Source organism: Pseudomonadota bacterium (assembly GCA_038533575.1).
Lineage (GTDB): Bacteria > Pseudomonadota > Alphaproteobacteria > Rhodobacterales > Rhodobacteraceae > Shimia_B.
In genome coordinates this window covers 1,721,310-1,828,727 of record JBCAYL010000001.1, presented here as the reverse complement: position 1 = coordinate 1,828,727, position 107,418 = coordinate 1,721,310, and the positions used below count along the sequence as shown (strand labels likewise).

General features: G+C 66.1%; 119 protein-coding genes and 1 tRNA gene (1 of these 120 cut by a window edge). 65 read left to right on the top strand and 55 right to left on the bottom strand.

The window, feature by feature from the left end; translation table 11 throughout:
* A protein-coding gene (locus AAFM92_09320; protein MEL7300568.1) for a fatty acid desaturase crosses the window boundary here: on the top strand, nt 1–471 show its end. The gene continues 600 nt to the left of window position 1, outside the view; the window shows 471 of its 1,071 coding nt (coding positions 601–1,071); its start codon lies off the left edge, out of view; the stop codon is at nt 469–471.
* Nucleotides 472–513: 42 nt separating this feature from the next.
* On the opposite strand, the gene AAFM92_09315 is transcribed toward AAFM92_09320, so the two are convergent.
* The 3 genes from AAFM92_09315 to AAFM92_09305 all read right to left on the bottom strand — a co-directional run bounded on the left by AAFM92_09315 (nt 514) and on the right by AAFM92_09305 (nt 3,372).
* Entirely contained in the window at nt 514–2,073 is a 1,560-nt protein-coding gene (locus AAFM92_09315) for a 2-isopropylmalate synthase (protein MEL7300567.1), read from the bottom strand.
* Between the two features lie 10 nt (nt 2,074–2,083).
* A complete protein-coding gene (locus AAFM92_09310; GenBank protein ID MEL7300566.1) occupies nt 2,084–2,440 on the bottom strand; it encodes a cupin domain-containing protein in 357 nt (118 codons plus the stop codon).
* Between the two features lie 173 nt (nt 2,441–2,613).
* Entirely contained in the window at nt 2,614–3,372 is a 759-nt protein-coding gene (locus AAFM92_09305) for a hypothetical protein (GenBank protein MEL7300565.1), read from the bottom strand.
* Between the two features lie 129 nt (nt 3,373–3,501).
* On the opposite strand from AAFM92_09305, the gene AAFM92_09300 reads away from it, so the two are divergent.
* Entirely contained in the window at nt 3,502–4,161 is a 660-nt protein-coding gene (locus tag AAFM92_09300) for an SDR family NAD(P)-dependent oxidoreductase (protein MEL7300564.1), read from the top strand.
* Nucleotides 4,162–4,193: 32 nt separating this feature from the next.
* Here the strand turns inward: AAFM92_09300 and AAFM92_09295 are convergent, their stop codons facing one another.
* On the bottom strand, nt 4,194–5,609 hold the full coding sequence (locus AAFM92_09295; GenBank protein MEL7300563.1) for a 2-isopropylmalate synthase: 1,416 nt from the start codon (nt 5,607–5,609) through the stop codon (nt 4,194–4,196).
* Between the two features lie 244 nt (nt 5,610–5,853).
* Between AAFM92_09295 and AAFM92_09290 the strand changes: the two genes are divergently transcribed.
* Nucleotides 5,854–7,512: an NAD+ synthase gene (locus AAFM92_09290; GenBank protein MEL7300562.1), complete on the top strand. Its 1,659-nt coding sequence runs from the start codon at nt 5,854–5,856 to the stop codon at nt 7,510–7,512.
* Between the two features lie 17 nt (nt 7,513–7,529).
* Nucleotides 7,530–8,036, top strand: a complete 507-nt coding sequence (locus tag AAFM92_09285) for a GNAT family N-acetyltransferase (GenBank protein MEL7300561.1) — start codon at nt 7,530–7,532, stop codon at nt 8,034–8,036.
* Here AAFM92_09285 and AAFM92_09280 read toward each other — a convergent pair.
* The 6 genes from AAFM92_09280 to AAFM92_09255 form a co-directional block, all read right to left on the bottom strand.
* Nucleotides 8,033–8,890, bottom strand: coding sequence for a fumarylacetoacetate hydrolase family protein (locus AAFM92_09280; protein MEL7300560.1), 858 nt, complete (start codon nt 8,888–8,890; stop codon nt 8,033–8,035). The two genes, AAFM92_09285 and AAFM92_09280, sit on opposite strands and share 4 nt — an antisense overlap.
* A gap of 31 nt (nt 8,891–8,921) precedes the next feature.
* On the bottom strand, nt 8,922–10,427 hold the full coding sequence (locus tag AAFM92_09275; GenBank protein MEL7300559.1) for a sugar ABC transporter ATP-binding protein: 1,506 nt from the start codon (nt 10,425–10,427) through the stop codon (nt 8,922–8,924).
* Nucleotides 10,424–11,440 (bottom strand): ABC transporter permease, encoded by a 1,017-nt coding sequence (locus AAFM92_09270; GenBank protein MEL7300558.1) that lies wholly within the window; start codon nt 11,438–11,440, stop codon nt 10,424–10,426. The genes AAFM92_09275 and AAFM92_09270 overlap by 4 nt, the downstream gene beginning before the upstream one ends.
* Nucleotides 11,441–11,453: 13 nt before the next feature.
* A complete protein-coding gene (locus AAFM92_09265; protein ID MEL7300557.1) occupies nt 11,454–12,437 on the bottom strand; it encodes an ABC transporter permease in 984 nt (327 codons plus the stop codon).
* A 95-nt stretch (nt 12,438–12,532) separates the two neighbouring features.
* Nucleotides 12,533–13,330, bottom strand: a complete 798-nt coding sequence (locus AAFM92_09260) for an SDR family oxidoreductase (GenBank protein MEL7300556.1) — start codon at nt 13,328–13,330, stop codon at nt 12,533–12,535.
* A 76-nt stretch (nt 13,331–13,406) separates the two neighbouring features.
* Complete coding sequence (locus AAFM92_09255) at nt 13,407–14,360, bottom strand: sugar ABC transporter substrate-binding protein (protein MEL7300555.1); 954 nt, start codon at nt 14,358–14,360, stop codon at nt 13,407–13,409.
* A 302-nt stretch (nt 14,361–14,662) separates the two neighbouring features.
* Here AAFM92_09255 and AAFM92_09250 point away from each other — a divergent pair, with 302 nt between their 5' ends.
* From AAFM92_09250 to AAFM92_09225, 6 genes are all read left to right on the top strand, one after another.
* Nucleotides 14,663–16,420 (top strand): extracellular solute-binding protein, encoded by a 1,758-nt coding sequence (locus AAFM92_09250; GenBank protein ID MEL7300554.1) that lies wholly within the window; start codon nt 14,663–14,665, stop codon nt 16,418–16,420.
* 21 nt (nt 16,421–16,441) lie between these two features.
* Nucleotides 16,442–17,248, top strand: a complete 807-nt coding sequence (locus tag AAFM92_09245; protein ID MEL7300553.1) for an SDR family oxidoreductase — start codon at nt 16,442–16,444, stop codon at nt 17,246–17,248.
* Nucleotides 17,249–17,311: 63 nt separating this feature from the next.
* On the top strand, nt 17,312–18,610 hold the full coding sequence (locus AAFM92_09240) for a Xaa-Pro peptidase family protein (protein ID MEL7300552.1): 1,299 nt from the start codon (nt 17,312–17,314) through the stop codon (nt 18,608–18,610).
* Between the two features lies 1 nt (nt 18,611).
* Complete coding sequence (locus tag AAFM92_09235) at nt 18,612–19,376, top strand: SDR family oxidoreductase (protein MEL7300551.1); 765 nt, start codon at nt 18,612–18,614, stop codon at nt 19,374–19,376.
* Between the two features lie 10 nt (nt 19,377–19,386).
* Nucleotides 19,387–20,130: an SDR family oxidoreductase gene (locus tag AAFM92_09230; protein MEL7300550.1), complete on the top strand. Its 744-nt coding sequence runs from the start codon at nt 19,387–19,389 to the stop codon at nt 20,128–20,130.
* On the top strand, nt 20,130–21,314 hold the full coding sequence (locus AAFM92_09225) for an alpha-hydroxy acid oxidase (protein MEL7300549.1): 1,185 nt from the start codon (nt 20,130–20,132) through the stop codon (nt 21,312–21,314). The genes AAFM92_09230 and AAFM92_09225 overlap by 1 nt, the downstream gene beginning before the upstream one ends.
* On the opposite strand, the gene AAFM92_09220 is transcribed toward AAFM92_09225, so the two are convergent.
* On the bottom strand, nt 21,311–22,234 hold the full coding sequence (locus tag AAFM92_09220) for an MBL fold metallo-hydrolase (GenBank protein MEL7300548.1): 924 nt from the start codon (nt 22,232–22,234) through the stop codon (nt 21,311–21,313). The two genes, AAFM92_09225 and AAFM92_09220, sit on opposite strands and share 4 nt — an antisense overlap.
* Nucleotides 22,235–22,319: 85 nt before the next feature.
* Between AAFM92_09220 and AAFM92_09215 the strand changes: the two genes are divergently transcribed.
* The 3 genes from AAFM92_09215 to AAFM92_09205 are packed head-to-tail and all read left to right on the top strand — an operon-like array spanning nt 22,320 to nt 25,525.
* A complete protein-coding gene (locus AAFM92_09215; GenBank protein MEL7300547.1) occupies nt 22,320–22,748 on the top strand; it encodes a DUF1801 domain-containing protein in 429 nt (142 codons plus the stop codon).
* Between the two features lie 55 nt (nt 22,749–22,803).
* Nucleotides 22,804–24,123, top strand: coding sequence for a glutamate--tRNA ligase (gene gltX, locus AAFM92_09210; protein ID MEL7300546.1), 1,320 nt, complete (start codon nt 22,804–22,806; stop codon nt 24,121–24,123).
* A 4-nt stretch (nt 24,124–24,127) separates the two neighbouring features.
* Nucleotides 24,128–25,525, top strand: coding sequence for an MATE family efflux transporter (locus tag AAFM92_09205; protein MEL7300545.1), 1,398 nt, complete (start codon nt 24,128–24,130; stop codon nt 25,523–25,525).
* Here AAFM92_09205 and AAFM92_09200 read toward each other — a convergent pair.
* The 3 genes from AAFM92_09200 to AAFM92_09190 are packed head-to-tail and all read right to left on the bottom strand — an operon-like array spanning nt 25,499 to nt 29,230.
* The gene (locus AAFM92_09200) at nt 25,499–26,008 is read right to left on the bottom strand and encodes a gamma-glutamylcyclotransferase family protein (protein ID MEL7300544.1); all 510 of its coding nucleotides are present in this window, start codon (nt 26,006–26,008) and stop codon (nt 25,499–25,501) included. The two genes, AAFM92_09205 and AAFM92_09200, sit on opposite strands and share 27 nt — an antisense overlap.
* Before the next feature lie 10 nt (nt 26,009–26,018).
* Nucleotides 26,019–28,535 carry an FtsX-like permease family protein gene (locus AAFM92_09195; protein MEL7300543.1) on the bottom strand — a complete coding sequence of 839 codons (2,517 nt, stop codon included), beginning with the start codon at nt 28,533–28,535 and terminating at the stop codon, nt 26,019–26,021.
* Nucleotides 28,532–29,230 (bottom strand): ATP-binding cassette domain-containing protein, encoded by a 699-nt coding sequence (locus AAFM92_09190; protein ID MEL7300542.1) that lies wholly within the window; start codon nt 29,228–29,230, stop codon nt 28,532–28,534. Before AAFM92_09190 ends, AAFM92_09195 begins: the two co-directional genes overlap by 4 nt.
* A 43-nt stretch (nt 29,231–29,273) precedes the next feature.
* Here AAFM92_09190 and AAFM92_09185 point away from each other — a divergent pair, with 43 nt between their 5' ends.
* Both AAFM92_09185 and AAFM92_09180 read left to right on the top strand, forming a co-directional pair.
* On the top strand, nt 29,274–29,906 hold the full coding sequence (locus AAFM92_09185; protein ID MEL7300541.1) for an arylesterase: 633 nt from the start codon (nt 29,274–29,276) through the stop codon (nt 29,904–29,906).
* Between the two features lie 4 nt (nt 29,907–29,910).
* Entirely contained in the window at nt 29,911–30,522 is a 612-nt protein-coding gene (locus AAFM92_09180) for an SOS response-associated peptidase (protein MEL7300540.1), read from the top strand.
* 266 nt (nt 30,523–30,788) lie between these two features.
* On the opposite strand, the gene AAFM92_09175 is transcribed toward AAFM92_09180, so the two are convergent.
* Nucleotides 30,789–31,313 carry a DUF4329 domain-containing protein gene (locus tag AAFM92_09175; protein MEL7300539.1) on the bottom strand — a complete coding sequence of 175 codons (525 nt, stop codon included), beginning with the start codon at nt 31,311–31,313 and terminating at the stop codon, nt 30,789–30,791.
* Nucleotides 31,314–31,493: 180 nt separating this feature from the next.
* Between AAFM92_09175 and AAFM92_09170 the strand changes: the two genes are divergently transcribed.
* The 3 genes from AAFM92_09170 (at nt 31,494) to AAFM92_09160 (ending at nt 33,164) form a co-directional block, all read left to right on the top strand.
* Nucleotides 31,494–32,153, top strand: a complete 660-nt coding sequence (locus AAFM92_09170) for a transposase (GenBank protein ID MEL7300538.1) — start codon at nt 31,494–31,496, stop codon at nt 32,151–32,153.
* 188 nt (nt 32,154–32,341) lie between these two features.
* A complete protein-coding gene (locus AAFM92_09165; GenBank protein MEL7300537.1) occupies nt 32,342–32,779 on the top strand; it encodes an ImmA/IrrE family metallo-endopeptidase in 438 nt (145 codons plus the stop codon).
* The gene (locus tag AAFM92_09160) at nt 32,769–33,164 is read left to right on the top strand and encodes a hypothetical protein (GenBank protein MEL7300536.1); all 396 of its coding nucleotides are present in this window, start codon (nt 32,769–32,771) and stop codon (nt 33,162–33,164) included. The genes AAFM92_09165 and AAFM92_09160 overlap by 11 nt, the downstream gene beginning before the upstream one ends.
* 1 nt (nt 33,165) lies before the next feature.
* Here the strand turns inward: AAFM92_09160 and ettA are convergent, their stop codons facing one another.
* Nucleotides 33,166–34,821, bottom strand: a complete 1,656-nt coding sequence (gene ettA / locus AAFM92_09155) for an energy-dependent translational throttle protein EttA (GenBank protein ID MEL7300535.1) — start codon at nt 34,819–34,821, stop codon at nt 33,166–33,168.
* A gap of 135 nt (nt 34,822–34,956) precedes the next feature.
* On the opposite strand from ettA, the gene AAFM92_09150 reads away from it, so the two are divergent.
* Nucleotides 34,957–35,499 (top strand): hypothetical protein, encoded by a 543-nt coding sequence (locus AAFM92_09150; protein ID MEL7300534.1) that lies wholly within the window; start codon nt 34,957–34,959, stop codon nt 35,497–35,499.
* A 34-nt stretch (nt 35,500–35,533) separates the two neighbouring features.
* Here the strand turns inward: AAFM92_09150 and AAFM92_09145 are convergent, their stop codons facing one another.
* Nucleotides 35,534–36,505: a hypothetical protein gene (locus tag AAFM92_09145; GenBank protein ID MEL7300533.1), complete on the bottom strand. Its 972-nt coding sequence runs from the start codon at nt 36,503–36,505 to the stop codon at nt 35,534–35,536.
* A gap of 93 nt (nt 36,506–36,598) precedes the next feature.
* Between AAFM92_09145 and AAFM92_09140 the strand changes: the two genes are divergently transcribed.
* From AAFM92_09140 to AAFM92_09125, 4 genes are all read left to right on the top strand, one after another.
* A complete protein-coding gene (locus tag AAFM92_09140) occupies nt 36,599–37,444 on the top strand; it encodes a formate/nitrite transporter family protein (GenBank protein ID MEL7300532.1) in 846 nt (281 codons plus the stop codon).
* 25 nt (nt 37,445–37,469) lie between these two features.
* The gene (locus AAFM92_09135; protein MEL7300531.1) at nt 37,470–37,934 is read left to right on the top strand and encodes an MOSC domain-containing protein; all 465 of its coding nucleotides are present in this window, start codon (nt 37,470–37,472) and stop codon (nt 37,932–37,934) included.
* Nucleotides 37,935–38,085: 151 nt separating this feature from the next.
* Nucleotides 38,086–38,547 carry a hypothetical protein gene (locus AAFM92_09130; GenBank protein MEL7300530.1) on the top strand — a complete coding sequence of 154 codons (462 nt, stop codon included), beginning with the start codon at nt 38,086–38,088 and terminating at the stop codon, nt 38,545–38,547.
* Nucleotides 38,548–38,622: 75 nt separating this feature from the next.
* Nucleotides 38,623–39,267, top strand: a complete 645-nt coding sequence (locus tag AAFM92_09125; protein MEL7300529.1) for a nicotinate-nucleotide adenylyltransferase — start codon at nt 38,623–38,625, stop codon at nt 39,265–39,267.
* On the opposite strand, the gene AAFM92_09120 is transcribed toward AAFM92_09125, so the two are convergent.
* Nucleotides 39,193–40,059, bottom strand: coding sequence for a DMT family transporter (locus AAFM92_09120; protein ID MEL7300528.1), 867 nt, complete (start codon nt 40,057–40,059; stop codon nt 39,193–39,195). The genes AAFM92_09125 and AAFM92_09120 overlap by 75 nt on opposite strands.
* 88 nt (nt 40,060–40,147) lie before the next feature.
* On the opposite strand from AAFM92_09120, the gene dacB reads away from it, so the two are divergent.
* Nucleotides 40,148–41,617 carry a D-alanyl-D-alanine carboxypeptidase/D-alanyl-D-alanine-endopeptidase gene (gene dacB, locus AAFM92_09115; GenBank protein MEL7300527.1) on the top strand — a complete coding sequence of 490 codons (1,470 nt, stop codon included), beginning with the start codon at nt 40,148–40,150 and terminating at the stop codon, nt 41,615–41,617.
* 4 nt (nt 41,618–41,621) lie between these two features.
* Here dacB and AAFM92_09110 read toward each other — a convergent pair whose 3' ends face one another.
* The gene (locus AAFM92_09110; GenBank protein ID MEL7300526.1) at nt 41,622–42,059 is read right to left on the bottom strand and encodes a tellurite resistance TerB family protein; all 438 of its coding nucleotides are present in this window, start codon (nt 42,057–42,059) and stop codon (nt 41,622–41,624) included.
* A gap of 89 nt (nt 42,060–42,148) precedes the next feature.
* Between AAFM92_09110 and AAFM92_09105 the strand changes: the two genes are divergently transcribed.
* Together AAFM92_09105 and AAFM92_09100 are read left to right on the top strand one after the other, a co-directional pair.
* A complete protein-coding gene (locus AAFM92_09105; GenBank protein MEL7300525.1) occupies nt 42,149–43,801 on the top strand; it encodes a lysine--tRNA ligase in 1,653 nt (550 codons plus the stop codon).
* 57 nt (nt 43,802–43,858) lie between these two features.
* Entirely contained in the window at nt 43,859–44,260 is a 402-nt protein-coding gene (locus tag AAFM92_09100) for a DUF4864 domain-containing protein (protein ID MEL7300524.1), read from the top strand.
* Between the two features lie 20 nt (nt 44,261–44,280).
* On the opposite strand, the gene AAFM92_09095 is transcribed toward AAFM92_09100, so the two are convergent.
* Both AAFM92_09095 and AAFM92_09090 read right to left on the bottom strand, forming a co-directional pair.
* On the bottom strand, nt 44,281–44,955 hold the full coding sequence (locus tag AAFM92_09095) for a DNA alkylation repair protein (GenBank protein MEL7300523.1): 675 nt from the start codon (nt 44,953–44,955) through the stop codon (nt 44,281–44,283).
* Nucleotides 44,952–45,728, bottom strand: coding sequence for an SDR family oxidoreductase (locus tag AAFM92_09090; GenBank protein MEL7300522.1), 777 nt, complete (start codon nt 45,726–45,728; stop codon nt 44,952–44,954). The genes AAFM92_09095 and AAFM92_09090 overlap by 4 nt, the downstream gene beginning before the upstream one ends.
* A 242-nt stretch (nt 45,729–45,970) precedes the next feature.
* Here AAFM92_09090 and AAFM92_09085 point away from each other — a divergent pair, with 242 nt between their 5' ends.
* Entirely contained in the window at nt 45,971–48,262 is a 2,292-nt protein-coding gene (locus AAFM92_09085) for a glycosyl hydrolase family 28-related protein (protein ID MEL7300521.1), read from the top strand.
* A gap of 51 nt (nt 48,263–48,313) precedes the next feature.
* On the opposite strand, the gene AAFM92_09080 is transcribed toward AAFM92_09085, so the two are convergent.
* A complete protein-coding gene (locus AAFM92_09080) occupies nt 48,314–48,787 on the bottom strand; it encodes a pyridoxamine 5'-phosphate oxidase family protein (GenBank protein MEL7300520.1) in 474 nt (157 codons plus the stop codon).
* A gap of 57 nt (nt 48,788–48,844) precedes the next feature.
* Nucleotides 48,845–49,264, bottom strand: a complete 420-nt coding sequence (locus tag AAFM92_09075) for a hypothetical protein (protein MEL7300519.1) — start codon at nt 49,262–49,264, stop codon at nt 48,845–48,847.
* A 37-nt stretch (nt 49,265–49,301) separates the two neighbouring features.
* Between AAFM92_09075 and AAFM92_09070 the strand changes: the two genes are divergently transcribed.
* From AAFM92_09070 to AAFM92_09055, 4 genes are all read left to right on the top strand, one after another.
* Nucleotides 49,302–49,769 carry a DUF427 domain-containing protein gene (locus AAFM92_09070; protein ID MEL7300518.1) on the top strand — a complete coding sequence of 156 codons (468 nt, stop codon included), beginning with the start codon at nt 49,302–49,304 and terminating at the stop codon, nt 49,767–49,769.
* 41 nt (nt 49,770–49,810) lie between these two features.
* On the top strand, nt 49,811–50,122 hold the full coding sequence (locus AAFM92_09065; GenBank protein MEL7300517.1) for a hypothetical protein: 312 nt from the start codon (nt 49,811–49,813) through the stop codon (nt 50,120–50,122).
* Nucleotides 50,123–50,203: 81 nt separating this feature from the next.
* Nucleotides 50,204–50,368 (top strand): hypothetical protein, encoded by a 165-nt coding sequence (locus AAFM92_09060; GenBank protein ID MEL7300516.1) that lies wholly within the window; start codon nt 50,204–50,206, stop codon nt 50,366–50,368.
* Nucleotides 50,369–50,664: 296 nt separating this feature from the next.
* Complete coding sequence (locus tag AAFM92_09055) at nt 50,665–50,946, top strand: zf-TFIIB domain-containing protein (GenBank protein ID MEL7300515.1); 282 nt, start codon at nt 50,665–50,667, stop codon at nt 50,944–50,946.
* A gap of 165 nt (nt 50,947–51,111) precedes the next feature.
* Here AAFM92_09055 and uvrB read toward each other — a convergent pair whose 3' ends face one another.
* Nucleotides 51,112–53,316, bottom strand: coding sequence for an excinuclease ABC subunit UvrB (uvrB, locus tag AAFM92_09050; protein ID MEL7300514.1), 2,205 nt, complete (start codon nt 53,314–53,316; stop codon nt 51,112–51,114).
* A gap of 492 nt (nt 53,317–53,808) precedes the next feature.
* On the opposite strand from uvrB, the gene AAFM92_09045 reads away from it, so the two are divergent.
* The 4 genes from AAFM92_09045 (at nt 53,809) to AAFM92_09030 (ending at nt 56,130) form a co-directional block, all read left to right on the top strand.
* A tRNA-Arg gene (locus AAFM92_09045) sits at nt 53,809–53,885 on the top strand.
* Between the two features lie 120 nt (nt 53,886–54,005).
* A complete protein-coding gene (locus tag AAFM92_09040) occupies nt 54,006–54,671 on the top strand; it encodes an ABC transporter permease (protein MEL7300513.1) in 666 nt (221 codons plus the stop codon).
* Complete coding sequence (locus AAFM92_09035) at nt 54,665–55,348, top strand: ATP-binding cassette domain-containing protein (GenBank protein MEL7300512.1); 684 nt, start codon at nt 54,665–54,667, stop codon at nt 55,346–55,348. Before AAFM92_09040 ends, AAFM92_09035 begins: the two co-directional genes overlap by 7 nt.
* Entirely contained in the window at nt 55,345–56,130 is a 786-nt protein-coding gene (locus AAFM92_09030; protein MEL7300511.1) for a substrate-binding domain-containing protein, read from the top strand. The genes AAFM92_09035 and AAFM92_09030 overlap by 4 nt, the downstream gene beginning before the upstream one ends.
* A gap of 54 nt (nt 56,131–56,184) precedes the next feature.
* On the opposite strand, the gene AAFM92_09025 is transcribed toward AAFM92_09030, so the two are convergent.
* A complete protein-coding gene (locus tag AAFM92_09025) occupies nt 56,185–58,248 on the bottom strand; it encodes a bifunctional sulfate adenylyltransferase/adenylylsulfate kinase (protein MEL7300510.1) in 2,064 nt (687 codons plus the stop codon).
* 90 nt (nt 58,249–58,338) lie between these two features.
* Nucleotides 58,339–59,343, bottom strand: coding sequence for a thioredoxin-disulfide reductase (trxB, locus tag AAFM92_09020; protein MEL7300509.1), 1,005 nt, complete (start codon nt 59,341–59,343; stop codon nt 58,339–58,341).
* Nucleotides 59,344–59,488: 145 nt separating this feature from the next.
* Here trxB and AAFM92_09015 point away from each other — a divergent pair, with 145 nt between their 5' ends.
* Nucleotides 59,489–59,989, top strand: coding sequence for an Lrp/AsnC family transcriptional regulator (locus AAFM92_09015; protein ID MEL7300508.1), 501 nt, complete (start codon nt 59,489–59,491; stop codon nt 59,987–59,989).
* Nucleotide 59,990: 1 nt separating this feature from the next.
* Here the strand turns inward: AAFM92_09015 and AAFM92_09010 are convergent, their stop codons facing one another.
* The 4 genes from AAFM92_09010 to lgt all read right to left on the bottom strand — a co-directional run bounded on the left by AAFM92_09010 (nt 59,991) and on the right by lgt (nt 63,003).
* Nucleotides 59,991–60,653: a Hint domain-containing protein gene (locus AAFM92_09010; protein ID MEL7300507.1), complete on the bottom strand. Its 663-nt coding sequence runs from the start codon at nt 60,651–60,653 to the stop codon at nt 59,991–59,993.
* 356 nt (nt 60,654–61,009) lie between these two features.
* Entirely contained in the window at nt 61,010–61,234 is a 225-nt protein-coding gene (locus AAFM92_09005; GenBank protein ID MEL7300506.1) for a hypothetical protein, read from the bottom strand.
* Between the two features lie 62 nt (nt 61,235–61,296).
* Entirely contained in the window at nt 61,297–62,052 is a 756-nt protein-coding gene (gene pgeF / locus AAFM92_09000; protein ID MEL7300505.1) for a peptidoglycan editing factor PgeF, read from the bottom strand.
* A gap of 36 nt (nt 62,053–62,088) precedes the next feature.
* Complete coding sequence (lgt, locus tag AAFM92_08995) at nt 62,089–63,003, bottom strand: prolipoprotein diacylglyceryl transferase (GenBank protein MEL7300504.1); 915 nt, start codon at nt 63,001–63,003, stop codon at nt 62,089–62,091.
* 90 nt (nt 63,004–63,093) lie between these two features.
* On the opposite strand from lgt, the gene AAFM92_08990 reads away from it, so the two are divergent.
* From AAFM92_08990 to AAFM92_08970, 5 genes are all read left to right on the top strand, one after another.
* Entirely contained in the window at nt 63,094–63,333 is a 240-nt protein-coding gene (locus tag AAFM92_08990) for an accessory factor UbiK family protein (GenBank protein ID MEL7300503.1), read from the top strand.
* A gap of 340 nt (nt 63,334–63,673) precedes the next feature.
* A complete protein-coding gene (locus AAFM92_08985; protein MEL7300502.1) occupies nt 63,674–64,177 on the top strand; it encodes a YbjN domain-containing protein in 504 nt (167 codons plus the stop codon).
* Between the two features lie 25 nt (nt 64,178–64,202).
* Entirely contained in the window at nt 64,203–65,006 is an 804-nt protein-coding gene (gene proC, locus AAFM92_08980; protein MEL7300501.1) for a pyrroline-5-carboxylate reductase, read from the top strand.
* Nucleotides 64,999–65,352: a tRNA-binding protein gene (locus AAFM92_08975; protein MEL7300500.1), complete on the top strand. Its 354-nt coding sequence runs from the start codon at nt 64,999–65,001 to the stop codon at nt 65,350–65,352. The genes proC and AAFM92_08975 overlap by 8 nt, the downstream gene beginning before the upstream one ends.
* Nucleotides 65,352–66,293: a D-glycerate dehydrogenase gene (locus AAFM92_08970; GenBank protein MEL7300499.1), complete on the top strand. Its 942-nt coding sequence runs from the start codon at nt 65,352–65,354 to the stop codon at nt 66,291–66,293. The genes AAFM92_08975 and AAFM92_08970 overlap by 1 nt, the downstream gene beginning before the upstream one ends.
* A 90-nt stretch (nt 66,294–66,383) precedes the next feature.
* Here the strand turns inward: AAFM92_08970 and AAFM92_08965 are convergent, their stop codons facing one another.
* On the bottom strand, nt 66,384–66,962 hold the full coding sequence (locus AAFM92_08965) for a thymidine kinase (GenBank protein MEL7300498.1): 579 nt from the start codon (nt 66,960–66,962) through the stop codon (nt 66,384–66,386).
* A 130-nt stretch (nt 66,963–67,092) separates the two neighbouring features.
* Between AAFM92_08965 and arsH the strand changes: the two genes are divergently transcribed.
* The gene (gene arsH, locus AAFM92_08960; GenBank protein MEL7300497.1) at nt 67,093–67,806 is read left to right on the top strand and encodes an arsenical resistance protein ArsH; all 714 of its coding nucleotides are present in this window, start codon (nt 67,093–67,095) and stop codon (nt 67,804–67,806) included.
* Nucleotides 67,807–67,998: 192 nt separating this feature from the next.
* On the opposite strand, the gene AAFM92_08955 is transcribed toward arsH, so the two are convergent.
* The gene (locus AAFM92_08955) at nt 67,999–69,120 is read right to left on the bottom strand and encodes a beta-ketoacyl-ACP synthase III (GenBank protein ID MEL7300496.1); all 1,122 of its coding nucleotides are present in this window, start codon (nt 69,118–69,120) and stop codon (nt 67,999–68,001) included.
* A gap of 175 nt (nt 69,121–69,295) precedes the next feature.
* On the opposite strand from AAFM92_08955, the gene AAFM92_08950 reads away from it, so the two are divergent.
* The gene (locus AAFM92_08950; GenBank protein MEL7300495.1) at nt 69,296–69,703 is read left to right on the top strand and encodes a BrnA antitoxin family protein; all 408 of its coding nucleotides are present in this window, start codon (nt 69,296–69,298) and stop codon (nt 69,701–69,703) included.
* Between the two features lie 382 nt (nt 69,704–70,085).
* On the opposite strand, the gene AAFM92_08945 is transcribed toward AAFM92_08950, so the two are convergent.
* The 3 genes from AAFM92_08945 to carB form a co-directional block, all read right to left on the bottom strand.
* Entirely contained in the window at nt 70,086–70,850 is a 765-nt protein-coding gene (locus tag AAFM92_08945) for a Fic family protein (protein MEL7300494.1), read from the bottom strand.
* Entirely contained in the window at nt 70,850–71,023 is a 174-nt protein-coding gene (locus AAFM92_08940; protein MEL7300493.1) for a hypothetical protein, read from the bottom strand. Before AAFM92_08940 ends, AAFM92_08945 begins: the two co-directional genes overlap by 1 nt.
* Nucleotides 71,024–71,110: 87 nt before the next feature.
* Nucleotides 71,111–74,401, bottom strand: coding sequence for a carbamoyl-phosphate synthase large subunit (gene carB, locus AAFM92_08935; GenBank protein MEL7300492.1), 3,291 nt, complete (start codon nt 74,399–74,401; stop codon nt 71,111–71,113).
* Between the two features lie 186 nt (nt 74,402–74,587).
* Here carB and AAFM92_08930 point away from each other — a divergent pair, with 186 nt between their 5' ends.
* Entirely contained in the window at nt 74,588–75,277 is a 690-nt protein-coding gene (locus tag AAFM92_08930) for an HAD-IA family hydrolase (GenBank protein ID MEL7300491.1), read from the top strand.
* A gap of 143 nt (nt 75,278–75,420) precedes the next feature.
* The gene (gene aspS, locus AAFM92_08925) at nt 75,421–77,205 is read left to right on the top strand and encodes an aspartate--tRNA ligase (GenBank protein MEL7300490.1); all 1,785 of its coding nucleotides are present in this window, start codon (nt 75,421–75,423) and stop codon (nt 77,203–77,205) included.
* 10 nt (nt 77,206–77,215) lie between these two features.
* Here aspS and AAFM92_08920 read toward each other — a convergent pair whose 3' ends face one another.
* Both AAFM92_08920 and AAFM92_08915 read right to left on the bottom strand, forming a co-directional pair.
* Nucleotides 77,216–77,401, bottom strand: coding sequence for a hypothetical protein (locus AAFM92_08920; GenBank protein ID MEL7300489.1), 186 nt, complete (start codon nt 77,399–77,401; stop codon nt 77,216–77,218).
* Nucleotides 77,402–77,585: 184 nt separating this feature from the next.
* Nucleotides 77,586–78,278 carry a response regulator gene (locus AAFM92_08915; GenBank protein MEL7300488.1) on the bottom strand — a complete coding sequence of 231 codons (693 nt, stop codon included), beginning with the start codon at nt 78,276–78,278 and terminating at the stop codon, nt 77,586–77,588.
* 104 nt (nt 78,279–78,382) lie between these two features.
* Between AAFM92_08915 and mce the strand changes: the two genes are divergently transcribed.
* Entirely contained in the window at nt 78,383–78,787 is a 405-nt protein-coding gene (gene mce / locus AAFM92_08910) for a methylmalonyl-CoA epimerase (GenBank protein MEL7300487.1), read from the top strand.
* A gap of 99 nt (nt 78,788–78,886) precedes the next feature.
* Nucleotides 78,887–79,165: a DUF1467 family protein gene (locus AAFM92_08905; GenBank protein ID MEL7300486.1), complete on the top strand. Its 279-nt coding sequence runs from the start codon at nt 78,887–78,889 to the stop codon at nt 79,163–79,165.
* Between the two features lie 31 nt (nt 79,166–79,196).
* On the opposite strand, the gene AAFM92_08900 is transcribed toward AAFM92_08905, so the two are convergent.
* From AAFM92_08900 to AAFM92_08885, 4 genes are all read right to left on the bottom strand, one after another.
* Entirely contained in the window at nt 79,197–79,883 is a 687-nt protein-coding gene (locus AAFM92_08900) for an EI24 domain-containing protein (GenBank protein MEL7300485.1), read from the bottom strand.
* On the bottom strand, nt 79,880–80,443 hold the full coding sequence (locus tag AAFM92_08895) for a nitroreductase family protein (protein MEL7300484.1): 564 nt from the start codon (nt 80,441–80,443) through the stop codon (nt 79,880–79,882). Before AAFM92_08895 ends, AAFM92_08900 begins: the two co-directional genes overlap by 4 nt.
* Before the next feature lie 109 nt (nt 80,444–80,552).
* Nucleotides 80,553–81,650 (bottom strand): class II histone deacetylase, encoded by a 1,098-nt coding sequence (locus tag AAFM92_08890; GenBank protein MEL7300483.1) that lies wholly within the window; start codon nt 81,648–81,650, stop codon nt 80,553–80,555.
* Nucleotides 81,647–81,877 (bottom strand): hypothetical protein, encoded by a 231-nt coding sequence (locus AAFM92_08885; GenBank protein ID MEL7300482.1) that lies wholly within the window; start codon nt 81,875–81,877, stop codon nt 81,647–81,649. Before AAFM92_08885 ends, AAFM92_08890 begins: the two co-directional genes overlap by 4 nt.
* 113 nt (nt 81,878–81,990) lie before the next feature.
* Here AAFM92_08885 and AAFM92_08880 point away from each other — a divergent pair, with 113 nt between their 5' ends.
* Nucleotides 81,991–82,734 (top strand): M48 family metalloprotease, encoded by a 744-nt coding sequence (locus tag AAFM92_08880; protein ID MEL7300481.1) that lies wholly within the window; start codon nt 81,991–81,993, stop codon nt 82,732–82,734.
* 77 nt (nt 82,735–82,811) lie between these two features.
* Here the strand turns inward: AAFM92_08880 and AAFM92_08875 are convergent, their stop codons facing one another.
* The 4 genes from AAFM92_08875 to AAFM92_08860 all read right to left on the bottom strand — a co-directional run bounded on the left by AAFM92_08875 (nt 82,812) and on the right by AAFM92_08860 (nt 84,433).
* On the bottom strand, nt 82,812–83,444 hold the full coding sequence (locus tag AAFM92_08875; protein ID MEL7300480.1) for a hemolysin III family protein: 633 nt from the start codon (nt 83,442–83,444) through the stop codon (nt 82,812–82,814).
* Nucleotides 83,445–83,539: 95 nt separating this feature from the next.
* The gene (locus tag AAFM92_08870) at nt 83,540–83,902 is read right to left on the bottom strand and encodes a DUF393 domain-containing protein (protein ID MEL7300479.1); all 363 of its coding nucleotides are present in this window, start codon (nt 83,900–83,902) and stop codon (nt 83,540–83,542) included.
* Between the two features lie 60 nt (nt 83,903–83,962).
* A complete protein-coding gene (locus AAFM92_08865) occupies nt 83,963–84,097 on the bottom strand; it encodes a hypothetical protein (protein MEL7300478.1) in 135 nt (44 codons plus the stop codon).
* A gap of 180 nt (nt 84,098–84,277) precedes the next feature.
* Entirely contained in the window at nt 84,278–84,433 is a 156-nt protein-coding gene (locus AAFM92_08860) for a hypothetical protein (GenBank protein ID MEL7300477.1), read from the bottom strand.
* A 245-nt stretch (nt 84,434–84,678) separates the two neighbouring features.
* On the opposite strand from AAFM92_08860, the gene AAFM92_08855 reads away from it, so the two are divergent.
* Together AAFM92_08855 and AAFM92_08850 are read left to right on the top strand one after the other, a co-directional pair.
* On the top strand, nt 84,679–85,227 hold the full coding sequence (locus tag AAFM92_08855; protein MEL7300476.1) for a sigma-70 family RNA polymerase sigma factor: 549 nt from the start codon (nt 84,679–84,681) through the stop codon (nt 85,225–85,227).
* Nucleotides 85,224–86,015: an anti-sigma factor gene (locus tag AAFM92_08850; GenBank protein ID MEL7300475.1), complete on the top strand. Its 792-nt coding sequence runs from the start codon at nt 85,224–85,226 to the stop codon at nt 86,013–86,015. The genes AAFM92_08855 and AAFM92_08850 overlap by 4 nt, the downstream gene beginning before the upstream one ends.
* Nucleotides 86,016–86,146: 131 nt before the next feature.
* Here the strand turns inward: AAFM92_08850 and AAFM92_08845 are convergent, their stop codons facing one another.
* Nucleotides 86,147–86,713, bottom strand: a complete 567-nt coding sequence (locus AAFM92_08845) for a GcrA family cell cycle regulator (protein MEL7300474.1) — start codon at nt 86,711–86,713, stop codon at nt 86,147–86,149.
* A 147-nt stretch (nt 86,714–86,860) separates the two neighbouring features.
* On the opposite strand from AAFM92_08845, the gene AAFM92_08840 reads away from it, so the two are divergent.
* The 5 genes from AAFM92_08840 (at nt 86,861) to gndA (ending at nt 92,553) form a co-directional block, all read left to right on the top strand.
* Nucleotides 86,861–87,694, top strand: coding sequence for an ABC transporter permease (locus tag AAFM92_08840; protein MEL7300473.1), 834 nt, complete (start codon nt 86,861–86,863; stop codon nt 87,692–87,694).
* Between the two features lie 266 nt (nt 87,695–87,960).
* On the top strand, nt 87,961–89,133 hold the full coding sequence (locus AAFM92_08835) for an aspartate aminotransferase family protein (protein ID MEL7300472.1): 1,173 nt from the start codon (nt 87,961–87,963) through the stop codon (nt 89,131–89,133).
* A gap of 114 nt (nt 89,134–89,247) precedes the next feature.
* Nucleotides 89,248–90,174 carry an ornithine carbamoyltransferase gene (argF, locus tag AAFM92_08830; protein MEL7300471.1) on the top strand — a complete coding sequence of 309 codons (927 nt, stop codon included), beginning with the start codon at nt 89,248–89,250 and terminating at the stop codon, nt 90,172–90,174.
* Nucleotides 90,175–90,178: 4 nt separating this feature from the next.
* The gene (locus AAFM92_08825; protein ID MEL7300470.1) at nt 90,179–90,958 is read left to right on the top strand and encodes a metallophosphoesterase; all 780 of its coding nucleotides are present in this window, start codon (nt 90,179–90,181) and stop codon (nt 90,956–90,958) included.
* A gap of 188 nt (nt 90,959–91,146) precedes the next feature.
* The gene (gene gndA, locus AAFM92_08820; protein MEL7300469.1) at nt 91,147–92,553 is read left to right on the top strand and encodes an NADP-dependent phosphogluconate dehydrogenase; all 1,407 of its coding nucleotides are present in this window, start codon (nt 91,147–91,149) and stop codon (nt 92,551–92,553) included.
* A 351-nt stretch (nt 92,554–92,904) separates the two neighbouring features.
* Here the strand turns inward: gndA and hrpB are convergent, their stop codons facing one another.
* Nucleotides 92,905–95,301, bottom strand: a complete 2,397-nt coding sequence (hrpB, locus tag AAFM92_08815; GenBank protein ID MEL7300468.1) for an ATP-dependent helicase HrpB — start codon at nt 95,299–95,301, stop codon at nt 92,905–92,907.
* 179 nt (nt 95,302–95,480) lie between these two features.
* On the opposite strand from hrpB, the gene AAFM92_08810 reads away from it, so the two are divergent.
* The 6 genes from AAFM92_08810 to AAFM92_08785 all read left to right on the top strand — a co-directional run bounded on the left by AAFM92_08810 (nt 95,481) and on the right by AAFM92_08785 (nt 98,693).
* On the top strand, nt 95,481–95,753 hold the full coding sequence (locus tag AAFM92_08810; GenBank protein ID MEL7300467.1) for a hypothetical protein: 273 nt from the start codon (nt 95,481–95,483) through the stop codon (nt 95,751–95,753).
* Between the two features lie 62 nt (nt 95,754–95,815).
* Nucleotides 95,816–96,769, top strand: a complete 954-nt coding sequence (gene meaB / locus AAFM92_08805; protein MEL7300466.1) for a methylmalonyl Co-A mutase-associated GTPase MeaB — start codon at nt 95,816–95,818, stop codon at nt 96,767–96,769.
* 54 nt (nt 96,770–96,823) lie between these two features.
* A complete protein-coding gene (locus AAFM92_08800) occupies nt 96,824–97,192 on the top strand; it encodes a VOC family protein (GenBank protein MEL7300465.1) in 369 nt (122 codons plus the stop codon).
* A 187-nt stretch (nt 97,193–97,379) separates the two neighbouring features.
* Nucleotides 97,380–97,661, top strand: coding sequence for a 50S ribosomal protein L28 (rpmB, locus tag AAFM92_08795; GenBank protein MEL7300464.1), 282 nt, complete (start codon nt 97,380–97,382; stop codon nt 97,659–97,661).
* Nucleotides 97,662–97,768: 107 nt separating this feature from the next.
* Entirely contained in the window at nt 97,769–98,107 is a 339-nt protein-coding gene (locus AAFM92_08790) for a hypothetical protein (GenBank protein ID MEL7300463.1), read from the top strand.
* A 109-nt stretch (nt 98,108–98,216) separates the two neighbouring features.
* The gene (locus tag AAFM92_08785) at nt 98,217–98,693 is read left to right on the top strand and encodes a copper chaperone PCu(A)C (protein MEL7300462.1); all 477 of its coding nucleotides are present in this window, start codon (nt 98,217–98,219) and stop codon (nt 98,691–98,693) included.
* Between the two features lie 51 nt (nt 98,694–98,744).
* Here AAFM92_08785 and AAFM92_08780 read toward each other — a convergent pair whose 3' ends face one another.
* On the bottom strand, nt 98,745–99,197 hold the full coding sequence (locus AAFM92_08780; protein ID MEL7300461.1) for a hypothetical protein: 453 nt from the start codon (nt 99,195–99,197) through the stop codon (nt 98,745–98,747).
* Nucleotides 99,198–99,333: 136 nt separating this feature from the next.
* Here AAFM92_08780 and AAFM92_08775 point away from each other — a divergent pair, with 136 nt between their 5' ends.
* Nucleotides 99,334–99,525, top strand: a complete 192-nt coding sequence (locus AAFM92_08775; GenBank protein MEL7300460.1) for a hypothetical protein — start codon at nt 99,334–99,336, stop codon at nt 99,523–99,525.
* Here AAFM92_08775 and AAFM92_08770 read toward each other — a convergent pair.
* Nucleotides 99,522–100,115 (bottom strand): Sir2 family NAD-dependent protein deacetylase, encoded by a 594-nt coding sequence (locus tag AAFM92_08770; protein ID MEL7300459.1) that lies wholly within the window; start codon nt 100,113–100,115, stop codon nt 99,522–99,524. The two genes, AAFM92_08775 and AAFM92_08770, sit on opposite strands and share 4 nt — an antisense overlap.
* Nucleotides 100,116–100,215: 100 nt before the next feature.
* Here AAFM92_08770 and AAFM92_08765 point away from each other — a divergent pair, with 100 nt between their 5' ends.
* Entirely contained in the window at nt 100,216–100,722 is a 507-nt protein-coding gene (locus tag AAFM92_08765) for a low molecular weight protein-tyrosine-phosphatase (protein ID MEL7300458.1), read from the top strand.
* On the opposite strand, the gene AAFM92_08760 is transcribed toward AAFM92_08765, so the two are convergent.
* Nucleotides 100,719–101,060, bottom strand: coding sequence for an arginine transporter (locus AAFM92_08760; protein ID MEL7300457.1), 342 nt, complete (start codon nt 101,058–101,060; stop codon nt 100,719–100,721). The two genes, AAFM92_08765 and AAFM92_08760, sit on opposite strands and share 4 nt — an antisense overlap.
* A gap of 314 nt (nt 101,061–101,374) precedes the next feature.
* Here AAFM92_08760 and lepA point away from each other — a divergent pair, with 314 nt between their 5' ends.
* Nucleotides 101,375–103,177, top strand: coding sequence for a translation elongation factor 4 (gene lepA / locus AAFM92_08755; protein ID MEL7300456.1), 1,803 nt, complete (start codon nt 101,375–101,377; stop codon nt 103,175–103,177).
* 26 nt (nt 103,178–103,203) lie between these two features.
* Here lepA and AAFM92_08750 read toward each other — a convergent pair whose 3' ends face one another.
* The 5 genes from AAFM92_08750 to AAFM92_08730 form a co-directional block, all read right to left on the bottom strand.
* Nucleotides 103,204–104,667 carry a hypothetical protein gene (locus AAFM92_08750; GenBank protein ID MEL7300455.1) on the bottom strand — a complete coding sequence of 488 codons (1,464 nt, stop codon included), beginning with the start codon at nt 104,665–104,667 and terminating at the stop codon, nt 103,204–103,206.
* 116 nt (nt 104,668–104,783) lie between these two features.
* The gene (locus tag AAFM92_08745) at nt 104,784–105,218 is read right to left on the bottom strand and encodes a hypothetical protein (GenBank protein ID MEL7300454.1); all 435 of its coding nucleotides are present in this window, start codon (nt 105,216–105,218) and stop codon (nt 104,784–104,786) included.
* A gap of 139 nt (nt 105,219–105,357) precedes the next feature.
* Entirely contained in the window at nt 105,358–105,777 is a 420-nt protein-coding gene (locus AAFM92_08740) for a hypothetical protein (protein ID MEL7300453.1), read from the bottom strand.
* Nucleotides 105,778–105,811: 34 nt separating this feature from the next.
* Nucleotides 105,812–106,186, bottom strand: coding sequence for a D-ribose pyranase (rbsD, locus tag AAFM92_08735; protein MEL7300452.1), 375 nt, complete (start codon nt 106,184–106,186; stop codon nt 105,812–105,814).
* On the bottom strand, nt 106,183–106,932 hold the full coding sequence (locus tag AAFM92_08730; protein MEL7300451.1) for an alpha/beta fold hydrolase: 750 nt from the start codon (nt 106,930–106,932) through the stop codon (nt 106,183–106,185). Before AAFM92_08730 ends, rbsD begins: the two co-directional genes overlap by 4 nt.
* Before the next feature lie 60 nt (nt 106,933–106,992).
* Between AAFM92_08730 and AAFM92_08725 the strand changes: the two genes are divergently transcribed.
* Complete coding sequence (locus AAFM92_08725) at nt 106,993–107,361, top strand: hypothetical protein (protein ID MEL7300450.1); 369 nt, start codon at nt 106,993–106,995, stop codon at nt 107,359–107,361.
* Nucleotides 107,362–107,418: the final 57 nt, after the last annotated feature.

Below are 107,418 nucleotides of genomic sequence, written 5' to 3'. Positions count from 1 at the left end.
GCGCGGATTTGGATCGCGATCTTTTTGGGGGCAGGGCTCTCGGCCTTGCTCCTGCAGAGCTGGATACCGCTGCTTCTCATCGGCGGGCCGCGCATCTACGGCGCATGGCACATGGTGATGACGGGGACGCTGCAGCATCTGGGGCTCGCGGAGAACGTCACCGACCATCGGCTCAACACACGCACTGTCATGATGAACCCGGTCAATCGCTTTCTCTATCTCAACATGAACTACCACCTCGAGCACCACATGTTCACCATGGTGCCCTACTACCACCTGCCCGCGCTGCATGAGCTCGTGAAGCACGACCATCCGGCGCCGGACCCATCAATCTGGGCGGCCTATCGTCGCCTTCTGCCGGTCCTGTGGCGGCAACTCCGATACAAGGACGCGGTCATCGTCCCGGAATTGCCGCCGAGCGCGCAGCCCTATCGCCCGGAGGTCGAGAAACTGCGCCCTCACGCGGTGTAAGGACAGGCCCTCAGGCCCTTCGACGGCCCTTTGCCGCGTCTGTCAGCCGGCGTCCTTGTAGCTCACCATCTTGATGTCCGAGCCCTCGCGCTCGCGGCGGGCGATCAGGCGATTGAGGGCGTTCACATAGGCCTTTGCGGAGGCCACCACGGTATCGGTATCCGCTGACTGCCCCGTGGCGACACGACCCTCGTCGTCGATCATGCGCACGCTCACGGTGGCCTGGGCGTCCGTACCCTGGGTCACCGCATGCACTTGATAAAGGTCGAGCCGCGCGCCGTGGGAAAAGAGCTCCTTGACGGCATTGAAGGTCGCGTCCACGGGTCCGTCCCCGGTGGCCTGCGCCGTCCGTTCCGTGCGTTCGATGGTCATGACGAGGTCTGCCGTCTGCGGGCCTTCCGTGCCGCAGACCACCTTGAGCGACTTGATCTGCATGTGCTCGTTCTGGTCCTCTGCGAGCTCGTCCTTCATGAGCGCGATGAGGTCGTCGTCCTCCACCTCCTTCTTGCGGTCGGCAAGATCCTTGAAGCGCACGAAGAGATCAGCGAGCTGATTGGCCTCCATCGGGTAGCCCAGCTTTTCCATCTTGTCGCGGAGAGCCGCGCGCCCCGAATGCTTGCCGAGGGGCAAGGACGTTCCCGACAAGCCGATGTCCTCGGGACGCATGATCTCGAAATTCTCGCGATTTTTCAGCATCCCGTCCTGGTGGATACCGCTCTCATGGGCGAAGGCGTTCTTGCCCACGATGGCCTTGTTGAACTGGACCGGGAAGCCCGCCGCCGAGGCGACGCGTCGGCTCACCGCCATGATCTTGGTGGCATCCACCCCAGTGTGGAAGGGCATGATATCGGCGCGCGTGCGCAGCGCCATCACCACTTCCTCCAAGGCCGTGTTACCCGCACGTTCGCCCAAGCCGTTGATCGTGCATTCGATCTGCCGCGCGCCCCCTTCGACTGCGGCGAGGCTGTTGGCTGTCGCCATGCCCAGGTCGTTGTGACAATGGGTTGCGAAGATGACGTCCGGCCCGCCCTCGCATTCGGCGATGAGGCGGCGGATCAAATCTGCACTCTCCACCGGGGCCGTATAGCCCACCGTGTCGGGTATGTTGATGGTCGTGGCGCCGGCCTTGATGGCAATTTCCACCACGCGTTTGAGATAGTCCCATTCCGTGCGCGTCGCGTCCATCGGCGACCACTGGACGTTGTCGCAGAGATTTCGCGCATGGGTGACCGTTTCGTGGATCCGCTCGGCCATCTCGTCCATCGTGAGGTTCGGGATCGCGCGATGGAGAGGGGACGTGCCGATAAAGGTATGAATGCGCGGGGATTTCGCGTGTTTCACGGCCTCCCAACAGCGATCGATGTCCTTGTGGTTCGCGCGTGCCAGGCCACAGATCGTGGCCTTCTTGCTGCGCTCGGCAATCTCGCTCACCGCGGCGAAATCGCCCTCTGAGGCGATGGGAAAGCCCGCCTCGATGATGTCCACGCCCATCTCGTCGAGCATCTCTGCGATCTCGAGCTTTTCATCGTGGGTCATGGTGGCGCCGGGGGATTGCTCTCCGTCGCGCAGGGTGGTGTCGAATATGACTACTCTGTCGGTCATGTCGGTCGTCCTAGATGTGGTCCTTCGGCGCGGGCGGCGCGCCGCTGTCGCCGGTATTGGCTTCGCCTTTCGGCTCGATCAGCAAGACCTTCACTTCGTTCACCGCCCGAGGGCGGTGCACCACGCCCGCGGGCACGACGATCAGCTCGCCGGCACCCACGCGAACGGGCGGACCATCCTCGCGATCCATCTCCATCTCGCCTTCGAGCACGAGGAAGAAATCATCCGTGTCGTCATGCTTGTGAAACGGGAACGCGCCCTTGAACTTCACGACCATGACGTCGTTGCCGTTGTATCCGGCAACCACCTTGGGATCCCAATGGGTGTCGAAAAGCGCGAGCTTCTCTGCGAGGTCAATGGCTTTCATCGGTGTGGTCTTTTGCTGGGGTCTTCTTGGCCGGCGCTGGTCTCTCCTGAGCGGTCGCGCCGAATGGCACGCTCAGGAGCGGCTAAGGAGAAGGCCCAGAAGGGCGGCGCTATGCGTCGCGATCAGCATAGGGTGCACCATACACTCGCGGAGCGACGTGTGAAGGGGGTTTCTCAGAAGAGCGCGCAGGCGTCTGAGGTGGCGTTCGGAGCGTCTTCGCGCAGTGTCGGCACGTAGTCGAAGGTTGCAAGTGCCCCGCCGTCGTCAAAGCCGATCCACATCGTTCCGGTATCGGCCTGGATCGCGATGCCTTCGGGGTCGCGGCCCCACTCCGCGAGGGAATGCCGGGCAAGGAAGGTCCCGTCAGGCGCGAATTCGAAGAGGCTGTTGGAGCCTTCCTGGTCGTCCACGACGTAAAGAGCACCCGTGCGCCGGTCGAATGCGATGCCTTGCGGCTCCACCATGGGAGGGGACATCTCGAACCCTTCGATGGCCCAGAGTTCCTCGCCCGATGCGTCTATCTCCCAGACGCGCGCATCCGCATCCTGGGTGATGACGAGCCCGCTGCCTGGGCGCGCCATGATCCCCTCGACGTCCCAGATCGCGCCCGGGATGCGATAGGGCTCTCGTAGCTGTTCTCCGTCCTTGCTCAGGAGTTCGAAGCGGCCTGTGCCGTCGGAGACGAGAAGACCCTCTGTCGTCACGGTGAGCGATTTGGCGGTGAAGAGAGCGGTCTCGAAGCCCCGCGTGATCTCTCCAGAGGGCCCCATGAACGCCACCTCGCGCCCCTCATTGGCGATCCAGACGCCGCAGAGGAGGGGATCGAATTCAAGCGAGGACGGACCACGGAGCGAGATCGTCTCGCGATGCGTCAGCTCGAGCGCCGCGGCGGAAAGCGGCAGGGCAAGAAAGAGCATGGCGAGGCAACGCATGGGGAAGAAGTGGCCCACGGCCCAAACAGGGCAAGTGATTTCCCGGACAAGCCGTCTCTTCTTTGTGCCCCGTATCTCGGGGAGCTCGAGGGGCTGGCCCCTCGACCTTGGCAGGCTATGTGCGCCGCCATGGAAAAAGCACTGGTACTCGGCGCCTCAGGCGGAATTGGAAAAGCGCTGTCCGCGGAACTCGAGGGGCGCGGGCTTCGCGTCACAAGGCTCTCCCGCAGCGAAGACGGTTTCGATGTGACCAACCCTGACGCCGTGGACGCAGCTCTCGGCGGGCTCGGCGCGTTCGACATCGTCATGGTGGCCACGGGCAAGCTCGATGGCGCGGGGCAGGGGCCCGAGAAATCGCTCAAGGCGTTGACGGCTGAGGCGATGGAGGACCAATTCCGCACGAACACGATCGGGCCAGCGCTTATCCTACGGCATCTTCCACAGCTTCTCCCGCGGGAAGGGGCTGCCTTCTGCGGGGTGCTTTCTGCGCGCGTCGGCTCCATCGGGGACAACAAGCTGGGTGGCTGGTATTCGTATCGGGCGGCGAAGGCCGCTTTGAACCAGATCATCCACGGCGCGGCCGTGGAACTCGGCAGGACGCACAAGGAGGCGCGGCTCGTGGCGCTTCATCCCGGCACGGTTGCGACCTCATTCACCGAAGGCTTCAGTGGCCATGACAAGCTGTCTCCGGACGAGAGCGCGCGCCACCTTGTAGACGTTCTCCTCAAGCGAACGCCGGCAGAGAGCGGTACTTTCTATGATTGGAAAGGAGAGGCTGTCCCCTGGTAGTGCCCGCCAGCGGTGACAGTCACCTGTGACCGTCAGCCGTCCGTCGGTTCGGCCGCATCCTCGGGCTCATCGGCCTCGATGATAATCTCGCGTGCCTCGCTGAGTGCGCCGTCTTCCCAGGTGCCGCTGGCCGAGTCTCCGTTCGCGTAGCGCATCGTGCCCTCGCCTTGCCGGCGACCGTTTCGGAAGGTCCCCTCGTACACGTCGCCATTGGCGTAGGTGGCGACACCCTCACCGTCGATCTCCCCACGCGCCCAGGCCCCTTCGTAGCGGAAGCCGTCCGGCATGACGATGCTGCCCTGCCCATGACGTTGCCCAGCGAGGAAGCTGCCTTCATAGACGGTGCCGTCAGCGTAGGTGGCGGTCCCTTCGCCCTCGCGTTGCCCCTCAATCCATGCGCCCTCGTACCGATAGCCATCAGCATACGTCATGACGCCCTCGCCGTGATTGAGCGCATTGCGGAAGCCGCCTTCGTAGACCACGCCATTGGCATAGGTCGCGATGCCCTGGCCCTCGATGACGCCGTCCACCCACGCTCCCTCGTAGGAGGAGCCGTCCGGATAGACGATCTTGCCGAAGCCGTTGGCGACATCGTTGGCGAACTCACCGGTGTAAACGGATCCGTCGGGGTAGGTGACCTCGCCGACCCCCTCGACACGACCGTCGATCCAGCTGCCGACATAGATATAGCCATCCGTACCGCGGAAGGTGCCTTGCCCATGGCGGAGGTCATTGGCGAACGCGCCTTCGTAGGTGTCCCCGTTGGCATAGGTCACGCGGCCTTGCCCCTCGCGCCGACCGGCGGAGAGGGTGCCCTCGTAGACGTCGCCGTTGGGCTGCGTGAGGCGGCCGGTGCCGTTGATCTCTCCGTTTTCCCACAGGCCCTCGTAAATGAGGCCATCGGGCATCGTGAGCTTGCCGACCCCGTCGCGCACCCCGCGAAGCATGTCCCCTTCGTAGATCGCGCCGTCCGGGTAGGTGATGCGGCCTTCGCCTTCCTTGACGCCGTTCACCCAGTTTCCGACGTAGACGTAGCCCTCGGGCGTCGTCATCGTCCCGTCGCCGTGGTGCATGGCCTCGCGAAACCCGCCCTCGTAGCGGACGCCATTCGCGTAGATCGCGGTCCCTGCACCGGTGATCTTGCCGTCGGTCCATGTTCCCTCGTAGGTCCCGCCATCGGCAAAGGTGATGCGTCCCTCACCGCTGGGTTTGCCACGGGCGAACTCTCCCACGTAGACGGAACCATTCGGGAAGCGCGCCGTGCCTTGCCCGCGGATTTCTCCGTCCACCCATTCGCCGGTATATTCGTACCCGCTCGGAAGCCGGTAGGTGCCTTGGCCATGTTGCAGACCGTTGCGGAACTCACCTTCGTAGACGCCGCCATCATCGAATTGCTTCGTTGCAGTGGCTTGCGCGTACGCCGCGCCTGTTGAAAGGCTCAGCGCCATCGCGCCCGCTGCGAACCAGGCAAACTGCATAGTTATGACCCCACTCCTCGGCCCACGATGTCCGCAGCTGGCGCGCGGCCCCTGCGGCCCTTGTGGGCGACGTGCGACCAAACGCTAAATGAGGTGGGCTGCGCAGACAACACCCATATCTCTATCGTGAACATGGCGCGCGGGCTTCCGCAGGATCGCGTCGCACGATAGGCACGGCGCGCGAGCTGCGGACCACCCCGCAAAGGAGGCATCTATGCCACGCACATTCCGCCTGACGCTGGCGCAGCTGAACCCCACGGTCGGGGATCTGAAGGGCAACGCGAAAAAGGCCCGGGACGCCTGGGCAGAGGCCAAGGCCGCCGGAGCGGACATGCTCGCCCTGCCAGAGATGTTCATCACCGGATATCAGACCCAAGATCTCATCATGAAGCCCGCTTTCGCTGCGGCGGCCCTGGCGGAAATCGACGCACTCGCCGCGGTCTGCGCGGATGGGCCGGCGATCGGGATCGGCGGGCCGGTCCGGCAAGGCGGATTGCTCTACAACGGATATTTCATCCTCGAGGGCGGCCAGATCGCACATCGCGTGCTCAAACGAGAGCGCCCGAATGACGGCATCTTCGACGAGGTGAGGCTCTATGCCCCGGGTCCCGTGCAGGGGCCCTACGAGGTGAATGGCATCCGCATCGGCACGCCCATCTGCGAGGATGCATGGCACCCGGAAGTGTCGGAGGCGTTGGCCGAAACCGGGGCGGAGCTCCTGATCGTGCCGAACGGGTCACCCTATCACAGGGAGAAATTCGACGTGCGCCTGAACCACATGGTGGCGCGCGTGTCGGAGACGGGCCTGCCTGTTGTCTATCTCAACATGGTCGGCGCCCAGGATGACCAGTGCTTTGACGGCGGGTCCTTCGCGCTCAACGCCGGCGGTGCCTTGGCTGCGCGGATGCCGGTCTTTGACGAGGCCATCGAGACCATTGAGTTCACGCAGACGAACACGGGCTGGGTGATCGCCGACGGTCCGCGGGCACCGCATCCCGATGCGTGGGAGCAGGATTACCGCGTCATGGTGGAGACGCTCCGCGACTATCTCGGCAAGACAGGCTTTTCGAAGGTGCTGCTCGGTCTCTCGGGCGGCGTGGACAGCGCGATCGTGGCCACCATCGCAGTCGATGCGCTTGGCGCGGAGAATGTGCGCTGCGTGATGCTGCCGTCCGAATATACGTCCGGCGGGTCGCTTTCAGACGCCGAGGACATCGCAAAGCGGCTCGGCGTGCATTACGACACGGTGCCCATCTCGGGCCCGCGCGCGGCGGTGACGGAAACGCTCGCGCCGATCTTCAATGGTCGTGACGCGGATGTCACCGAGGAGAACATCCAGTCCCGGCTCCGCGGGCTTCTGCTCATGGCGATGTCGAACAAGTTCGGGGAGATGCTGCTGACGACCGGCAACAAGTCCGAGGTCGCGGTGGGCTATGCCACGATCTACGGCGACATGTCGGGCGGCTACAATCCGATCAAGGACCTCTACAAGACACGGGTCTTCGAACAGTGCCGGTGGCGAAACGCAAATCACAGGGACTGGATGAAAGGCCCCGAGGGCGAGGTGATCCCCGTTTCGATCATCGACAAGCCGCCTTCGGCGGAGCTGCGTGCCGACCAAAAGGACGAGGACAGCTTGCCGCCCTACGACGTCCTCGATGGGATCCTCACCTTGCTGGTGGACGAGGAGGCGAGCGTCTCGGATTGCGTGGCCGTGGGATACGATCGTGAAACCGTCAAGAAGATCGAGCACTTGCTTTACATCTCCGAGTACAAGCGCTTCCAGTCGGCCCCCGGGGCGCGTCTCACGCACCGCGCCTTCTGGCTGGATCGTCGCTACCCGATCGTGAGCCGCTGGCGCGACCCGAGCTGAGGGTGCGCACGCCGCGGATGCTGACACCGCGCCTGGTTCTGCGGCGGTGGGTGGCGGAAGACGCGGCCGCATTGCCCGCAATTCTGGGCGATGCCGAGGTCATGGCGTACAGCGATCACGGCCCGCTCGACATAGCCGCACAGGCAAAATGGCACGCCGATGCCATGAGCGGAGCGGGAGAGGACAGCCCCGGGTGCGGCGTCTGGGCTGCCCAAGAGCGCGCGTCAGGCGCGGTGATCGGATATGTCAGCCTCAAGGCGGCGCCTGAGCGGCTGGGCCCGGATCACTGGGAGCTTGGCTTTCGCTTTGCGCGGCGCTCGTGGGGGCGGGGTCTTGCGACCGAAGCTGTACGTGCCGTTATCGGAGCAGCGGGCGATACGGAAGTGGTCGCAATTGTCGATCCCGACAACTCAGCCTCGGTGGCCCTGCTCAAGAAGCTCGGCGGCGTGCGGCAGCGCGACGTGATGCTTGAGGGCTATGACCACCCCGATCACCTCTACGCGCTGCGCCGTGGTCCGCCCTAGGCGGCGGGGAGAACGGTCTGTGTCTGCTGGCCCAGGCCGTCGATGCCGAGCGTCACGGTTTCTCCGCCCTTCAGGTAGCGCGGGGGCTTGAAGCCCATCCCGACACCCGGCGGCGTGCCGGTGGAAATGACGTCTCCCGGCTGCAAACTCATGAAGTGAGAGCAGTAGGTGATGAGGTGCGGCACCTTGAAGATCAGCGTGGCCGTGGAGCCTGTCTGCATGCGCTCGCCGTCCACGTCGAGCCACATGCCGAGCGCGTCGATATCTCCGACCTCGTCAGGCGTGACGAGCCACGGGCCCGTTGGGCCGAAGGTGTCGCAGCCTTTGCCCTTGTCCCATGTGCCTGCGCGGTCGAGCTGGAATTCCCGCTCGGAGACGTCGTTGACGACGCAATACCCTGCCACATGATCGAGCGCGTTTGCTTCGTCGATGTAGCTCCCGCCGCGCCCGATGACGACGCCGAGCTCCACTTCCCAATCGGTGCGCACGCTGTCGCGGGGGATCTGGATCGCGTCATCGGGGCCCACGACAGCGGAGGTCCACTTATTGAAAATGATGGGCTCTGCGGGGATGGGCATCCCGGCCTCTTCCGCATGGTCTGCGTAGTTCAGGCCAATGCAGATGAACTTTCCAATGGAGCCCACGCAGGGCCCGAGGCGCAGGTCTTGTTGCGGCATGCCCTCGACGATCGGAAGGGCAGCCACGTCAAGCTTCGCGATCGCAGCAAGCCCCTCGGGCGTGAGCGCATCGCCCGCAATGTCTGAGACATGGGCCGAGAGGTCCCTGACCCGGCCGTCGTGGTCAAGCAAGCCCGGTTTCTCGGCACCTGCGGCACCGTAGCGCAAGAGTTTCATGAACGCTCCTTGGTTCGTAGTTCGTGTCGGTTCAAGCGGCTCGATCGCCGGTGAGCCCGGAAATGGCCTGGATGAGATTATCCTCGGTCACTTCCTCGGAGGTGAAGGTGCGCATGACGCGCCCGGAATACATTGCCACGATCCGGTCGGAGACGTGAAGCACCTCCGGCATCTCGGAGCTGATGACGATGACGGCATAGCCCTGGGCGGCCAGCCCGCGCAGCAGCTTGTGGATCTCGGACTTCGAGCCCACGTCGATGCCGCGCGTGGGTTCGTCGACTATGAGCACGTTGGGCTGCATCGAGAGCCATTTGCCGATGACGATCTTCTGCTGGTTTCCCCCGGAGAGGTTCCCGGCCTGCGCCTTCCAGCCCGGCGCTCGGATATCGAGCTTTTCTCTGTAAAGATCGTAGATCGCGACCTCTGCACCCTCTGCCACGAAGGGCCCGGCGCGGAGGTCATCCACCTGGGGCAGAGTCATGTTGTCCCTCAGGTTCATGCCGAGAACGAGGCCCTGGCCCTTGCGGTCTTCGGGCACCAGCGAGATGCCTTTCGCGATGGCGTCTTGCGGCGAGGAGATGCGGACGGGCTGGCCGTCGAGCAGGATCTCGCCTGCAGAGGGGTCGCGAAGGCCAAAGAGCGTTTCCGCGATCTCGGTACGACCGGCACCCACGAGACCATAGAAGCCCAGCACTTCGCCACGCCGGACCTCGAAGCTTACGTCCTGGAAGAGCTTTCCGCAGCTCAGCCCGCGCACCTCGAGCGCGACGTCGCCGAGCTCGTGGTGCGACGTGTTGCGGCTCAGATCGAGACTGCGCCCGATCATCATGTTCGTGACGCTCTCCTCGTTCGAGGCGGCGGTTTCCACGGTCCCGACATACTGCCCGTCGCGCAGGACCGTGACGCGGTCGGTGATCTTGAAGATCTCTTCCATGCGGTGAGAAATGTAGACGATGCCCACGCCTTCCTTCTGCAGGTCAGCGATGACGTCGAAGAGGACGACCTTCTCCGCGTCGGTGAGCGAGGCGGTCGGTTCGTCGAAGATAACCGCCTTGGCATCCACGGTGAGCGCGCGGGCGATCTCGACCATCTGTTGATTGGCAATCGAGAGGTCTCCGACCCGTGTGCGCGCGTTGAACCCGACCTTGAGCTTTTTCAGGATGGCATCGGTCTTGGCGTAAAGCGTGGGCCAGTCGACGCGGCCAAAGCTGCGGCGTGGGAGCTCCCCGAGATAGATGTTCTCTGCAACCGTCAGCTCGGAGGCCAGCGAGAGCTCTTGGTGAATGAAGACGATGCCTTTGGCCTTGGCATCGAGCGGTCCGTGCATGACGACCTGCTCTTCTTCGACAAAGATGGCGCCCTCGTCTGGCTGATAGATCCCGCCAAGGACCTTCATCGATGTTGATTTCCCGGCTCCGTTTTCGCCCATGAGGGCGTGCACTTCTCCGGGCAGGACCGAGAATGAAACGTCGTCGAGCGCTTTGACGCCGGGAAACGTCTTGGTGATGTGTTCGAGGCGGAGGACGGGGTCTGTCATACCTTAAGAGCCTCCTTGCCCTTCACATTCAGCTGTCGGTCGAGGAAGAGCACGGCGATGAGGATGCAGCCGATGACGAGGTTCACGGTGGACGTGTCCGCCCCGATATGGCCCAAGCCCTTGCGCAGGAGCTGGATCGCGATCACCCCGCCGAATGTGCCGATGACGTTCCCCGCGCCGCCCGTGATCTTGGTGCCGCCAAGGACGACGGCGGTAATGACCCAAAGCTCATAGAGCTGGCCGTCATTGGGGTTCACGGAGCCCGACTCGGAGTAGAACACCACCGCCGAGAGCGCGGCGAGGAAGCCGATGATCGCGAAGTTGATCATCATGTGCGGGCCCACGCGTATGCCGGCATTGATCGCCGCCTCGCGATTGTCGCCGATGGCGTAGGCGTTTCGACCGTGGACTGTGCGGGTCATGACAAACCACATGACCAGCGTCACGCCGAGGAGAAACCACGTGGCAGTGTGGAGCCCGAGAAACTGCGCCTCCGCGAAGTCCACGAGCGTCCAGTTGAGGTGGCTTGTCGGGTTCTCGCCGTTGAACATGAAGACGATGCCGCGATAGCCGAGCATCGCGCCGAGCGTCACGATGAAGGCGTCGACCCCCGTTTTCCAGACGATGAAGCCATTAAGTGCGCCGAGGATCGTGCCCAAGGCGAGCGCCAGCAGCCATGCCACGGGGATCACCCAGTCGCCGAGCCCCGCGAAGATGGGCCAAGTCATTGAATCGAGCAGGATGATCGCGGCGATTGCGAAGGTTGCGCCCACGGAAAGGTCGATATTGCCGTTCACCATCACGATGGTCATGCCCATGGCGATGATGCCGATGGGGGCCGACTGCTTCAGAAGAAGCAGCATGTTTTCGTAGTCCATGAAGGCGGTGTCGGTGAGCGCGAGGTATTCGCCCGCCACGCTGAAGAAGATCAGTTGGAGTACGATGAAGCCCCAAATCGCGCCGCCCTTTAGCGCCTTCGAAAGCGCGCCGGGTTGTGAGAATGCGGTTGCCATGGCGTGCCCTCCCTCAGGCGATCGGCGACAGGAGCTTGCCGCGCTTGGCCGCGATATCGAGCCAGACCGCAAGGATGATGATGACGAAGGTCACCACGAACTGGACGTAGAACTGGAGCCCCATGAGCAGCAGGCCGTTCTGAATGAAGCCCAGGATGAGGACGCCAATCACCGTCTTGAAGATCGTGCCGGAGCCGCCGAGGAGCGACGCGCCGCCGAGGATGACTGCGGCGAGCACTTCAAGCTCTAGGCCTTGTCCAACCGTGTTCTGCGAGCCGAGCGACCGTGAGGCCTGGATCAGGCCCGCCGTCGCGACGCAGGCCGCCGAGATCAGGTAGCAGTAGAAGACGGTGCGCGCGCGCGGGATGCCGGAGAAGGTGGCCGCCGTGCCGTTGCCTCCCACGGCGTAGACCTTGCGGCCGAATGGGGTTCGGGCGAGCACCATGCCGAGCAGGGCGGCCACCGCGATGAAGATAAGGATGGGGACGGGGATACCGGCGATTTCGCCCTGACCGAAGATGGCAAACCAAGTGCCGTCCTTATCCGCGATATCCATGTTCTTGCCGCCCGAATAAGTGAGCGTCAGACCATGGATGGCCGACAACATCCCCAGGGTCACGATGAGCGAGTTGAGCTTCAGGTAACCCACGAGAAAGCCGATGATCGCGCCAAGGCAGAGCGTCATCGCGAACATGGCCGGGATCGCGAGGGCAGGGCCGATCTTGTCGTGAAGATCGAGGACCACGATCGTCGAGAAAGACATCATCGAGCCCACGGACAGGTCGAGATTGCCGGAGATCACGACGAAGGTGACGCCGAGCGCCATGACGCCCAGGATCGCCGATGACCGCACCACGGAAAACACGTTGTCGGGAGAGAGAAATCGCGCGTTCGCCAAGGTGAACACGATGATGAAAAGCGCAAATGCGATCAGGATACCGTTCTTCGCAAGAAGGCTCGCCACTTGCTGCTTTGTAAGTCCTGAAGGTTCGGTCATCTTGCCCTTCCCTGAGGCGCTGGCGCGCTCCGGTACATCGGTCATGTTTGTCTCCCAATGGCTGCGGCGGCACCTCTTTTCGGGTGCCTCCCGCGTCAGACGAGGGTCATGCCCCCGTCGATCATCACGATCTGGCCCGTCATGTAATCGCTATCGCGAGAGGCCAGAAATGTCGTCGTTCCGGTGATATCGGCCGGCGTCGCCACGCGACCGCGAATGATGTCAGCGGAGAAATTCTCCATGGCTTCGCCGGGCCGCTTGGCCGCGCCGATTTCCATGAGGTCCTTGTCCACCTGCTCCCACATCTCCGTGGCGACGACGCCGGGTGCAAAGCCCGTGACGGTGATGTTGTGCTTGCCGAGATCGCGTGCCGCGGATTGCGTTAGCGAGACGACAGCCCATTTCGACGCGCAGTAGGGTGCGACATTGTCAAACCCCTGTCGGCTGGCGATGGATGCGGTGTTGACGATCTTGCCGCCCGTGCCCTGCGCCATCATCTGTCTCGCGGCCTCCTGCATCCCGATCATGCATCCCATCCCGTTGATATCCATGATGAAATGCCAGTTGTCTTCGGTGACGTCCATGAAGTTCATCGGGCGGTTGACCCCGGCGTTGTTGAACTTGACGTCGAGACGGCCAAAGCGCTCTACGGTGTGGGCGATCATGGCGCGGACGGCTGCGCGGTCGGTGACATCCACCTGCGCGGACATGACGTTGTCGGCGCGGCCGTTCATGCGGCTTTTGTTGGCATCGGCCACAGCTGCGGCCTGATCCCCGTTGATATCTGCGAAACAGACTTTCGCGCCTTCGTCGAGGAGCGCTTCTCCAATGGCCCGCCCGATCCCTCGGGCCGCGCCTGTGACGATGCAGACTCGGTCTTTCACCCGGTCCATGCCAATCCTCCCTTCTCCAAACGTATGGACGAGGCACCCGGCATCACGCCCGGCGCCCCGCCGCTGGGAGAACGCTTTAGAAGACCGGCTTGGTGAACTCGGTCATGTTGTCCTGGGTGATCTTCGGCGTGTCGAAGTAGTTGAGGAAGGGCACTTCCTCGCCTGCCAGGACGTCGAGCGCGGTCTGGAGCGCTGCCTCTGCGTCATCGACCGGAGACTGGTAGATCGAGCCCCAGTAGTCGCCAGCCGCCATGGCGTCGTAGCCCACGGCAAAGTTGGTGGCGCCGACGAAGACGATCTCGCCCGCACGATCCGCGGCCCGGGCTGCGTTCAGGGCACCCACGCCCATGTTGTCGTCACCGGAATAGACGCCGTCGATGTCGTCATACTTCACGAGGAAGGCTTCCATGACCTGCTGGGATTTCTCGCGGTTCCAGTCACCGGGCTGCGTCTCCACGAGGGTGACGTTCGGGCACACCTCGGGAAGGCGATCCTCGAAGCCCTTCGCGCGCTCGATGGCGGTGGTGTAGCCCGGCTGGCCGGAAATCTGGACGACGCGCGCTTCGTTCTCGATGCCGAGGGCGGTGAAGCGCTCGCACATGATCTCTGCCGACCGCGCGCCTTGCGTGATGTTGTCGGGCCCGGAGAAGGACGCGACGAAGTCAAAGCCTTGCTCGGCGATGTTGGAGTTGGTCACGATGACGGGGATGCCGGCCTGGCTCGCCTTGCGCACGGCGGGGATGACGGCCTCGCCGTTGGTCGGCCAGATGATGATCGCATCCATTTCCTGCTGAATGAGGTCTTCCATCTGTGCGATCTGGCGGGCGACGTCCCCACCAGCATCGAGCACGACGGTCTCGACATCCGGGTTGGCGTCGGCTGCGGCGATGAACGCCTGCTCATACGTCGTCTGATAGCTGTCGACGCCCACGTTGTTCTGCGTGATGCCGATTTTGAATGTCTCGGCCGCGGCAGCCGTACCCAACAGGGCGAGGGCGGTGCTGGCTGCGAGAGTGGTCGTGGTCTTCATGCTGAGTTCCTCCCAAGAACTTTCAGTTTTGATTCTTTTTGACCAGAGCGGGGCCGATTCCATCAGCCCTGCAGTCACCACCTCAGCGTGCAGCCTTTAACGGCCCCGGCAGTGGGTGATTACTCTCATTATGGATATAAAAAAATCCATTTTGGATTTAATCTCGATACGGACTGATCAGCATTTTGATGATTGTGGAGGCCTATGAGATGAGCACCAAAGCGCTCGCGGAAAAAATATCCGAAACGGATCATTCTTCGCCGCTGTCGAAACTGCCCAAAGGACAAGCACTCAGTTCAAGCATGGACGTCGCCACCGGACATAGCAAGGTCGCCATCGCAGCGTCGGGGGCAGGATCGCAAGCCCACACCCTCGAGATGTTGAGCTTCCTCGATGCGCTGTCCGATGAGCTTGACGACGTGTTCGACCTGAGCCCGCCCAATGCCCACCTGCGAATGGCCCTGCATCTCTTGCGGGGGCATTTCGAAGGCAAGATCATCACGCCGACGGCGCTCATCGGCGCGAGCCACGTGCCCTACGCCACCGCAAACCGCCGCCTCAAGGACATGATCGAGGCCGGGCTCATCGAGCAGCGTCCGCGCACGAAAACGGGCAAGACATTCTCGATGCATCCGAGCGATGCCATGCTGTCCCAGTGGACTCAGCTGGGAAGCCGCGTGCGGCGCATCGCTGAGCAGCATTTCTGGCAGGGGCAAGAGGCGACCGAGGCGCAGGACTATTACTTCGGCGGCAGCTATGCGCGCGCGCAATCCATCCCGCCCCTGAGCGTCCGCCCCGAACCGCTGCGTCTCGCGGGCGGCGTGCGCGTCCTTGTCCATGGCGATCCCACCTTCATGGTGATGGATCAGCTCAAGCGGCAGTTCGAGCAATCCGTGGGCACGACGATCCACCAGCGCGCCTTTTCCATCGATCGGCTGCGTGAAGAGGCGAAGCGCAACGCCGCGCGCCCCACGAGCCGTTACGACATCATCGCAGTCGATCTCCCGTGGATCGGCGAGTTTGCGGAGGCGGGAATCCTGACCCCGCTCGAGGACGTGATGGACATAGAGCGCCTGGATCCCGCCGATTTCCACACGGCGGGCTGGCAAGGAGCCCATTGGGGCGGGCGGCCCTATGGCGTGCCGGCCCAGACGACGCCTGAGCTCCTCTTTTACCGGCGCGATTTCTTTGCCTCTGCCGGCATCGAGCCGCCGGCCACGACGGACGCACTACTCCATGCGGCGAGAACGTTCCACGAGCCGCGCCGCGGCCAGTTCGGGATCGCGTGGAATGCCGCGCGCGGCACGGCGCTCGGGCACACGGTGATGATGGTCATGGCGGATCACGGACAGCCGATCCTCGACCTCGATGAAATCGCTGGCGGGTTCGATACGGAACGCCTTGCGGCAGGCGATTATCGCGTGACGCTCAATACCGAGAACGGTCTACGCGCTGCGGAGTTTCTTCTGGAGCTGCTGAAATACTCGCCGCCCGATATTCTCTCGATGTCCTGGTACGAGCGAGTTCGGCCCTATGCGGCGGGCTCCGTGGCCATGGCTTACGGCTACACCTTGCTCGCACCCTATTTCGAGCTCGACGAAAGCTCCCCCGCCGCGGGTCAGACGGGCTATCTCCCGCATCCGGCGGCGCCGGGCGTGCCGCAGGTTGCCCCCGTGGGCGGGTACGTGCTCGGCATCCCAGCCAATCTCGCCCCAGAGCGCGTGGCGGATGCTGTCGAAGCGCTCACGATGTTCACCTCGCGCGAAGCACAGAAGCTTTACGTCCAGAACGGGAGCCGCACCAATGCGCGCTACTCCGTGGCCGCGGACCCGGAAGTGCGGCGTGCCTCGCCGATTTTCGACGCGGTCGATGGCATGTCATGGCGTGACGAGCTGCAGTTCTGGCCGCGCCCACCCGTGCCTGAGATCGCTGAGATCGCGCAGGTCTTCGGCGAGGAATTTCACGACATGCTGCGCGGGATCATCCCGCCTCAAGACGCGCTCGAGCGGGCCGAGGCCCGTGCTCAGGCGCTCATCGATAACAGGGCGAAAGGCCCGTGAGACCAACTCGGAGGAAAGACAATGGACACCACGCGACTGAGCGGAAAAAACATCCTGATCACGGGCGCCGCCCGCGGGATGGGCGCAGCCAATGCGGAGCATTTCGCGGCGCAAGGAGCCAATGTCTGCCTCGGTGATCTCAACCTCGAAGAGGCACAGGAGGTCGCGGATCGCATCAACAAGGCCGGCGGCGGTAAGGCCGTGGCCGTGAAGATGGATGTCACCAAGCGCGAGGACAACGCCGCAGCCGTGGCCGCGACGGTCGAAGCCTTTGGCGAGATCAATGTCGGCCTCTTTAATGCTGGCCTCAACAAGCCCCGCTTCTTCATGGATATCGATGAGGACAACTGGGACCTCATCATGAACGTCAACACCAAGGCGATGTGGCTCGGCATGCAGGAGACCGCCAAGCAGATGATCGCCCAGGGCAAGCGGGACTATCCCTACAAGCTCATCAACGTGGGCTCGATCGCCTCCCGGAAGCCGCTGGTGGATGTCACCGTCTACTGTACGTCGAAATACGGGTGCCTCGCGCTCACCGAATGCGGCGCCCTGGGCCTTGCGGAGCACAACATCACCGTTAACGGCTACGCGCCCGGCGTCGTCATCACCCCGCTCTGGGAGCAGCTCGACAAGGACCTCATCGAGATCGGCTTCAAGGAGCGCGAGGGGCAGGCCTACGACGACATCGTAGAGAACAACCTCGTCATCAAAAGGGTGTCCTACCCCAAGGACATCACTGGGACGGCTGCCTTCCTCGTCTCGTCCGACAGCGATTACATGACCGGCCAGATGATCTCCGTCGATGGCGGATGGGTCACGAAGTAGGCCCCGTCCCCCTCTTTCCCCCTTACCCCGGGCGCGCCTCATCGCGCCTGAAAGGAGAGCACCATGAACCTTGCACTCAAGCCCAATATGCTCACGCCCCAGGATCTCGAGCCGAACTGGGAGTGGCGCGACAAGATCCCCGCCTGGGGCCACACCTCTGTCGATTTCGAGCGCCGGATCGATCACGACCGCTTGCGCCGCTATCGCCTTGCGCGGACGCGGCAATCGCTTGCGGCGTCGAATGCGGGGTCGCTCCTGCTCTTTGACGTCAACAACATCCGCTACGTTTCCGCCACGAAGATCGGCGAATGGGAACGGGACAAGATGTGCCGCTTCTGCCTGCTGACGGGCGATGACAGCCCCTATGTCTGGGATTTCGGCTCGGCGGCGGTGCACCACCAGCGCTATTCGGACTGGCTCGAGCCAGATCATTGCCTCGCGGGCGTCGTGGGGATGCGCGGGACGATCCCGCCGGAATTCGGCCTCATGCGCAAATACGCCAAGATGATCGCCGAGCTCATCAAAGATGCCGGCATGGCGGATATGCCTGTGGGCGTCGACTATGCCGAGACGGCGATGTTCCACGCGCTGCGCGAGGAGGGGATCAACGTCGTCGACGGGCAGCAGATCATGCTGGCCGCGCGCGAGATCAAGAACTGGGACGAGATCCAGCTCCTGACGCAGGCGGCCTCCATGGTCGATGGCGTCTACCACATGATCTATGAGGAGCTGAAACCGGGCGTGCGCGAGAACGATATCGTCGCGCTGTCCAACAAGCTGCTCTACGAGATGGGCTCCGACGATGTGGAGGCGATCAACGCGATCTCGGGCGAGCGGTGCAACCCGCACCCACACAACTTCACGGACCGGCTCATTCGCCCGGGCGATCAGTGCTTCTTCGATATTCTGCAATCATACCAAGGGTATAGGACCTGCTACTACCGCACCTTCAATGTGGGTCGCGCGACGCCCTCGCAGAATGATGCCTATGTGAAGGCGCGCGAGTGGATTGACGCCTCCATCGCCATGATCAAGCCCGGCGTGACCACCGATAAGGTCGCCGAGGTCTGGCCCACGGCGGAGTCGCTCGGTTTCCCCAATGAGGACGCGGCCTTCGGGCTTCAGTTCGGGCACGGGCTTGGCCTCGCGCTCCACGAGCGGCCGATCATCAGCCGCGCGATCTCCCTCGATCACCCGATGGAGATCAAGACCGGCATGGTATTTGCGCTCGAGACTTATTGCCCCGCCACCGATGGCTATTCCGCCGCGCGGATCGAAGAGGAGGTCGTGGTGACGGAGACGGGCTGCGAGGTCATCTCGCTCTTCCCCGCGGAGGACCTGCCCATCGCCAACCGGTACTGAGATGGCAGGACCATTCGACCTGACGGGCAAACGCGCGCTCGTCACCGGCGGCGCGACGGGGATCGGCGAGGGCATCGCCCTCGGCCTCGCCGCCGCGGGGGCCGATGTGGCCCTCACCTACAGAAGCCACGCCCCCGAAGCGGTGCTCGACAAGATCTCCTCCCACGGGTCGGAGGCTGCGGCGGTCCAGGCCGACTTCGATGGCATGGACGCGGCAGCGGCGGCCAAGGTCGTGGACTTCGCGAAGGACGCGCTCGGCGGGCTCGACATTCTCGTGAACAACGCGGGCATCATCCATCGCGCGCCCTCGGTGGACTTTGGCGAGGACGACTGGCGCCGGGTGATGTCGGTCAACCTGGATTCCGTGTGGCTCCTGAGCCAGGCCGCCGGTCGGCACATGGTGGCCGAGGGCGGCGGCAAGATCGTGATCGTGTCTTCCGTACTCAGCGCTCAGGGGGGGCTCATGGTCCCGGCCTATGCAGCGTCGAAGCACGCGGTGATCGGACTGACGCGGGCGCTTTGCAATGAATGGGCGGGGCAGGGTGTCAATGTGAACGCGATCGCGCCGGGCTACACCGCCACTGACAACACGCAGGCTCTGCGCGACGATCCCGAGCGCTCCAAGGCACTCCTTGACCGGATCCCGGCGGGACGCTTTGCAGAGCCCGGGGAGATGGCGGGCGCCGCCGTGTTCCTCGCGTCGGATGCGGCGCGCTACTGCCATGGAAGCGTCCTGGCCGTCGATGGCGGCTGGCTCGCACGATGAAGGACTGAAGATGAGCCAAGACTTGAATGGAAAGACGGCGCTGGTGACGGCGGCGGGGGCGGGCATCGGGCGCGCCTCGGCCGAGACGCTGGCGGCCCGCGGCGCGACCGTGATCGCCACGGATATCGACGCGGACGCGGTCGAAAGCCTCGCCTCACAGCAGGGTGGGATCACGGCGCGGAAGCTCGATGTGACCGACGCGAAGGCCGTGTCGGCCCTTGTGGAAGAGCACGGGCCTATCGATGTCCTCGTCAATTGCGCGGGTTGGGTCCATGACGGCACGATCCTCGATTGCGACGATGCCGTCTGGGACCGGTCCTTCGACCTCAACGCGAAGGCGATGTTTCGCCTCATCAAGGCCGTCCTGCCCGGGATGCAGGCGGCGGGCGGCGGCTCCATCATCAACATCGCCTCGGTCGTCTCGAGCGTGAAGGGCGCGCCGCGCCGTTTTGCCTATGGCGCCTCGAAGGCTGCGATCATTGGCATGACAAAGGGGATCGCGGCGGACTTCGTCGGCGAGGGTATCCGTTGTAATGCGATCTGCCCGGGCACGGTCGAGAGCCCCTCGCTGCAGGAGCGGCTGCGCGCCACGGGCGATTACGACGCCGCGCACAAGGCCTTCACCGCGCGCCAGCCCATGGGCCGCTTCGGCACGCCCGAGGAGATCGCGGAAATGGTGGCCTATCTTGCCAGTCCCATGGCCGCCTTCACGACCGGCCAGGCGATCAACGTCGACGGCGGCTGGTCGAACTGATGGGTCTCGATCGCGCCGCTTCCATCGACGACCTGCGGGCGCGGGCCAAGGCGCGGATTCCGCGCTTTGCCTTTGATCTCGTGGATGGCGGCGCGGAGAGCGAGCGCAACCTGCGCCGCAATTCCGAGGCCTTCGAGGAGGTCGAGCTCACGCCACGCTACATGCAGGACGTGGGCCAGATCGACATGAGCGCCGAGGTGCTCGGGATGCGCTTCGACGCGCCCTTTGGCATGGCGCCCATCGGCATGCTCAACGCCTTCTGGCCCGATGCAGACAGGATGTTGGCGCGGCTTTGCGCGCGCCAGAATGTCCCCTATTGCGCGAGTTCGGCGGCCTCCACCACGCTGGAGGAGCTGGCCGAGGCGGCAGACGGCCATGGGTGGTTTCAGCTATACGTGTCGGGGGATGCGAGCGTCACCGAGGGCCTCGTGAGCCGCGCGGAGGCGGCGGGCTACGACGTCATGATCGTGACAGCGGACGTGCCCGCGGCGGGAAAGCGAGATCGCGACATCCGCAATCAGCTGAGCGTGCCTTTCAAGTTCACGCCCGACGTTCTGATGCAGCTCGCGGGGAAACCCTATTGGTCACTCCTCAGTCTGCTTCACGGGAAGCCCAATATCGCCAACTATGCCGACCTGCTGAAGGCGGCCACGTCATATGCAGACGTGCAGAAGACGCTGATCACCCCGTCCTTCAAGTGGGACGATCTCGCCAAGTTGCGGTCGCGATGGAAGGGAAAGCTCCTCGTGAAGGGCATTCTTCATCCGGACGACGCGCTGCGCTGTGCGGAGCTGGGCTGTGACGGGATCATCGTGTCCAATCACGGCGGGCGGCAGGTGGCGTTCGGGCCGCCCACGATCGAGGCCCTCCCCCCGATCTCTGCGGCTGTCGGAGGGCGCGTGAGCGTCCTTCTGGACAGTGGCATCCGGCGCGGGGCCGATATCTTGCGTGCGAAGGCGCGGGGCGCGGATTTCGTGCTGGCCGGTCGCGCTCTGGCCTACGGCGTTGGGGCGGGTGGCGCTGCAGGGGCAGCGCGGGCCTGGGACATTCTCACGCTCGAACTCGAACGCGCCCTGGGCCAACTCGGGGTGCCGCGCTTTGCGGACGTCGATGCCCGTGCCCTGACGAAGCACGCCGAGGATGCGGCGCCAAAAGGCGCCGCCGCCAAGGTGCACGTGCTCTAAGACGGCATCATCTGGTAGGTGACGGGTGTCCAGCGGAAGCCGTCTCCATCGGTCTCCACGTAGCCCACTGCCGGGAACGGCATGTGATAGCCCGCCATCGGGATGCGATCTGCGGCCAGCATGCCCAGCACCCGGCGCCGCGTGGCGGCTGCGGCGTCCTTGTCCCCGTCAAAGCGCACTTCCCAATCCGGATTGGCCAGCGACCAGACGTGGTGATTGGCCATGTCCGCAGTGATCAAGAGCTGATCGTCGCCTGACGAGATCATGTAGGCCATGTGCCCTGGCGTGTGGCCGAAGGCGGCCATCGCCGTGATGCCGCCGCGCACGTCCTGACCGTCCTCGAGGAAGGTCATCCGCTCGGCGAAGGGCGTCACCTTCGTGGCCATGGCCTGCCCGATGCGGTTGTCGCTGCCGTTCCAGAAATCGTACTCCACGCGACCGGTGACGTAGGCGGCGTTGGTATAGACCTCGCCCGCGTCATTCGTCATCCCGCCGATATGGTCGGGATGCATGTGGGTGAGCACGACATGGGTGATGTCCGACGGTGCGAGGCCCATGCTGACCAGCGCGCTCGGCACCCCGTCGCCGGGCAGGCCTGTATCGAAGAGGATCGTCTCCGAGCCTGTTTGCACCACGACGGGCGTGAACGAGCCCACGTAGCTTTCAGACGAGATGAAATTCGCAGCGGAGACCTCGGCGAATTCCTCGGCGCTGACATTCATCCCGAACGTGCCTTGAGGTTCGTCGCGGACACCGGAGCCCGCGAGGAGCGTCGTCACCGTGAAGTCCCCCACCGCGAACGTCCGAGCGACATTCTGTGGTGCGGTCGCGGCGTGGCCGCCAGCGGTGGCGGTCGCGGCGAGCGGCAGGAGTGGCGCGGCGGCAGCGGAGGCGAGGAGAGAGCGACGGGAGAGAGCCATGGATGAGATCCTTGCTGAACTATGGTAGCTTGGAGGTAGAGCGGCGTTCCGCCGCGTCCTGTGCGCCCCTGCAGAGGAGACCCCCGTGGCAGATAACAAAACTGCGATGACCGATGCCTCGCCCGAGGCATTCATCGCCGCCGTTGAGCACCCCACCCGCCGCGCCGATGCCGAGGTGCTGCATGCCATGTTCACCCGCGTGACTGGCTGGCAGGCGCGCATGTGGGGGCCCTCGCTGATCGGCTACGGGAGCTACCACTACCGCTACGCAAGCGGGCGGGAGGGAGACATGCTTGCCACCGGCTTCTCTCCCCGCAAGGCCAACCAATCGATCTACATCATGCCGGGCTACCAGGATTACGCTTCGATCCTCGCGCGGCTCGGCAAGCACAAGACCGGGTCGGCCTGTCTCTACGTGACGAAGCTCGCCGATATCGACCTCGACGTGCTCGAGGAGCTGGTGCGCACGGGCCTGAAGGACCTGTCCGAGAAGTACCCAGTCGTGCCGACCTGATACTGGACACCGTCTGCCCAAAGTGAGACATCGCAGCGCTCAAGGAGGCCCTTCCATGACCACCACGCGCTTTGCACCCTCGCCCACGGGCTACCTGCATATCGGCAATCTCAGGCCCGCGCTCATGAATTACCTCATCGCGCGCCGCGCCGGGGGCACCTTCATCCTGCGCATCGACGACACCGATCCCGAGCGGTCCAAGCAGGAATACGTGGATGCGATCCAGCGCGATCTGGAATGGCTGGGGATCGGATGGGACCGGATCGAATACCAGTCGAAACGGCTCGACCGCTACGCCGAGGCCGCCTACAAGATGCGCGGGATGGCGCGGCTCTACGAGGCCTTCGAAACGCCCACAGAGCTCGATCTCAAGCGCAAGAAACAGCTCAACATGGGCAAGCCGCCGGTCTACGACCGCTCGGCACTGGCGCTTAGCGACGCAGAGAAGGACGCGCTGCGCGCAGAGCGGAGCGGGCATTGGCGCTTCAAACTCGATTGGGAGCGCATCACGTGGACCGACGGGATCCTCGGTGATCTCTCCATCGATGCGGCCTCGGTCTCGGACCCGGTGCTCATTCGCGGCGACGGGCAGGTGCTCTATACGCTGGCCTCCGTGGTGGACGACACAGAGATGGGGATCACCCATGTCGTCCGCGGCTCCGACCATGTGACGAACACGGCCACACAGATCCAGATGATCCGCGCGCTGGGCTTCGAGCCGCCGGCATTCGCGCACCATTCGCTCCTGACCGGGGCGCAGGGCGAGGCGCTCTCAAAGCGGCTCGGCACACTGGCGCTGCGCGATCTGCGCGAGGCCGGGGTGGAGCCGCCGGCGCTCCTGTCGCTGATGGCGCGGCTCGGCTCGTCGGACCCGGTGGAGCTGCACGCCTCGCTCGATGACCTCGCGGCGGGCTTCGACCTTTCCAAGTTCGGCAGCGCGCCGACCAAGTTCGACGCGGATGATCTCTATCCGCTCACGGCCCGTTACCTTCATGGCCAGCCCTTCGAGGCGGTGGCCCCGGCCATCGCGCGTGCGGGCGTGCCCACGGACAAGGCGGAGCCCTTCTGGTCGGCCATTCGCGAAAACATCACCACGCTCAACGACCTGGAGGGCTGGTGGGCCCTCCTGCGCGACGGCGCCGAGCCGCTCATCGAAGAGGAGGATCGCGCGTTCATCGTCGAGGCCCTGGCCCTGCTCCCCGAAGAGCGCGGCCCGGAGACCTGGGGCGCCTGGACCGCGGAGGTGAAGGAAAAGACGGGGCGGAAGGGCAAGGGCCTTTTCCAGCCGCTCAGAAAAGCTTTGACAGGACAAAGTCATGGCCCTGACATGGCGGCGGTCCTGCCACTCATGCAGGTGATCCGCGCAAAAGGGTGATCCCATGGCAGAGGCTTCCGCGAAATTCCTGACCGGTAGCCTTTTCCGCCACATCTCGGTGATGTCGTTCACGGCCTCGATCGGGCTTATGGCGATCTTCCTCGTCGATTTCGTGGACATGCTCTTCATCTCCATGCTGGGGAAAGAGGAGCTCGCGGCGGCCATCGGCTATGCTGGCGCGATCCTCTTTTTCACGTCGTCATTCGGGATCGGCATGGCCATCGCCTGCGGCGCGCTCGTGGCGCGCGCGAACGGTGCGGGTGATGAAGAGCTCGCCAAGCAGAAGGCGACCTCGTCGCTCATCTGGGGCGTTGTCTTTGCCTCCGTCTTCGCCGCGCTCGTCTGGATCAACGTGCCGACGCTTGCGCGCCTCGTCGGCGCCTCGGGCGCGACCCTCGAGCTTGCCACCACCTATCTCAGGATCATCGTGCCGTCCCTCCCGCTCCTGATGATCGGGATGATGGGCGGCGCGATCCTGCGGGCCTACGGGGATGCGCGGCGCTCCATGATGGCCACCATCGTGGCGGGCGCCGTCAACGCGGTGCTCGATCCGATCCTGATCTTCGGGCTCGATCTCGAGCTGACCGGCGCGGCCATCGCCTCGGTCTGTTCTCGCGTGGCGCTCGCCGCGGTGGCACTGAGGCCCGTCATCCTCTTTCACCAAGGCCTCGCAAAGCCCACCACGGCCTGCCTTGCGCGCGATCTCAGCCCACTGGCCATCATCGCCTTCCCGGCCATTCTTACGCAGCTCGCGACCCCCGTGGGGCAGGCCTATGTCACGCGCGCCATGGCGGAGTTCGGGGAGGATGCCGTGGCCGGAATGGCGATCATCTCCCGGCTCGTGCCGGTCTCGTTCGGCATTCTTTTCGCGCTGTCCGGCGCAATCGGCCCGATCATCGGGCAGAATTACGGGGCCAAGCAATTCGACCGGGTGGAGCGCGCGCTGAAGGAGGGGCTGCTCTTTGCCGCCCTCGTGGTGGTCGTGGTCGCGGGGCTGCTCTTCCTCGCGCGAGGGCCTATCGCGGATCTCTTCTCTGCGACCGGCGTGGCGCGGGATCTGCTTTTCCTCTTCTGCGGGCCGCTCGCGCTCATGTGGTATTTCAACGGGGTGATCTTCGTCACCAACGCCTCCTTCAACAACCTGGGACACCCGTTCTACTCGACATGGGTGAACTGGGGGCGGCACACGCTCGGCACTATCCCCTTCGTCATCCTCGGCGCGGCATGGCTCGGGGCGGAGGGTGTCTTGATCGGGCAGGCGGTGGGCGGCGCGATCTTTGCCGCGGTGGCCGTGGGGCTCACGCTCGTGGTGCAACGGCGGGCGCGGGCGGAGGCGGTGGATACCTCGCCTCCGGTGGAGCGGCAGATGCGGCTCCTACGTCTTTTCAATCACCGGTATTGAGGCGAGAAGCGCGTCAAAGCGGGAGGTTTCGGCCTGAGTCAGCACTTGGGCGCGCGGATAGATCGGCGCGGCCCGGTCGTCGAGGATGCCACGCTCCCAAGAGGCGGTGGTGGCCATGAAGCGATCTATGCCCGCCGCGCCAAACTCGATGAAATAGCCCTGCAGCACGACGTCCAGATAGCTGCGGAGGATCGGAGCCTGCCCCTCGGTCTTGTTGCGCGCGGGGACGGAATAGACCACGCCGCCCTCGCGCGGCAGCCGGTCATACTGCGCCTCGCGGGCGTCGAGCCCGGGGAGATCCACCTCCGGCACCGCGAAACTCAGCCCCTCGATCTCGGCGTCATGGGGCTCGACGGAGAGGAAGGCCGCGGGCCGCGCCGCGGTCGTCACCCAGACGCGTCGCCAGCCCGAGAGCGTCAGCCGCGTGCCGCCGAAATCCTGCGTGCGGCGGTTCACGAGCGACCCGTAGCCGAAGACTTCCATCAAGCGGGGATCACTCCCGGGCCCGGAGGACTTGCGCTGGTCGCGCGGCGAGCGGGCCGAGGGCGAAGGCGAGGCCGGCCACGAGCGTCGTGACGATGCCTGCCGCGATGATGGCGAGCGCGTTGTCCCAGATCAGGACGTAGTCCGTCTCGAAGATGTAGTGGCTGACGGCCCAGCCGCCGAGTGCGCCCGCGATGAGCGCCACGATGCCTGCGCCGAGGCCGAGGATGGTGGAGCGCCAGGCGAAGCTCCTGAGGATCGCGGCGCGGGATGCGCCCAGCGTCTTCAGGATCGCGGCCTCGTAGGTGCGCGCGCGCTGGCCCGCGGCAGCCGCTCCGATGAGGACGAGAAAGCCCGTGAGCAGCGTCGCCGACGCGCCGTAGGACGTGGCCGCCGCCAGCCCGCCGAGGAGGTCCGCCACGCGGTCGATGGCGTCGCGCACGCGGATCGCCGTGATGTTGGGGTACTGGCTCGCGAGATCGCGCAGGATCGGCGCCTCGGCGGCCTCGCTCGCATAGACCGTGGCGATGTGGGTGTGGGGCGCGCCGGCCAGCGCGCCCGGGTTCATCGAGAGGATGAAGCCGATGCCCGCATTGGAGAAGTCCACCTCCCGGAAGGACGTGATGGTGCCCGTGATATCGCGCCCGAGGATGTTGATCGTCATCTCGTCGCCGAGCTCGAGCCCCATCTCGGCAGCTTCCTCGGCGGCAAAGGAGATCTGGGGCGGCCCGCTGTAATCGGGTTCCCACCACTCGCCCGCCGTCACGCGGGTGTTGCCGGGGACGTCCGTGGAATAGGTCACGCCGCGATCGCCTTCGAGCACCCAATGGTTGCCGGCCACCTCCGCGGCGGGCTGCCCGTTGATGCGGGTGATGATCCCGCGGAGCATGGGCGCGCTGTCCACCCGGCTCACCTCGGGGTCATTATCGAGCCGTTCGCGGAAGCCCTCGAGCTGATCGTTCTGGATGTCGACGAAAAAGTAGGACGGCGCCACATCCGGCAGCTCCCCCGTGATGGCGCCGCGCAGATTGCCGTCGATCTGGCCCACCGCAGCGAGGACAGAGAGGCCGAGCCCGAGGGAGAGAACGACGGAGGCCGCCTCCTCCCGCGGGCCGCCGATGGCCCCGAGCGCAAGGCGGAGTGCCGTGCGCCCGCGCGCGGCGCGGGTGGCCGCCATGCGCTTGGCCGCAAAACGGATGAGGATCGAGGAAAGCGCGAGGACGACAAGCGCGCCCAGGATGCCGCCCGCCGTCCAGAGCGTCAGCCAGACCGTCTCGGAGAAGAAGGCCGCCGTGCCCACCAACGCGGCGGCGAGGATGGCCGTCGCCAAGAGGTAGCGGATGCCCGGAAGGACCGAGCCGCTCGAAAGCGCATCCCGGAAGAGCGCAGCGGGGCGGATCTCTTCCGCGCGCGCGAGGGGCCAGAGCGTGAAGATCAGCGCGGCGAGAAGGCCATAGACCGCGGCCTCGAGGAGCGGGCCGGGATAGATGCCGAAGCTTGCAGGCACCGGTAGCCGGGCCTCTATTATGGGCGCAAAGACGAGGGGCAGCACCGCGCCGAGCACGAGCCCGATGGCAAGACCGATGACGGTGAGGATGCCGATCTGGATGAAGTAGGTCTGGAAGATCACCCGCCGCGATGCGCCGAGCGTCCGGAGCGTGGCGATGACGGAGGTCTTCGTGGCGAGGTAGGCGCGGACTGCCGCGGAGACACCGACGCCCCCCACGGCGAGGCCAGAGAGGCCCACGAGGATGAGGAAGGCGCCGAGGCGGTCCACGAACTCCGAGATCCCCGGCGCGCCGTTGCGCGCGTCTGTCCAGCGAAGGCCGCTTTCGGAAAAGCGGGCCTCGGCTTCTTCTTCGAGAGCGGCGAGATCCGCGCCTTCGGGCAAGTCGAGCCGGTATTTCGAGGAGAAGAGCGTACCTGGCTCGAGCAGGCCCGAATTGGCGAGATCGGTACGGAGCACAAGCGTCCGTGGCCCAAGGCCGAAGCCCCCGGCGGAGCTGTCTGGCTCGTTGAGGATGGTGCCCGCGAGCGTGAAATCCTGCGTGCCGAGGGCAAAGGTATCTCCCACGGCGAGACCCATGCGATCTGCCAGCACCCGCTCCATCACCGCGCCCTGATCAGCAAGCGCGGCATCCAGCGACTGCGCGGGGTCGAGCTCCACGGTGCCAATGAGGGGGTAGGCGCTGTCGACAGCTTTAACCTGCGTGAGGCCCCGCTCCGTCACGCCGTCCACCTCGGCCACCGCGAGGGAGCGGAAATCCACGATCTCCGAGACGGCGAGCGCGCGGTCTTCCATCCAGGCGCGCTCTTCCTCGGTGGCGAAGCGGTAGGTGAATTCGATCTCGGCATCTCCGCCGAGAAGAGCGGAGCCTTCCCGCGCCAATCCGGCCTCGATAGAGGCGCGCACCGAGCCCACGGCGGCGATGGCCGCCACGCCCAGGGCAAGACAGGCCAGAAAGATGCCGAAGCCGTGCAGCCCGGTGCGCAGCTCGCGGCGCGCGAAGGTCAGCGCGAGGCTCATTGCGCCGCTTCCAACGCCTGCTCCGCATCTTCGATACGCCCGTCACGGAGCTGGACCACGCGAGAGCATTTCTCCGCGAGTTCAGGGGAATGCGTGACGAGCACGAGCGTCGCCCCGTGGCGCTCCTGCAGCCCGAAGAGAAGGTCGGTGATCGCCGTCCCGTTGGCGCCATCGAGGTTGCCGGTGGGCTCGTCTGCCAGCAGGATCTCGGGCCGCGGCGCGGCAGCCCGGGCAAGCGCGACCCGCTGCTGCTCCCCGCCCGACATCTGCGCCGGGAAGTGGCCCATCCGGTGCCCGAGGCCCACGGCCGCGAGCTCCGCCTCAGCGCGCTCGAAGGCATCCGTCGCGCCCGAAAGCTCCAGCGGCACCGCGACGTTTTCCAGCGCCGTCATCGTGGGGATCAGGTGGAAGGACTGGAAGACCACCCCCATATGCTCCCTGCGGAAGCGGGCGAGCGCGTCCTCGTTCATCGGGCTGAGATCCTGGCCGAGCGCCTTGATCTGGCCCCCGGTGGCGCGTTCGAGACCGCCCATGACCATGAGGAGCGAAGACTTGCCAGAGCCTGACGGCCCCACCAGCGCCAGCGTCTCTCCCCGGCTCACATCGAGGGTGATGCCATGGAGGATATCGACCATCCCGGCATTGCCCTTGAGCGACAGTGAGACATCGGTGAGCGACAGTACGGGGTCGGACATGGGAGGCTCCTCTACTACGCGCCGATATGGGGTGAATGTGACGATGCGCAACTTTCTGACAGCGGCATTTCTGTGCATCGGCACAGGGGCAGCCGCGCAATCGGTGACGATCGCGGCCCTGGGCGACAGTCTCACCCAGGGCTTCGGGCTCCCGGAGCAGGAGGGCTTCGTGCCGCAGATGGAGGCCTGGCTCGCCGCGCAGGGCGCGGAGGTGGAGCTGATCAATGCGGGCGTCTCCGGGGACACGACGCAGGGCGGGCTGAGCCGCGTGGGCTGGACCCTGACGCCCGAGGTCGACGCGATGATCGTGGCGCTCGGCGGCAACGACCTTCTGCGCGGGATCGACCCGGCGCTGAGCCGCGCCAATATCGAGGGGATCCTGCAGGCCGCAGAGGCGGCCGAGGTGGAGGTGCTGCTCGTGGGCATGGAGGCGCCGGGGAACTACGGGCCGGACTACAAAGCGGCCTTCGATGCGCTCTATCCCGAGCTGGCGGAGGCCTATGGCACCGTCTTCTACCCGAGCTTCTTCGCCGCCTTCGACGGGCAGGCGGACGTGCCCGCCGAGCTGGGAAAGTTCATCCAGGCCGACGGCATCCATCCCTCAGCCGCCGGCGTGACAGAGATCGTGGCGGATATGGGCCCCGCGGTGCTCGAGCTCATCGCGACCGTGGAGTAGGCCTTTGCCAGGGCGCCTTTTCCTCACCACGCCCGCCGACGAGATCGCGCGATGGGCGGGAGTGGACAGCGCGCCCGAGCAGGCGCCGCGGCGCAACGTGGCGCCGGGCCAGGAGGTGCTGACGCTCACGGCAGAGGGGGCCCGGATGATGCGCTGGGGCCTCATTCCGCAGGGCCGCAAGAATGCGCGGGGGCGGCCGGTGATGGAAGTCCTCGTGAATGCGCGCTCCGAGACCGTCTTCGACAAAAGCGCCTACGAGGGCGTGCACCGCGCACTGGTGCCTGCCGATGGCTGGTACGAATGGACCGGCGAGGCGCGCAAGAAGCAGGCTTGGCGCATCCGCGCCGCGCAAGGCACGCCTCTGGCCTTCGCGGCGATCTACGATGTCTGGTCGGCGCCGGGCGGGCTTAGCGTGCCCCAGGTGGCGACAATCACCTGCCCGCCGAACGGCGATGTCCGCGACGTTCATCACCGGATGGGCGTGATCCTCTTCCCGCACCAATTCGTGGCCTGGCTCGGCGCCGATCAAGACGCGGCGGCGGCGCTCATGGCCCCGCTGCCGGACGGATCCCTGCATGTCGAGAAGGCCAACGATGTCGATTGGGAGGCGCCGTGAACAGCGTCCGACCGCGACGGCGGATGGTGCGTTAGCCGTGTCCTAACGCGTGCGCTGACCCGTGGCGCGCTGGAACGCGCGGCGGGCCCAGGCGCGCACGACGAGCTGCGCGGCGCAGAGGAGGGTCAGGGTCAAAACGCTGACACCGGTGGTCACCATGGCACAGGCCTTTCTCGAAACGGCCCCCAAGCCTGTGGATAACTCTCCCAGAGATGTGTTTCAGTTTCATGAAGATCCCGCGCCGAGGGCCGCGCGCGGGGCCGCGCTCAGTGGGTCTCGTAGGCCAGGAGTTCCGCGTAGGTGTAGGAGGCTGCCACCGGCCCGGCATCGCCGGGCACGAAGCGCGGGTCTTGCGGGAGGCATCCCAGCCCGCAGAGCTGGCGCACCACCATGTCGGTCGTATCGACGTACCAGAGCCGCCCGCCGGGGGTGGCCACGAAGCCGTCGATGCCCTCGTCCTCGTCTGCCTCGATATCGGAAACCGATGGAACTTCAGCGGCATAGGCGGTGTCAAAGCGGCCATGAGTGTGGTAGCTCAGCACCATGACGAGCCCGTCCTCGGGCCCGTCATAGAGGCAGCTGTCGCGATCCCCGCGGGTGGCGGGCGTGGCCACGAGAGCGCCCGCTTCGTCATAGGCGAGATACCCGCAGAATTCCCGATCCTGCGCAAAGGACGGCGCCTGAAGCGCGCCCAGAGTGGCCTTCGCGAGCGCTACCTCCTCGGCGGACTGCGCCTCTACGAGCGGCGCGGCGAGGGTGAGGGTCAGAGTGGCGAGGATACGGTAACTCATGGCGGCCACCATGCAGCTTGGCACACCGTTAAGAAAGCCCCGAACGGGGCGGAGTGGCGCAGCCAGAACCTGTATGGTTTGCGTATGGCCGCGCGTCTGGGGCTGTGCGCGTTGACGAGAAACCGCTTGGAGGGGCGGGGGTTGAACCCTTGGTGACCATGATGCGGCGCGCATAGGGGCATGTCCGCTTATCTCCGTCTGCGCCTAACAGGTGCCCGCGTGTTCTTCACCGTCTGCCTCGCCCATCGCGGATCGTCGCTGCTGGTGGACGAGGTGGACGTGCTGCGACAGGCGGTGGCGGCGGTGAGGGCGGCGCATCCGTTAGAGATCCTGGCTTGGGTCGTGTTGCCCGATCATATGCACGCGGTGTGGCGGCTGCCGGAGGGAGACCGCGCCCATGGCCAGCGATGGGGCGCGATCAAATCGACGTTTTCGCGCGGGGTGTTGCGTCGGCACGGGTGGCCGAAGCGGAAGGTGGACATCGACGCCGATGGTGCGATCCAGCCCCGTAGGCCGGGCTTCAGCCCGGCACCCGATGCCGATCACCACGCCGACCTTCCGCGCATGTGGACGGGGCGGAACGCCGGGCTGAAGCCCGGCCTACGGCGTGGGAAGAGAGAGCTCGGCATCTGGCAACGCCGCTTCTGGGAGCATCACATCCGCGATGAGGCATCGCTCGCCGCTCATATCCGGTATTGCTGGGGCAACCCGGTCAAGCACGGCCTCGTCGCGTGGGCGATGGAATGGCCCCATTCGTCGATCCATCGCGATGTGCGGGCGGGACGGGTCGAGGCGGAGTGGTGCGGCGCCGTGCCGGAGATGGAGGCCGGAGAGCCGTAGGGTGACAGTTAGGCACCATAATAGCTGTGAATATGACGGGCGCAGTAAGAGCTCATTGGCGGCACAGATTGTGTAAGGTTACATTGCACTGTAACGCCTCCCTTGAACGTAGCATCAAATGTTCCATATATGTTCTTGATATGACCGTGGCAAACACCAGACTGGCTAGGCGCACTGCTGAGGAGTTATTGGACGACTACGCCATCCAACGTCCCCCCGTTGATCCTACCGAGATCGCGGAGGAGGAAGATATTGAGGTGGTGTTCGCTACCTTCAGCACGAAACTGGCCGACGTGTCCGGGTTCTACGATGCCGAGGAGCGCGCGATTTACGTAAACGAGGCCGAGCATCCTAACCGTCAGAGGTTCACCTTAGCTCATGAACTCGGGCATCATTTTCTACATCGTGAGTGGGCTGCATCAAGCGAATACCAAGTGCTTCTTAGATCGGCGCCAGCATATTATGATCGCCACGAAGTTGAGGCAAATGAGTTCGCCGGAAATCTATTGATGCCGAAGTTCTTGCTCGACGAATTTCGTCACCTTCCAATCCCTACGATGGCGAAGTTGTTCGCTGTGTCGGTTCCTGCAATGAAGTATCGGCTGCAAAAAGCATATGGCGATTGATCGCGAACAAGCAAAAGCCGGAATTACTAACAAGCAAGGCCAAGATCCCGAGCTCAATCAAGCACTGTCAGAAAGCAAAAAGCTTGAATTGGAGCTGGCAAAAGAAAATAACAGCCACAATAGGGCCTTAGCTAGAGATAAACAGGGACTGCTTGGCTGGGTTTTCGGCGATGTATCCGCGAGCTCCTCTGCCGCACTTATTGTAATCCTTTGTGGGTTGGCGCTGGCCGCGTTTTCTTTCTTTAAGGTTCAGGACCTCGGCGGCTTAACTGAGGCGAATGCACCTGAAGCGATTGACTTTTGGGAACGACAAATCGAAAGATCCTTTGCGCTGGTGATCGCCGCGCTTGCTTACGTTTTCGGCAGAAGTTCAGCAGGAGAATAGACTACCTCACAAACTTCTTGTGCTTGATTCGCTTCGGCTCCAGCGCATCCGCTCCCAGCCGCCGCTTTTTGTCTTCCTCGTAATCCTCGAAGTTGCCTTCGAACCATTCCACGTGGGCTTCGCCTTCGAAGGCCAGGATATGCGTGCAGATGCGGTCTAGGAAGAAGCGGTCGTGGCTGATGACGACGGCGCAGCCGGCGAAGTCGACGAGGGCGTCTTCCAAAGCTCGCAACGTTTCGACGTCTAGGTCGTTGGTGGGTTCGTCCAAAAGAAGCACGTTGCCGCCGGAGCGGAGCAGTTTGGCCATGTGGACGCGGTTGCGTTCGCCGCCCGACAGCATACCGACTTTCTTCTGCTGATCGCCGCCCTTGAAGTTGAAGGCGGAGCAGTAGGCGCGGGAATTCATTTCCGCGTCGCCCAGCTGGATGATGTCGAGGCCGTCGGCGATCTCCTCCCAGACGGTCTTGCCCGCGTCGAGGGCGTCGCGGGACTGGTCGACATAGGCGAGGTCCACCGTGTCGCCGTAGGTGACGGCGCCCGCGTCGGGCGCTTCCTGGCCGGTGAGCATCTTGAAGAGCGTGGATTTACCCGCGCCGTTCGGGCCGATGACGCCGACGATGCCGCCCGGGGGGAGTGCGAAGGTCAGGTCCTCGATGAGGAGCTTGTCGCCCATGGCCTTCTTCAGCCCCTCCACCTCGATCACCTTGCCGCCGAGGCGTGGACCGTTCGGGATGATGATCTGCGCGCGGGAGAGCTTCTCACGCTCGGATTGGTTTGCGAGTTCGTTGTAGCGGTCGATGCGGGCCTTTTGCTTGGATTGCCGGGCCTTCTGCCCCTGGCGCATCCATTCGAGTTCGCGCTCGAGCGTCTTCTGCTTCGAGCGATCCTCCTTGGCCTCCTGCTCGAGGCGCTTGGCCTTCTGCTCGAGCCAGGCTGAGTAATTGCCCTCGTAAGGGATGCCGCGGCCGCGGTCGAGCTCGAGGATCCAGCCGGTAATGTCGTCGAGGAAGTAGCGGTCGTGGGTGACGACGAGGATCGTGCCGGGATAGGCGATGAGGTGCTGCTGGAGCCAGGCGATCGTTTCGGCGTCGAGGTGGTTCGTTGGCTCGTCGAGGAGGAGCATTTCGGGCGCTTCGAGGAGGAGCTTGCAGAGGGCGACACGGCGCGCCTCGCCGCCCGAGAGGTGCTCGGGCATGGCGTCGTCGGGCGGGCAGCGGAGCGCCTCCATGGAGATGTCGATCTGGGCGTCGAGGTCCCAGAGGTTCTGGCTGTCGATCTCGTCCTGGAGCTGGGCCATCTCGTCGGCGGTCTCGTCGGAATAGTTCATCGCGAGCTCGTTGAAGCGGTCGAGCTTTGCCTTCTTGTCGGCCACGCCTTCCATGACGTTCTCGCGGACCGTCTTTGCCGGGTCGAGCTGCGGCTCCTGGGGGAGGTAGCCCACGCGCGCGCCCTCGGCGGCCCAGGCCTCGCCGGAGAAATCCTTGTCGAGGCCGGCCATGATCTTGAGGAGCGTCGATTTACCCGCGCCGTTCACGCCCACGACGCCGATCTTGACGCCCGGCAGAAAGCTCAGGCGGATGTTCTCGAACGTCTTCTTGCCGCCCGAATAGGTCTTCGAGACGCCGTCCATGCGGTAGACGTACTGATAGGCTGCCATGGGTTTCTCCTACGCTCCGCGTGCCGCCCGTGATCTAGCCAGAAGGGCCGGGGAGGGCAATGCGAGGTGGGCCGCCGCGGGCCGCTGGCTTCATTGTGATTTTGGCGCCGGGGCAGGGCGGCATAGCGTGATGCTATGCGTGCCTCGTCTCTCGCCCTTGTCGCTCTCCTGCTGCCGGCGCCGCTCGCGGCAGAGGAATACACCGCGCCGCGAGATCTCGGCTGCGTGCCCCATGCCGAGCTCGACACCGAGATCACCCCGCCGGAGCTCGCGCGGGTGGTGCGGGCCTGCATCCATGCCGGGGTCTACGAGAATGCCTTCGCGGTGTGGCTGAGCTTCAATTCCTACGCCCTCTACGACCAGCAGCGGGTGAAGGACGAAAGCGCGCACATGGTGCTGCAGGATCTCTATTCGTGGACCTTCGCAGGCTATTCGCGCGACATCATGGACGAGGTGAAGGCCGCCGCCGATCTCTTCCGCGACCCCGAGAGCCGTTACTTCCTGGAGGCCTGCGCGGCCATGGTGGAAACCGGGCAGCCGACCTACCGGCCGACTTACATGATCGCCACGGGGATGTGGCCGCTCAAGAACCCGGAGGACTGGCGCACCGTGCCCTTCGACGGCGATGCCGCCTGGCGGAAAGCGCTGAGCGAGATCAACAGCTGCCCGGCCTTCTGAACCTGGGCGAAAGGCCTTCCACCGGCCCGCGGCGTCACGCGCCCGGTTCGAGCCAGATCTCCAGCGTGCCCGGTCGCGCGCTCAGTCCCAGCGCCGAGAAATCGCGCACGGGGACCTCGCTCCGCCGCAGGAGGCGCGCGAGATCTGCGCCTAGGGCCGTGGCGAGGCTCGCATCGCCTTCGTGGTAGTAGCGGATCTGCGTTTCACTCACCCGGACATCGACCACCTCGACGTTCTTCGCGGCATTGGGCCAGCCGCCGGCCTGAAGCCCTTCCGCCAAGGAGGCGCCGCCGCCAGAGGCCGCGTCACCGGCGAAGACATGGGTGAAGACCCGGGCGGGGGAGCGGTCCACGTCGCTTAGAAGAACACGCTCCGTACCGGTCGCCGAAAGCCGCACGGCCACACTGTCGGGCAGCGGCACCGGCCGGATCTCGCGCGCGGGGGCCTCTGACACGATGATCGGCGCTTCCACCACGTCCTCCTCAGCGGATTGCGGCTGCACGCTTTCGCCCCCGTTCGATACTGAGGAGGGCGCGCGCGAGGGGGCCGAGACAGGGGGGCGCGGCCGGGGAGGCAAAGCGCTCGACGGCCTTCGCGGCACGGGCGTCGGGCGCACGACGGCCACGCGCGTCGTGGAGGTGAGCCGCGCTTCGCATTGTTCGCGGGTCTCCGAGAACATGGTCGACCAGCAGGGCAGGGGCGGCGCAATCCCCGTGCCCTTGCGGCCGAGCATGGCATCGAGGCCGAGACCGAGGACGACCACGACCCCGGCGATCACGAGCCAGGCCAAGAAGGTCTGCATCGTGTCATTGCGGAAGATCGCGGCAATGAGGGTCGTGGCCACGCCGAGGGCCACGATGGTCATACCGAGCGGCACGAGGTTGCCGACATTGCCCCAACTGAGCGCGATGGCGGCGGCGGCAAGGATGCCAAGCCCGGCGAGGACGATGTTCCCCAGCGCCGGGTTGACGTGCAAAAGCTTCGAAAAGGCCTGGAACGGCGACATGGGGGACCTGCTGAATGACATTCTGAAATGCCTGCAATGTGCCATCCAATGAGATTCGTTGGAACCCTTTGGACAGCCCTGCGGTTGCACCACATGGCCAAAGATACAGCTAGCACGGTAAATCAGCACCCCGCCGGGGGCACCGCGAAGTCCGATGTCGAGGAGGCTTCGAGCCTCGCGCCCAAGCTCATCTACGAGGTGATCCGGCGCGACGGGGAGGAGGAGCTCCAGCGCCCCAACCGCTCTCTCATGTGGTCCGGCATCGCCGCGGGCATCATGATTTCCTTCTCCGTGGTGGGGGAAGCGGTGCTGCGGGCCTCGCTGCCGGACGCGCCCTGGCGCTACCTCGTGGAGAACCTCGGCTACTCGCTGGGCTTCATGCTCGTGATCCTCGGGCGCATGCAGCTCTTCACCGAGAATACGATCACGACCGTGCTCCCTGTTCTGCAGAAGCGCACGCTGGGCTGTTTCCTCCAGATGATGCGGCTCTGGGCCATCGTGCTTGGCGCCAATGTCGTGGGCGCGTTCCTCATCGCCACGTTCTATGCCCACACCGTGGCGCTGCCCGCCGATGTCGTCGCCGTCATGGGCGATCTCTCGCGGCACGCGATGGGCATCAATGGCTGGGACGGCTTCGTGCGCGCGATCCCGGCGGGCATCCTCGTGGCCGCGCTGGTCTGGATGCTGCCGCAGGCGCGGTTTTCCTCTTTCTTCGTGATCCTCGTCTTCACGTGGCTCATCGCGGCGGGCGACTTTGCCCATATCGTCGCGGGGTCGGTGGAGATGGCCTTTCTCGCGGTGCAGGGAGAGCTCGGCCTCGGCGGCGCTTTGAGCTTTTTCGGACCTGTCTTTGCGGGCAATGTCGTGGGCGGGACGGTGATCTTCGCGCTGATGGCTTGGGGCCAGGTGATGGACGAGGTCGAACCGTCCGAGAGCTGACGGTAAGCGGGGAGCGGTGGGGGCCATGGTCGAGCTGCGCGAGATGATGGCGCGCCATGGCGGCGCGGGCAAAGTGGCTTGGATCGGCCTGCGCCCCGCTCGGCGCGCGGACATGGAGATCGTAACCGAGGCGGAAATCGACGCGAACGGTCTCCTCGGAGACCGCGCCAAGGCGGGCAAGCGCGCCGTCACCCTCATCCAGGCTGAGCACCTGCCCGTGATTGCGGCCCTCGCGCGGCGCGCGGTGTGCCCTGAGATGCTGCGCCGCAATATCGTCGTCTCCGGCATCAATCTCGCCGCGCTTCGGAAGGGGCAGGTGCGGCTCGGGACGGCGCTGCTCGAGGTGTCCGGGCCCTGCCCACCCTGCTCACGGATGGAAGAGACGCTCGGCCATGGCGGCTACAGCGCCGTGCGCGGCCATGGCGGCATGTATGCCAGCGTGCTCGCGCCGGGGGTGGTCAGCCTGGGCGACACGGTCACACCCGCATGAGGCGCACTGCCGTGAGCGATTTCCCGCTCAGATTGAAATTTGGGCACTGTCTTTCCCTGCACTGCCCTTAGCATCTCTCCGCGATTTCAGTGCCCCGGGCCCGCGCGCGCTGCGGCGGGCTTCGGGTGGATTGCAGCGAAAGGAGTTTCAGATGGCATTTTTCGGATTGCTCTGCCTCGGCCTCTTCGTCGGCGGCATCATCGGCATGGGCTTTGTGGAGGACAGCGCGTCGCCGGTCACCGACGCAGACGGCAAGATCGTGGATCCGGGCGGGCTGCGCCCGCAGGGCATGGCCTCCTCCGGCAAGGCGGTGAAAAGCCTGCTGGGGGCCGCCATCGGCGGCGGCCTTGGCGCCTTCATCCAGTTGGTAGAAGCCCCCATCGGTGAGGCGGTTTTTGCCTACCCGGTGGGGCTGCTCCTCGGCTTCATCTGGCCCTTCGTGAAGGGCTCCTGGTGCCTCGTGCGCGATGCGGGCGGGCTCAAGGGCATCAAGGATCATCCGGTGGCTGCGCTGCATGTGGGCTCGATCCTCTTCGTCTCTGCGGCGACGCTCCTGCTCGTCATCGTCCCCAATGTGCGGGAGCTCATCATGGGCACGCCCGCCTTGGGTTGAAACCGTGTTGAGTGCGGACTGAGCCAGCCGGGAGGGCGCTTGTGGTCCCGCGCCGGGGCGGATTAGGTGCGCTCCATGACGTTTCGATCACATGGGCGGCCCACGGCGCGCGCGGGGCAGTGCATCGGTCTCCTTGGCGGGTCTTTCGACCCGGCCCATGGCGGACACGTGCACATCACCAAGCAAGCCTTGCGGCGCTTCGGGCTCGACGCGGTCTGGTGGCTCGTGACCCCCGGCAATCCCCTAAAGGCCCGCGGGCCCGCAAAGCTTGCGGCGCGAATGGCCGAGGCGGAGCGCCTGATGGATCATCCCCGCGTAACCGTCACGGGCATCGAGGCCGACCTTGGCACTCGTTACACCGCCGAGACGCTCGACGCGCTGCTCAGGCTCTATCCGGGCGTCCGCTTCACCTGGCTCATGGGGGCTGACAACCTCGCGCAGTTTCACCGCTGGCAGGATTGGGAGGCCATCCTCAACACCGTGCGCGTCGGCGTCATCGCCCGCCCGGGGGAACGCACCGGCGCGCGTGTCTCGCCCGCGGCGCGGCTCTACCGTCGCGCGCGGCTGCCGGGGCGTTACGCGCAGCTCCTCGCGCGCTCGGAGGCACCTGCCTGGTGCTTTATCAATGTGCCCATGGACGCCGCTTCATCGAGCGCCATCCGGGCCGCCGGCGACTGGGGCCGCGGCAGCGGGGCGCAGGAGGAGCGTGGCGAAGCCTGAGGCCACGACGATGGCCATGCCCGCGAGCGCCAGCGCATCGGGCAGCGTCCCGAAGACGGCCCAGCCGAGCACTGTGGCCGCCACGATCTGGAAATAGACGAAAGGCGCGAGGCGCGTGGAATGCGCGAGGCTAAAGGCCACGATGAGGAGGAGATTGCCCAGCATCGAGCCCAGCGAGGAGCCCGTCGTCATCGCCAGCGTCCAGCCGTCGAGCGAGGGCATGTTGGCGAGGCCGAGCGGCGCGGTGAGCACGGCGGCGATGGCCAGCTGCGAGAAGAGGAGCGTCAGCGGCGGGGCGGCGTCCACGAGCCATTTCGAGGCGGTCAGGAAGCTCCCGTAGAACGTCCCTGCGAGCAGCGCGAAGAGGAGCCCCGCGCGCATGTCGGGGCCGGGCTGCACCACCATCAGCACGCCCAAGAACCCGACAAGGAGCAGGAGCGTGCGCGGCAGGCTCGCAGGCTCCTTCAAAAGCCATGCCGACAGCGTGTAGGCCACGATGGGCCCGATGAAGAAAGCGCCGAAGACATTGGCCAGTGGTTCGGTCGCGAGCGCGTTGAGGATCGAGCTGATCGCGCAAGCGATGAGCGTGGCGCGGAACCAGATGCGCCAATCCTTGAACACCGCGTAGTCGCGCCGGGGGATGAAGGGCACGAGGATCAGCGCCGCGATGGCAAACCGCGTGAAGGCCACGAAGGCGGGCGCAACGCCCTCCTCGGTCAGCAATTTCCCGAATGTGTCGCCCAGGGGGATCAGCGCCATCCCCACGAGCATGATGATCACAGCGCGTCCCATGGGAGGGCGGCTAGCAGCTTTGCAACAGGAGCGGAAGTTCGCCGGGAATTTACTGGTCTGAGAGGTCTGCTTTGCTAGGCTCCGCGCCATGACACATCGCTTCACACGGCGCGCGGCCCTTGCGGGGCTTTTGGGCGGGCTCGCGGCCCCCGCGCTCGCCACGGCCCCGCTCACCTCCCTACGCCCCATCGCGCGCCCGGGCACCCGCCCGCCACCGGCGGCCGCGGAAATCGTGGCCCGCGCAAATCTCGGCGGGCTCACGAGCTTTCACGCCGCGCGCGCCGATGGCACGCCGCTCGAGGACATGTGGGGCGACAGGGCCATGCCGCCCGCTTCCGTGGCCAAGGCGGTCACCGCGCTTTACGCGCTCGATGCGCTGGGTCCGTCCTACCGCTTTGCCACCGTCCTCATGGGCACCGGGCCCATCGTGGAGGGCGTGCTGCAGGGCGATCTCATCCTGAAGGGCACGGGCGACCCGATCTTTGACAGCGACGCGCTCGGCACCCTCGCGGGGACCTTGCGAGACGCGGGCGTCACCGCGATCACCGGGGGCTTTTTCGTCGATGACCGGGGGCTGCCCACGGTGCAGCAGGTCGATCCCGGCCAGCCGACGCAGGCGGGCTACAACCCCGCGATCTCCGGGCTCAATCTCAATTACAACCGCGTCCATTTCGAGTGGAAGAAGGACGGCAGCGACTACGAGCTCACCATGGATGCCCGCGCGGGCCGCTTCGTGCCCGAGGTTCGCATGGCGCGGATGCGCGCCGTGGCCGATGCCTACCCGGTCTATACCCACGAACTGGGCGAGGAAGTGGAGGAATGGACGGTGGCGCGGCGGGCGCTCGGCAATGGCGGCGCGCGCTGGCTGCCGGTGCGGCGCCCGGCGGTCTATGCAGGCGATGTCTTCCGCACCATCGCCGAGTTCATAGGGATCACGCTGCCGGAGGCGCAGGCCGAGACCCAACCGTTGCGCGGCACGGTGCTCGCCTCCCACACCTCGCCCAACCTCAAGGGGCTCTGCGGCGGGATGCTGAAATACTCCACCAATCTCACCGCCGAGGTGCTCGGGCTGCGGGCGTCTCAAGCGCTGGGCGCGGCGCCCGGCGGGCTCGCGGCCTCTGCCGCGCGGATGAATGACTGGGCCGCCGCGCGCTACGGCACGCCCATGGGCCTCGTAGATCATTCGGGGCTCGGCGACGCCTCCCGCGTGAGCTGCCGCGCGCTCACCGGGATGCTGGGGCAGGCCGACGGGCTCGCACCGATCCTGAAATCGATCAACGTCAAGAACAGCCGGGGCGAGACCGTGCCCGCGCCCGGCTACGGCATCAAGGCCAAGACCGGCACGCTGAACTTCGTGAGCGCGCTCGCGGGTTACGTGCTGGCGCCGGGGCGGGAGCCCATCACCTTCGCCATCGTCTCCGCCGATCTGGACCGCCGCGCAGCGATCCCGCCGCAGGACCGCGACCGGCCGCAGGGCTCGCGCAGCTACGCGCGGCGCGCGCGGCTCATGCAGCAGGGGCTCGTGGCGCGCTGGGCGTCGCTCGTGGCTGAGGCCTGACGCCTCAGGCGGTGGCGGTTTTCAGCGTGCGAAAGCGCGCCCGGGCGCCCCGCTCGATAGCCGCGGCATCGAGGCGGTCGAGCTCGAACTGGTCGCGCACCTCCTGCAGGAAGGCGAGCTCGGACTGGCCCAGCATCCCGTCGGCGGCGGCCACGTCGCAGGAGAGCGCATAGGCGGTGTCGTAGAACCGCTCCGGCAGGTTGTCCTTCACGAGGCCGAAGAACGCATCGAGCCCGTCCTCCTCCTGCAGGAAGTCGAAGACGAGCTGCGCGATCTGGTTGATCCGGTCGGTGTCGTAATTCCCGAAGATCGGCAGGTGGTTCACGATCATCTGGATCGTGACGAGCTCGGAGGTGCGCACCTCCTCGTCGGAGGCCGACGTGGCGATCATCGTGGCCACGAGGCAGTCCTGCGGCGTGAGCGGAGTGGGGGTGTCGGACATGGACCTGCCTTTTCTGGGTCTTGAGCTTCTAGGCGATTTATGGCCCATACGCGCGCGCAGCAAAAGGCTGCCTGAGAGAGGTTTGGGCGATGGCCGGTTTGAGAGACGCAGCGATGACATCGAAGGCGTGGCCTTTCGAGGAGGCGCGGCGGATCCTGAAGCGCTACGAGGCGGCGCCGCCCGAGAAGGGCTACGTGCTCTTCGAGACGGGCTACGGCCCCTCGGGCCTGCCCCATATCGGCACCTTCGGAGAAGTGGCGCGGACGACGATGATCCGCCGCGCCTTCGAGGTGATCTCGGACATTCCGACGAAGCTCATCTGCTTCTCCGATGATCTCGACGGGATGCGGAAGGTGCCGGGCAACGTGCCCAATCCCGAGGCGCTCGAGCCCGCGCTGCAGATGCCGCTCACCAAGGTGCCGGACCCGTTCGGCACCCATGAGAGCTTCGGCCACCACAACAACGCCATGCTGCGCCGCTTCCTCGATACCTTTTGGTTCGAGTACGAGTTCTATTCGGCCACGGAGTTTTACGGGTCGGGCCAGTTCGACGAGGTGCTCCTGCGCGCCTGTGAGCGCTACGACGCTATCATGAAGGTGATGCTCAAGAGCCTCCGCGAGGAGCGCCAGCAGACTTATTCCATCTTCCTGCCCATGCACCCGGAGACGGGCCGCGTGCTCTATGTGCCGATGAAGCACGTGGACGCGAAGGAGGGCACCGTCACCTTCGACGACGAAGAGGGCCGCGAATGGACGGTGCCGGTGACGGGCGGCAACGTGAAATTCCAGTGGAAGCCGGATTTCGGTGCTCGGTGGGCCGCGCTCGGCGTGGATTTCGAGATGTACGGCAAGGATCACAGCACCAACACGCCGATCTACGACCGCATCTGCGAGATCCTCGGCGGCAAGAAGCCCGAGCATTTCACCTACGAGCTTTTCCTCGACGATAAGGGGCAGAAGATCTCGAAGTCATCAGGGAACGGCATCTCGATCGACGAGTGGCTCACCTACGCCGCCGACACGTCGCTCAGCTACTTCATGTACCAGAAGCCCAAAACGGCGAAGCGGCTTTATTTCGACGTCATTCCGCGCGCGGTGGACGAGTATCACCAGCAGTTGCGCGCCTATGCCGATCAGGACGCGGCGGCGCGGATGAACAATCCGGTCTTTCACATCCATGGGCACAACGTGCCGGCCTCCACGATGGTGGTGCCGTTTGGGATGCTTTTGAATGTGGCGAGCGTCTCCAACGCCGAGGACGCCGAGACGATGTGGGGCTTCATCCGCCAATACGCGCCGGACGCTTCGCCCGAGGCGAACCCCGACCTCGATCAGGCGGCGGGCTTCGCGGTGCGTTATTTCCATGATTTCGTGAAGCCCACGCAGGTTTGCCGCGCGCCGATGGAGGCCGAGGCGGAGGCGCTCCGACAGCTGTCGGCAGCCTATCAGGACAGCGCGCTGGCGCTGGACCTCATCGCGAAGAAGCAGGAAATCAAGGGCCAGGACGAGCCCATGCCGGAGGCTGATTTCACCGATGGCGAGTTCCTGCAGTCGGTGGCCATCGCCGTGGGCACCGTGCAGGGCTACGGCAACCTGCGCGACTGGTTCAAGGTGCTCTACGAGGTGCTGCTGGGCACCAGCCAAGGCCCGCGCATCGGGTCGTTCGCGAAGCTCTACGGGCTCGAGAACACCGTGGCGCTCATCGACAAGGGCGCGACGGGGGCACTGGCTGAAACTTCCTGATGCGTTGACCCGTGACTTCCCCGGATTAGGCTCTTTGGCCTTGAGAGGAGTTTCACGATGGCACGCATCTTTGGAATAATCTTGCTGGTGGTGGGTCTGGCCGGGCCGGTGGCGGCGCAAAACGACGGCATCCGCGCCACGATCGACGGGCAGATGGAGGCCTTCCGCGCCGACGATTTCGCGCAGGCGTTCAGCTATGCCGCGCCCAATATCAAGCGGATGTTCGGAGATAGCGAGCGCTTCGGCCTCATGGTGCGCAATGGGTACCCAATGGTCTGGAAGAACACCGATGTGCGGTATCTGGAGCTACGCGAGATCGGCGGAAACCTCTGGCAGATGGTGCAAATCGAGGATGACCAGGGTCAGTTCCACTACCTCGATTATCTCATGATCGAGACGGCGGAAGGCTGGCAGATCGGGGCGGTGCAGTTCCTGCCTGAGCCCGGCATCGGGGCATAGGCCGCGGACGGATACTCACGCTATAGGCGGGCGCGCACCTTCTCGCTTGTGAGTTCCCTGAGGCACTTGCGGCCGACCTTTTGCACCTGCTTGTCCGTTCCTTCCGAGAGCTTTTGGGAGAGGGCGACGGCGGCTTTGTGCAACGCGGCGTTCTTCTTGCCGATGGCACGGAGGGCCATGTCCACAGCTTTCGACACGAGCGGGCGGGGGTCTGCCGCGGCGGCCTCGATGAGGGGAAAGGTGCCGGTGAAGGCCGCGTCTGGCGCGCCCTTATCGTGCCTGGTCAGGGACCAGATGAGCGCGAAAGCGGTGCGCTTGACGAATTCCTCCTCCTGCGCGGCGTAGGCCGGGACCCGCTCCCAGCGCGGCGGGGCCTTGGCGAAGAGCGTGAAGCAGCAGGTGTCGCAGATCGCCCAATTGTCGAAATCCGCAGTCCACGCGTCCATGAGCGCGGCGTCGGTCTCTTTGGGGTCCGCGACGTGGGCCGCGATGATGCGCGCCTCGTAGGTCCTTTCCGACCAGAGCGCGCGGGCGAGGCGGTGATCGCGGCCCCAGAGCTTGGCCTGTTTCTTGAGCGCACCCATGGGAATGCCAAGCGCATGTTCGGTGGGGATATTGTAGCGCGCGAGGCTCGCGCGGTGGTCCTCGGAGGCCTCCGCGCGCAGCCAGCGCATCACGTCCTCGGGCGTCGTCACTTGGCCTGCATGCGATCGACCATCTTCAGCACCGAGCGGCGGGGCAGGAGCGGGATGATCCAGCCTAGCATGAAGCCCAGCACCTTCTCGTTGATGGAGACGAGTTCTCCCGCGCGCATGGCGTTGTAGCCGATGCGGGCCACGTTCTGGGGCGTGTCGCCCTTCTGCTTGACGAGGTTCGTGCCCTCGAGGTCGGCCACCTTCGCGAATTCCGTTTCCACGTAGCCCGGCGCGAGTACGGTGCAGGTTACGCCCTTGGGGCGGAGCTCCTGGTCCACGGCCTGGGAGAAGCTGTTCACGAAGGCCTTTGTGGCGAAGTAGACCGCCTGGCGGGGGCCGGGCATGAAGCCTGCGGTGGAGCCCACGTTGAGGATTTTGCCGCGGCCGCGCGCGGCCATCTGACCCCCGAAATGGTGGGTCAGGGCCACGAGGCTCTGCACGTTGAGCTCGATCATGGCGCGCTCGGCGCTGGCCTCGCGCTCCACGTGGAGGCCAGAGCCGCCGAGGCCCGCATTGTTGATGAGGATGTCGATCTCCACGCCGAGCTTGTCGACATCGGCCATGAGCTTCTCGGTGCCCTTTTGCGTGGCGAGGTCGGCCGTGAGTACGTGGACGCTCACGCCGTGGGCCTCCTCGAGCTCTGATTTCAGTGCCTCGAGCGCCTCGGTGCGGCGGGCCACGATGACGAGGTCGCCCCCTTTGCGCGCGTGCAGGCGCGCGAATTCCGCGCCGATCCCCACGGAGGCTCCGGTGATGAGGGCTGTGTTGGGCATGACGTGGGCCTTTCCTGGCTTGGGGAGAGTTCGGGGCCAAGTCTAACCTCCGCGCGGGCGCGGGTCACGGGGCGAACGGGCTTTGGGCAAGACCCCACCGTCACGGTGCGCCAAGCGCGCGTTAACCCCGTCGTCCTACCCCTTTTCCCGCTGCGGCACCGCGCTGGCGCCCGGCACATTCTGACACGCGACAATCGAGAGCCCGAGCCGCCCCGCGCGGCCCCGGCGCGAAAGGGGCATCCATGAACAAGGCGATCACCGAGGGTATCATCTTCCAGCCGCCGGCATTTGCAGACGGGCTCGACGTGTGGTCGAGCGGGGACGGCACACCGGGCTCCGACACCTATGACAACGCCGCGAACGCGGCCTTCGTGCCGGCCGACCAGGATTTCGGCGGCGCGCTGGAGATCCTGAAGAACGCCGGCACCACCAAGATCCGCTATACCGGCGAGACGCCGATCCTGCCGGGCTGCTACCTGCAGATCCGCGCGCGAGTGAAATGCATCTCGGGCTCCTTCCCCTCGGTGCGGATCGCCGCCTTCGCTGGCGCGGCGGGGGGCGCGAACCTCGCGGGCGTCGTAGAGACGGGGCCCGCCACCACGCTCAGCGCCTATGGCGAGGTCGTGGAGGTGAGTGCCATCGTGGGCACGGGCGCAAGGGGCGGCGTGGACATGCCTTGGGGGCGCGAGGCGCTCTACGCCCATGTGGGCCTCGATTTCACCGGCGCCAATGGCGGGGTGCTCCGCGTGGATGACATCGAGGTGGAGGATGTCACGGGCGTCTTCGCGGCGGAGAACCTCGGCGCCGTGAACGTCGTCGATTTCGGCGCGGTGGGTGACGCCACGACCGACAACGTCGCGGCCTTCGAGGCCGCCGATGCCGCGGCGCAGGGCCGCGAGGTCTTCGTGCCCGCGGGCATCTATCGCCTCGGCGGGGACATGACCTTCGAAAACCGCGTGCGCTTCGAGGGGACGGTGACGATGCCCGATGAGGCCAAGTTCCTCCTCCTGAAGAACTATGACCTCGCCAATTACCAGGATGCCTTCGGCGACGAGGTGCTGGCGTTCAAGAAAGCCTTCCAGGTGCTCATGGATTTCTCCGATCACGAGAGCCTCGATATGAATGGGCGCCGCATCCGGCTCACCGAGCCGCTGGACATGCAGGCCGCCGTGGCCAACCGCACGAGCTTCGAATCCCGACGGCTGGTCCGCAACGGGCAGATCCAGCTCGATCCCTCGCCTGCCTGGGAGCCCGACGTGGTGGTGGCGCAGGCGAGCTACAGCACCGCGAACCCGATGACGCTCACCAACGTGGCCAACGTGGCCAACATCGCTGTGGGCTCCCTCGTCGAGGGGGTGGGCGTGGGCCGCGAGATCTACGTCACCGCGCGCAACGTCGCCGCGCAGACGCTCACGCTCACCCAGGCGCTCTATGGCGGCGCGGGGACACAGAACTTCACCTTCACGCGCTTCAAGTACGCCTTCGATTTCAGTGGCTTCGACCGGCTTTCCCAGTTCACGCTCGATTCCATCGATTTCCAGTGCGGCGGCTTTGCGAGCGCGATCATGCTGGCCCGCGACGGCTCGATCTTCCACGTGAAGGACTGCTTCATCACCCGGCCCAAGCAGCGCGGGATCACGAGCCCCGGGCGCGGCTGCCAGGGCATGATGATCGACCGCTGCAACTGGTTTTCCGAGGATGCGCCGCTGCCGACGAGCGCGCGGACGACCGTGGGCTTCAATGCCAATGCCAACGATGTCAAGGTCCGCGACAACCGCGTGGTGCGCTTCAAGCACTTCGCCATCATCGGGGGTGGGGGCTCGGCCTTCACCGGCAACCACTGGTTCCAGGATGACGCGGTCACCGACGGCGTGCGCAGCGCGGGCGTGATCTTTGCCCATACCAACGTGAAGGCCTTCATCACCGGCAACTACCTCGACAACAGTTTCGTGGAATGGACGAACGAGTACGAGGCGGACCCTGATTTCGCCAACCAGCTCCCCTTCGGCGGTCTCACCATCACCGGCAACATCTTCACCGCCAACGACGTGGCGCCATGGTTCAACTTCATCGTCATGAAGCCCTACGGCGAGGGCTTCTACATCAAGGGGCTGTCGGTCATCGGCAATGTCTTCAAGGCGCTCAACGGGGCCATCGACAGGATCGACGGCGTCGATACCTCCTTTGCCGATCTCGATTACGGGATCATGCGCAACATCACCTTCGAGGCCAACAGCTTCGACGGGATCAACACGATCACGATGAACCCGCTGAAGAAGACTTTCGATCAGAACACGCCCGAAGTGTTCTGGAACGTGGAATGCGCGCCCAACCTGCCCTTTGGCGGGCGCGTGCGTCACGTGGAGGGGATCGTGCCGGTGGGCTCGATCAACAATGCCGCGGGTATCCGCGTGACGGACTTCCCCTTCGTCTCGCTCCAGCAGGGGCCCAATGGCAGCCAAGCCCGGATCACCTGGCCCGAGGCCGCCGAAGGCCGCATCCTGATCACCGCGCGGATGGATCGACCGGACTAACGGTCTCCGCTGGCAGGTGAGGCGCCGCCGGGAGCTTTTCCCGGCGGCGCTTTATTCTTTGGGGAGGTCGGTCGGCGCGATCTTGTAGGCCTTGCCGAAGCCGCCATTGAGAAGCCCGCCCGTCACCTCGAACTCGTAGAGCCCGAAATCGGTGAAGTCGTAATAGAGCTTCGTCTTGGGCCGCGCAGCGATGTAGCGCTCCCGCCAGGCGGCCTTGTCGCGTAGGACCGCGCGGGCATCGAGCGAGAGCCTCGGATGCGTGAGCGGGTCGCCCTTCTGGCCCGGTGTGCCCACCATGAGCCCGCAGGCCGGGTTGGCAGCGAGGGCCGCGGTGTGCGTCGAGAGCGTGGAGATGATCGTAAGCGCCGCGCCCTCGAGCCATGTGAAGCCGATCCGCGTCACCTGCGGCGTGCCGGTCTCGGGGTCGATAACCGCGAGCGCGGCGTGCTCGGCCTGCAGGAGGGCCGCCATCATCTCCCGGGCTTCGTCATCAAGCGGGCGGAACGGATCTGTCTTCTCACCCATGGCGGGAGGGTGCCCTTTTGCGCGTGGGTGTCAAGCGGTGGCGCGGCTCCTCAGGCTTCACACGGCCGGGGCCGGTTGGCAGGCCTCGAGCGCGCGCGCGGGCTCGGCTGCCCCCGCGAGCGAGAAGCGCTCCTCGACATCGCCCAGCCGCGCGATCGCACCGGGTGCCCCGGCCATCCCGTCGATTACGTTGCCAAAGCCCCGGTCAGCCACGGTGAGCGCGCGGCCCTCCTCGCTCAGGATCTGCCGGTTGGTGGAGATCGTCATGCCGCCCTCGAAGGTGATCGAGAAAATGCCGCCCACGGGCCAAGGCTCCGTACGGCGCAGCGTGATCGTGAAGAGGGGCGTGGCGGGATCGTGGGTCAGCACCACTTCGAGCGGGGGCTCGGCATGGGTCAGCGTGCACGGCGCGCCTGCGGTGAAATCCCAGGCGGCGGCGGGCAGGGCGGAGGCGAGGAGCAGAAGGACAGGACGCATGGGCTGACAAATAGGGCGCTTGGTCTACCTGCCACCCATGCTGATCGAAGAAGATGTCCAATCCTACCCGCGCCCACCGCTCCTCGAGCCCGCGCCCTACCGGATCCGCGCGGAGGCCTCGGGGGAGGTCGTCGTCGACAGCGTGGATGCTTGGCGCGTCTGCGAGACCCATCACGCCCCGACCTACTACTTCCCGCCAGAGGATATCCGGGTGCCACTTCTGCCTGCGACTGGCCAGAGCCTGTGCGAGTGGAAGGGGCAGGCGCGCTACTGGAGCCTGCAGGTGGGCGAGACGATCCTGCCGCGCGTGGCGTGGAGCTATCCGCGGCCCACACGCGCATTCGCGGCGATCAAGGACTTTGTATCGATCTATCCCGGCGCGCTCGATGCCGCGAGTGTGGACGGGCTCACTGTCACAGCGCAGCCCGGCGATTTCTACGGCGGTTGGGTCACCGAGAATCTGCGTGGCATCGTGAAAGGAGCGCCGGGCACGCGGCATTGGTGAGGTTAATCGCATTTTAACCAAATGCCCGGCATGCTCCGCCCATGCACCCAGCCGACGAATACGCCCGACTGAAAGCGTTGATCCGATCGCTTGAGTTGCGCGCGGGCGAGCTGCGCGAGGATTTTCTCGCCGGGCGGGCACCGCGACGCTCCGAGGACGTGCAGGTGCTCGTCCAGCTCAGCGAAAGGAAGGTGTTCCTGAAAGATCGTCTGCCGCGGACGATCCTCGATGATCCCCGCTACTGGGAGGCGCGTCGGGCCGAGATCGTGCGCGTGCGACCGCTGGTGGCTCCGCCTGCCGCAGATGCGCAGGTGCCCGAGGAAGACGCGATGGACGTGCTCGATACGTGGTAATCCGCCGCGGGGCAGGGCAGGGCCCTTGACCCGGGCTTCCCCTGCGTCACTCTCTCCCGTGTAAGCAACAGGAGAAGACCAATGAAGACATTGAAGTTCGTGGCCTTTGCCCTCGTGTTCGCCGCGCCCCTCTCGGCTCAGGCCATGTGCGGCGGTGGGATGCACACCCAGACAACCGCGCAGATCTGCGAAGCCGGGCAGGTCTGGGACGAGACCAGCGAAAGCTGCGTCGCAACGGTCGGCTAAGGCCATCACGGGCGCCCCTGGGCGCCCGTTCTATTCCGAGGCAGCGTGCCATGCGCCTTCCTCGCGCCGCATCGAGCTGAAGAGCCAAGACACTTTCAGTCGGTCGCCCACTCCCCAAGATATTCAGACCAGTTCAAGCCCCGACCTCAACGGTCTTAGGCAACGGGCAAGCGCCGCGCGGCAGAATTCGGCGCGCCACGCGCTGCTGGCTAAAAGCCTCAATCACCATCGGATGCCGAAGGCTTGTGTGGCTCCCGAGGCGGCTTACCTCTGAGTGAGCAGAGAGGAGCCCAGCCATGCAATGCCCCGTCGATGGAACGACCCTCGTGATGACCGACCGCTCCGGCGTCGAGATCGACTACTGCCCCAGCTGCCGGGGCGTATGGCTCGACCGCGGCGAGCTCGACAAGATCATCGAGCGCAGCACGCAGATGACCCCGCCGCCGCCCCCACCCACGCAAGCGCAACGCCCGGAGCCGCGCGGCGAACGCTACCACCAAGAGCATGACCAGCGCACACCAAAGCGCCGCAAAAAAGAAGGCTTCGGCGACTTTCTGGGCGACATCTTCGATTTCTGAACGGATCACAGCGTCGGCCTCCTAGGCTCCGCGACCGAGGCAGGTAACGCTGCGCCACTAAAGGCATCGCCGCTAATACGCCGAACGATGATCGTTCGCTTCAGGCGTCGGTAGCGGCATTGACGGCTTGGATCTGCGCAGGCAGCCGATCCAAGACGTATCCAACTACCCGCCCCGCTTCCGCCGTTTCACGTTGCCGCCGCGCTGGCCCGCGCGGCCTGCGGTGGACCTCCCGGAGGCCTTTTGCGCATCGTCTACGGCCTTCTCCACCGCCTGCTGCCGGGCGAGGGGGTCGTCGGCGACGACGAGGTCCACAGTCTCCAGCCGCTTGACCTCGTCGCGGAGGCGCGCGGCTTCTTCGAATTCGAGGTTCTCGGCCGCTTTGCGCATGTCCTCACGCAGCCCGTCGAGCACGGCCTGCAGGTTCCCCCCGGCGGGCTGGTGGTCGATCTTGGCGGTCACGCGGTTCATGTCCACGTCGCCCTTGTAGAGCCCGGCGAGGACGTCCTCGACGTTCTTCTTCACGGTGGCGGGCGTGATGCCATGGGCCTCGTTGTAGGCGATCTGCTTGGCGCGCCTGCGGTTCGTCTCCGCCATGGCGCGCTCCATGGAGCCGGTGATCTTGTCGGCATACATGATGACGCGGCCATCGGCGTTCCGCGCGGCGCGGCCGATGGTCTGGATGAGCGAGGTCTCGGAGCGCAGGAAGCCCTCCTTGTCGGCGTCGAGGATGGCCACGAGCCCGCATTCGGGGATATCGAGGCCCTCGCGCAGGAGGTTGATGCCAACGAGGACGTCGAAGGCGCCGAGGCGCAGGTCGCGCAGGATCTCGATCCGTTCGATCGTGTCGATGTCGGAATGCATGTAGCGGACGCGGATGCCCTGTTCGTGGAGGTATTCGGTGAGGTCCTCGGCCATCCGTTTCGTCAGCGTCGTGGCGAGCACGCGCATGCCCTTCTCGGCCACCTTGCGGATCTCGTCGAGGAGGTCGTCGACCTGCATGTCGATGGGGCGGATCTCCACTTCCGGATCCAGTAGGCCGGTGGGGCGGATCACCTGTTCGGTAAAAACGCCGCCCGCCTGCTCCAGCTCCCACGCGGCGGGGGTGGCGGAGACGAAGACGGATTGGGGGCGCATGGCGTCCCATTCCTCGAACTTGAGGGGGCGGTTATCCATGCAGGAGGGCAGGCGGAAGCCGTGCTCGGCCAGCGTGAACTTCCGCCGGTAGTCGCCGCGATACATGCCGCCGATCTGGGGGACACTGACGTGGGACTCATCGGCAAAGACGATGGCATTGTCGGGAATGAACTCGAAGAGGGTGGGGGGCGGCTCGCCCGGCGCGCGGCCCGTGAGGTAGCGGGAATAGTTCTCGATCCCGTTGCAGACGCCCGTGGCCTCCAGCATCTCGATGTCGAAATTCGTCCTCTGCTCCAGCCGCTGGGCCTCCAAGAGCTTGCCCTCGTTCACGAGCTGGTCGAGGCGCTGCTTCAACTCCTTTTTGATGTTTATGACAGCCTGCTGCATCGTGGGGCGCGGTGTCACGTAATGCGAATTCGCGTAGACGCGGATGCGCTCGAACGTGTCTACCTTCTCGCCGGTGAGCGGGTCGAACTCGGTGATCCCCTCGAGCTCTTCCCCGAAGAACGAGAGCTTCCAGGCGCGGTCCTCGAGGTGCGCGGGCCAGATCTCCAGGCTGTCGCCCCGCACGCGGAAGGAGCCGCGCTGGAAGGCGGCGTCGTTGCGGCGGTATTGCTGGGCCACCAGATCGGCCATGATCTTGCGTTGGTCGTACTCGCGCCCGGCATAGAGATCCTGCGTCATGGCCCCGTAGGTCTCCACGGAGCCGATGCCGTAGATGCAGGAGACGGAGGCCACGATCACCACATCGTCCCGCTCGAGGAGCGCCCGGGTGGCCGAGTGGCGCATCCGGTCGATCTGCTCGTTAATCTGGCTCTCTTTCTCGATGTAGGTGTCCGACCGCGGCACGTAGGCCTCGGGCTGATAGTAGTCGTAATAGCTGACGAAGTACTCGACCGCGTTCTCCGGGAAAAAGCCCTTGAATTCGCCGTAGAGCTGGGCGGCGAGCGTCTTGTTGGGCGCGAGGATGATCGCGGGGCGCTGCGTCTCCTCGATGATCTTGGCCATGGTGAAGGTCTTGCCGGTGCCCGTCGCGCCCAGCAGGACCTGGTCCCGCTCGCCGTTGCGCACCCCTTCGCTCAGCTCGGTGATGGCGGTGGGCTGATCGCCGGCGGCGTTGAATTCGGTGTGCATCTCGAAGCGCCTGCCGCCCTCGAGCTTTTCACGCGCGCGCACATCTCCCGTGGGCGCGTGGGTCAGGGCAGGCATGGATTCGGGGGAGTTGTTGTGCATCGGGATCTCACCTCTCGTCACGATAGGTGCGGTCTTTTGGGCGGCATTCAAGGCCAACTTTCTTATCCCCATATCCGGGGAGGCACGCGTGGGAGGGCCCCAGCGCAAGGCGATGATTTCATGGCAGAAATCCGCCGCTGTCGCGGCCATGGGCGGGATCATGCAACCTATGGGCGATTTTCTCTCTTGCAATTCAACGTGCCAGCCTCCTACGGTGAAGGCGCAAGCAGCACAGGTGCCTGGGCCTCGCCCCACTCACCCACCCCTCGCTCAGCGTGGCTCGGGCACCTGCTATAACGCGCCTCTTCCCAAGGTGCATGACCACTGGTCTCCTTTGGCCCCGCACGTTCTGCGTGCGGGGCTTACTTTTTCGCCGCTGGAGGCTGGCGCAGTCTGCAGGGCAGACCGGGCGAGCGCCGGGGCGTGGCTCCCACACAGGCCGGGAAAGGGCCTTGATCGGGTGCTGAAAAGCGCGGAGAAGGTCCCGCGTGCGGTCCCTTAGCTCAACTGGATAGAGCAGCTGACTTCTAATCAGCAGGTTCGGGGTTCGAGTCCTCGAGGGATCGCCATGCCGGCCCCGGACGCGGTCAGCTGGCCGAGACATGGGATCGCTTGGAGAGCCCGTCACGCACGGCACAGACGGCGCACCGTCTTGATCATCGGCGCGGGGCGCGCCACACCCGGCTCCCATGGATGGCGCGCTTTTCCCCTCCCTTCTCGAGATCACCCTGCGCTCGCTCGTGGTGTCCCTGAGCGCCGTCATCCTCGCATCCCTCATTGCGGTGCCCTTCGGCATCTGGCTGGCCCTCACGCGATTTCGTGGAAAGGGGGCCGTTGTCGCCGTGCTCAATGCCTTCATGGGGTTGCCGCCGGTGGTCGTGGGGCTCGTGCTCTACCTGCTCCTGTCGCGTGCGGGGCCCTTTGGCGTGCTCGATCTCCTCTTCACGCCGTGGGCCATGATCCTGGCGCAGCTGATCATCGTGCTGCCCCTCATCGCCTCCATCACCCACCAGGCCATGGAGGCGCTTTGGGAGGAGTATCGCGAGCTGCTGACCTCCCTCGGCGTCAGGCGGCGGTCCTGCATCGCGATCCTCGCGCGGGACGGGCGCCGGGCGCTCCTGACCGCCGCGCTCGCGGGCTTTGGCCGCGCCACGGGGGAGGTGGGGGCCGTCCTGATCGTGGGCGGCAACATCGATCACCTGACCCGCGTCCTGACCACGGCGATCACGCTCGAGACCTCGAAGGGCAACCTCGCCTTCGCCGTGGCGCTCGGGGCGGTGCTCGTCTCGATCTCGCTCGTTGTCAGCATCGCGCTTCACCTCCTCGCGCTGCGGGAGCCGGCCAGGGCATGGTGAAGGCGGGCATGGTGAAGGCGGGCATGGTGCGACTCGAGGGTGTGCGCGTGGCGCATGCGGGGCTCGGGCCCCTTGATCTCGCGCTCGGCGCGGCGGGGGTGACGGCGGTCATCGGCGCGAACGGCGCCGGCAAGACGACCCTGATGAAGGTGCTCCACGGGCTCGTTGCGCCGGAGCGCGGCTCTGTCAGGTGGGACAGCCCGCACCGCCGCCAGGCCTATGTGTTTCAGCGGCCCGTCATGCTGCGCAGGACCGTGCAGGACAATCTCGCCCTTGCGGCGCGCGATACCCAGCCCGGGGAGACCCGCGCCGTGGCGGAGGCGCTCGATATCGCGCATCTCCTCGCCCGGCCCGCGCGGCAGCTCTCGGGCGGGGAGGCGCAGCGGGTCTCGCTCGCGCGCGCGCTCCTGACATCGCCGGACCTGCTCTTCCTCGATGAGCCCACCGCAAATCTCGACGGGCCCCACATCGGCCTCGTGGAGGAGCTGCTCGCGGCGCGGGCCGCCTCGGGCCTGCGGATCGTTATGGCGACCCACAGCATGGCGCAAGCGCGGCGCATGGCGGCGGAGGTGGTCTGGCTTTCCGGGGGCAGGGCCGAGGGGCCGATCCCGATCGACGCCTTCTTCGCGACGCCGCCCGCCTCCGCGGTGCCCTTTCTCGCGTGGACATCGGCATGATCCGCGCGCTTCTGGTCATTGGGCTCGTCATGCAGGGGGCCTCTCTCGCGGCTGACACCCTGCGCCTCGCGGTCACGACGTCTTTCGAGAATTCGGGGCTCGCGGCGGTGCTGATCCCGGCCTACGAGGCGGCGACTGGTGACACGGTCGATCTCGTCGTCGCCGGGACGGGCCGGGCCCTGCGCCTCGGCGCGGCGGGCGACGTGGACGCCGCGCTCACCCACGCGCCCGAGGCCGAGGCCGCGGCGGTCGCCAGCGGCGCCTATCGCTACCGTCGCGAGGTGATGTTCAATGATTTCGTTATCCTCGGCGTGGCAAACGACCCCGCCGGGGCTGCGCGCGCCGCCACCGCAGCGGAGGCGCTCGGCCGCATCGCGGAGGGCGAGGCGCGCTTCGTGAGCCGGGGCGACGAAAGCGGCACCCACAAGGCCGAGCTCGCGCTCTGGGCCGAGACGGGGGTGGACGTCGCGGTGGCATCGGGCCGCTGGTACCTCGAGACCGGGACGGGGATGGGTGCCACGCTCAACATCGCCGTGGCCCTCGGGGCCTACACGCTGAGCGACCGCGCCAGCTGGCTCACCTTCGGCAACAAGCGCGACATGGGGATCGTCTTCGAAGGCGATCCGGCGCTCTTCAACCAGTATGCGCTCCTCCCGGCCACGCGCACGGGGCAGCCCGAAGCGGTCGCGCGCTTCGAGGCCTGGCTCACCGGGCCGGGGCAGGCCGTGATCGCGTCCTACAGGCTGGGCGGAGAGGCCCTCTTCACCCCGAACGCGGAGTGAGGCGCGGGAAGGCCCCACGAAGGGCCTTCCAACAGCAGTTCATCGGTCGAGAGATCAGGCGGAGATCAGCCCCATCTCCTGGAGCTTCAAGAGCACTTGCTGGGCGCAGTAATCGACATCCGTGCCCTCGGTGTCGAGCCGCAGCTCGGGCTGCTCGGGCACGTCATAGGGATCCGAGATACCGGTGAATTCCTTGATCTTGCCCGCGCGCGCGAGTCTGTAGAGGCCCTTGCGGTCCCGCCGCTCGCATTCCTCGATGGAGGTCGCCACGTGCACCTCGCAGAAGGCACCGTATTGCTCAATCTCCTCGCGCACGGCCCCGCGGGTCGTGGCGTAGGGCGCGATGGGCGCGCAGATGGCGATGCCGCCGTTCTTCGTGATCTCGGAGGCCACGTAGCCGATGCGCCGGATGTTGAGATCTCGGTGCTCTTTTGAGAAGCCCAGCTCGCTCGAGAGGTTCTTGCGCACGATGTCGCCGTCCAAGAGCGTCGTGGGCCGCCCGCCCATCTCCATGAGCTTGACCATGAGCGCATTGGCGATCGTCGATTTGCCGGAGCCGGAGAAGCCGGTGAAGAAGACGGTAAAGCCCTGCTGGGAGCGCGGCGGCTTCGATTTGCGGAGTTCATTCACCACGGCGGGGAAGGAGAACCATTCCGGGATTTCGAGCCCCTCCTGCAGGCGGCGGCGGAGCTCGGTGCCGGAGATGTTGAGGATCGTGACGTTCTCGCGGTCCGCGATCTCGTCGGCGGGCTCGTATTGCGCGCGCTCCTGCACGTAGACCATGTGTTTGAAGTCCACCATCTCGATGCCGATCTCGGCCTCGTGCTCGCGGAAGAGATCTTGGGCGTCGTAGGGGCCGTAGAAATCCTCGCCCGCGGAGTTCTTGCCCGGGCCCGCATGGTCGCGGCCCACGATCATGTGGGTGCAGCCGTGGTTCTTGCGGATGAGCCCGTGCCAGACGGCCTCGCGCGGCCCGGCCATGCGCATGGCGAGGTTGAGGAGGCTCATGGTCGTCGTCGATTGCGGATACTGGTCGAGCACCGCCTCGTAGCAGCGCACGCGCGTGAAATGGTCGATATCGCCGGGCTTCGTGAGACCCACGACGGGGTGGATGAGGAGGTTTGCCTCCGCCTCCTTGGCCGCGCGGAAGGTCAGCTCCTGGTGCGCGCGGTGGAGCGGGTTGCGCGTCTGGAAGGCCACGATGCGGCGCCAGCCGAGCTTCCTGAAATAGGCGCGGAGCTCGTTCGGCGTGTCGCGGCGGGCGCGAAAATCGTAGTGGATCGGCTGCTGGATGCCCGTGACAGGCCCGCCCAGATAGACCTTGCCCGCCTTGGTGTGCAGGTAGTTGACCGCCGGATGGGCCATGTCATCGGCGCCGAAGACGGCCTCAGCCTCGCGGGCCTTGTCGGGCGTCCAGCGGTCGGTGACGGTCATGGTGCCGAGGATGACGCCCTCGGGGTCGCGCAGCGCGATGTCCTGGCCGATCTCGAGCCCCTCGGCGAAGGCCTCGGAGACGTCGAGGGTGATTGGCATGGGCCAGAGCGTACCGTCGGCGAGGCGCATGTCCTCGACGACGCCGTTGTAATCGGCCTCGGAGAGGAAGCCCTTGAGCGGGTTGAAGCCGCCGTTCATCAGAAGCTCGAGGTCGCAGATCTGCCGCGCGGTGAGGTCCCAGGAGGTCAGCTCGGCGGCCTCCATCTTCATCTTCTGCGCGCTGTCATAGGAGACGTAGAGCTCCGGGATCGGGGCGAGGTTGTTCTGCATCAGTCTGCTTCCGTGTTTGGCAGGGGAAAGGCCGGAGGTCGTCCCCGTGAGTTCTGCGTGGAGCGCGTCGTATTCGGCGAACTTACGCTTGAGAAAGGTGTCGGTGAGGCGGTTCTTCTCGCCCGCCCCGCGGGGCGTGAGGGCATAGGCCACGCGCTTGCGCTTGTCGCGGCTCGCGCTCTCGGTGATCTTGACGAGCCCTGCGTCGGTGGCCTCTTTCAAAAGGCCGTTGAGCCGCCCGAGCGAGACACCGATCGCCGCCGCCAACGCGCGCTGGGAGGCCCCGGGCGCGGTGTCGAGCTGTCGAAGCAGCTTGAAGAGCTGGTCTTCATGGAGAGGCGAGATGGTGGCCATGGCACTCGGATACGTTCACGGCTGAACGTATGAGTCGAAAAGTTTGTTCACGCAAGAACAAACTTTGGGCCATTTCGAGGCGTGGCGGATTTACTCGGCGGCGGGGGCCTCCGCGCCGTAGCCCAGAGGCTCCGTGACGACCTCGCGCTCGGCCACGCCGTGCTCGGCGAGGAAGCGCTCCGCCTCGAGCGCGGCCTGACAGCCCATGCCCGCGCTGGTGATCGCCTGCCGGTATTGCCAATCGGTGATGTCGCCGGCTGCGAAGACGCCGGGAATGGAGGTGGCCGTGGAGTCCGGTTCGGTGACGACGTAGCCGCCCTTGTGCGTTTCGAGCACGTCCTTCACGAGCTCGTTCGACGGCGCGTGGCCGATGGCCACGAAGAAGCCCTTGCAGGGAATGTCGGTGATCTCGCCGGTCTTCACGTTCTTGGCCTTCACGCCCTCGACGCCCAGCGGTTGATCATTGCCGTAGACTTCCACGACCTCGTTGAACCACAGCGGCTCGATCTTGGGATTTTTGAAGAGGCGGTCCTGCAGGATCTTCTCGGCGCGGAGCTCGTCGCGGCGGTGGATGAGCGTCACCTTCGAGGCGAAATTCGTCAGGAAAAGCGCCTCCTCCACGGCGGTGTTGCCGCCGCCCACGACCACGATCTCCTGCCCGCGGTAGAAAAACCCGTCGCAGGTCGCGCAGGCGGAGACGCCGAAACCCTTGTACTTTTCCTCGCTCTCGAGCCCCAGCCACTTGGCGCGCGCGCCGGTGGCGAGGATGACCGCGTCGGCCACGTATTCGGTGCCGCTGTCGGATTGGCAGACGAAGGGCCGCTTCGAGAAGTCGATGGAGGAGATGATGTCGTGGACGACATCGCAGCCCATGGCGCGGGCGTGCTTTTCCATCCGCACCATGAGATCGGGGCCCTGCACCTCGGTGTCGCCGGGCCAATTCTCCACCTCGGTGGTGGTGGTGAGCTGCCCGCCGGGCTCGATACCCTGCACCAGCACAGGCTCCAGCATCGCACGCGCGGCGTAGACACCGGCCGTGTATCCGGCGGGGCCGGATCCGACGATGAGGACTTTCGTTCTGCGCTGCTCGGTCATGGGCTGACTCCTCTTTGGCTCCGCAGATATACGTGCCGCGCGGCTGAGTCGAAAGGCCCGCCCGATTTCAGATTGTTGCGCGAGCTTGAAACAATCTTGCGCGTTGCGCGTTCCCAGCATAAGAATCCGCCAAAAGGACCGTAGGATGCCCGCACATCGCCTCGACGAAATTGACCGCATGATCCTGTCCGAGCTGCAGGCCAACGGTCGCATGACCAACGTGGAGCTCGCGCGCCGCGTGGGGATCTCCGCGCCGCCCTGCCTGCGTCGGGTCCGCACGCTCGAGGAGGCGGGCTACATCCGCGGCTACCACGCCGAGGTGGATGCCCGCGCGTTGGGCTTCGAGGTGAAGGTCTTCGCCCATGTGGGGCTTTCCTCGCAGGCGGAGGCCGATCTCAGCGCCTTCGAGGCGCGCTGCCGCGACTGGCCGCTCGTGCGCGAGTGCCACATGCTCAACGGCGAGGTGGATTTCATCCTGAAATGCGTGGCGCCCGACCTCAGCACCTTTCAGAGCTTCCTGACCGAGGATCTCCTCACAGCGCCCAACGTGGCCCATGTGAAGACTTCCCTCGTGATCCGCGGGGCGAAGGACGAGCCGGGCGTTCCCTTCGACGTGCTCGAGGCACGGCTGGCGCAAGACGCGTAAGCTAGCCCATGTAGCCGCGCGCGCTCACGCCAAACACCTCATCCTCCACGGCGCGCGCGAAGTGCAGCGGGCCGAAATCGTCGAGGCTCTCCACATGCGGGAAGAGCGAGAGATAGAGCTGGCGGGTTTCCGGCTGTCGGAAGGTGCGCGCGGTCGGGCCGGGGTGGAACGTCTCCACCTCAAGGCCGTTGGCCCGCACCGCGCCGTGCTCCTCCAGCGCGATGTGAAAGCACTCCACCTGGCTCGGCGGGCGGACCGCGAAGGCGGTCTCGCCGTCGATGACCGTGGGGGCCGGGACCATCCGGCCCCGCTGCAGCAGGCGCGCGCCGAAGCCCAGGAGCAGATCGTGCGACGGGCGTGCATGGCCCATGGCCTCGGCGGGGATGCGGGTCAGCTGGCCCGTTTCCTCCGATTGCCCGCGCGCACCGGGGACGATGCGCGTGCAGCCTTTCCAGAGCACGCGGCGCTCGCGACCATCGGACAGGGCGAGCACCATCCCGGGCGTGATGTCCTCGATGGCGATGGGTCCATCGCGGCCGCTGAGCAGTGTGCCGCGGGCCAGCGCCATGAAGGCGGCTTCGTAGAGCGCCGTGGCCGGTGCGAGCCGCGTGGTGTGCTGCACGGTGTTTTCAGGAGTGAGGAAGGCGACCTCATACTTGCGCATGAGAGGCCTCGCTGCATGAGGCCGCCGGTCCACTGGTACGGTCGATGGGGGAAAGCTTTGGGTCGAGCGAAAACGCGAGACATCGCCACGCGCACCCGGCTGGGGCGCAGACGTCTCAGGAGAGCGAGCCGAGGGAACGGCTTCGAGGGGACGGTACATCACTTACCCAATCGACAGGGTGAGCCCGGCCCCCACGGCAGCCTCACGTTACGGCAACAAAGCTGCGTATCGCGGGGCGTTGAGTCAAAAAAATGGGGCGATTGGCCTGGGGATGTGGCCAATCGCCCCCTAGAACGGGAATTGTCTCCCCGCATGCCGCCGCGGCTGCCTTATTCGCGGCGACAGTCTCGTGCGTCCTACCCGGCGCTGCGCAACACAGCTTTCCGTGGCAGGACAATGTCCTTGGGGGCGAGGCGGCGCTCGGCGCGCACCTGGCGTGCAAAAGGCATCCGCTTTGCGGTCTCATCGCCGGAGGCCTTGGCCTCTTCGATTACCGCACGCATCCAGCGTCTTTGTCCCATGATCCGGCCCCCGGAGAATGTTTCGATGGAACCGGTGTGGCGGCGCATTGCGGCTGCCATTGGGCGGCAATTGTGAAAAATCAGGGAAGATTGGCGCGGGATTGTGGCAAGATTGGAAACGTCTAAAGCCGGATCGTGGAAATCAGCCGCCCGTAATCGGCTTCCTTGAGGTGCACCGAACGCCGGTAGGAATAAAAGCGCTCGGGGTCCGAATAGGTGCAGTGGCGCGTCCAGGCCGCCTCGCCCACGCCGGCCTCGCGCAGGCGGTGGAGGCCGTAGGCGGGAAGGTCAAAATGTAGGCGATCCCCCGTGCCACCGGCAAAGAAGCGCTGGTTCTCCGTGTCCTCCTCGAGGAAACGGTCGAGGAATTCGGGGCCCACCTCGTAATTGCGCTGCGAGATCGTGGGGCCGATGGCGGCGCGAATGCGCGCGCGGACGGCGCCGAGGGCGACCATGGCATCGACGGTGGCCTCGAGCACCCCGGCCATCGCGCCTTTCCAGCCGGCATGGGCCGCGCCGATGACCCCGGCCTCGGGCTCGGAGAAGAGCACCGGCTGGCAATCGGCGGCCAGCACACCGAGCACGAGCCCCGGCTCCCGCGTGACCATGGCGTCGGCCGTCTCCTGGGCATCGTGCGCGCTCGTGACGGTCACGACATCGGTGGAATGGACCTGGTACTGCGTCACCAGCGCCTTCGGCTTCACCTCCATGGCGTCGGCCACGCGCGCGCGGTTCAGCTGGACGATCTCGGCTTGGTCAGACGAGCCCGCGCCGCAATTGAGGCCGGCGAAAACGCCCGAGGAGGCACCGCCCTTGCGGGTGAAGAAGCCGTGCTTGGTTCCGGCGAGGAGGTCGGATGTGAGCGCTTCGATCGTCATGGCACCCGCTGACGGTGGCGCGTCCTGACGGGCGGGTCAAGCAGATGGCTGTGGATGCCGGCGCAGCATCGCGCGCGCAATGAAGACGAGGCCGAGGATGAGCATGGGCAGCGAGAGAAGCTGTCCCATGGTGAGCCCCACCGGGCCGAGGCCCACGACCCAGCCCGCGGGATTGTCGGGCGTGATGAACTGCGCGTCGGCCTGCCGGAAAGCCTCCACAAAGACCCGCGCCCCGCCGTAGCCCGCGAGAAAGACGCCGAGGGCGAGACCCGGCCGGGCAAAGGCCCCGCGGCGATGGACGAGCCAGACGAGAACGAGGCAGAGCACCACGCCCTCGAGCGCGGCTTCGTAGAGCTGCGAGGGATGGCGCGCGCAGAGCCCTTCGGCCCCGATACCCACCGGGCCCGGGCAATCCTGCGCCGCAGCGCCCGGGAAGATCACCCCCCAGGGCACATCAGTGGGGCGGCCCCAAAGCTCGGCATTGATAAAATTCGAGACCCGCCCGAGCGCGAGGGCGGGCGGGGTGGCATAGGCCATGAGATCCGCGAGCGGCAGGAGCGGGATACCCTGGGACCGCAGGTAAAGGAATGCGGCCACCGCCACGCCGAGAAAGCCGCCATGGAAGGACATGCCGCCCTGCCAGATGGCCGGGATTTCCAGCGGATTGGCGAGATAGTAGGCCGGCTCGTAGAAGAGCACGAAGCCAAGGCGCCCGCCCGCGATGATGCCGATGATCACCCAGGTGATGAGGTCGGCGATCTGCTCGGAGGAGGCCGGCGCCGGGCCGGACCAAAGCCGCGCGTTGCGCACGGCCCGCGCGGCCATCCACCACGCAATGAGAATTCCGGCGATATAGGCCATGGCATACCAGCGCAGCGCGAAGCTCCGGCCGAAGACCTCGAGCGAAAAGATCTCCGGGCCGATCTCCGGGAAGGGCAGGGCAAGGACCATGGGCTCCTTGTGCGTGCCGCGCGCGGCAAGTCAACCATTGAGCCCCCCGCAGGCGCGGCCCATATAGGAGGCAAACAACGGAGACATGACATGCAGACCCGCAACAAGGTGATGGACGATCTCAGCCAACTCATGACGAATGCCATGGGCGTGGCCCAAGGCGCGCGCGAGGAGGCGGAGACGGCGATGAAGAGCTGGGTCGACCGGTTTCTCGCGGACCGGGACCTCGTGACCCGCGAAGAGTTCGACGCGGTGCGCGCCATGGCGCAGAAGGCGCGCGAGGAGAACGAGGCGCTTAAAGCCCGCATCGAGGTGCTCGAAGCCAAATAGGGCCCGGCCCTCTCTCTGATGCATTTGGCAAATTCCCGGTGGGGGATTTCTGGCGCGTGGCGGACCGGCCCGCGCCATTTGCTTTTCTATGTCCCGTGGCCGTGGCGGCGTGGAAATGGGTTTGCGCGGATTGGGAATGAGATTGCAGGACATTTTGAGGCGTAATCCCACTCATCCACAACTTACTGCGTATTCCCGCGAGATTTAGCTTTACACATTCGATTGCCCCGCCCACCATATTCAGTATGGGGGATGGGGTCTCCCACACCCCCTAGAGCAGCCACCAAGCGGTGGGGCGCTGTCACGCTCCGCCTCTACAGACCCGAGAAGGGGGCACGCCATGGCAATTTCCGAGACCTTCCACGAGATCGAAGACCTCCACCCGATCGACATCGTCGAGCACATCGCCGAGCATCAGGACTGGGAATTTGACCGCATCTCCGACGAGCAGATCGCGATGGCCGTGGAGGGGCAGTGGCGCACCTATTCCATCACGCTGGCTTGGTCGGCCTATGACCAGACGTTGCGCCTCATCTGCACCTTCGACATGGAGCCGCCCGAAGACCGCATCGACGCGCTCAACGCCGCGCTGAACCGGGTCAACGACAATTGCTGGGCCGGCGCTTTCACCTACTGGCAGCAGCAGAAGCTCATGGTCTATCGCTACGGGCTCATCCTGTCGGGCGGGCAGATGGCCACGCCGGACCAGATCGACACCATGATCTCCGCCGCGGTCCTTTCAGCCGAGCGGTACTACCCCGCCTTCCAGCTCGTCACTTGGGGCGAGCGCGACCTCGACGAAGCCATGCAAGTCGCTATTGCGGAGGCCTATGGCCGGGCCTAACGTCCACCTCCACTAGGGAGGGCGCATGGACATTTCAGAGATCGAGACCCGTGGCCTCGTCATGCTGGGCTGCGGGAAGATGGGCTCGGCCATGCTCGCGGGCTGGCTAAAGGGGGGTCTTTCCCCCGAGGCCATCTGGGTGCAGGACCCCGCGCCGTCGGACTGGGTGCTGGGCACCGGGGTCCACGTGAACGCGCCGCTCCCGGAGGCCCCGGCCGTCGTCATCATCGCCGTGAAGCCGCAGATGATGGAGAAAGCGCTGCCCGCGCTCGCGAACCATGTCGGTGGCGAGACGCTCTTTCTCTCCGTGGCCGCCGGCACCTCGCTCGAGACCTATGCGCGCCTTTTGAGCGCCGAGGCGCCCGTAATCCGCGCCATGCCCAACACGCCAGCGGCGATCGGGCAGGGGATCACGGCGCTCGTGGGCTCGCGGACCAGCACCGCGGCCCATATGGACCTCGCCGAGGCGCTCTTGTCGGCCATCGGCAAAACCGTGCGGCTCGATCACGAGGGCCAGATGGATGCGGTCACGGGTCTGTCTGGCTCGGGCCCGGCCTATGTCTTTCACATGATCGAATGCATGGCCGCGGCGGGCCAGTCGCAGGGCCTTGCACCCGAGCTCGCCATGGAACTCGCCACCGCCACCGTGGCGGGCGCGGGCCAGTTGGCGCTGGGCGATGAGACGCCCGAGCAACTGCGGATCAACGTGACGAGCCCGAACGGCACGACGCAGGCGGGTCTCGAGGTGCTCATGGGCGAACTGCCCGCGCTCATCCGCGGGACGGTGCGGGCTGCGACGGAGCGCTCGCGGGAGCTCAGCCGTGACTGAGGAGATCAGCTTCGAGGATTTCGCCAAGGTCGACATCCGCGTGGGCCGCGTCGTCCGTGCCGAGCCGTTCCCGGAGGCCCGGAAGCCCGCCATCAAGGTGTGGGTGGATTTCGGGCCCGAGATCGGGGAGCGGAAATCCTCGGCCCAGCTCACGCGGCACTACACGCCCGAGGCGCTGGTGGGGCGCCGCGTGGTGGCGGTGGTGAATTTCCCGCCGCGCCAGATCGGCAAATTCATGTCCGAGATCCTCGTGCTGGGCGTGCCGGATGCGGATGGCGAGGTGGTGCTGCTGGCCCCCGATCTCGCCGTGGCGGACGACGTGCCGCTCGGCGGGCGCATGTACTGATGGCCAAGATCCTCATCACGCGGCCCATGCCCGCGGGTGTGCTCGCCGCGGCGGAGGCGCTGGGCGAGGTGGAGATGCGGGAGACGAACGCGCCCATGAGCGCGCGGGAGCTGCGCGCGGCGATGTGGATGTATGACGCGATCATCCCCACGCTGGGCGACGCGTGCAGCGCGACCATGATGGAAGGGCGGGGCAAGCTCCTGGCGAATTTCGGCGTGGGCTACAACCATATCGACGTCGCCGCCGCCAAGGCCGCGGGCATCGCCGTCACCAACACGCCCGGCGCGGTGACGGAGGCCACCGCCGATATCGCGCTCATGCTGATGCTGATGACCTGCCGCCGCGCGGGCGAGGGAGAGCGGCTCGTGCGCGCCGGGCGCTGGGTCGGCTGGCACCCCACGCAGATGCTCGGGCTCCACATGTCCGGCAAGACGGTGGGCATCGTGGGGATGGGGCGGATCGGGCAGGCGATCGCCAAGCGCTGCCACGCGGGCTTTGGCATGGATGTCGTCTTCTACAACCGCTCGCCCAAGGAGACCGAGGTGCCGGCCCGGCAGATGGAGACGCTCTCGGCCTGCCTCGCGGCGGCGGACGTCGTGGTGCTGGCGGTGCCGGGGGGCGCGGAGACACGGCACCTCATCGACGCGAGCGCGCTCGCGGCCATGAGACCCCATGCCCACCTCGTGAACATCGCGCGGGGTGACGTTGTGGACGAAGCCGCGCTGATCGAGGCGCTGGAAGCGGGCCGCATCGCCGGCGCCGGGCTCGATGTCTACGAGCATGAGCCGAAGGTGCCGGACGCCCTCGCGGCCCTCGAGACGGTCGTGCTTCTGCCCCATCTCGGCACAGCGGCGCTCGAGGTGCGGCTCTCCATGGGGCTGATGGCGGTGGAGAACGTGCGCGCCTTCCTCGCCGGAGAGGCGCTCCCCAACCCGGTGTGACACGCGCCTGCGAACGCGCTGTGTTCGAGCCCCGCAGGTGCGGCTTTTCCGCGATCTGCAAACGGCGGGGCCAAGCCCCTGCGACCGGCCTTACTCCCCCATCGCCTCGCGAAAATGGCGGCGGCAGAGGCTGACATAGGTCTCGTTGCCGCCCACCTGCACCTGCGGCCCGTCCTTGAGCGCCTTGCCGTCCGGGCCGAGGCGCACCACCATCGTGGCCTTCTTCCCGCAATGGCAGATCGTGCGCACCTCGCGCATCTCGTCCGCGATGGCCAGAAGTGCTGCGGAGCCCGGAAAAAGCTCGCCCCGGAAATCGACGCGGAGCCCGTAGCACATGATCGGCACGCCGAGATCGTCCACCGCCCGCGCGAGCTGCCAGACCTGGTCGCGCGAGAGCCATTGCGCCTCGTCCACGAAGACACAGTGGCAGGGCCCCTGGGCCAGCCGGGCGGCGATCTTGGCGAAGAGATCTTCGTCGCGTGTATAGATATCCGCCTCCGCGCCGATCCCGATGCGGCTCCCGATATGGCCCGCGCCCGCGCGGTCATCGAAATTGGCCGTGAGCAGGTAGGTCGCCATGCCCCGCTCCACGTAATTGTGGGAGGCCTGCAGGAGCAGCGTGGATTTCCCCGCGTTCATCGTCGAGTAGTGGAAGTAGAGCTTCGCCATGGGCGCGGGACATGCCCTGCGCGGCAGAGGGCTGCAAGGGGCGCGGGCGCTTTCTCCATGACATCGCCCGGCGCCGCCGCTAAGCGGGCCGAAGACACAGGGGGAGACGGGCAACTTGGACATCTCTGACATGCCGAACCTCGCGGAGGGCCAGCTGCGCCCGCTCGACATCGGCGCGCTCGCGGGCCCCGGGGATGACGGGCACGCGCCGCGGATCCTTCTCCTTTATGGCTCCCTTCGCGAGCAAAGCTATTCGCGCGGGACGGCGGAGGAAGGTGCGCGCGTGCTGCGCGCCTTGGGCTGTGAGACCCGCTTTTTCAACCCGACCGGCCTGCCGCTCCCCGGGGATCCGGCCAACCCGCTCGAGGAAAAGCACGAGAAGGTGGCAGAGCTGCGCGAACTCGCGCTCTGGTCCGAAGGGATGGTGTGGTCCTCCCCCGAGCGCCACGGCGCGATGACGGGGATCATGAAAACGCAGACCGATTGGATCCCGCTTTCGGCGATCGGTGGGATCCGTCCCACGCAAGGCAAGACGCTGGCCCTCATGCAGGTCTCGGGCGGCTCCCAGAGCTTCAACGCGGTGAACCAGATGCGCATCCTCGGGCGCTGGATGCGGATGATCACGATCCCGAACCAGAGCTCCGTCCCGAAGGCCTGGCTCGAATTCGAGAACGGCCGCATGAAGCCCGGGCCGCTCTATAACCGGATCGTGGACGTGATGGAGGAATTGGCGCGGTTCACGGTGATGACGCGGGGGCGGAGCGGGATGCTCACGGACCGCTATTCCGAGCGCGTGGAAAGCGCGGCGGAGGTCCATGCGCGGGTGTCGAAGGCGACCTCCTGAGGAGCGCCTGCGCCCCGGTCAGCGCATGGGCCCACCCGCCTCCCTTCTGCGCCCTGCGGGCTTGAACCTTCGGTGGCCTCGCTGCGCTCGGGGGCGCCCTCCTTCAGAGGTCCGCGCGCGGGGTGAGGTCGGGAGGCCTCCGGCGGAGGTACGGGGCACAAAGAAGCGGGGGGTGTTCCCTGCTGCCTCGTGTCAGGCGCGCTGCAGGATCGCGGAGCCCACGGAATAGCCGGCGCCAAAGGAGCACAGGAGACCGGTATCGCCTGGGGCGAGGTCACTTGAGTACTTCGCGAAGGCGATGACGGAGCCCGCCGAGGACGTGTTGGCGTAGTCCTGCAGGATGTTGGGCTGCTCGCCGAGCTCTGGGTCGCGGCCGAGCACGCGCTTGCCGATGTAATCGTTCATGGTCTTGTTGGCCTGGTGGAGCCAGAGGCGCTTGAGCGCCTTGTTTTCAATGCCTTCGTCGGCGAGGTGGTCGGCGATGTGCTTCGAGACGAGGGGCAGGACCTCCTTGAAGACCTTTCTCCCGTTCTGCATGAATTGCATGTCGCGCCGGTCTTCCATCTGGCCGTGGGCGCGACGCAGGTAGCCTGCATTGTTGCGGATGTTGTTGGAGAACTGCGTCGCGCAGCGCGTCGATATCACGAGGAATTTCGGGCGGTCAGCGGCGTCGTCCGCGCGCTCGAGGACGAGGGCCGTTGCGACGTCGCCGAAGATGAAGTGACAATCGCGGTCGCGCCATTCGAGATGGGCGGAGCAGATCTCGGGGCAGATGACGAGCGCCTTGCGGACGCTGCCCGTGCGGATCATGTCAGCTGCAGATTGGAGCCCGAATGTGGCCGAGGAACAGGCCACGTTCATGTCGTAGGCGAAGCCGCCGGCGCCCAGAAGGTCTTGAATTTCCACGGCGATCGCGGGGTAGGCGCGCTCGTGGTTGGAGGCGGCACAGAGGATGCAATCGATGTCTTCGGGGGCGACCTGCGCCTGATCGAGCGCCTCCCGCGCCGCGTCGACGCCCATTTCCGCCATCTGCGAGGGCGCCTCGTCGGGGCGGGGCGCGAGCAGGGGATGCATGACGTCGGGATCGAGAATGCCCGATTTATCAAGCACATAGCGCCGCTCGATCCCGCTCGCGGCGAGGATGAACTCCGCGGAGGAGTGGGGCACGGGCGCCCTCTCCCCGGCCGCGATCGCCTCCGCATGCCGCGCGTTCTCCTTGTCGGCATAGGCGTTGAAGGCCGCGACCAATTCGTCGTTCGTGATGACGTTTGCGGGCGTGAACACCCCCGACCCGGTGATGGCTGGCTGGTACATGTGGGCTCCCTGCGTCCGCATCGTTTACCCCTCCCAAAAGGGGCCGTCCAGCGGGGGCACACCCCGTGCACAACCCGTACACAACCTGTACATACGCGCGCAGGGCTCGGACGCCGTTTACCTTTGGCCCCTAGCGTGACCCTCCGCCACACGCAGATGCCGGAGGAAGACACCCATGGCCCGCAAGAGATCCGTCGCCCCGCTGTGGGCCAAGCACCCCGGGGACATGACGATCAAGGAGCGCGTCTCCTGGATGCGGTCCCTCGAGGGGATGCGGCAGCTGGAATACGACCTCCACGACACGTTCAACTTCAACGAGACCTTCCCGCGGGAGTGGTTCGAGATCTGGCAGGGCGAGGACCGCGACACGAAGACCGTGCGGATGACGATCCGCGTCGACGCGGACGTCGTGCGGTTCTTCAAATCCATGGGGCCGGGCTACCAGCCCAGGATGAACAAGGTGCTGCGCAGCTTCATGCACGCTCGCCTCGCCAAGTTCATCGACGGCCCCATGTGCGCCTGGGAGGTGCTCGAGCCCAAGCGAACGCTCGACGAGGAGGTGAGATCGGTGATCAGGAAGTGAGGGGGGGGGTGACACATTTCGGAATGAAAGTGCGTTTGGGACATGTGTTAACAACCGCTACCGTCGGGTAGTTGGCCTACCTAATTTGGACTAAGCGAGGCGACACGAGCCTCAGCCATCCTGAGCACTTGATATTTAGCGTATGATCTCGTCGGCACGGTCAAATTGAACTTACACTTGTATGCGGTTCGCGCTCGGAGCGAGGACTGCTACGAGACGCGCTTGACCAACAGCCCACGCGTGTAAGGCCACCTGAGAAGCGGGCGTCGTGAAACTTCTAGGGAAGATGGGGCAGGGACATTTTGGTCCCTCGAAGTCGCTACTGTAGAGGCATGGGCCGACGCGAGGTAGAGATAGGAAAGCGTGAACTGAAGAGGCTCGTTCATATTAAGGCGGCGGCGATGGTAGCGGCTGTAACGAGCAGCCCGACTATAAGTGCTACCAATACCGCATGCCTTTCTATGCCACGCTTTTGCTGTCCGCTTTCGTGGCCATTAAACGTCTTACCCGTCGCAGTCTCCGCCATCGTAACAAGCTGGTTGCTAAGGTAGTCTTCCATAAGCTGTGTCATCTTGGAGACGTCTACTTTCTGGTCTTGCAGCCAAGCGTGATCTGCAGCCTCCAGCGCTCGGTAATACGGTGTTTTGTTTTCCGATATTTGTTCAGGAATTGATTTCACGCCGGGAAAGATGAACCCGCTCCTTGCGCAGAGTATCATATAGGAAAGCATACGTGAGGTCCTACCATTTCCGTCAGCGAAAGGGTGGATCCAGTTCAACCGCCACATCGCGTAAGCAGATAGATATGTAGCGGTTTTGCGTTCCCAGTTATCCTTAAGGTGCTCAAACAACTCCTCGACCTGGCTTGGGACCTCGGCACCAGGAATCGGGTCATGGCTGCTGCCTTCAATTCTTACGCTATCTGGACGGAAGTTGCCTGCGTACCTATCGATGCCTTGGAGCGCCTTTCTGTGAAGCTCAAGTAGCATTGAAATGCGAAGGTTCGGCTTGCCAGCATCAATCCATCGCTGTGCTTCCTCAAGAGCCCAGTCATACTGCGCAACTGCATTGCTGGCTTCCGCTTCAGCCAGCCTACGCGGGTCCGAGATCAGAGGCGGTTCTGCCGCTACGCTCTTACGCTCTGACACTACCCTTCTCGTTCCAACTTTCTAACAACTTCTTCCACCATCTCTCGCGTAACATCTTCGTTCTCAATGTTGGCGGTGCCGAACGCAAAACTAACGCGTTGAGCCTGACGCTCGGGCGAAGTCATACGGACCCGCTTTGCTCGTTCGACCAACTCTTTCAGATGCTCAGACATGCAGAACTCCCGCTTCTTTTCTACGACTATGCACAACTAGACGCCCAACGCCAAGTTTAGCTGATGACAGGTAACAAGTTGCAAGATCTAGTGTTGCAATCGCTCAACTGCAAGATCCCCCTCACGCCCCGCCGCCATGGCCTTCGCGGCGGCGTGGCTGGCGGCCAGTGTCGTGTAGTAGGGGATGCGGTCCATGAGGGCGACGTTGCGCATACTCCGCGAGTCCTCCACCGCCTGCGCGCCCTCGGTGGTGTTCATGACGAGCGCGATGCGGCCGTCTTTCATTGTGTCCACGATGTTGGGGCGGCCTTCGTAGACCTTGTTGACCACTTCGGAGGCGATGCCGTGGGCCTCGAGGAAGGCGGTCGTGCCGCGGGTGGCGATGATCTCGAAGCCGAGATCTACGAGGGTCTGCGCGGTGTCGATGAGGACCTCCGTCTTGTCGGCCTCCTTGATGGAGAGGAAGACGCGGCCGCCTTCGGGCAGCGTCACGCCCGCGCCCATCTGCGCCTTGAGGAAGGCGCGGTGGAAGCTGGCGTCCGAGCCCATGACTTCGCCGGTGGAGCGCATCTCGGGGCCGAGCAGCGTGTCGACGCCCGGGAAGCGGGCGAAGGGGAGGACGGCCTCCTTGACGGCGAAGCTCGGGATGTTGGGGTCCACGAGGTCAAAGGTGCCGAGCTTCTCGCCCGCCATGATCCGCGCGGCGATGGCGGCGATGGGGGAGCCCACGGCCTTGGCCACGAAGGGCACGGTGCGGGAGGCGCGGGGATTGACCTCGATGAGATAGATCTCGCCGTCTTTCACCGCGAATTGCACGTTCATAAGGCCGCGGACGTTGAGGGCCACGGCCAGCGAGCAGGCCTGGCGCTCGACCTCCTCGATGATGTCCTGCGGGAGCGAGTAGGGCGGGAGCGAGCAGGCGCTGTCACCGGAATGGACGCCCGCCTCCTCGATGTGCTGCATGATGCCCGCGATGTGGACGTCCTCACCGTCGGAGAGCGCGTCGACGTCGAGCTCGATGGCGCCGTCGAGGTAGCTGTCGAGGAGGACGGGGCTGTCGCCCGACACGACGACGGCCTCGGAGATATAGCGCTCGAGCCCGGCCTGATCTCGGACGATCTCCATGGCCCGCCCGCCCAGTACGTAGGAGGGGCGGATGACGAGGGGGAAGCCGATCTCGGCTGCGATCTCGAGGGCCTCGGCATCGGTGTGGGCGATGCCGTTCTTCGGTTGCTTGAGGTCGAGCTTTGTCACGAGCGCCTGGAAGCGCTCGCGATCCTCGGCGAGGTCGATGGCGTCGGGCGTGGTGCCGAGTATGGGGATGCCCGCGGCCTCGAGCGCATTGGCGAGCTTCAGGGGCGTCTGCCCGCCGAACTGGACGATGACACCGTGGAGGGTGCCGGCCTCCTGCTCCACGCGCAGGATCTCCATGACGTGCTCGAAGGTGAGCGGCTCGAAATAGAGGCGGTCGGAGGTGTCGTAGTCCGTCGACACGGTCTCCGGGTTGCAGTTGACCATGATGGTCTCGTAGCCCTGCTCGGTCAGCGCGAAGCAGGCGTGGCAGCAGCAATAGTCGAACTCGATGCCCTGGCCGATGCGGTTGGGGCCGCCGCCGAGAATGACGACCTTCTTGGCCTCGCTGGGCCGCGCTTCGCATTCCACCTCGCCCATGACGGGGGTCTCGTGGGTGGAATACATGTAAGGGGTCTGTGCCTCGAACTCGGCCGCGCAGGTGTCGATACGCTTGAAGACAGCCGTGACGCCCTGGCCGATCCGCGCGTTGCGCACACCTGCCTCCGTTTCGCCGGAGAGCGTGGCGAGGCGGGCATCGGAAAAGCCCATCATCTTGAGCCGGCGCAGGCCCGTGGCGTCGCCGGGCAGGCCTCCGTCGATGATCTCCGCCTCGGCGGCCACGATCTCGCGGATCCGGGCGAGGAACCACGGGTCGAAGCTCGTGATGTCCTGGATCTCCTCGTCGGAGAAGCCAAAGCGCATGGCCTGCGCGATGAGGCGCAGCCGGTCGGGCGTCTGCAGCGCGAGGTCGCGCGTGATGACCTTGTCGATGGTCTGCTGGACCTCCGGGCTCTCGCCGTAGAGTACGCCCTCACGGCGGGTCAGCCGGTCGGCGGGGATCTCGGCGGGGATGTAATCGTCAAAGCCCGTGAGGCCCGATTCCATGGAGGCCAGCGCCTTTTGCACGCTTTCATGGAAGGTGCGCCCGATGGACATGGCTTCGCCCACGCTTTTCATCGCGGTCGAAAGGAGCGGCTCCGCGCCCGGGAACTTCTCGAACGCGAATTTGGGGATCTTCGTCACCACGTAGTCGATGGTGGGCTCGAAGCTCGCGGGCGTGACCTTCGTGATGTCGTTGTCGAGCTCATCCAAGGTGTAGCCCACGGCAAGCTTCGCCGCGATCTTGGCAATGGGGAAGCCGGTGGCCTTGGAGGCCAGCGCCGAGGACCGCGACACGCGGGGGTTCATCTCGATGACGACCATGCGCCCGTCGGCGGGGTTCACCGCCCATTGCACGTTACTGCCGCCGGTCTCCACGCCGATCTCGCGCAGGACGGCGATCGAGCCGTTGCGCATGATCTGGTATTCCTTGTCGGTGAGTGTGAGTGCGGGGGCCACGGTGATCGAGTCGCCGGTATGGACGCCCATCGGGTCCACATTCTCGATGGAGCAGACGATGATGGCGTTGTCGGCGCGGTCGCGCACCACCTCCATCTCGTATTCCTTCCAGCCCAAGAGGCTCTCGTCGATGAGGATCTGGTTCACCGGGGAGGCGTCGAGGCCCGAGCGGCAATAATATTCGTAGTCTTCCCGGTTGTAGGCCACGCCGCCGCCGGTGCCGCCGAGGGTGAAAGCCGGGCGGATGATGGCGGGGAGGCCAATAACCTCCAGCGCGGCCATGCATTCCTCCATCGTGTTGGCGATGGTGGCGCGCGGGTTTTCGAGGCCGATCCGGTCCATCGCTTCGCGGAAGAGCTTCCTGTCCTCGGCCATCTCGATGGCCGGGCGCTTGGCGCCGATCATCTCCACGCCGAATTTCTCCAGCACGCCCATTTCCTCGAGCGCGAGCGAGGTGTTGAGGCCGGTTTGCCCGCCCATGGTGGGCAAAAGCGCGTCGGGGCGCTCCTTCTCGATGATCTTGGCCACGACCTCGGGCGTGATGGGCTCGATATAGGTGGCGTCGGCCAGCCCTGGGTCTGTCATGATCGTGGCCGGGTTCGAATTGACGAGGATGACGCGGTAGCCCTCCTCGCGGAGCGCCTTGCACGCCTGGGCGCCGGAATAGTCGAATTCGCAGGCCTGGCCGATGACGATGGGGCCCGCGCCGATGATCATGATGGACTGGATATCGGTCCGTTTCGGCATCGTGAGGCTCCCCCGGGCAAGCAAATTGTCGGCGTTATAGGGATGGGCACGGGCGGCGCAAGGCGCTTTCGCCCGGCTTTTCACGGGCGCGGAGTGGCTTTGCTGCGCGCGCACACTACCCTTGCGTGCACGGGAGCGGCGCTCCCGGCTCAAACGCCCGGTCCGCACCACTTTGGGAGATGCTTCATGCCCCACACCGCGCTTTTTCTCGGCTCTATCGGAGTTCTGTCGGAAACCTCTGATTTGCAACGGCAAGCCTTCAACCGGGCCTTTGCCGAGGCCGGGCTCGACTGGGTGCTGACGCCGGAGCACTACGCCGACCTGCTGCTTCAGCAGGGCGGGCGGGCGCGGATCGCCCGGGTGGCGGAGGCCAAGGGCGCGCGCGATGACGTGGATATCGATGCGCTCTACGCCGCCAAGCAGGCGCAATTCCAGGCGCTGCTCAACGATCATGGCACGCCCGCGCGCCCCGGTGTGCGCGAGCTCCTGGCCGCCGCGGGCCAGCGCGGCATGCTGCGGGCCTTCGTGACTTCCACGAGCGGGATCCAGGTCCAGACGGTGCTCATGGGGCTGCGCGGCGCGGTGCGGTCCTCGGATTTCGACTATATCGGCGAGCGCCGCTTCATCGAGAACCCGAAGCCCGCGCCCGACATCTACCAGCACGCCATGGAGACGCTGGGCGTCGATCCCGGCGATGTGCTTTGCATCGAGGACACGCCCGAGAGCGCCGAGGCCGCGCAGGCGGCGGGTCTCACGGTCATCGGCTTCCCCGGCGCGCCGGCGCGCACGCGGCGCTTCCCGGACGGGGTGGCGACGGTGGAGTTCCTGAGCCCCTCGCTCCTCGATCTCGAACCGGTGCGCATCGCGGCCGAATAACCGACCGCGCGGGGCGCGCTGCGTCCCGCTCGCCTCTCTTCGACGGAAAGCGCGCGCGCAGGGCCAATTCGCCCTGCGCCGGGTTGACTTCGCGGCCCCTGTCCAGTGTATCGGCGCGACGTTTTCCCGAGGAGAGACCCCCCATGCACGCCTATCGCAGCCATACCTGTGCCGACCTTCGCGGCTCTGATGTGGGCACCGAGATCCGGCTTTCGGGCTGGGTCAACCGGCGGCGCGACCATGGCGGAGTGATCTTCATCGACCTGCGCGACCATTACGGGGTGACGCAGGTGCTCTGCGATCCCGACAGCCCGGTCTTTGCCGAGGTGGAGAAGCTGCGCGCGGAATGGTGCATCCGGATCGACGGGACGGTGAAGGCCCGCGATCCGGAGCTCGTGAACCCGAAGCTGCCCACCGGCGAGGTGGAGGTCTTCATTCGTGACTTGGAAGTCCTCGGCGGGATCGAGGGCGAGCTGCCTTTGCAGGTCTTCGGGGATCAGGAATACCCGGAAGAGACGCGGTTGCGGTACCGCTACCTCGATCTGCGCCGCGAGCAGATGCAGAAGAACATGGTGCTGCGCTCGGACGTGGTGACCTCGATCCGCAAGCGCATGTGGGATATCGGCTTCCGCGAGTACCAGACGCCGATCATAACGGCCTCCTCGCCCGAGGGCGCGCGGGACTTCCTCGTGCCGTCGCGGCTTCATCCGGGCAAGTTCTACGCGCTGCCGCAGGCCCCGCAGCAATTCAAGCAGCTCATCATGGTGTCGGGCTTCGACAAGTACTTCCAGATCGCGCCGTGCTTTCGCGACGAGGACCCGCGCGCCGATCGCTCGCCCACCGACTTCTACCAGCTCGACATGGAGATGAGCTTTGTCGAGCAGCAAGACGTCTTTGACACGGTCTCGCCCGTTATCGCGGGCGTCTTCGAGGAGTTCGGCGGCGGTCGCAAGGTCGATGCGCCGGAGACGTGGGAGCAAATCAGCTACCGCGACGCAGCGCTCTGGTACGGCACCGACAAGCCCGACTTGCGCAACCCGATCAAAATGCAGGTCGTGTCCGAGCACTTCGCGGGCTCGGGCTTCGCCATCTTTGCCAAGCTCCTGGAGCAGGACGGCACCCAGATCCGCGCCATCCCGGCGCCCGGCGGCGGCTCCCGCAAGTTTTGCGACCGCATGAACGCCTTCGCCCAGAAGGAAGGGCTGCCGGGGATGGGCTACATCTTCTGGCGTGACCAGGGGGAAGGGATGGAGGCCGCGGGGCCGCTGGCGAAGAACATCGGCCCCGAGCGAACAGAGGCCATCCGCCAGCAGCTCGGCCTCGGCGTGGGCGATGCGGCGTTCTTCCTCGGCGGCAAGCCTGCGAGCTTCGAGCGGGTCGCAGGCAAGGCGCGCACCGTCATCGGCGATGAGCTGGGCCTCACGGATCAGGACCGTTTCGCCTTCGCGTGGATCGTCGATTTCCCGATCTACGAGCGCGACGAGGAAACCGGCGCGCTCGATTTCGAGCACAACCCCTTCTCCATGCCTCAAGGCGGGATGGACGCGCTGAATGGCGACCCGCTGGAGGTCAAAGGCTTCCAGTACGACCTCGCCTGCAACGGCTACGAGCTCGTCTCCGGCGCGATCCGGAACCACAAGCCCGAGATCATGTTCAAGGCCTTCGAGCTGGCGGGCTACGGTCCCGAGGAAGTGAAGAAGCGCTTCGGAGGCATGGTCAACGCGTTCCAATACGGCGCGCCGCCCCATGGCGGCTGCGCGGCGGGCATCGACCGGATCGTGATGCTGCTGGCCGACCAGGAGAATATCCGCGAGGTCATCATGTTCCCGATGAACCAGCGCGCCGAAGATCTGATGATGGATGCGCCGTCCGATCCCACGAACGAGCAGCTCCGCGAGCTCTCGCTGCGCGTGGTGGAGCCGGACTAGCGCCGAGCCCTCAGAGGGCGGAGCGCGTCACCCCGGGCCGCTCAGCCTGGGCGGTGTCGGCAGATGTGGCGGGGCCGGAGACGACGCTGCCGACGATCGCCACCGCGAGCATGAGCGCGCCCACCGACAGCACGGCCCAATCCACCGCGCGTGACACGCGGGCATTGCTGAGCCGGATCGAGATATTGGCGAGCATGGCGCACCCCTGCAAGAAACGTCCCAGCGCTAGCCCCGGATTGTGGCGGCTTTGTGGGATGGCGGGGGAATAAAGGTGCCCGCCTTGCGCGGTGCGCGACGCCCGAAGACCAGCTCAAGACGGTCGCCAAAGCACTGACCGGCGACCGCCCGCGCCCAGCCATTGCCTACGCGAAGGCCAAAGCTCAGACCGCCACGCGCGCGCCCATCCGCTGGGAGAGCATCCCTTCGAGCCGGGCCGCGATCTGCGCGCTGTCCGGCGCGGCCGAAAGCCGCTGCGCGAGGATCTCGAGTTCGCTGTCTCCCACCTGCCGCGCCACGCCCGCGAGGAACTGCCCCACATAGCCCGCCTCCCCGGCAGAGAGCGCATCGAGCGCGTGATCGAGATCGTCGTAATAGGCGATGGTGTCCGCGGTGACGGGATCATCGTTCATCGCGCGCGGGCCCCGCGGCTGCGCCTCGGGCGGCAGATGCGCGAGCACGGCGGCCTGGAAGGCCCCGATCGAGGCCACGGGCTTGGCGAGGAAGGCATCGGCCCCCGCGGCGATCGCGGCCTCGGACTGGCTGTCATCGCCGGACGTGGCCAGCAGCACCGGCACCCGTGGTACGGCGCGCGCCACCTCTTCGATCAGCTCGGCGCCGGAGCCGTCCGGCAGGCCGATATCCACGATCACGACGCTGGGGCGGTAGACGCTCAGGTGCCGGCGCGCGGCGCTGAGGCTGTCGGCCCGTCGGATCCGCGCCCCCGACCGCAGGCAGACAAGCCGGATCGCCTCGCAGGCAAAGCGGCTGTCTTCCACGGCGAGCACGGTCTGCCCGAGAAGCGGGCGCAGCGCCGTGGGCTCCTGCGCTTTCATGTAGCGGTCCATCTCTTCCATCTGTTCCTCCGTCGCACAGCCGCCTATGACCGACATGTTTCGGCCAAGAGGCCTAACGGCGCCTTAACGACGGTGCTCATCGCGGAAGAAAGGAAATGAAAGACATGATCGGACGCCTCAACCACGTGGCCATCGCCGTCCCGGATCTCGCGGCCGCCGCGGCGCAGTACCGCACGATGCTCGGCGCCCAGGTCGGCGCGCCGCAGGACGAGCCGGATCACGGTGTCACGGTGGTCTTCATCGAGCTGCCCAACACCAAGATCGAGCTGCTTTACCCGCTGGGCGAGGGCTCCCCGATCCAGGGCTTCCTCGACAAGAACCCGTCCGGCGGCATTCACCATGTCTGCTACGAGGTCGAAGACATCCTCGCCGCCCGCGACCACCTGAAGGCCGAAGGGGCCCGCGTGCTCGGCGACGGGGAGCCCAAGATCGGCGCCCACGGCAAACCCGTCCTCTTCCTCCACCCCAAGGACTTCCAGGGCACGCTCGTCGAACTCGAACAGGTCTGACCACCGGGTCGCATTGCCTGTCTTCTTTGTGCCCCGTACCTCCCCCGGAGGGCCGCCGGAGGCATCCCGCCCTCGCACCACGTGAAAGGACCGCCGCTCATGGGCATCACATCCGCCATCGTGCTCTACGCCGTCATCTGGTTCCTGACGCTGCTCTGCGTGCTGCCGATCCGGCTCGAAACGCAAGGCGACGTGGGCGAGATCGTCCCCGGCACCCATGCCGGAAGCCCCACGAACCCGCAGCTCAAGAAGCGCTTCCTGATCACGACGGGCGTGGCCTTCGTGCTCTGGGCGATCATCGCGGGCATCATCGTCTCCGGCATCATCACCATCGAGGACATCGACTGGTTCAACCGCATGTCGACGCCCGATCTCTGAGGCCGGGATCTCGGCTGCAGGCCCCCAGGGCCTAGCGGGCGAGGCGGTGGTAGATGTGGGTGAAGGTGGCCGCGCCGAGGATGGGGATCACGAGGTTCACCAGCGGGAAGGTGAGCGGCAGCGCCATGAGGCAGCCCGCCACCCAGACCGTGCCGGCATGTTCGCGCCGGAGTGCCTGTGCGCCCGCGCGGCCCAGGTGCCGCATGGCGGCCACGGTGAAGTATTCCCGGCCCAAGAGGTAGCCGTTGAGCGCGATGAACATGAAGGGCGCGCCGGGCGGGAAGAGCGCGTAGGCGATGAGGGCGGCGAGGTTGAGCCCGATGAGGACCCCGAGGAAGCTCAACGTGTCGCGCACCCCGTCCCAGAACGGCGTGCGGGGCGGGATTCCCATCTCGGGGTAGTGCTTCTCCTCCACCGCGATGGCCACCTCGTCGAGAAACATGGAGGTGATGGCCGAAGCCACGGGGATCATCAAGAAGACCGAGACGACGAGCATCACGAGGAGCGAGCCCCAGCTCAGGAGATCGCCGACCCAGGTCACCTCGCCCACGAGGGGGAGCGTCACCGGCCCGCCCACGAGCCACTGGATGAGCCCGAGGAGGAGCGCGTAGGCGCCCACGAAGAGCGCCGCCGTGAGCCCGATCCCGCGCCAGAGGACCCCGCGAAAGCGCGGGTCGCCGATCTGGTTGAGCGATTTGACGAAGGCGTCGAGGATCATCGCGAGATCCAGGTGGTCTTGGCGGAGAGATCCGGGCGGGGGCGTTCGGGCGGAGTCTCCGCGCAGCGCCCGATATGGATGATGCCCGCCACGCGCTCGTGAGCTTCTGCGCCGAAGGCCTCGGCGGCGAAATCGGGGTCATGGGAGAGCGCGCCCGAGAGCCAGACCGCGCCCCAGCCACCGGCGAGGGCCGCATTGACGAGGGAAAGGCAGACCGCCCCGGCGGAGTAGGTCTGCTCCACGGCGGGGATCTTCTCGCTTTCCTTCGGGCTCTCCAGGACGACGACAGCGAAGGGGCTGTCGGCGTATTGGCTCGCGGCGAGCGAGGGGGCGCCGATGCGCTCGATATGGGGCGGGGCGGCCTCGGCGATGCGGCGCAGGGCCTTTTCCTCGAGCACGACGAAGCGCCACGGCTCGAGCTTGCCGTGGTCGGGCACCCGGGAGGCGATGCGCAACAGCACGTCGAGCTCGCGCTTTTTCGGGGCCGGGCCCGAGAGCATGCGCAGCGAGCGCGAGCGGCGGGTCAGCATGAAGGTCTGGGCGGGGGAGAGCTCTGACATGGGGCGGGTCTCTTCCTGTGGGGCCCCGGTGCGGGGGCGGCGTCGGGTCTGGCGCGCGCTGGGCTTGCTTTGGGCCAGAGGTAAGCGCGCGAACGGCGATTGGAAAGGCTCAGGCGGTCCCGTGGTGGCGGGCGAGGTCGCCGATCCAGTCGGAGGCGAAGGCCGCGAAGCGGGGGCCGGGCTGGCGCGCGGCGAAGGTCTCGGCGAACGGGTCCTGCGCGGTCGGCGCGGCGGGCTCCAGCACCTCGAGCACGGCATGGCCGCAAAACGGCACGTAGACCTCCGAATACCCGCCCTCGTGAACGAGGACGAGGCGTCCCTCGCAATGGGTGTCGGCCAGGGCGCGGGCCATCTCGGTGAGCGCGCGGAAGGTCTCGGCGGTGGCCAGCATCCGCGAGAGCGGGTCGATGGCGGCGGCATCGTAGCCGTTGGCGATGATGAGGATGTCGGGGCGGAAGCCGTCGATGGCCGGGATCACGATGCGCTCCATGGCCTCGAGATAGCTGGCATGGCCCGCGCCAGGCGGCAGGGGAATGTTGATATTGGCGCGGGCATCGGTGTCGGCGTTGCCGGTGTCGAGCGGGTAGTTCCGCTCCTGGTGAAGCGAGATGGTTAGCGTCGCGTCGTCATCCGCATAGATCGCCTCGGTCCCGTTGCCGTGATGGACATCCCAGTCGAGGATCGCGGCGCGGAGGCCGGGCTGCGTCGCGCGCGCCGCCTCGAGCGCGATGGCGATATTGGCCAGGAGGCAAAATCCGTTGGGAAAATCCGGCAGGCAGTGATGCCCCGGCGGGCGCGAGAGCGCGTAGGCGCGCCGCACGCGCCCGGCCATGACGTCGGCCACGGCCTGCTTGGCGAGCCCCGCCGAGAGCGCGGCCTGCTCGAAACCGCCCGCGCCGAAGGGCGTGCGCAGCCCGAGCTCGCCGCCGCCCGCCGCAGAGGCGGCCCGGAATGCCTCGAGATAGGAGGCCGGGTGAATGCGGCGCAGGTCCTCCTCGGTGGCCGCCTCCGCGGTTGAGAGGCGGAGTGCGGCGCTCATGCCGGTCACATCCATGAGATTCTTCAGCCGCCGCTTCGTCTCCGGGTTCTCCGGCAGGCCCCCGGCGGCGAGGGGCTGCACGAGGCCGCCCACGGGCATCGTGAACGCGTAATTGCCGCCCGAGAACCAGAAGCAGCGCTCGTCCCAGTAAAAGCCGGTCTCGCTCACCCGTCGCGCCGCCACATCCCCTCGGGCGAGTCGAGGGCGGCCGCGAGATCGCGCACCTGCGCGAGCGAGAGCGTGATCTTCTGCACCCGCTCAGTGCGTGGATCGAGCTGCTCGATCGTCACGCAATCCTCGAAGGCCTGCAGCGTCACGTCTTCCTTCAGGTGGCTGCTGCCCTCGTCCACGAGGGTGACCACGGTGGCGTCGAAATCATGCTCTACAGTGTACATGGAGCGAGATTACCGGCCACCTGCGGCACCGCAAGCGGGAATGCGCCGCTCACATTGCCGTGGCCGCGGCGCTGGGGGCTGGCCCTTTCGAACGGCGCCCTTATTCTACGGCCATGCAAGGATTTTTCATTCGCCTGTCCGCCCTTCTGGGCCTCGCGGCGCTCGCGGCCTGCGACGCGCCGCAACCCATCGTGTCGGCGCCACCGCCCGCGCAGGTCGCGGCGGCCAGCACGGGGTCGCTGCCGGAGATCAGGCAGGGGCCGGTGCAGCCGCAGAACGTGGCGAGCTTCCGCCAGATCGTGCGCCAGATGGAGCCCGTGCTCGAGCGGGAATGCCGCACCCGCGCGCCGCGGCTCAACTGCGACTTCGCGATCCAGCTCTACGGGGACCCGCGCCTGCCGCCCAACGCGTTCCAGACGCTCGACGATAACGGGCGCCCGGTCCTCGGCTTCACCGAGACGCTGGTGCGGGACGTGCGTAATGCCGATGAGCTGGCCTTCGTGCTGGGCCACGAGGCAGCGCACCACATCGCAGGCCACATCGAGCGTACACAGGCCAACGCCACGCTGGGCGCGGCCTCCTTTGGCGTGCTCGCCGCCGCGCTGGGGCGCGACGCGGGCTCCGTGCGGCAGGCCCAGCAGCTTGGCGCGGCGGTGGCGGCGCGGAGCTATTCGAAGAGTTTCGAGCTCGAGGCGGACCGTCTCGGCACGATCCTGACGGCGCGGGCAGGCTACGATCCGCTCGTGGGGGCCGCGTATTTCACGCGCATCCCTGATCCCGGCAACCGGTTCCTGGGGACGCATCCGCCCAATGCGGAGCGGATCCAAGCGGTGCGGCGCGCGGCAGCGGGGCTCTGAAGGGGGGCACACCGGCGCGTGCTGCGCCCTGACAGTCTGTGAATTTCCGCGAGACCAGACCGGCCCACGCGGGCGGTCTAGATGCCGCGCGCCACCAGCGCGAGCACGATGGCCGCGAAGAAGAGCGCCGAGCCCGCCAGCACGAAGCAGTGCCAGATCGCGACGTTGAAGGGCAGCGCATCCCAGTGATTGAAGGGCGATCCCACCGTGTAGACGATGCCGCCGATCACCATGAGCCAGAGCGCCGTGGGCGGCAGCGTCTGCATCAGCGGCCAGATGAGCACGATGCTCGCCCAACCGAGGGCGACGTAGAGCAGGGTGGAGGCGACGCCGGGCTTCAATAGCTCGGTCATCTTGCCCACCGCGCCGACGAGGGCCACGGCCCAGACGGCGGCGAGCACGATGTAGCCAAAGAGATTGCCGAGGAGCACCACGGGCACCGTGTAGGTCCCGGCGATCTTGAGATAGATCACCGCGTGGTCGATCCGCTGGAGAAGGGGCCGCGCGCTGACCCAGGGCGTCATGTGATAGAGCGCCGACGCCACGAAGCACGCCGTCGCCACGCTGCCATAGATGCTCACGGCCGCCACATCAAGGCCGCTTTGCGTCTTGGCGGCGTAGACGATCAAGAGCGCCGTGGCCGTGATCGACGCAGCAATGCCCAGGATATGGACAGCGCCATCGGCGACCCGTTCCGGCAGAGAATACATATACGCCATGAGGTTAAGGTAACACGGGATCCGTTAACGTCCCGTGGAATGATGTCACAATACCGTTTCCACGGCAGTCTTTTGGGGGGCTTGCGCTAGGCGCGGCGGGCCTTGCGGCGCAGGTGCCAGCGGTAGATGACCGGGGCGAGCACGTAGTCGTAAGCGAAGGACGCCACCTGCTTGATGCCGGGCAGGGCCACGAGCCGGGCGAGCCAGCGATAGCGCGGCATCTCGTTCCACAGCACGATGAAGGCGGGAATGCCGCTCAGAAGGGCGCCGTCATGCTCCACGTAGAGCCGGCGCGCGGCGGTGTCCTCGTCGATCCCCCAAGCGGCCCGGGCGGGGCCATTGAGATCGTCGAACTGGATCGGCAGGCCCGCCTTGCGGGCATACTCGGCGTAGTGGTTGATCTCGAAAGAGCATACCGGGCACTGGTCGTTGAAGAGCACTTTGGTCATGCCCGTGACATATGCCGGACGACGCGCCGAACCACCGGTCAGCGCGTCGCAGGCCTGTGCCTAGCGGCCCGCGCCCAGCACGAGGGCGGCGGGGCGTTCGCAGCGGCGCTCGGCGAAAAGGTTGGCATCCTTTCGGCTCAGCGCCTCGACGGCGGCGGCACGGCGGGCACGGGCGATCTGGGTCATGGTCTGCATAGTCTGTCTCCTTGGGTGTTCTGGATGGGATAGCGGGCGCGTTACGGACGCGCGCGACGGCGCTCGATGAAGAGATTGTTCTGCGTGCGGGTCAGCGCCTCGACGGCGGCGGCGCGGCGGGCGCGGGCGATCTGGGAATAATCATGCATGGGTGTGTCTCCGTGTTGGCTTTCGTGGCGATCAGGCGGCGGCGCATAGCGGGTTACGGCCGAGCTCCTGGGCGAAAAGCGTCTCCATCTCCTGGCGCGTGAGCACGGCACGGGCGCGCTTTTCAGTGGTGCCGACGCCGGTGGCGGGCTGGGTTTTCTTCGGGGCGAACCAGGGGCTAAGGGGCATGGTGGTATCCTTTCCGTTTGGCTTTGGTCTGTTGTTACGGTCCTCAAGACGACGCCATTTCCGGATAAGTTTCACCCGCCCCGAAAATTTTTCGAAAAAAGTTTCCCGCCCCGGTGGGGCCCGCGCCAGCGCATAAAATTTGATGCAAAAACAGCATCCTGACAAAACCCTTCCCGTGGCAAAGAGCGGTCACAATTGCTTCCCATGTTAAGGGTCGAGTGAGAATTTCAGGTGATGAAAGCCCCATGAGCAAGGTTGATCCAGAGGAGTTAGCACGCCTCATCGCGACGGTGTCGCTGGGCGATCGCCGCGCGTTTTCCGATCTCTACGATCTGGCCTCGCCTCAGGTCTTCGGCGTGGCGATGCGCATGATGAAGGACCGCGCGGCGGCCGAGGACGTGTTGCAGGAGGCGTTCATGAAGATCTGGCGCCATGCCGGGCAGTTCAGCGCCGGGGGCATGCACCCGATGTCGTGGATGCTGACGATCGCGCGCAACACCGCCATCGACAAGCTGCGCCGCGTGCGACAGGCCGAAGACCTCGCCGACTGGGATGACCGGCTCTCCGACAATGGCCCCACCCCCGAGCAGGCGGTGCTGGCCAACGCGGAGCGGGAGCGGATCTTCCTGTGCATGGGCGAGCTGAAGAGCGAGCGCGCGAAGGCGGTCCAATGGGCCTATCTCGACGGCTTCAGCTACGCCGAACTCGCCGAAAAGCTCGACGTCCCCCTCAACACCGTGCGCACGTGGCTGCGCCGGTCCCTCATTTCCCTGCAGGAGTGCATGGCCCGATGACCACCCAGACCGCCGAACCCGACTGGAACCTCCTTTCAGCAGAATACGTGCTGCGCCTCCTGCCTGAGCGGGAGGAGCGGGCCTTCGAGGCCGCGCTCGCCAAGACGCCGCGCCTCCACCGGCTGGTGGCGCACTGGATCGAGCAGTTCGAAGGGCTCGACACGGCCTTCGGCAGCGAGAAGCCCCGGGGCCGTGCGAAAAAGGAACTCTTCGACCGGCTCTTCGGCGAAGCGCCGCAGGGCGCGCGGGCAGGGGCCTCCGCTGGCGCAGCCTCCGGCGGATTTGGCAAGTTCGTGAAGGGCCTCTTTGGCGGGGGCAACAGCGCTGGCTTCGCGGCGGGCGCCGCCGTGGCCGTGGCTGGCTTCGTCGTCGTCAATGTCATGACCGGGCCCGCCGAGCGCGCAGTGCCTGACGCGCCTGTTCTGGCAGAGGCTCCAGTTGCCCCGGCATCGCCGGCGGTAAGCTTCGTGGCCGAAATCGCCGCGGAGGATGAGAGCCTCCGCATCCTCGCCGCCTATTCGCCTGCCACGGGACAGGTGCAACTCACGCGGACCGCGGGCGCGGCGCGCGAAGGGCGCGCGCTGGAGCTCTGGGCCATCGCCGGGGAGGCCGCACCCGTCTCGCTCGGCGTGCTGCCCACCGACGCCTTGGCCACCGTGGCGCTCCCTGAGGCGCTGCGGGAGATCGAAGGACTCATCCTCGCGGTCTCTGACGAGCCGCCGGGCGGATCCACCACCGGCGCGCCCACGGGCGATGTGCTCGCGCTCGGCCAGACGGTCGGCATCTGAGCGCAGGCGTCACACCACACCCGATAGAGAAATGCCCGGGGCCTTGCGGCACCGGGCATTTTTCTTGGGATAGTCCGTTTTGAAGCGCTGCGGGGCCTTAAGAACTCTTTGAGCCCCCCCCCGCGCGGTGCCTAGCGGCGGCGGTCCCGGCGCGAGGACATGGGCTGGAACGCCACGCCCACATGGGCCTCGCAATAGGGCTTGCCCTGCTGGACAGGCAGCCCGCAGAACCAGAAATCCTCCGTCGCCGGGTCGCCCACGGGCCATTTGCAGGTCCGTTCGGTGAGCTCCATGAGCGAGATCTTCTTGGAGGTCTTTTCCACCTCGTTGACCTTGGCGAGCGCCTCGGGGCTGATCTCGTTGGCCGAAGGCTGCGGCGGCAGCGGCTGGCCTGCCGGAATGATCTTGCGTGCGGCGGGCGAGAGCGCGCGCTCGGGCGCCGCGCTTTCGGTCTTGGGCTCGGGCTTCGCTTCCGCGGCCACGGCCTCTTTCTCGGGAGCCTTGGCGGATTTCTTCTCAGGGGCGGGTTTCGCCGCCGCCGAGGTCGCGCCTGCGCGGTTCGAAAGGCCCAAGCGATGCACCTTGCCGATGACAGCATTGCGCGTCACGCCGCCGAGTTCCTTGGCGATGACGGAGGCGGATTGGCCTTCGCCCCACATTTTCTTCAGGATTTCAACGCGTTCGTCAGTCCAGGACATGCTCTGCCTCGATCTTTGCTGTGCGCCTCGCGCGCTTCGGGCACGCGGGACGCTGGTTGACGGCGGGCCGATCCCGGCCCATCTCGCCCGTTCGAGCATCACTGTATATGCCCATGCCGGGCGAAGAACAACGGGGCGCGTCAATCTATGACGGAAACGAATTACGCATCGCGCGATCACGGGCGCGGCGGGGACATGGGCACGCGGCGCTTTGGCCGGGTCAACTGGATGGGCCTCTACACGCTCTGCGAGCGGGAGTGCCGCCGCTTCCTCGCGATCCCGACGCAGACGATCCTCGCGCCGCTCGTGACGGCGGGCCTTTTCCTGCTCATTTTCTCCATCGCGTTCGGCGATGCGCGGGGCGAGGTGATGGGCCAGCCCTTCCTCGTCTTTCTCGCGCCGGGCCTCATGGCGATGAGCGTGATCCAGAATGCGTTCGCCAACACCTCGTCCTCGCTCATCTCTGCCAAGGTCATGGGCAACATCGTCGACACGCTCATGCCGCCGCTCTCCGGCGGGGAGCTCACGGTGGGCTTTCTCGTGGGCGGGATCGGGCGCGGGCTTCTCATCGCGGTGGTGCTCATGGCCGCGCTCTGGCTTGTGCTCGGCATCGGCGTGGCGCATCCCATCGCAATGCTGGGCTTCATCGTGCTGGGCTCGGCCTTCATGGGCGCGCTGGGGCTTCTCGCAGCCATGCAGGCCCAGAAATTCGACCAGATGGCCGCGCTCACGAATTTCGTCGTCACGCCGCTCGCGTTCCTGTCGGGCACGTTCTACTCGGTGACGGCGCTGCCGCCCGCGCTCGAGGCGATCACGCGCGTGAACCCGATTTTTTACGCCATCGACGGCATGCGCTGGTCGGTGCTGGGCGTCTCCGACAGCCCGCCCGTGCTGGCGATCACGGTGCTCGGTGCTTCGACATTCGCGCTCTGCATGCTCACGTGGTGGGGCTTTCGGACGGGCTACCGCCTCAAGCCGTGACGGGCGGTGCACGGCGCGCACCCTATGGACAGCGCGCGGCTAGTCTTTTTCACGGCAAGGGCGGACCGGTCTCAAATCGCTTTACACCGCGTCAAGCGCCCGCTACCTCCGCGCCATGGCACTGATCCGCACCACGCTCCGACGTCGCTGACCCCGTTTCGCGGGGGGCGCCCGCGTGCCATCTCAAAGCCGCCCACACATCCCAAACCCATTGACACTGCGCCCTTGCCTCTGCACGCAAGGGCTTTCATCGAAGAGGCCGTCCCATGATCCCCTCGATCCTGCCGACATATAACCGCGCAAAGCTGAACTTCGTGAAGGGCGAGGGCAGCTGGCTCATCGAGGCGGACGGGCGACGCTTCCTCGATCTCGGCGCAGGCATCGCGGTCAACGCGCTGGGCCATGCCGCGCCGGAGCTTGTCGAGGCCTTGACCGAGCAGGCGGGCCAGCTCTGGCACACGTCCAATCTCTACGGCATCCCGCAGCAAGAGCGCCTCGCCGATCTCCTCGTGGAGCACACTTTCGCCGATACCTGCTTTTTCACGAATTCGGGCACGGAGAGCTGCGAGCTCGCCGTGAAGATGGCGCGGAAGTACCATTTCGAGAAGGGCCACCCGGAGAAGGTCGATATCATCTGCTTCGAGGGAAGCTTTCACGGACGCTCTTCTGCAGCTATCGCCGCGGCGGGCTCGGAGAAGATGACGCGCGGCTTCGGCCCGCTCCTGCCGGGCTTCGTCCATCTCGCGTTCGGCGATCACGACGCCATCGCGCCCGCCATCACGGAGCGGACGGCTGCCATCATGGTGGAGCCCGTACAGGGGGAGGGCGGCATCCGTCCGCTGCCCGATGCCTGCCTCAAGGGTCTGCGCGATCTCTGCGACAGCCACGACATCCTCCTCATCCTCGACGAGGTACAGTGCGGCGTGGGCCGGACGGGCAAGCTCTTCGCCCATGAATGGGCGGGCATCGCGCCTGACATCATGATGGTGGCCAAGGGCATCGGCGGGGGCTTCCCGCTGGGCGCGGTGCTCGCGACCGAGGAGGCCGCGCGCGGCATGACCGCGGGTACCCATGGGAGCACGTATGGCGGCAACCCGCTCGGCTGCGCGGTGGGCGCGCGGGTGATGGAGATCGTGACGGATGCGGGCTTCCTCGCCGACGTGAACCGCAAGGCGGGCCGTCTCCGGCAGGGGCTCGAGGCGCTCGTGGCCTCCCACCCGGAGGTCTTCGACCACGTCCGCGGGCAGGGGCTCATGCTCGGGCTCGTCTGCCGCGCGCCCAACACGGAAGTCGTCTCCGCCGCCATGGCCGAGGAACTCCTCACCGTGGGCGCGGCCGACAACACCGTGCGCCTCCTGCCCGCGCTCAACATCCCCGACGCCGATATCGACGAGGCGCTGCGCCGCCTCGATCAAGCCGCGGCCTCGCTCACGCCCTGACTTCATTTTTCCTGACATACCTTCCGGGGGCCGCCATCGACACGCCATGGGTCCGAGCGACACTGGCGACGGGGGTCAAACTCCCGGTCCCGACCTCTCAAAGCGAGCCAACCGATGACCCACTTTCTCGACATCCACAAAACCGACCCGGCTGACCTTCGCCACATGATCGATGCGGCCCGCGCCATGAAGGACGCGCGTGCGGGCCGGCCCAAGGGGATGCCCGACGCCGAGACGCCGCTCGCGGGCCGCATGGTCGCGCTCATCTTCGAGAAGCCCTCGACGCGTACACGGGTCAGCTTCGACGTGGGCGTGCGCCAGATGGGCGGGGAGACGATGGTGCTTTCGGGCGGGGACATGCAGCTCGGCCATGGCGAGACGATCGCAGACACCGCCCGCGTGCTCTCCCGCTACGTGGACCTCATCATGATCCGGACCTTCGAGGAGACGACGCTCCTTGAGATGGCCGAACATGCCACCGTGCCCGTCATCAACGGGCTCACCAACCGCACCCATCCCTGCCAGATCATGGCCGACGTGATGACCTACGAGGAGCATCGCGGCCCCATCGCGGGGCGCCGCGTGGCCTGGATGGGCGACGGCAACAATGTCTGCGCCTCCTTCCTCCATGCCGCGGGCCAGTTCGGTTTCGACATGGTGGTGTCCGGCCCCGAGACGCTCGATCCCGAGGCGGTCTTCGTCGAAGGCGCGCGCAAGGCCGGGGCGCGCGTCGAGCTCATCCGCGACCCGGAGACCGCCGTGTCGGGGGCCGATCTCGTGGTGGCTGACACCTGGGTCTCCATGCATGACAGCCAGACCACGAAGGAGCGGCGGCACAACCAGCTCCGCCCCTACCAGGTGAACGAGCGGCTGATGGGCAAGGCCAAGGATGATGCGCTCTTCATGCATTGCCTGCCGGCCCACCGGGAGGAAGAGGCCACGAGCGCGGTCATGGACGGGCCGCACTCCGTGATCTTCGACGAGGCGGAGAACCGGCTCCACGCGCAAAAGGCGATCATGCGCTGGTGCCTCGGGGTCTGAGCACGTGGCATCCTTCGTCTGGATGTCGGACCTGCATTTCACGGCCCATGGCGATGTCCTCGGCCACGATCCGCGGGCCCGGCTTGAGGCGGCGATAGACCTCATCAACGCCGAGTATCGCGACGCGGCCTTCTGCCTGATCTCGGGTGACATGGTGAACCGCGGGACGCCCGCCGACTACGCCGCGCTCGCCCGGCGGCTCGCGCGGCTCGAGATCCCCTACCTGCCGCTCCCCGGCAACCATGACGACCGCGCCGAGTTCCGTCGCCACCTCGCGCTGCCCGAGGGGGTCATGGACGCGTTCATCCAGTACGAGGTGCCGCTGGGCCACGCGCGGGTGATCGGCCTCGACAGCCTCGATCCCAGCGCGGATGCGGGCGTGCTCTGCCCCGCGCGCCGGGGCTGGCTCTTCGAGAGGCTCGCGGTGAGCGAGGCGCCTGCGCTCGTCTTCCTGCACCATCCGCCGATGCCACTCGGCCTGCCGATGCAGGATGCCGACCGCCTCGCCGAGGGCGAAAGCGTCCTCGACGCTTTGGTGGAGACCGGCCGCGTGGCGTTTCTCGGCGCGGGCCATGTCCACCGCCGCCAGTCGGGCGTCGTGCGCGGCCTGCCCTTTTCGACGATGGGCTCCGTCCTCTACCAGGCCCCGCCGCCCGTTCCCGCCTGGGACTGGGAGAGCTTCACACCCGCCCGGGAGGCGCCTGAACTCGCCCTCGTGACGGTGGAAGGCCCCGACATCCGCGTGGCCCCCCGCCAGATCTGCCCCTACGAGACGGGCACCTGAGCACGGGCAAAATTCTTGCGAAGAATTTTCGGAAGCGCGGCGGTGGCCGCTGCGCGGGGCAAAATTCTTGCGAAGAATTTTGGTGCCCGGGGCGGGGAGCGGCCCTCGATGCTGGCGGTGTGCTTGCCGATGGAACTTGCGGGCGCGCCGTGGTTTACCTCTCGTGACACGCAAGGCGGAGGCGCGCGATGGCAACGGCAAGCATGGGACTGATCGGGGTGGGCACGATGGGATCGGCGCTCGCGCTCAACATGGCCGAGAAGGGCCATGACGTGGCGCTCTACAACCTCGACGCCTCCACTATCGACGCGCTGATCGACCGCGCGGGCGACCTCGCCCCGAAGCTCAGGAAATGCGAGAGCCTCGAGGCACTGGTGGAGGCGATGCCCACGCCCCGCGCGATCATGATGATGGTGCCCGCGGGCAAGCCCGTGGAGGAGACGATCGACGCGCTCCTGCCGCACCTTGCCGAGGGCGACACGCTCATCGACGGCGGCAACAGCGATTTTCGCGACACCATGGAGCGCACCAAGCGGGTGGAGCAAAAGGGCTTCCGATATCTTGGCATCGGCGTCTCCGGTGGCGAGGACGGCGCGCGTAACGGCCCCTCCATGATGGTGGGCGGCACGCCGTCGGCCTGGGAGCCGGTGCAGCCGATCTACGAGGCGATCGCCGCGAAATACGAGGGCGACCCCTGCGTGGCCCATCTCGGCCCCGACGGGGCGGGGCATTTCGTGAAAACCGTCCATAACGGGATCGAATACGCGGACATGCAGCTCATCGCGGAGGTCTACGGCCTCCTGCGCGACGGGGAGGAGCGCACTCCCGCCGAGATCGCGCCGCTCTTTCACCGCTGGAACGAGGGCCGGCTCCAGAGCTACCTGGTGGAGATCGCGGGCCATGTCCTCGACGCGGTGGACCCCGAGACGGGCAAGCCCGTCGTCGACATCATCGTCGACCAGGCCGGCCAGAAGGGCACCGGCCGCTGGACGGTCATCGAGGCGATCCGCATGGGGCAGTCGGCCTCCATCATCGAGGCGGCAGTGGGCGCGCGGGTGCTGAGCTCGGAGCGCGAGACCCGGAAGGTCGCGGCGCCGATCCTCGCGCCCCATGCGGGCGAGGCCCACGGCACCTTTGACGAGGCCGAGCTTGAAAGCGCGCTCCTCGTCGGCCGCGTGCTGGCCTATGCGCAGGGATTCCGCATCCTGAAAGCGGCCTCGGACGAATTCGGATGGGATCTCGACTATGCCCGCATCGCGGAGATCTGGCGGGCGGGCTGCATCATCCGATCCGCGCTGCTCGACGACATCGCCACGGCCTTCCGGGGAGACCTGCCGGACGGGCGGCTGATCCTGTCGGACCACTTCGCGCCGCTCCTCAAGGACCACATCGCCTGCCTGCGGCGGGTGGTGGCGCAGGCCACGCTCATGGGGCTGCCAGTGCAGGCGCTGGCCTCGGCGGTGAGCTGGTTCGACGAGATCCGGCAGGCGCGCGGGACGGCGGACCTGCTGCAAGGGCTGCGGGACTATTTCGGGGCGCATTCCTTCGAGCGGCTCGACAAGGAGGGCAGCTTCCACGGGCCCTGGCACGACTGAGCCCCGGCACGACTGAGCCCTGGCACGACTGAGCCGTTGGGTCGTCCGAGCTCTCTGGGGCTCAGCCCTGGAAGCGTCTGTGCCCTGGGTCAGGGCCGCCCACGGCCATGGGCCCTGATCTCGGTGCTGCGCGCGCGGCAGGCGGCGGGACCGGCCTCCGGCGGAGGTACGGGGCACAAAGAAGCGAAGATCCTGACAATGTCTGCGGACAGTTGCGCCCCCGGCCACGGCGCGTGGGCCCTGGCCGAGGGCGGCTTCTTCGTGCGCAGCCATCGCTCCTCAGCTGTACTGCGCCACCACTATGGCGCGAGTTGGTTAATGGAAGGTTACCACCAGAACGCGTGCCTTTCCCTAGCCTCCGCGGCGCTTGGCGCGGAGCGTGGGCGCGGCCTCCGTCGGGTCCTCGGGCCAGGGATGGCGGGGGTAGCGGGCGCGCATGTCCTTGCGGACATCCGCATAGGAGCCCGCCCAGAAGCCGGGCAGGTCCTGGGTCGTCTGGACGGGGCGGCCTGCGGGCGACAGGAGCGTGATGAGGAGCGGCGTCTCCCCGACCATGGGGTGGCGCGTTTCGCCGAAGAGCTCCTGCAGTCGCAGCGAAATCGCGGGCGCCGCGCCGCCGTAATCGATGGGGATCCGGCGGCCCAGCGGGGTCTCGTAGGCCGGGGGAGCGGCGCGATCGAGGGCACGGCTCTCCTCGTAGCTCAGCATCGCCGCGAGGGCGGGGAGCGGGTCGAAGGCCCGCCAGGCCTCCGCCGTGGTGATGCCGGCGAGATGGGGCGCGAGCCAGCTTTCGAGCGTCTCGAGCAGGGCCGTGTCCTCGAACCGCGCATCGCCTGAGGCGCGCGCGCGGGCCTGGAAGAGAGCGGCCTTGCCCCGCAGCGCGAGGCCAAGCTGGCGGATCCCCTCGCACATGGCCGCGGCGCTCGCTTCCGGCGGCGCGTCGCTCCAGGGGAGATCGGAGAGGGCGAGGGCGCCGAGGCGCTCCTGCCGACGGGCCAGCACGCGCCCTTCGCGCTTTGACCAGGTGCAGAGCGTCTCTTCCCGGATGCGCGCCGCGAAGGTCTCGCGGATCTCGCTCTCGGTGAGGGGCAGGGCCAGTCTGATGCGGGCTTCGCGGGGCTTGCCGTCGGTCTCCACCGCGACGAGCCAGGGCGCCGCGGCGAGGCTGTCCTCGGCGGCGAGTTCCGCGCCCTTGCCACCGGAGAGGAGGTAGCGCGGCGCATCGCCGGGCCTGCGACCGCCGACGCGGTCCGGGAAGGCGAGGGCGGCGGCCACCGCATCGCCGGGATAGGGCCGCGCGGGCGCGAGGCGGGCGAGGCGCTTGGCCTCGGCCTTGATGTCCTTGAGGGCGCCGTCCCGGAGGCGCAGGGCGCGGTCGCGCCGGAAGCGGCCGGTGTCGCGCACGGCCTCGAGGCGGAGCGCGAGGCTGCTGTCGCGGCTTTCGACGGGGTCGCGGGCACCGAGGAGGGCCGCGAGCGGCGCGGCCTCTCTGCCGGCTTCGAGGAGCATGTGGGCGAGGCGCGGATGGGTGGGCATGGCGGCCATGGCGCGGCCATGGGCGGTGAGCGCGCCGCCCTCGAGCGCGCCCAGATCCTCGAGCAGCGTGCGGGCCTCGGCCATGGCCGGAGCCGGGGGCGGGGTCAGGAAGGCGAGCTCCGTCTCCGGCGCGCCCCAGGCGGCGAGCTCGAGGGCCATCGGGGCCAGATCCGCCGCCTCGATTTCGGCCGGTGGGTAGGCCGCGAGCGCGCCCTCCTCGCCCTTTGTCCAGAGCCGGAGACAGGTGCCCGCGCGCACGCGGCCCGCGCGGCCGGCGCGCTGCTCGGCCTCGGCGCGAGTGACGCGCTCTGTGACGAGGCGCGAGAAGCCCGATCCCGGATCGTGCCGCGCGCGGCGGGCGAGGCCCGCATCGACCACGTGGCTTACGTCCTCGATTGTGAGCGAGGTCTCGGCGATTGATGTGGCGAGGACGATCCGGGGGCCGCCCGTGGGGCGCAGCGCCTCCTGCTGTGCCTTGAAGGGCAGCGCCCCGTAGAGCGCGAAGACGGGGACCGAGACGTCGAGCACCGCCTTCACGCGCGCGATCTCGCCCTGGCCCGGCAGGAAGCACAGAAGCGCGCCGGTGACCTCGGGGAGGAGGGCCGTGATCTCGCGCGCCACCAGCGGCTCGAGCCGCATGTCCTTCGGGCGTGGCGCGTCGAGATGGCGGATCGTGACGGGGAAGCTGCGGCCCTCTGCGGTGAGCACGGGGGCCTGCCCCAGCATCTCGGCCACCGGCGCGGCATCGAGCGTCGCCGACATCACGAGGAGCTTCAGATCCGGGCGGAGCGCCTGCCGCACCTCCCAGGCGAGCGCGATGCCGAGATCGGCCTGCAACGAGCGCTCGTGGAATTCGTCGAAGATGATGCAGCCCACGCCTGGAAGCTCGGGGTCCGATTGCAGCATGCGCGTGAGGATGCCCTCGGTGACGACCTCGATGCGCGTGCCCGGCACGCTCTCGCCTCGCATCCGGAAGCCCACGCGCGCGCCGGGCGCCTCGCCCAGCTCGGCGGCGATGCGCATGGCGGCCCCCCGCGCGGCGAGGCGGCGTGGCTCGAGCATGAGGATCTTGCCGTCCACTGCCTCGAGGAGGGCGGGCGGTACCCGCGTCGTCTTGCCCGCCCCGGGCGGGGCCTGCAGGACCGCGCGCCCTTCGCGGGCGAGCGTCGCGGCGAGCTCCGGCAGGAGCGGATCGATGGGCAGGGCGCGCATGGGCCCTAGGAAGGCCGTTGCGTGTGCCAGGTCAAGCGCCTGACGGCTGGGGGCCATGGCAATGACGCATTGCTTGTCTAGGCGAGGCTAACCATGCGCGCGCTCATTGAACGGATCGATATCTTCAGGCTGGCCCGCCTCGCGTCGAGGGGATCTTCGGGCTGATCTTTCTCGCGACGGTGGAGGCGCTGGCCTTTCGCGCGCAGCCCAAGGACTTCATGGGCTTCTATCGCCTGGGCGTGGCCGAGCACGATTTCTCGGACGTGTTGCCGGACGGGCGGACCGGGCCCTTGCGCTACTACGCCCTGGTCGTGCTTCCGAACGGGAAGCTCGCGCGGATGGAGACCGAGCCGCGGGTCGTGGTCGATAACGAAGTCTGCGCGGAGATGTTCTACGGGCGCTGGTTCGCCTCCTACCACGTGACGATCCACGATCCGCGCCACTGCAGCTGAGGCCGCGCGGCCCCTATGCGCAAGCGCTGGACCTATGGCGGCGGCTGGGCCATCAAAGCGCCATGGACGAACTGGCCGCCAAAGTCGCCGAAGGGAACCGCCGCGCGCTGGCCCGGGCGATCACGCTCATCGAGAGCGGGCGCGCGGACCATCGCGCGCAGGCGGCCGCTCTCCTCGGCGCGCTGCCCACGGACCGGGCCGCGCTGCGCATCGGTCTCTCGGGCACGCCGGGCGTGGGCAAATCGACCTTCATCGAGGGCTTCGGCCTCATGCTCGCCGAGGCGGGCAAGAAGGTCGCCGTGCTTGCCGTCGATCCCTCCTCGGCGCGCACCGGGGGGTCGATCCTCGGCGACAAAACCCGCATGGAGCAGCTGTCGCGCCACCCGCTCGCCTATATCCGCCCCTCGCCCTCCCAGACCCATCTGGGCGGCGTGGCGCGGCGGACGCGGGAGGCGGTGAGCCTTTGCGAAGGGGCGGGGTTCGACGTGGTGCTCATCGAGACGGTGGGCGTGGGACAGTCTGAGACCGCCGTGGCGGAGATGTGCGATGTCTTCGTGCTTCTCCTCGCGCCTGCGGGGGGTGACGAGCTCCAGGGCGTGAAGCGCGGGATCATGGAGATCGCGGACCTCGTCGTCGTCAACAAGGCCGACGGGGCACTCAAATCCACCGCGACCCGCACCTGCGCGGATTATGCCGGGGCGCTGCGGCTCCTGAGGAAGCGCCCGCAGGACCCCGACGATATCCCCAAGGCGCTCATGGTCTCTGCGGTGGAGGGCACGGGCCTGCCCGAGCTCTGGTCGGAGATCGAGGCGCTGGCGATGTGGCGCATGGAAAAAGGCGTCTGGGCGGCGCGGCGCGCGGCACAGGCGGCCTACTGGTTTCGCGAGGAGCTCAGGCAGGGGATGGAGGCGCGGCTCAGGGCCCGCAAGGATCTCGCGGCGCTCGAGACGGAGGTCCGCGAGGGGCGGCTCACGGCGGCGATGGCCGCTGAAAAGGTGCTCTCGGAGCTGCTCTGAGAGCCAACCGGGGGAATCGGTGCGAAAATCGCGCCTCTATGCTAGGCTCGCGCCATGAAGACCGCCGCTTTCTCCACCTCGCTCGCCGTCAAGGACCTCGCCACCTCCCGTGCCTTCTACGAGGAGCTGGGCTTTGACACGATGGGGGGCGACCCGGATCAGGGCTGGCTCATCCTGAAGGCGGGGCCCACGATCATCGGCCTCTTCCAGGGCATGTTCGAGGGTAACCGGCTCACCTTCAATCCCGGATGGGACCAGAACGCCCAGCCGCAGGACCCATTCGAAGACGTGCGCGCGCTGGCCACGCGGCTCAAGGGGGCGGGGCTCGAACTGGGGGAGGCCAACCTGCCCGAGGACGGGCCGGGATCCTTCACCGTCATGGACCCGGACGGCAACATCATCCTTGTGGATCAGCACCGGTAGGGACGCACGCGCGCTGACGCGGCGCGCCGCACGCGGACATCGTACTGGGACGTCGTGCGGGGAGGTGTTGACGGGGCAGGGGGCCTTGCGTATAGCCCGCGGACGAATTTCGGGGCCAATGCTGGCCTCTGTCACCTAAGAGATGTCGCCCGCTGGCAAGGCCCGGGCCCGAGACGAGGATGAACCGATGTCGCGCGTTTGCGAACTGACCGGCAAGGGCCCGATGAGCGGCCACAACGTGTCCCACGCCAACAACAAGACGAAGCGCCGCTTCCTGCCGAACCTGAACGAGCAGACGCTGCGCTCCGACATCCTGGACCGCTCCTTCAAGCTGCGCATTTCGGCGGCGGCGCTGCGCACGGTGGATCACCGCGGCGGGCTCGACGGCTTCCTCGCCAAGGCAAAGGACGCAGAGCTTTCGCCCAACGCGCTCAAGATCAAGAAAGACATCGCGAAAGCACAGTCGTAAACGCCACGCTTTCCTCGGCAAGGCCCCGCCATGGCGGGGCTTTTTGCGTTTTATGCCGCGGGGAGATCGGCTTGCCTGCGGTGGGGGCGCGCCTTACCTTTTCAGTCATGAAGCCGCTGCTCTTTTCCCTTTTGGCGTGCCTGACGCTCGTGACGAGCGTCGCCGTGGGCCACGCCCGGGGAGCGGTGCCTGCGTCTGACGCCGTCGTGATCTGCCACGGTCTTTCGACGACCGTGATCTGGCTCGACGGCGAAGGCAACGAGGTGGAGCGCGCGGGCATCTGCCCGGAGGCCGCGCTGACCCTCTTCGGACAGGAGGCCGCGCCATCGCCGGCCCTGGCCCTCGACGGGCCTGCGCTGCGCACCGCCGCGACTTTCGCGCGCGATCGTGCCCCCGGTCGCGCCCCTGCCGCCACGCAAGCCAGGGGCCCACCTTTCATCGTCTGACCTCTCATCACTCAGACACTGAAAGGACAGTTACATGCTCAAGCACCTCACGATGACCGCCGCGCTGTTCGCGGCCTCCACCGCCTTCGCGGGCGATACCTCCATGTCCATGGCCGACAAGGACGGCGACATGGCGATGATGATGGAGGGCGATGCCCCCATGATCCACGACGCCTATGCCCGCGCCGCGACCCCCAATGCCCGCGCAGGGGCAGCGTTCATGGTGATCATGAACCCCACCGACACCGATGATCGGCTCATCGAAGCACGCTCCGACGTCTCGGCCCGCGTGGAGTTGCACACCCATGTCGAGGGCGAGAACGGCATGATGATGATGCGCGAGGTCGAAGACGGGCTCGTGATCCCCGCGGGCGGGAGCGCCACGCTCGCGCGCGGTGGGGACCACGTCATGTTCATGGGGCTCCGCGAGAGCTTTGAGCAGGGCAAGGAGATCCCCGTGACCCTCGTCTTCGAGAAGGCGGGCGAAATCGCCGTCACCATCCAAGTGGACCTCGACCGCGAGGATGGCCACGGGATGATGGATCACGGCGGCCACGGCGGCCACAGCCACGGCGAGGATAGCTGACCCGGATCGCCCCGCCCGCAGGCAGGGCCCCCTTAGGCCGGGCCACGGGCGTCAGCCCTTTGTAAATCCGAGCTCCTCGTTCCGCGCGAGGAGCTCGAGCTTCATCTCCTCGAGCATGCCCCGCGTGGGATCGGTGTGATCCTCGATGATGGCCTTGTCGATGGCGCTGGAGACGCGGTCTTCGAGGAGCTTTAGGCTCGCAGGCAGCTTGCCCGTGAGCGCGGCCTCAGCGGCCGCCGCCTGCACGCCAACCCAGCCCGCGATGGTGCCGTCGAGGCGCTTGTCATCGTCGAAATTGACGACGCGCCCGGCGATCTCGCGCATCTTTTCGGCGCGGGCGGAATGGAAGCTGGCCATGGTCTCCACCTTCTCCTTCAGACTGCCCTCCATGGCGCCGGCGAGCCCGCGATAGGCGGCCTCGGCGTCCCGGCTGCGATCGTAGAGCGCGGCGAAGGCGGGGCGGCTGTCGCTGATCTTGTCGGTGCGGTGGATGGGGCGGCTCATGGCGGTCTCCTTTGCGGTCTTGCTAAGGAAAACAAGCGTCCTGGGCTCGGGTTCCGCGCGAGGCGCGGGAAAGCCCTGGGGACTAACGGGGGAAACGTGGTGGAAACCTTGCCCCGCCTCCCTGCGTTAAGAGGCCATGAAACTGAAATCCGACCACCCGCTCATGAGCCCCGTTGTCCCCGGCTGGATGTACAAAGGCGTCCTCGGTGCGGGGGCACTCTCCGTCGTCCTCATCATCCTCGCCGCGTCGAACGGTAAGGATTACGTCGACGCGCAGAACAGCACCTATCGCACCATTCCCACCGACCAGTTGCACCAGGCGAACTAGACGCCGAAGTGCGCCGCCATCTCCGCGCACCAGCCCGGGACGGTCTCCGTGGCCTTCCCCGCGCGTGTCTCGTCGAAGAGAGGGTTGTTCGAGGGTGCAAGCGTGAGCTCCCATGTCTCCGCGCCGCGCCCCGCTGCAATGTCGACGAACCCGGCCGCCGGATAAACCTGCCCGGAGGTGCCGATGGCGGCGAAGACGGACGCGGCCTCGAGCGCGTCATGGATGCGGCCCATGTGTCGGGGCATCTCGCCGAACCACACGATATCGGGCCGTGTGGCCTGCGCCCCGCAGGAGGGGCAGGGGTTACGCACGTCCATGATGCGAGGGGCGGCCCACCCCGCGCCGCAGGCCGCGCAGGTGGCGCCATCCAGCGCGCCGTGCATGTGCAGCACGTCCCCGTGCCCCGCGGCCTCATGCAGCCCGTCCACGTTCTGCGTCACGAGCAACATCCGCGCCCCGAGCCGGGCCTGAAGATCGGCGAGCGCGGCATGGGCCACGTTGGGCCGCGCCGCCCGGGCGGCCTCGCGCCGGGCATTATAGAAGCGTTGCACCATCTCGGGGTCCCGCGCGAAGGCCTCGGGCGTCGCCACGTCCTCGGGGCGGTGACCCTCCTAGAGACCGCCCGCGTCGCGGAAGGTGGCGAGACCGCTTTCCGCCGAGACGCCCGCGCCGGTGAGAATGACGAGATCCATGCCGCATCATTGTGGCCCCGCGGCGCCCGTGCAAGCATGGGCCATGCGCATCCTCTTCGTCTGCCTGGGAAATATCTGCCGCTCGCCCGCCGCCGAGGCCGTGGCCCGCGCGCGCGGGCTCGATTGCGACAGCGCCGGGACGGGGGACTGGCACGTGGGCGATCCACCCTACGGCCCCATGCAGAAGGCGGCCCGTGCCCGGGGCTACGACATGGCCCCTCTCCGCGCGCGCCAGCTCGTGACGGCGGATTTCGACGCGTTCGACCTCCTCGTCGTCATGGATGATCAAAACGCCCGGGATGCCGAGCGCCTCCGCCCGCCGGGGAACCGGACCCCGCTCCGCAAGCTCACCGACTACGCCGCTCCGGGCGCGCGTGGCTCACCCCCGGATCACGTGCCCGACCCCTACTACACCCGCGATTTCGACGGCGCGCTCCGCCTCATCGAGGCCTGCATGGACGGGCTCGCGCGCGAGGTGTCCCAGAGCCAAAAGCCCAAGGCCTAAAGCACAGCCCGGCAGACATCCTCGGCCCGCGCGGCATAGGTCGTCCAACGTTCCCAGAAGGCATCGGCCCCCGGGCTGTCATTGAGGCGCACGTCCTGGCCCCGCTCGGGGTCGTCGAAGAAGCTCGCGCCGAGGCGCTGGTCCCCGCGGCTGAGCTTGTCATCGGCGACCCCCTGGATGCACTGGCACGAGGCACGATTGGCGTTCTGCCGGCCCGCGGCGAGGCAAGCCTCGCTGATGGGCCCGGCGGCGAAGGAGATGCCCGCCGGCGCACGGGCGGTACGCCCGCCACAGGCGGCCAGCGCGCACATCAGAAGAAGGGCGATGAATATCCGCATAAAATTGCCTCTGCTCGTTGCGTCCGTCGACGTCTTCACGCTCTCTGGCGCGTTGCACGCAGCATGCCACAACGCCGCCCAGCCGACAATCACGACGCCGTGTACCCCGGCGCGTGTGCGTTAAGGTCAATGCGACCGGCTGAGGGTCGCATTCATTCCTTGCCTTGGGCTCTGGAAGGCCGCGCTTTGGTCGGTGGCTCCCTAAGCATGACGCAGCCGCCTTCCCCATTCCATTGTGCTGCGCCCGCGACAAGAAAACCAACCGTCCCCGCGCCGCATTGACCAGCCCTCGGATGCGCCGCATATCCCACCCCATGACCCCGCTGAAAAACATCCGCAATTTCTCCATCGTCGCCCATATCGACCACGGGAAATCCACGCTCGCCGACCGGCTCATCCAGTCGACGAACACCGTGGCCGACCGCGACATGAAGGAGCAGCTCCTCGACGCGATGGATATCGAGCGCGAGCGGGGCATCACCATCAAGGCCAACACCGTGCGCATCGAGTACGTCGCGCGCGATGGCGAGCGCTACGTGCTCAATCTCATCGACACGCCCGGCCACGTGGATTTCTCCTACGAGGTGTCCCGCTCCATGCGCGCGGTGGAAGGCTCCCTCCTCGTGGTGGATAGCACGCAGGGCGTTGAGGCGCAGACGCTGGCCAATGTCTACCAGGCCATCGACGCCGATCACGAGATCGTCCCGGTCCTCAACAAGATAGACCTGCCGGCCTCCGAGCCCGAGCGCGTGGCCGAGCAGATCGAGGATGTCATCGGCATCGACGCCACCGACGCCTTGCACGTGAGCGCCAAGACGGGGCTCGGGATCGAGGACACGCTCGAGGCCATCGTCCACCGCCTCCCGCCCCCGACGGACGGCGACCCGGACGCGCCCTTGAAGGCCATGCTGGTGGACTCGAAATACGACCAGTATCTCGGCGTCATCTGTATCGTCCGCATCATCGAGGGCACGCTCAAGAAGGGCGACAAGATCCGCATGATGAAGACGGGCGGGACCTACGACGTGGACGATGTGGGCGTCTACCGCCCCGCCATGAGCGCCGTCGAGAGCCTCGGGCCCGGCGAAATCGGCTACCTCAACGCCTCCATCAAACAGGTCCGCGACACCCGCGTGGGCGACACGATCACCCATGAACGCCGCCCCTGCGCGGAGCCGCTCCCGGGCTTCAAGCCCTCGCAGCCGGTCGTCTTCTGCGGGCTCTTCCCGGTGGACAGCGCGCAGTTCGAGGATCTGCGGGACGCCATCGACAAGCTCGCGCTCAACGACGCCTCCTTCTCCCACGAGATGGAGACCTCCGCCGCGCTGGGCTTCGGCTTCCGCTGCGGCTTCCTCGGGCTCCTCCACCTCGAGGTCATCCGCGACCGGATCGAGCGGGAATACGATATCGAGCTCATCACCACCGCGCCCTCCGTGGTCTACCATGTCTATGACAAGACGGGCGAGATGACCGAGCTCCACAACCCCGCCGACATGCCCGACCCCTCGCTCATCGACCACATCGAGGAGCCGCGCATCAAGGCCACGATCCTCGTGCCCGACGAGTACCTGGGCGACGTGCTCAAGCTCTGCCAGGAGCGCCGCGGCATCCAGCTCGATCTCACCTATGCGGGGACGCGGGCGATGACGGTCTACGACCTGCCGCTCAACGAGGTGGTCTTCGACTTCTACGACCGGCTCAAATCGGTCACCAAGGGCTACGCCTCCTTCGACTACCAGATGGAGGGCTACCGCGCCGACAACCTCGTGAAGATGAGCCTGCTCGTGAACGAGGAGCCGGTGGACGCGCTCTCCATGATGGTCCACCGCGACCGCGCCGAGATGCGCGGGCGGGCCATGTGCGAGAAACTCAAGGACCTCATCCCCCGCCACATGTTCAAGATCCCGATCCAGGCAGCCATCGGCGGCAAGGTGATTGCGCGGGAGACGCTATCCGCTTTGCGCAAGGACGTGACCGCGAAATGCTACGGCGGCGACGCTTCCCGGAAGAAGAAGCTCCTGGAGAAGCAGAAGGCGGGCAAGAAGAAGATGCGCCAGTTCGGGAAGGTAGATATCCCTCAGGAGGCGTTCATTTCGGCGCTGAAGATGGATGGATGATGTTTCCCATCGTTGTTGCGCCGCTGTTATATCTCCAAGGCTTCGAGAGTTTTGGTAACGGACGGTGCGAGAGCCCACCGGTATGCGGGATGAACTTCCCAAGCGTAGCCGAAGTTGACTTTATTCGAGACTAAGTTTGGGTGATCTTGATAGTACAGCCGGTCAATTTCGCTCTCTCCATCTTTCCTCGCGATTGCAAAGTCGATCTTGAATAAAAACTCTAACAGAGATATCCCATTGGCCTTACCTCCTTTTGCAAAAAATACATTCTGATTGTTCGCGATACCATTGAGTTTCTTTACAATCTCGTCTTGAGTGTAAAGAAATTTTTTGTCCTTTTCCTTTTGCTCTTTGGTCGTGGGCTTCATTGAGTAGAGCACATCTTTGATTTGAGGAAGCTCGCTTCCAAACTCAGAGATTAGGTCCGCTATGCGTCCCTTCGAGTACTCGGGAAAGCTCTCGGCAAGGTCACGGGAGGTGATGTGTTTCCGATCCTCTCCATCTGCATGCTGCGCTGCACCCGTTAACAGCTTTACAAGGTCGCGTGGCCGACGCCTTGTCAGTGAAAGCAGCACGTTATGTATAGGCCGGTTGGCCCAATGACCGTTGCCAATAAAGACTTGCTCAACAACAGGAGCTAGATACCTTGAAATTTTCTTTTGTGATTGGTGCTCGAGCTCCTGCTCGCTCACATGCTCTCCCATGAAGGTGGCCACCCGTTTCGCCATCAAAACAAGCACTTCGTGATTATTCCATTGAATGGGAACGCGATAAGGTTCGAACTTGTCTCCCGACTCGTCGTGCTGGCGAACGAGATTATAGGCGTCAGATCTCAAGCCGATTCGAAACTTTATTCTTTCATCAGTGTTTACGATGTCTCTAACCGCATTAATAAGAGCGGAAACGTTCTCGACGTCTTTACTATTCGCTGACCAACCCCTGTCAATATCGTCGACATATACAAAGATTTCCTGATTCTTATTGAATTTATCGAAGATAGCCGCGTCGACGCCATTCAAACTCTCACCCACCACCTTGGTGAGCAGGATGGATATCACCTGTTTGGTAGTGAAAATGGTTGCGTTTTCACCGACGAGTTTCCCAAAAACCTCGAACTCATTTAGGCATTTTTGTGCGATGATTGCTAGGAGGTTACTCTTGATCTTTTCGACGCGCTCTACGAATTGACCATCCACGGACCACGCGTTCGCTATGTCGTTCGGTTGAAGCCATATGGCTAGTCTCTTTTGCTCTTTGTCAGCGCTGTGCGACATCTTCAAAAGAGCACTTTTCCCAATGCCCTTGTGGCCAACTAAAAGACGAATTTTAATGTCGGATCGAAGACGCTCGTATGCCTTATTTCGCACAAAATACTCTTTGAGGCGCTCGATGGATTCGTCTTCAGCAGCCTGAGCGCCAAACATCCGAAGTAATGTGGAGTCATCAAATCCTGAAACGCGCTTTGTTTCGTACTCTTCAAAATTGAACATATCGTCCCTCAGACCCGCCGGAATAGGGTTTCAGCGCGAACGGACGAGGTCAAGAGGATTGTTTGACGGTGGGCAATCGCATTATTTAGGTGCGGCGGCTCTGCTTCACGGGTCGTCTATTTGGACTGAAACCACCACCACCACCTCCTCCTCAGCTTCTCTTCCACCTCCACCGCCACTTCCCCGCCCGGCACCGGCTCCATCCCGTGGTTCGCGAGGATGCTGCGCTCCTCGGCGCGGGTGAGTTGGATGCGGCGGAGTTCTTCGGCGCTTTCGCGGCTCGAGCCGCGGAGGTGGAGGTGGAAGAACGTGCCCGGGAGCCCGCGCGGGTCGCCGGCGCGGATCTGCTCCATCGTGCGTTCCATCTCCTCCTCCGACCAGATGCGCTGCAGGTCGTAGATCGAGACGAGCGCGCCCACGCGGCGGCCGTGGCGCGTGAGCAGGACGAGCCCGTTCGGGCGCTGCACCCAGTCGAGGAGGGCGGGCAGCATCTTGCGCGCCTGGGTGGTGGACCGCGTGATCATGTGGCCGCGGTCGGGCGTCGTTTGCATGGTCGAAATCCCGTCTCATCCCGGTGTACAAAATGCGTCTCCGCCCCTGAGATTTTGTACAAAACGGTGCAAACCCGGTGTTTTGACCGCGCGGTGGGCCCCTTAACGCGCGTTAACCTGTGGCGCGTTCGGTGGTGGTTTACGCCGCCTGAATGGCCCTGCGGTGGAGGGAGCTGTAGGGCCAGTTCTCCGGGCGGTCGCAGAGCGACCATGTCACCGGCATCGCCTCGCAGGCGCGACAGGCCGCGGCAAGGCTGCCCTCGGGGATGCGGGCATGGGCCGGGGCCACGAGGCGGATCGCGCCCCCGCTATGGGCGCGGAGCGAGGCCGAGAGGCGGGTGAGGCGGAGGCAGATATCGTCGTCCTCAAGGGTGCCCAGCACAAAATAGAGGCCGTTGGGGAGGATGCAGGCGGCGTGCGTCTCCAGCGCCCCCCGCGCGCTTTCGGCGGCGAAGGCGCTGCGGACGAGGGCGATGTGATCGGTGACGGCGGTGCTCGCCCGGTCCTCGTGGAGGAGGGCGCAGCGGTGCGTGAGGCGGGCAGGGGCGAGGTCAAGCATGCGTTAACCATGCCCGCCCGCCCTTAAGGAAGCCTTAAAACGCCACGCCCGCCTGCAGGACGATATTGGCATAGGGCGTGGCCTCACCCGTGCGCACGACGAACCGCGCCCCCGCCGACATCCTCTTAAGCTCTTCATGTGAAACGGTTTTTACGGGCAAGCGGCGCTCGAAATCCGCCATGATCGCCGTGGCTTCCTCGGCCACGAAGGCCTCCTCCACGACCATCTCCGCGCGCACCGCGTCGAGCACGGGCCAGAAGGGCGGCAGGCCCGCCACGACCGCAAGGTCCACCAGCTCGACCCCGCGGGGGACCGGCAGCCCTGCATCGGCGATGACGAGCGTGTCAGTGTGCCCGAGCCCCGCGATGAGGCCCGCGAGGCGGGCGTTAAGAATTCCTGACGATTTCATGGGCTCTCCAGAAAGGTGGTGACGGCGGCTTCGAATTCCCGCGGCTTCTCGGCATGGAGCCAGTGCCCCGCGCCGGGAATCTTGGCAAAGCGCGCGCTGGGGAAACGCGCCTTGATGGCGGGGCGCGCCTCGCGCGTGACGTAGTCGGAGAGCGCGCCGGAGAGGAAGAGGGTGGGCCCGTCCCAGCGGGCGGCGATCTCGGGGAAGCCGATGATCTCGTCCATGCGGGCGCGGAGGGCGGGGAGGTTGAGCTTCCACGCGCGGGCCTTGACGTCGAGCGATTGGAGGAGGAAGGCGCGGATCGAAGCCTCGGGGACATCGGCGGCCAGCGCGGCGTCGGCCTCCGCGCGGGTGGAGACCTGCGCGAGATCGAGCCGCTCCATGGCGTCGATATAGGGCGTCTGGGTGTGGGTGTAGGTGACGGGCGCAATGTCGGCCACGACGAGGCGGCGGAGGGGCGCGCCCGCGAGCGCTGCCATCATGGCGGCCTTCCCGCCCATGGAATGGCCGAGGAGATCCACCTCTCCCAGCGGCGCCATGACCTCGGCGAGGTCAGCGGCCATGGCCGCGTAGCTCATGTCCTCGGACCAGAAGCTGCCGGCGTGGTTTCGCATGTCCACGCAGATCACCCGGCGCGTGGCGGCCATGCGCTTGGCGATGACGCCCCAGTTGCGCGCCGAGCCGAAGAGCCCGTGGGCGATGACGAGCGGGCGGCTGCCGGTGCCGTAAGTGATTGAATTCAACATGGCCCTGCCTAGCCCGGAAGGCGTTGGCATGGCCAGAGCGGGCGCGCTAGGCTTTGGTCCATGGACCCTCAGGATGCCGCCGACCGTCTCGCCGCGTTGCGCGCCGATATCGCCACGAGCTATGGCGTGGGCGGGGATCTGCGGCGGCAGGTGCGCAAGATCCGGAGGACGCTACCGCGCTACGAGCTGCGGCAGGCGGAGGATCTCGTGCGTGTGGAGGCGGAGCTGGCACAGCGGGAGGCCGGGGCCGAGATCGACGCAGCTGCCTTCGAGCGGGCCGAGACGGCGCTTCAGATGCATCTCGAGGGGCTCGACACGCTGGCGCGGCGGCGGGGCTTTGCGCTCGATCTGGCCACCTCTGTCATCGTGAACGTGGTGATCGGGGTCGGGGTGATCGCCGCGCTTTGGGCTCTTTTCAGCGCCCGGTGAGCGGCGCGCTGCGCGCGTTGCCGTCCCCGCACCGAAGAGGATCCGCCAACGAGGTGC

What these genes read in the sequence shown, in the direction of transcription:
- AAFM92_09315 (MEL7300567.1), bottom strand. Translation starts at nt 2,073, where the DNA reads ATGACCGACAGAGTAGTCATATTCGACACCACCCTGCGCGACGGAGAG.
- AAFM92_09310 (MEL7300566.1), bottom strand. Translation starts at nt 2,440, where the DNA reads ATGAAAGCCATTGACCTCGCAGAGAAGCTCGCGCTTTTCGACACCCAT.
- AAFM92_09305 (MEL7300565.1), bottom strand. Translation starts at nt 3,372, where the DNA reads ATGCGTTGCCTCGCCATGCTCTTTCTTGCCCTGCCGCTTTCCGCCGCG.
- AAFM92_09300 (MEL7300564.1), top strand. Translation starts at nt 3,502, where the DNA reads ATGGAAAAAGCACTGGTACTCGGCGCCTCAGGCGGAATTGGAAAAGCG.
- AAFM92_09295 (MEL7300563.1), bottom strand. Translation starts at nt 5,609, where the DNA reads ATGGCGCTGAGCCTTTCAACAGGCGCGGCGTACGCGCAAGCCACTGCA.
- AAFM92_09290 (MEL7300562.1), top strand. Translation starts at nt 5,854, where the DNA reads ATGCCACGCACATTCCGCCTGACGCTGGCGCAGCTGAACCCCACGGTC.
- AAFM92_09285 (MEL7300561.1), top strand. Translation starts at nt 7,530, where the DNA reads ATGCTGACACCGCGCCTGGTTCTGCGGCGGTGGGTGGCGGAAGACGCG.
- AAFM92_09280 (MEL7300560.1), bottom strand. Translation starts at nt 8,890, where the DNA reads ATGAAACTCTTGCGCTACGGTGCCGCAGGTGCCGAGAAACCGGGCTTG.
- AAFM92_09275 (MEL7300559.1), bottom strand. Translation starts at nt 10,427, where the DNA reads ATGACAGACCCCGTCCTCCGCCTCGAACACATCACCAAGACGTTTCCC.
- AAFM92_09270 (MEL7300558.1), bottom strand. Translation starts at nt 11,440, where the DNA reads ATGGCAACCGCATTCTCACAACCCGGCGCGCTTTCGAAGGCGCTAAAG.
- AAFM92_09265 (MEL7300557.1), bottom strand. Translation starts at nt 12,437, where the DNA reads ATGACCGAACCTTCAGGACTTACAAAGCAGCAAGTGGCGAGCCTTCTT.
- AAFM92_09260 (MEL7300556.1), bottom strand. Translation starts at nt 13,330, where the DNA reads ATGGACCGGGTGAAAGACCGAGTCTGCATCGTCACAGGCGCGGCCCGA.
- AAFM92_09255 (MEL7300555.1), bottom strand. Translation starts at nt 14,360, where the DNA reads ATGAAGACCACGACCACTCTCGCAGCCAGCACCGCCCTCGCCCTGTTG.
- AAFM92_09250 (MEL7300554.1), top strand. Translation starts at nt 14,663, where the DNA reads ATGGACGTCGCCACCGGACATAGCAAGGTCGCCATCGCAGCGTCGGGG.
- AAFM92_09245 (MEL7300553.1), top strand. Translation starts at nt 16,442, where the DNA reads ATGGACACCACGCGACTGAGCGGAAAAAACATCCTGATCACGGGCGCC.
- AAFM92_09240 (MEL7300552.1), top strand. Translation starts at nt 17,312, where the DNA reads ATGAACCTTGCACTCAAGCCCAATATGCTCACGCCCCAGGATCTCGAG.
- AAFM92_09235 (MEL7300551.1), top strand. Translation starts at nt 18,612, where the DNA reads ATGGCAGGACCATTCGACCTGACGGGCAAACGCGCGCTCGTCACCGGC.
- AAFM92_09230 (MEL7300550.1), top strand. Translation starts at nt 19,387, where the DNA reads ATGAGCCAAGACTTGAATGGAAAGACGGCGCTGGTGACGGCGGCGGGG.
- AAFM92_09225 (MEL7300549.1), top strand. Translation starts at nt 20,130, where the DNA reads ATGGGTCTCGATCGCGCCGCTTCCATCGACGACCTGCGGGCGCGGGCC.
- AAFM92_09220 (MEL7300548.1), bottom strand. Translation starts at nt 22,234, where the DNA reads ATGGCTCTCTCCCGTCGCTCTCTCCTCGCCTCCGCTGCCGCCGCGCCA.
- gltX (MEL7300546.1), top strand. Translation starts at nt 22,804, where the DNA reads ATGACCACCACGCGCTTTGCACCCTCGCCCACGGGCTACCTGCATATC.
- AAFM92_09205 (MEL7300545.1), top strand. Translation starts at nt 24,128, where the DNA reads ATGGCAGAGGCTTCCGCGAAATTCCTGACCGGTAGCCTTTTCCGCCAC.
- AAFM92_09200 (MEL7300544.1), bottom strand. Translation starts at nt 26,008, where the DNA reads ATGGAAGTCTTCGGCTACGGGTCGCTCGTGAACCGCCGCACGCAGGAT.
- AAFM92_09195 (MEL7300543.1), bottom strand. Translation starts at nt 28,535, where the DNA reads ATGAGCCTCGCGCTGACCTTCGCGCGCCGCGAGCTGCGCACCGGGCTG.
- AAFM92_09190 (MEL7300542.1), bottom strand. Translation starts at nt 29,230, where the DNA reads ATGTCCGACCCCGTACTGTCGCTCACCGATGTCTCACTGTCGCTCAAG.
- AAFM92_09185 (MEL7300541.1), top strand. Translation starts at nt 29,274, where the DNA reads ATGCGCAACTTTCTGACAGCGGCATTTCTGTGCATCGGCACAGGGGCA.
- AAFM92_09175 (MEL7300539.1), bottom strand. Translation starts at nt 31,313, where the DNA reads ATGAGTTACCGTATCCTCGCCACTCTGACCCTCACCCTCGCCGCGCCG.
- AAFM92_09170 (MEL7300538.1), top strand. Translation starts at nt 31,494, where the DNA reads ATGTCCGCTTATCTCCGTCTGCGCCTAACAGGTGCCCGCGTGTTCTTC.
- AAFM92_09160 (MEL7300536.1), top strand. Translation starts at nt 32,769, where the DNA reads ATGGCGATTGATCGCGAACAAGCAAAAGCCGGAATTACTAACAAGCAA.
- ettA (MEL7300535.1), bottom strand. Translation starts at nt 34,821, where the DNA reads ATGGCAGCCTATCAGTACGTCTACCGCATGGACGGCGTCTCGAAGACC.
- AAFM92_09150 (MEL7300534.1), top strand. Translation starts at nt 34,957, where the DNA reads ATGCGTGCCTCGTCTCTCGCCCTTGTCGCTCTCCTGCTGCCGGCGCCG.
- AAFM92_09145 (MEL7300533.1), bottom strand. Translation starts at nt 36,505, where the DNA reads ATGTCGCCGTTCCAGGCCTTTTCGAAGCTTTTGCACGTCAACCCGGCG.
- AAFM92_09140 (MEL7300532.1), top strand. Translation starts at nt 36,599, where the DNA reads ATGGCCAAAGATACAGCTAGCACGGTAAATCAGCACCCCGCCGGGGGC.
- AAFM92_09135 (MEL7300531.1), top strand. Translation starts at nt 37,470, where the DNA reads ATGGTCGAGCTGCGCGAGATGATGGCGCGCCATGGCGGCGCGGGCAAA.
- AAFM92_09130 (MEL7300530.1), top strand. Translation starts at nt 38,086, where the DNA reads ATGGCATTTTTCGGATTGCTCTGCCTCGGCCTCTTCGTCGGCGGCATC.
- AAFM92_09125 (MEL7300529.1), top strand. Translation starts at nt 38,623, where the DNA reads ATGACGTTTCGATCACATGGGCGGCCCACGGCGCGCGCGGGGCAGTGC.
- AAFM92_09120 (MEL7300528.1), bottom strand. Translation starts at nt 40,059, where the DNA reads ATGGGACGCGCTGTGATCATCATGCTCGTGGGGATGGCGCTGATCCCC.
- dacB (MEL7300527.1), top strand. Translation starts at nt 40,148, where the DNA reads ATGACACATCGCTTCACACGGCGCGCGGCCCTTGCGGGGCTTTTGGGC.
- AAFM92_09110 (MEL7300526.1), bottom strand. Translation starts at nt 42,059, where the DNA reads ATGTCCGACACCCCCACTCCGCTCACGCCGCAGGACTGCCTCGTGGCC.
- AAFM92_09105 (MEL7300525.1), top strand. Translation starts at nt 42,149, where the DNA reads ATGGCCGGTTTGAGAGACGCAGCGATGACATCGAAGGCGTGGCCTTTC.
- AAFM92_09100 (MEL7300524.1), top strand. Translation starts at nt 43,859, where the DNA reads ATGGCACGCATCTTTGGAATAATCTTGCTGGTGGTGGGTCTGGCCGGG.
- AAFM92_09090 (MEL7300522.1), bottom strand. Translation starts at nt 45,728, where the DNA reads ATGCCCAACACAGCCCTCATCACCGGAGCCTCCGTGGGGATCGGCGCG.
- AAFM92_09085 (MEL7300521.1), top strand. Translation starts at nt 45,971, where the DNA reads ATGAACAAGGCGATCACCGAGGGTATCATCTTCCAGCCGCCGGCATTT.
- AAFM92_09080 (MEL7300520.1), bottom strand. Translation starts at nt 48,787, where the DNA reads ATGGGTGAGAAGACAGATCCGTTCCGCCCGCTTGATGACGAAGCCCGG.
- AAFM92_09075 (MEL7300519.1), bottom strand. Translation starts at nt 49,264, where the DNA reads ATGCGTCCTGTCCTTCTGCTCCTCGCCTCCGCCCTGCCCGCCGCCGCC.
- AAFM92_09070 (MEL7300518.1), top strand. Translation starts at nt 49,302, where the DNA reads ATGCTGATCGAAGAAGATGTCCAATCCTACCCGCGCCCACCGCTCCTC.
- AAFM92_09065 (MEL7300517.1), top strand. Translation starts at nt 49,811, where the DNA reads ATGCACCCAGCCGACGAATACGCCCGACTGAAAGCGTTGATCCGATCG.
- AAFM92_09060 (MEL7300516.1), top strand. Translation starts at nt 50,204, where the DNA reads ATGAAGACATTGAAGTTCGTGGCCTTTGCCCTCGTGTTCGCCGCGCCC.
- AAFM92_09055 (MEL7300515.1), top strand. Translation starts at nt 50,665, where the DNA reads ATGCAATGCCCCGTCGATGGAACGACCCTCGTGATGACCGACCGCTCC.
- uvrB (MEL7300514.1), bottom strand. Translation starts at nt 53,316, where the DNA reads ATGCACAACAACTCCCCCGAATCCATGCCTGCCCTGACCCACGCGCCC.
- AAFM92_09040 (MEL7300513.1), top strand. Translation starts at nt 54,006, where the DNA reads ATGGATGGCGCGCTTTTCCCCTCCCTTCTCGAGATCACCCTGCGCTCG.
- AAFM92_09035 (MEL7300512.1), top strand. Translation starts at nt 54,665, where the DNA reads ATGGTGAAGGCGGGCATGGTGAAGGCGGGCATGGTGCGACTCGAGGGT.
- AAFM92_09030 (MEL7300511.1), top strand. Translation starts at nt 55,345, where the DNA reads ATGATCCGCGCGCTTCTGGTCATTGGGCTCGTCATGCAGGGGGCCTCT.
- AAFM92_09025 (MEL7300510.1), bottom strand. Translation starts at nt 58,248, where the DNA reads ATGGCCACCATCTCGCCTCTCCATGAAGACCAGCTCTTCAAGCTGCTT.
- trxB (MEL7300509.1), bottom strand. Translation starts at nt 59,343, where the DNA reads ATGACCGAGCAGCGCAGAACGAAAGTCCTCATCGTCGGATCCGGCCCC.
- AAFM92_09015 (MEL7300508.1), top strand. Translation starts at nt 59,489, where the DNA reads ATGCCCGCACATCGCCTCGACGAAATTGACCGCATGATCCTGTCCGAG.
- AAFM92_09010 (MEL7300507.1), bottom strand. Translation starts at nt 60,653, where the DNA reads ATGCGCAAGTATGAGGTCGCCTTCCTCACTCCTGAAAACACCGTGCAG.
- AAFM92_09005 (MEL7300506.1), bottom strand. Translation starts at nt 61,234, where the DNA reads ATGGCAGCCGCAATGCGCCGCCACACCGGTTCCATCGAAACATTCTCC.
- pgeF (MEL7300505.1), bottom strand. Translation starts at nt 62,052, where the DNA reads ATGACGATCGAAGCGCTCACATCCGACCTCCTCGCCGGAACCAAGCAC.
- lgt (MEL7300504.1), bottom strand. Translation starts at nt 63,003, where the DNA reads ATGGTCCTTGCCCTGCCCTTCCCGGAGATCGGCCCGGAGATCTTTTCG.
- AAFM92_08990 (MEL7300503.1), top strand. Translation starts at nt 63,094, where the DNA reads ATGCAGACCCGCAACAAGGTGATGGACGATCTCAGCCAACTCATGACG.
- AAFM92_08985 (MEL7300502.1), top strand. Translation starts at nt 63,674, where the DNA reads ATGGCAATTTCCGAGACCTTCCACGAGATCGAAGACCTCCACCCGATC.
- proC (MEL7300501.1), top strand. Translation starts at nt 64,203, where the DNA reads ATGGACATTTCAGAGATCGAGACCCGTGGCCTCGTCATGCTGGGCTGC.
- AAFM92_08970 (MEL7300499.1), top strand. Translation starts at nt 65,352, where the DNA reads ATGGCCAAGATCCTCATCACGCGGCCCATGCCCGCGGGTGTGCTCGCC.
- AAFM92_08965 (MEL7300498.1), bottom strand. Translation starts at nt 66,962, where the DNA reads ATGGCGAAGCTCTACTTCCACTACTCGACGATGAACGCGGGGAAATCC.
- arsH (MEL7300497.1), top strand. Translation starts at nt 67,093, where the DNA reads ATGCCGAACCTCGCGGAGGGCCAGCTGCGCCCGCTCGACATCGGCGCG.
- AAFM92_08955 (MEL7300496.1), bottom strand. Translation starts at nt 69,120, where the DNA reads ATGTACCAGCCAGCCATCACCGGGTCGGGGGTGTTCACGCCCGCAAAC.
- AAFM92_08950 (MEL7300495.1), top strand. Translation starts at nt 69,296, where the DNA reads ATGGCCCGCAAGAGATCCGTCGCCCCGCTGTGGGCCAAGCACCCCGGG.
- AAFM92_08940 (MEL7300493.1), bottom strand. Translation starts at nt 71,023, where the DNA reads ATGTCTGAGCATCTGAAAGAGTTGGTCGAACGAGCAAAGCGGGTCCGT.
- carB (MEL7300492.1), bottom strand. Translation starts at nt 74,401, where the DNA reads ATGCCGAAACGGACCGATATCCAGTCCATCATGATCATCGGCGCGGGC.
- AAFM92_08930 (MEL7300491.1), top strand. Translation starts at nt 74,588, where the DNA reads ATGCCCCACACCGCGCTTTTTCTCGGCTCTATCGGAGTTCTGTCGGAA.
- aspS (MEL7300490.1), top strand. Translation starts at nt 75,421, where the DNA reads ATGCACGCCTATCGCAGCCATACCTGTGCCGACCTTCGCGGCTCTGAT.
- AAFM92_08920 (MEL7300489.1), bottom strand. Translation starts at nt 77,401, where the DNA reads ATGCTCGCCAATATCTCGATCCGGCTCAGCAATGCCCGCGTGTCACGC.
- AAFM92_08915 (MEL7300488.1), bottom strand. Translation starts at nt 78,278, where the DNA reads ATGGAAGAGATGGACCGCTACATGAAAGCGCAGGAGCCCACGGCGCTG.
- mce (MEL7300487.1), top strand. Translation starts at nt 78,383, where the DNA reads ATGATCGGACGCCTCAACCACGTGGCCATCGCCGTCCCGGATCTCGCG.
- AAFM92_08905 (MEL7300486.1), top strand. Translation starts at nt 78,887, where the DNA reads ATGGGCATCACATCCGCCATCGTGCTCTACGCCGTCATCTGGTTCCTG.
- AAFM92_08900 (MEL7300485.1), bottom strand. Translation starts at nt 79,883, where the DNA reads ATGATCCTCGACGCCTTCGTCAAATCGCTCAACCAGATCGGCGACCCG.
- AAFM92_08895 (MEL7300484.1), bottom strand. Translation starts at nt 80,443, where the DNA reads ATGTCAGAGCTCTCCCCCGCCCAGACCTTCATGCTGACCCGCCGCTCG.
- AAFM92_08885 (MEL7300482.1), bottom strand. Translation starts at nt 81,877, where the DNA reads ATGTACACTGTAGAGCATGATTTCGACGCCACCGTGGTCACCCTCGTG.
- AAFM92_08880 (MEL7300481.1), top strand. Translation starts at nt 81,991, where the DNA reads ATGCAAGGATTTTTCATTCGCCTGTCCGCCCTTCTGGGCCTCGCGGCG.
- AAFM92_08875 (MEL7300480.1), bottom strand. Translation starts at nt 83,444, where the DNA reads ATGTATTCTCTGCCGGAACGGGTCGCCGATGGCGCTGTCCATATCCTG.
- AAFM92_08870 (MEL7300479.1), bottom strand. Translation starts at nt 83,902, where the DNA reads ATGACCAAAGTGCTCTTCAACGACCAGTGCCCGGTATGCTCTTTCGAG.
- AAFM92_08865 (MEL7300478.1), bottom strand. Translation starts at nt 84,097, where the DNA reads ATGCAGACCATGACCCAGATCGCCCGTGCCCGCCGTGCCGCCGCCGTC.
- AAFM92_08860 (MEL7300477.1), bottom strand. Translation starts at nt 84,433, where the DNA reads ATGCCCCTTAGCCCCTGGTTCGCCCCGAAGAAAACCCAGCCCGCCACC.
- AAFM92_08855 (MEL7300476.1), top strand. Translation starts at nt 84,679, where the DNA reads ATGAGCAAGGTTGATCCAGAGGAGTTAGCACGCCTCATCGCGACGGTG.
- AAFM92_08850 (MEL7300475.1), top strand. Translation starts at nt 85,224, where the DNA reads ATGACCACCCAGACCGCCGAACCCGACTGGAACCTCCTTTCAGCAGAA.
- AAFM92_08845 (MEL7300474.1), bottom strand. Translation starts at nt 86,713, where the DNA reads ATGTCCTGGACTGACGAACGCGTTGAAATCCTGAAGAAAATGTGGGGC.
- AAFM92_08840 (MEL7300473.1), top strand. Translation starts at nt 86,861, where the DNA reads ATGACGGAAACGAATTACGCATCGCGCGATCACGGGCGCGGCGGGGAC.
- AAFM92_08835 (MEL7300472.1), top strand. Translation starts at nt 87,961, where the DNA reads ATGATCCCCTCGATCCTGCCGACATATAACCGCGCAAAGCTGAACTTC.
- argF (MEL7300471.1), top strand. Translation starts at nt 89,248, where the DNA reads ATGACCCACTTTCTCGACATCCACAAAACCGACCCGGCTGACCTTCGC.
- gndA (MEL7300469.1), top strand. Translation starts at nt 91,147, where the DNA reads ATGGCAACGGCAAGCATGGGACTGATCGGGGTGGGCACGATGGGATCG.
- hrpB (MEL7300468.1), bottom strand. Translation starts at nt 95,301, where the DNA reads ATGCGCGCCCTGCCCATCGATCCGCTCCTGCCGGAGCTCGCCGCGACG.
- meaB (MEL7300466.1), top strand. Translation starts at nt 95,816, where the DNA reads ATGGACGAACTGGCCGCCAAAGTCGCCGAAGGGAACCGCCGCGCGCTG.
- AAFM92_08800 (MEL7300465.1), top strand. Translation starts at nt 96,824, where the DNA reads ATGAAGACCGCCGCTTTCTCCACCTCGCTCGCCGTCAAGGACCTCGCC.
- rpmB (MEL7300464.1), top strand. Translation starts at nt 97,380, where the DNA reads ATGTCGCGCGTTTGCGAACTGACCGGCAAGGGCCCGATGAGCGGCCAC.
- AAFM92_08790 (MEL7300463.1), top strand. Translation starts at nt 97,769, where the DNA reads ATGAAGCCGCTGCTCTTTTCCCTTTTGGCGTGCCTGACGCTCGTGACG.
- AAFM92_08785 (MEL7300462.1), top strand. Translation starts at nt 98,217, where the DNA reads ATGGCCGACAAGGACGGCGACATGGCGATGATGATGGAGGGCGATGCC.
- AAFM92_08780 (MEL7300461.1), bottom strand. Translation starts at nt 99,197, where the DNA reads ATGAGCCGCCCCATCCACCGCACCGACAAGATCAGCGACAGCCGCCCC.
- AAFM92_08775 (MEL7300460.1), top strand. Translation starts at nt 99,334, where the DNA reads ATGAAACTGAAATCCGACCACCCGCTCATGAGCCCCGTTGTCCCCGGC.
- AAFM92_08765 (MEL7300458.1), top strand. Translation starts at nt 100,216, where the DNA reads ATGCCGCATCATTGTGGCCCCGCGGCGCCCGTGCAAGCATGGGCCATG.
- AAFM92_08760 (MEL7300457.1), bottom strand. Translation starts at nt 101,060, where the DNA reads ATGCGGATATTCATCGCCCTTCTTCTGATGTGCGCGCTGGCCGCCTGT.
- lepA (MEL7300456.1), top strand. Translation starts at nt 101,375, where the DNA reads ATGACCCCGCTGAAAAACATCCGCAATTTCTCCATCGTCGCCCATATC.
- AAFM92_08750 (MEL7300455.1), bottom strand. Translation starts at nt 104,667, where the DNA reads ATGTTCAATTTTGAAGAGTACGAAACAAAGCGCGTTTCAGGATTTGAT.
- AAFM92_08745 (MEL7300454.1), bottom strand. Translation starts at nt 105,218, where the DNA reads ATGCAAACGACGCCCGACCGCGGCCACATGATCACGCGGTCCACCACC.
- AAFM92_08740 (MEL7300453.1), bottom strand. Translation starts at nt 105,777, where the DNA reads ATGCTTGACCTCGCCCCTGCCCGCCTCACGCACCGCTGCGCCCTCCTC.
- rbsD (MEL7300452.1), bottom strand. Translation starts at nt 106,186, where the DNA reads ATGAAATCGTCAGGAATTCTTAACGCCCGCCTCGCGGGCCTCATCGCG.
- AAFM92_08730 (MEL7300451.1), bottom strand. Translation starts at nt 106,932, where the DNA reads ATGTTGAATTCAATCACTTACGGCACCGGCAGCCGCCCGCTCGTCATC.
- AAFM92_08725 (MEL7300450.1), top strand. Translation starts at nt 106,993, where the DNA reads ATGGACCCTCAGGATGCCGCCGACCGTCTCGCCGCGTTGCGCGCCGAT.